This window comes from Telluria antibiotica, from assembly GCF_011682055.1.
Classification (GTDB): Bacteria; Pseudomonadota; Gammaproteobacteria; order Burkholderiales; family Burkholderiaceae_D; genus Telluria; species Telluria antibiotica.
Genome location: NZ_JAAQOM010000023.1, coordinates 1 through 93199 on the forward strand (window position 1 = coordinate 1; position 93199 = coordinate 93199).

Here is a 93199-nt window from a genome sequence, read left to right on the forward strand (position 1 = left end):
CTGTACAACCATCACATTCCGCAGCGTGCGCTCGACGCAAAAACGCCCATCCTGGCCCTCAAGGAATGGCAGAAGAAGCGTCCAGAATTATTCGTCAAACGCGTTTATGATCAAACGGGACTGGACACTTAACCAGTCCGTCGCGCGCCGCATTGCTGCCGGCTATTAACAGATCACGCAGCTGCTCCGGTGTTTGCGGTTTGGCTACACCTTGAGGAGATCTATAAAGTTCTTTGTTCGAGGGGACGTTAGGGCCGAACCACAAGACTAAATAGGTGCCACGATCTTCGGCTCGCCAGTCCCGGGTATAAAGGGCTGTTAACTGTTTGTCGGCCGCACGCCATAGGTCCTTGTGCCATTGCCCTTTTATCTCGATAGGCATGCGCAGAGTGCCTGCCGAGCAGGTGATATCGACTTCCTTGTCCGATGCCACGTGAGTTTCGGGTTCAAGCGTCACCTCATCCGATCCTTGGCGGAGTAGTCCGAGCAAATGGTCGCGGCATCGTTCCTCGTCGTACGGCACGCCCTTGTCGTCGAAGAAGCCGCGCCAAGATTCAGCGTCATCGCTACGTATCTTGGCCTGCACGACTTCTAGCTCGTTAATCATATAGGCTTGCAGATCGGATGCTGACGCCGGCTGGGCGTCTCGTGCAAACGCATTCAGCGCGGCGAGGGTTGGTGCCACATAGGCGGACTCGACACGTATCCGCTCCTGCTCGGCAGCCACGGCCTTGATTGTTTCGGTGTAACCATCAATCGATGCGCTGGCCAAGCGGGTCAAGGCGGCGCTGGACTCGGCCGAGGGATTGTTGCCGAGGCGGCTGATGAGAGACGTAATGTACTCCGTCGCATCCCAAGAGTTCGTATCCCCGGTAGTAACCCCCGATTGTCGGCCTACAAAAGGCCAACGGCCACGGAAGGTAGAGATCAACCACTCGAGCTGGGCAGTCGTAAGAGCCGGCCCGTGGTCGCGGTGCCCCCCGCTTGCGCGATCCCTCATATGCCAGAGCAGATCAGGCTCGATCTCTTGTCCATCCAGTCTTGCGGCGGTCGCGTCGAAGTCCGTGATTAATCCAACCGCATCCCAGTTATGACGCTGCGTGTCTGATACGAAGCGTTCCTTGGCGCATGCCACAGAGCGGAGGACGTCGTACCGCCCCGAGCGTAGAAGGCGATCCACCAGCTCAGTTTCCGGTTCAACGGGCAAATTATCGAAACCCATCAGCCAGTCTGCCGCAAGATCGGCGCTTATTTGCGCCACGGATGGATCCCGCATCAATGCATATAGGCCGTCAACAGGAGTGCGGCCTGCCCGTAACTGAGGCTCATGGTAGCGACGCATCGCCTGGGTCCAAAGCCCGCGTGCACGAACCCTCTCTTCCACCCACTCCTCCAGGCCATCGATACCGGCATGGTTGTCGATTTTGCTGCGGCGCAGTTCGAAAAGGCATGCAAGCAGTCGTTCATCCGTGACGTCGTCGACCTCAAGTCCGAGCCGTCGGCGCTCTGCGAGTGCCACCACCACGATGTACGCCGCGTTGTGCTGATTTCCTTCCATTAAGCCCTCTACGATATCGGCCGCCAAAGATATTGCGGGCTCATGCAGAAGAAAGGACTCAAATCCGATTCGCGCCGCCTCGTTCACTTCGGGACCTACCCACGTTTCGATACGAGCGTGCGCAGGTACGTCCTCCGAGCCAATGTCGCGGAAGTAATCGAGATAGGCCAGCGCGAGGTTCACGATACTTGCAAAGTCACCGCTTCGAATTTTTTCTATCTTGCCCATGAAATCGCGTTGACTCTGAGCGCGATGCCAGACTTCTCGTCGACGTCGCTTTTCCTGACGTCGGTCGTGCTTGATCTGCCAACGTGGAGGGCGGGGCGTGCCAAGACGGTCGAGCCAGCGCAATAAATCCGGTCGATGTCGGGCGAATGGTCGAGCTGCTTCACGGACCTCAGCTCCGATATCACCGTCATGCCGCACAAGCTGGACAACTTCACGCCAGCGCTCGTCGCTATGATCTCCAGGGTCAAGCGCCTTGAACAGTTCGACGACATCTTCAGGCGACGGCGTGAAGCTGGTCAAGGTCCGGCTCAGCCGATGCAGTTGAAGATGCACGGATTGTTGAGCAGAGCTTTCTAAAAGGACATACCGCTGCAGCGCGAGACGTACGGCAGAATCATGTTGAATGTGCGTAGTAAGCTGGGCGCGGGCACCTAGATCGTACCCTGCGAACCCTTCAAAGGATTCAAGCCATTTCCAGACCTCAAAGACATTTACATCACCGTCGGCAACGCGACGGCAAATCAGATGATATGCGAAATCTAATAGTTCGGCATCGGCATGATGGTCATGCAGATCACCCACCTTTTTAAGTGCGTTCGTATAACAATCCAGGAGACTGTCCAAGCGAGCAATCGGTAGGCTAACTTTAAGTCGATAAAGTGCCCCTACCGTCCGGCTGTTCTGAAGAGCGTAGGCGACTACTAGGCTAACGATAAGACTGTCATCAAAGGGGGCATAGCCAATCTCGTCTATCAGCTCAATGGCAAGCCGGACAGAAAGCTTATCGTTGAGCGAGCAAAGACTTCGCATCGTGGCTTGCCAATTGCTGCTACCGTCTACCTCGACAAGTGCTTCCCCGGATGCACTTCTGATCGCGAACTCCATGTCCGGGTCGAGTGCCAGGGTGCGTAGTTCATTTGCCAGCGACAGGGCAACCGTTGACCCTTTAGCGGACTCGATGACGAGGAGTCGGAGGCCGAACGGTGCGTCACGCGACAAGATGAGTTCACGGAGGTCATCGATCAGGCCGGGTTGAACAAGACTTTTGACGGAATATGGTCGCCAGTCGCGGAAGCGAGGATTGGAGGTTGCAAGATCTTTTAGTGCGTTGAGCAGTAAGCGAGCGTTTTGAATCCCTAGCGAGTCGGCGTCACCATATTCGATCACCCCCATCGGATCGGCTGCGATTACGGCAGGAGCGAGTGCGGGGTCAAGCGCCAGCCATGCATGAATGCCGCGTAAGCTCGCGGGCACAAGGCGCTGGCTATGAAACAACGAGAGCAGACGCGCGCGCTTCTTCCTTGTGTTGGCCAGCTTTGATAGCCAGTACGCGCCCAAGAACTCGCCAATGCTCCGGTGCCAGTAGGTGAACCTATCTGCCCGATCCGCTTTGAAGAGCCTGGTGTCAAGCATGGATCGCACGTTGGCGCCGCCGGGGAGTTGCTCAATTTCGGCGAGCTGTAGTTCAGCCGTCGTGCCATTTATAGCCGCAGTGCGAACGATAGTTTCGCTGCCGGTAACAATCAGGGCGGCGAAGGCTGCGCCAGCAGCATCCAGACCGGCCTCGCGCGCCGGCTGGTTGCATATCTTGGCGTCACGATGCTCAAGCCGCAAAACTTCAATTGCACTGTGGAATAGGTCGCCACGGGTTTCTGGAAGGTCGCCTTTGCCAGCTACACGCGCGACGAGTTCTAGTGTCTGAGGATTGCCGAGCAAGCCCTGGAGGCCACGGCCATTAAAATGAGCTACTACGTCTCTGGCCATCTCAATGCCAAAGCGGCCGCCAAGAAACGCAATGGCGTCTTCATCAGTGAAGGGCAGCAGATGTAGTTCAAGTGGTTGCTGGTCGTATTGTTCACGGATGGCTTCGAGGCCTGTCGCGCTACGCCAATCAGCCACGCGGCACGATAGTACGAATTGTGGATAGTCGAGTTCGCCGAGTCGCTGCAACACAAGGTCAACTGCCTCACCGTCCTTTTGCGCGCTCACCTCGTCGAGTGCGTCGATCACCAGCACACGGGCGGTGCCGAGCAGAGTCGCGGGATTGCGGCGGTTTATTAGTTGCCGGGCGGTGCAGAGTGCAAATTCGTCTGAATTAGCAAGCCATTGGAGCAAGGATGATTTGCCCATGCCGGCCTCGCCCAAGATGACAAGCGGCTCTGCGCGCCGGCGCAATTCACCCTCGGTCAGCGTGATACGGCGGTCAGTCTCGTACCAAAGTTTTCGCTCGATGAGTTCCTGATTCATGCTTTGAAAGAAACATACTGTTGGGCAAAGATTAGCGTATCACTTACCCGCTTCAGGCGTCGAGTGTCGAAGGCTCGTGCATAAGGGCTTCTTGTTGCCCATCTTTAATTTGCGACGCAACATTATGAGGTCGGTTTTTTTAGAGACAAATAATGGACCTCCATCCAACACAACATAGAGCTTCAACATGTCTCTGCATACTTACCTGAGCGCGACGCTCCCGGCCCTCGCCAACGAAACCCGCACCCATGTGCCCCCTTACGCCGCCTACTGGCTAAAACGCTCGCCGCACCCTTGCGTGCCTGAGCGTGCTTTGAAAATGACGCGATCCGCCCTGTCCGCGTTCAGGGGCGCTTGGCGTGGCCGGTCGGGTCCATCGTGCGCGTGCTGAAGGGCGGGGCCGCATGATGCGCGCTTCGCTGGACCAATTTCATCTTACGGCCACGTCAAATTGATGGCGCGATAATCTTGGAGTTCCACTGCGCGGCCGCCGAAGGCAGTGGGTGCCACGTGTATTGCCGTCGACGATCCGCTCTTCTCTTAGGTGTGCATCAGCGGATACAGCACAAGCCCCGCCACCGCAGCCGCGGCGATGATCACAGGCTCCTGCAGCTTCTTGAAGCGCCACAGCAGCGCGATCGTCGCCACGGCCAGCAGGGCAGTGGGAATATCGATGATGGAGCGCCGCGCCAGTACGACGACGGATCCCGTGATCGCGCCGATGGCCGCCGCCGTGATGCCGTCCACGAACGCCGCGAGGCCGGGATGCTTGCCGTAGCGCTTGAAGTAGGGCGCGGGGATGACGGTGAACAGGTAGCACGGGAGGAACGTCGCGAGCGCTGCCGTCGACGCGCCCGCGAAGCCCGCGATCAGGTAGCCGATGAAGCCGACCGTGATCACCACCGGGCCCGGCGTGATCATCGCGACGGCCACGGCGTCGACGAATTGCTTGTCGTTGAGCCAGTGGTGTTCCGTCACGACGCCGCCGTACAGGAACGGCACGATGGCGAGGCCCGACCCGAAGACGAACGCGCCCGCCTTGCCGAAGAAGACCGCGATCTGTGCCAGCAGCGGCACGTCCAGCGATCCGAGCAGGCCCGCCCCGACGAGCGCCTGGTCGGCCACCGCCACGCCCAGCACGCCCTTGCCGATCCACCGCGGCGGCGCGCGCAGCAGCCAGACGAGCACGCCGCTGGCGATGAACAGCCACGTGATTTCCGACTCGGTCGCGATGGTCGACAGCATCAACAGCAGGTACACGGCCCACAGCAGCTTGTCCTTGCCGAGCGTCTTCTGCGTCAGCTTCTTCGCGCTCATCGCGATCAGGCCGATGACGGCCGCGCCGACGCCGTAGAACACGGCCTGCATCCACGCCAGCCCGCCGAAGCGGACGTACGCCCAGCCCAGCGCGACGACCATCAGGAACGACGGCAGCACGAACGCGACGCCGGCGAGGGTGGCGCCGCGCAGCCGGTAGTGCACGAAGCCGAGGTAGATACTGAGCTGGGCCGCCAGCGGGCCGGGCGCGATCTGCGCGAGCGCCACGCCTTCCTTGAAATCCTCCTGCGTGATCCAGCCGCGCGTGTCGACGAGGTCGCGCTGCATGTAGCCGACCAGCGCCACGGGGCCGCCGAAGCCGAGCGCGCCGAGCCGCAGCATGTACAGCACGAGTTGCCACAGCGTGTAGGGTGGTCGTTGCGGGTCCGTCATTGGGGGCTCTCCTTGCCGTAGTGGGTATGCAGTGAATCGAGGACGGTGCCGATCTCGCGCAGGAAATCGTCGTCGTCCGGCAGCCGTGCGCGCGCGCCGGACAGGATGGCTTCGAAGCCCGCCGCTTCCGGCGCCGCGGCCCCGCCGACGTCGAGCACGTGGATCAGCCGCGCCAGCTGCGCGAGGCCCCGTTCGTCCTCGAGGCCGAAGCTGGCGAGCAGCACTTCGAACGTCACCTTGTCGCCCACGTGCGTGAAGGCGGCGCCGTCGAAATCGAAGCCGAGCGCATCGGGCGGACAGTCGGCCGGGCTGGCGAGCCACAGGAAGCGGGCATCCGCGTCGATGAAGCGCCGGATCAGCCACGCGCTCGCGACGCGGTCGACTCCTAGACGCCGCCGCGTGGCCCACGTGCGGCCCTGGTAGCGTTGCCGGTCCAGCGGCGCGATGGGGCGTTGCTCGGCATGCGGTTCGCCGGGCGACAGCACGGCGTTGGCCGCGTCCTCGAAGTCGGACCACGCGGACTGGATGTCGTCCGCTGCGTGACCCGGAAAGAAATCGATGCGGCGCACGGCCTCGAGGTCCTTGCGCAGGCGGCGGACGGTCTTCGCGACGTCGGCCGCGTCCTGCCCGGCCAGTGCCCGCTTGGCGGCCAGCAGTTGCGTCGCGAGGGCGGCATAGTCGGCCGAGCGGTCGAACAGGGCGCGGAACGCGGCCTCCGTGTCCGCCGAGCGCGGCGCCACGTTCACGACGCAGCCCGTGCCGCCTTCGTCGTTCGTGCGCGCGGCCAGGTAGTCCAGCGCCGTGGCGTGGGCCGGCGTGTCCGGCAGCAGGTACGCGCCGTCGCGCAACGACGCGCAGCCGAGTGCCTTGATGGCGCGCCACAGCCGCATGCGGGCCGTCGCGCCCGTCGTCGGCAGGCTGGCGATGAAAAGGAGCCAGGAGGTCGGCATGGCGAGTCGGTATCGGGAGTGAAGTAATGAAGTCTACACAAACATAGATTCATCTACAAGAACCGATGGCGTGTGCCGTCTCCCGCGTGTTGTCACGCCGCCGCGCGCTGTTTTTTTTGCAAGGGATCGATGTTATATTGTCTGGATGGCTAAGGATGAGACATCCTGTCCGCCGCGGCCCCGGCCGTATTTTGTTACCAACGATTCCTTCGCGCATGGACCGGCAAAACCGCGCCATGCAGGAACCAGCCCGACCGGTTGCCATGCTCTTCAATTCATTCACGTTCCTGTTTCTCTTCCTGCCCATCACGGCCGTCGGCTACTTCCTGCTCGCGCGCAGGGGCCACACCTGGGCCGCCGGCTGGCTCGCCCTCGCGTCGCTGACGTTCTATGGCTGGTGGAGCTATGTGTACATCCCGCTGCTGGTGGGCTCGATCCTGTTCAACTACTGGATGGGGCAACGCATCGGCCACGCGGCCGGTGCGGCGCGCAAGCGGTGGCTGACGGCGGCCGTCGCCATCGACCTGCTGCTGCTCGCCTACTTCAAGTACGCGGATTTCTTCATCTCGGGCGTGAACTGGCTGGCGGCCGCGGACATCCCCGCGCTCCACGTCGTGCTGCCGATCGGTATTTCCTTTTTCACGTTCACGCAGATCGCCTACCTCGTCGACACGTACCAGGGCAAGGTCAAGGAAGCGCGCTTCCTGCACTACGTGCTGTTCATCACGTATTTCCCGCACTTGATTGCGGGCCCCGTGCTGCACCACGCGGAAATGATGCCGCAGTTCGACCGGCCCGGCAGCTACCGCTTCTCGTACCGGAACCTCGCGGTGGGGCTTAGCGTCTTCGCGATCGGCCTCGCCAAGAAAGTGCTCATCGCCGACAACCTGGCGCCGCACGCGACGTTCCTGTTCGACCAGTCGGACATGTTTTCGTTCGCGAACGCGTGGGGCGGCGTGCTCGCGTATGCGTTCCAGCTGTACTTCGACTTCTCCGGCTATTCCGACATGGCCATCGGCATCTCGCTGCTGTTCGGCATCCGCCTGCCGCTGAACTTCGACTCGCCGTACAAGGCCGCGAACATCATCGATTTCTGGCGCCGCTGGCACATGACGTTGTCGCGCTTCCTGCGCGACTACCTGTACGTGCCGCTGGGCGGCAACCGCAAGGGCCCCGTGCGCCGCTACGTCAACCTGATGACGACGATGTTGCTGGGCGGCCTGTGGCATGGCGCCGGCATGAACTTCGTGATCTGGGGCGCGCTGCATGGCATCTATCTCGCCATCAACCACGGCTGGAATGCGCTGGCGGAGAAGCTGCGCCTGCCGCGTGGCCGCGTCTGGGCCGCGTTCAGCATGGCGCTGACGTTCGTCGCCGTGTGCGTGGCCTGGGTGTTCTTCCGCGCGACGCACTTCGACAAGGCGATGACGATCCTGCGCGGCATGGCGGGCCTGGACGGCGTGGGCCTCCCTGCGTCGATCGGCCTGCAACTGGGGCCGTTGAGGGGTGCGCTCGAGCAGTTGGGCGTGTCGTTCTACCTGGGCGGCGGCTCGCGCTTCCTGGAGACGTGGCAATGGGTCGCCGTCGGCGCCGCCATCGCGTTCTGCCTGCCCAACACGCAGCAGATCATGGGCCGCTACGAAACGGCACTGGGCGCACCGAGCTCGCCGCGCCGCACCGGCTGGCTGCTGTGGCTGCCTGCGCGGCGCTGGAGCATCTACATCGGGGCGATCCTGCTCGGCAGCCTGCTGTCGCTCAGCCGCCCCGCCGAATTCCTGTATTTCCAGTTCTGAAGCGGGGACAGCCGAATGGAACAGATCCAGCGCTACGATGACGAGGTCACCGTCCTGGCCGGCACCCCGGCCGCCGATGCCATGCGCCCCGAGGCCCCGTATCGCCGATTCACGGCCTGGTGTGCGGGCGTCGTCGCGGCCGGCGTATTGCTCGTCGTGGGCATCGTGGCCGTCGTCGACCCGTACCACTTGTATGGCCTGGTCGACAGCCCGCGCCTGAACCACGTGAAACCGCTGCCGGAGCAATACCGCGAGCAGATCAAGCTGGCGCAGGCGGAGGCCGTGCGGCCGGACGTGATCCTGCTGGGGAATTCGCGCGCCGAGGTCGGCCTCGACCCGGACAGCCCGCTGCTCGCCGCGCGCGGCCGCGGCGCCTATAACATGGGGATGTCGGGCACGAAACTGACCGTGTCGGAGCGCATGTATGCGAAGCTGCGGGCCGACGCGGCGCCGGCGTCGACGGCCGTGATCGGCGTAGAGTTCCTCGATTTCCTCGTCTCGCCCAACAGCAGGCTGGAGCCCGCGCCCGTGCAGGCGCCGTCGCCGTGGCAATGGCGCTTCGATACGCTGTTCTCGATCAAGTCGTTGACGGACGCGCTGCGCACGGTGCGCCTGCAGAAGGCCGCCGATCCGGAGACGATGACGCAGCGCGGCCAGACCCCGCTGCGCGACTACAACCGCTACGCGCGCACGGAAGGCTATTACGCGATCTTCCAGCAAAAGGCGCGCGACAACGCGAAGGCCGTCCTCAAAAAGCCGCACAACCTGTTCGTCGCGGGCACCGACAGTTCGGAAAGCATCGGCCGCCTGCGCGCGCTGCTCGACACGATGGCACGCGACCGTACCGACGTGCACCTCGTCATCTACCCGTACCACGCGCAACTGATGGCCATGTTCGAGGACGCGGGCCTGCTGGGGACGATGGACGAGTGGAAGCGCGTGCTCGTGCGCGAAGCGGACGCCGCGCGCGCCCGCCATCCGGATGCACGCATCAGCGTCTGGGACTTCAGCGGCTATGGCGACATGCGCTGCGAGCGCATCCCCGCGCCCGGCGACACGCGCAGCGTCACGCGCTGGTACTGGGAAGCCGGCCATTTCAAGTCCACGCTGGGTGACCTGATGCTGCAGCGCATCCTGGGCGGCGACGGGACGTTCGGCGTGCGCCTCACCGCCGACGGCCTCGACGCCAACCGCCAGCGCATCGCCGCCGAGCGCGCCCAGTGCGCCGGTACCTATCCCGACGTCTTTGCCGGTGCCAGCGACCTCGTCGCCGTGGCCCGCGCATCAACGCCCTGACCGACCGGGCCGGCCGGCGTGCCAGCCCTCCCTCGTTTCGCCTCCCCGTCTCTGTTATGCAGCGCACAGTCGGGGTCGACAAAAAGTTATATTTTTTTTATTGAGACACCGCATTCTGCCGGTGTCGTTCGGACGTCGCGCGGCAGCGCAACGCGTAAGGACCGCTTATCGGTCGAACTTTTGAACGGATGCACGGTCAAGAAGATCGGTCTACTCCGCGTTGGTCAAAATCTTACAAAAGGAATTCATCATGGATAATCAGAAGTCGAGCGAAGCAAAAGGGAGCAACCTGGGCAACCAGGGCAAGGACAGCGGCCTGCCGAATGCCAGCGGCGCCGGCAACCTGGGCAGCACCACCGGTTCGGACAGCCTGAACAAGAGCACCCAGCTGAACCAGGGCAAGGACCAGCACAGCTCGACCGGCAGCAGCACAGGCGGCGCCACCGCGTCCAGCACGGGCGCCGTGGGCGGCACCAGCAATGCCGGTAGCGCATCGTCGTCGTCGGGCATGGGGTCGATGGGCTCCTCCAGCCAGAACAAACAGAGCGCCGGCGCGGCCACCGGCTCGGGTGTCGGCGGCGATTCGCGCGACATGGGCGCCCAGGTGAATGCCCGCGCGCAGGACCTGCACCAATCCATCGACAAGGCCGCCGACGCCGCCCGTCCGATGGTCGACAAGGCTGCAGATGCGGCGCGTCCCGTCGTCGACCGCCTTGCCACGACGGCCCACGCCGGCGTCGACAAGCTGCAGGGCATGCTGAGCGGCGCCACGGTCAACCTGGGCCAGCGCCAGCAACAACTGACGGACGCCTACGGTCAATGGAAGGAAGCGAGTTTCGAGTACGTGCGCCAGAAACCGGGCACCGCGATCGCCATCGCCGCGGCCGCCGGCTTCGTGCTGGCCAAGCTGCTGGGTGGCCGCAGCCGCGATTACTGATCGCGTTTCCGCCGCCCCAAAAAGAAAACCGGCTCGCGCCGGTTTTCTTTTTTGAAGCAAGGTCGATCAACGTAGCGACAGATCCCACACGCCGCGCCCATACGTCGAGGCGCGCAGGAAGCTGCCGTCGGCCGGCATGTACAGGTCGCTCACCTCGACCGTCGGCAGGCCCGCGCCAAACTGGCTCCAACTGATGCCGCCGTTCGTCGTGCGGTACACGCCGAGCCACGTGGCCGCGTACACGGTGTTGCCGGAGAGGTCGTTCGGCGCCGCCAGCAGCTTCTGGATCGGCACGTTCGGCAAGCCGTTGCTCGCGGCGGCCCAAGTGGCGCCGCCATCCGTCGACTTCACGACATACACGCTCTGCCCGAACGGGTTTTCCGACGACACGTACAGCACCGAGTTGTTGGCCCACGCCACGCTGCTGTTGTAGCCGAGGTGCCCCGGCACGAGCGTATTGCGCTGCTTCCACGTGGCGCCGGCGTCAACAGTGATCAGGACCCGGCCACCGGGCGATACGGCGGCCACGTGGTTCAGGTCGATCGGGCTGACGGACACGCTGTGCGACGCGCCGCGGATGTACGTGGCGGCCGTGCTGCCGCTGAAGATGGGCGTCCACGAGGCGCCCGCGTCGTCGGTGCGGTAGATCAGGCTCTTCGTGTTCGTGAAGTAGGTCTTGCCGCCCGGGTCGGCCTGGGCGGACGGGGTGGCGATCGGCGTCACGAAGTACGCGTTGCAGGCATTGATCCCGTTGTACGTGCAGGTGGCGTCGTCGAACGTGGGATCGGTCCATTTCTTCTGGATGTTCGGATCCTTCTGCGCGTAATAGATGTAGCCGTACACGTAGCTGCCGAGCGCCGTCACATTGCGCGACTGGCTCCAGCCGACGCCGAAGCCGTCGCCGCCGAAGCTCTGGTTGAACACGCTCGTGTTGCCGACGCGGATGCGCGTGCCGTTGTCCTGCAGGCCGATCAGCACGCTCTTCGGATCGGAGCCCGACGTCGCCATCGAATAGATCAGGTAGTCGACGAGGCCCGTGTTCTTCTGGTCCGTCCATGTCTTGCCCTCGTCGTAGCTGAGGAACAGGCCGCCGTCCGTGCCGATCATCACGCGCTTCATGCCGCCCGCGGTCGAGACGGTGGCCGTGTGGTGGTCGGCGTGCGCGTACGGCAGGCCGAATTGCGCGAGCCAGTTCGTCATCAGGCGCCACGTCTGGCCGCCGTCCGTTGTCTTGCCCGTGTTCAGCTGTCCGCCCAGGTACACCGTGTTGCGCGTGGGGTCGGTCGGGTCGACGACGATCATGTGGTTGTAGAAGCCCTGGCCGCCCATCAGTTCCATGGTCGGGTTCTCTTCGTTAGGATTGACCGGGGCCTTGCTGTTCAGGCCCAGCGCCGTCCACGTGTAGCCGCCGTCGCCGGAACGGAACAGGTCCTTCTGGTCGCAGCCGCTGCTGCACGAGTTGGCGGCATACGCGTACACGACATTGTCGCCGGGCGCGCCGACCGCGAGCGTGATGCGGCCCGCGCCACCCGTCAGGTTGGGCGCCGACAGGGGAGTCCACGTGATGCCGTCGTTCGACCAGTACAGGGTGGCGGGGCTGTAGTAGCCGCTGGTGGCGGCCGTCGCCAGCCAGCCCGTGCTCGAGCGCGCGAGGCTCCACACGCGACCGCCGTTCAGCACCTGCGCGTAGGTGTTGCCGCCGTCGGCCGAGCGGAAGATGCCGGCGTCGGTCGCGACCAGCACGACGTCGGTGGCCCCGCGCGTATCGACCTTCACGTCCAGCACCATGCCGGAATTTCCGAGGAAGACGAACGGCGACCAGGTGTTGCCGCCGTCGGTGGTCTTCAGCATCGCGCCGCCGACGATCGGGATGCCGTCGAACGGGTCGCCGGTGCCGTAGTACAGCGTCTGCGGGCTGCGGCCGAGCGCCGCGGCGCCGCCGCTCGTCGTGATGACCTTGTCCGTGATCGGGGTCCACGTCGGGTAAGGCGATTCGAAATTGCTGGTCTTCCAGATGCCGCCCGACGACGACAGCAGGTAGACCGTGTTCGGGTCCGTCGGGTGCGGCAGGATGTTGCGCAGGCGGCCGCTGTCGGTGACGCTCAGCTGGATGTCGTTCTGCGTCTTGACGGCGCGGGTCGGGCCGATCGACTGCCATTGCGGCACGCCGGCCGGCGGGGTCGCGCCGGGCGCGAGCTGCGGATAGGTGGCGCGCTGCTTCGCCCATTCCTGCACCATGCGGTGCGAGAAATCGGCGGGGAGCGTGGCGCCGTAGCGGGCCTTCAGCCATTCGAGGCGGCCCATCACGGTGGGCCGGTCCTCTTCGCCGCCGCCCGCGGCCTGGAACGAACGGAACGTCTGGGTGCTGCGATAACCGCTATCGTCGGTTGCCGTCTGGGCCTGGGCCAGCGACATCGTGCCGGCCGCGGCGAACAAGCCGCCCAGCCAGGTTGCCTTGTGTAACCAAGTCATCATGTCTCCCACTTTGTGAGTTTGTCGTTGTCGCGCAGATAAGCTGGTGAGCCGTATCTACGTAGCAAAAGACTATGATTCGTGTGGATTCCTGTCACTACCTGTTACAAACTTGTATTCAAATGTAATCGGTGATGTGGTTTTTTGTGAACATGATTTGATCGAGGCAGAATCATGGCGATCAGAGTAGATCGATGCCGAAGCGTTTCAGCACGAGCGCGAACAAGAGTATGCTGGCCACGGTGAGCGCGACGCCGGCGCCGAGCGCGGGCCAGAAGCCGAAGCGGCCGAGCAGCCAGGGAAACGCGGCGAACATGGGCAGCGTCGGGAGCACGTACCACAGCGTGTACCACGCGTGGTTGGCGATTTTTTCTTGCGGCTGGCGCTCGACGTACAGCCAGATCAGCGTAAGCACGGTGACGAGCGGCAGCGAGGCGATCAGGCCGCCGAGACGGTCGGAGCGCGCGGCGGCTTCCGACACGAAAACGACGACGGCCGCGGTGACGAGGTATTTGGTGACGATCCAGGACATGGCGCAGGACGAGAGAGCGTGCCCCAGTGTAGCAAAGCACACCCTTGTTCGCTACGTACACCCCGGGAACACGGCCGTTACAAATCCTTACCATTGATACGCTCCGTCGCTATCCATGCTCGTCCGTTCAAGGTTAAATGAGGATCCACGAGGAGTGCACACCATGATCCAGCGCGCATCGCTAGCCCTGCTGACCGCAGCCCTAATGGCGACCGGCGTCGCGTCGGGTGTGCCGCCCGCGGCCGCGGCACCGCCGGCGCAGGCGGCCCCGCTCGATGCGCAGGCGCAGGCGCTGCACGTGCTGAACAGGCTCGCATTCGGGCCCCGTCCCGGCGACGTGGAGCGCGTGGCGAACATGGGCGTGCAGCGCTGGATCGACGAGCAGCTGCATCCCGAGACGATCCCGCTGCCGCCCGACCTGACGGCGCGCCTGGCGCTGCTTGCCACCGTCAATCGCAGCGCGGGCGACTCGCTGGCCGAATTCATCGAGCTGCGCCGCGAAGTGCGCATGGACGACGAGGGCGCGAAGCAGCGCCGCCGCCAGACCGAGATGCGCGTGGCGCGCCAGGCCGCCGAGGCCAGGCTGCTGCGCGCCGTCGAGAGTCCGCGCCAGCTGGAAGAAGTCATGGTCGACTTCTGGTACAACCATTTCAACGTCTTCGCAGGCAAGGGCATCGACCGCGCCCTGGTGACGAGCTACGAGCGCGACGCGATCCGCCCGTACGCGCTGGGCTCCTTCCGCGCGCTGCTGGGCGCGACGGCGAAGCACCCGGCGATGCTGTTCTACCTCGACAACGTCGTGTCGTCGGCGCCGCGCCCCGATGCCAAAGGGAAGGCGCGCGGCCTGAACGAGAACTATGCGCGCGAGCTGATGGAATTGCACACGCTGGGCGCGGACGGCGGCTACACGCAGCGCGACGTGACGGAACTGGCGCGCATGCTGACCGGCTGGACGTTCGACCAGAAGCGCCTCGCGCGCGCGGGCGAGACGTTCCGCTTCGACGCCGGCCGCCACGACCGTGACACCAAGACGTGGCTCGGACGCGAGATCGCGCCCACAGGCCAGCAGGAAGGCGAGTACGCGCTGGACGTGCTGGCCGTGCATCCGTCCACGGCCCATCACGTGAGCTTCGAGCTGGCCCAGTACTTCGTCAGCGACGAGCCGCCGGCGGCCCTCGTCGACCGCATGGCCGCCACGTGGATGGCGTCGCATGGCGACATCCGCGCCGTGCTCGCGACGCTGTTCGCGAGCCGCGAATTCATGTCGGCCGGCGCGGCCGGCGCCAAGTTCAAGACGCCGTACCAGTTCGTCGTGTCGGCCGTGCGGGCCAGCGGCGCGCCGGTGGCGAACGTGATGCCGCTCGTGAACACGATGAACCAGCTGGGCATGCCGCTGTACGGCTGCCAGACGCCGGACGGGTACAAGAACACGCAGGACGCGTGGCTCAACCCGGACGCGCTCACGCGGCGCATCGCGTTCGCCACCGCGCTCGCCGCCGGCAAGCTGCCGCTGGCGGCGCCGCCGGTCGATGCCCGTCCCGCGATGGCGGCGATGGCGCCGAACATGGCCGGCAGCGATGCGATGCCGCCGCCGGCACCGCCCGAGCCTGTGCCGGCCGCGCCGAAGCCGGTGGCGGCGCAGGCGCCCGTCGATCCGGCGCGCCTGCAGGCGACGCTGGCCGGCTCGATCTCGCCGCGCACGCGGGCCATCGTCCAGCGCAATCCGGACAACCTGCGCGCCGCGATGCTGCTCGGCAGTCCCGATTTCATGCAGCGCTGATTCTTTCGGAGAACGACATGCAACGCAGGCACTTCCTCAACGCGCTGGCGCTGGGCGCCGGCATCCTGCTTCCGGTCGGCCGCAGTGCATGGGCCTTGAGCGGGTCCGCGGCCGATCCCACCGGCCGGAAACTCATTGTCGTGATGCTGCGCGGCGCCGTCGACGGCCTGAACGTCGTCGCCCCCGTCGGCGACGCGAATTATGCGCGGCTGCGCCCCACGATCGGCCTGGGGGCGCCCGGCATGGACGGGGGCGCGCTGGACCTGGACGGCTATTTCGGCCTGCATCCCGCGCTGGCCGACCTGCAACCGCTGTGGCGCGCGCACAAGCTGGCGTTCGTCCACGCGAGCGGCTCGCCGGACGCGACCCGCTCCCACTTCGACGCGCAGGACTACATGGAATCGGCCACGCCAGGCCGCAAGAGCACGCCGGACGGCTGGATGAACCGCCTCGTCGCGGCGCTACCCGGCCCGCAGTCGCCCAGCCGGCTACTGGGCATCGGCCCCGTGCTGCCGCGCATCCTGTCCGGCCAGGCGGCGGCCGTGAACCTGCCGAACGTCGCTGGCGCCGCGCGCGCCGACCTGCTCGACCGGCCGGCCGTCAAGGCCGCGTTCGACGAGCTGTACGCGAGCCATCCGCGCTTCGGGCGCGCGTACGCGGACGGGCGCGCGGCGCACCGCGAAGTGATGGACGCCCTCGAGAGCCACGAGATGCAGGCGGCCGACCGCGGCGCGCCGCTGCCGAACGGCTTTCCCGACGATGCCGCGCGCCTCGCGGGCCTGATGCGCAACGACCCGAAGATCCAGCTGGCGTTCGTCGCGCTGGGCGGCTGGGACACGCACGCGAACCAGGGCGCCGCCTCCGGCCAGCTGGCCAACCGCCTTGCGCCGCTGGGCCAGGGCCTGGCCGTGCTGGCCGAGCGCCTCGGCCCCTTGTTCGACGACACGGTCGTCGTCGTGATGTCGGAATTCGGCCGCACGGCCCACGAGAATGGCAACGGCGGCACGGACCACGGTCACGGCAACGTGATGTGGGTCATGGGCGGAAAAGTCCGCGGGGGTAAGGTATATGGCGATTGGGAAGGCGTCGGCGACGCCCAACTGAACGAGGGCCGCGATTTACCCGTCACGACCGATTTTCGTTCGGTGTTAGCGCACATATCTGAAGAACATTTAATGTTAGGCGATAAACGTCTGGAACGGGTCTTTCCCGCAATGCCGCAAAAGCGCGCCGCCTTCCGCCTCATGGGCACCTGATGCTTCCCTCTAGAGGAGATACTCTAGATACCGTAGTTCTACCGTATTGCGGTGCACAAAAAATAAGGCTATAGTTGAACCGTCTCCTCCAGTTTTTCTCCGGAAATCTGGATTCAGCCCGCACCGCAAGGTTGCGGGCTTTTTTTTTGTTTGCCGCTAACAGTTGGAGTGGCACGGCCGGGCGGCCGCGCGGAGGAAGGTTCAGGCGCCGGTGGTTTCGGCGTCGTCGCCCTGGAAGGCGCCGGCGCGCCACGTGAGCACGAGGGTGTCGCGGTGGCCGTTCTCGCCGACCGGCTGGATCGGCGTCGATTCGTGGATCACGGCCGCGTCGTCCAGCAGCAGCAGGGTCCACGGTTCCGTCATCGTGAAGCGCTGGCCCTTGGGGCCGTTCGCTTCGAACACGCGCGTCTCGCCGCCCTTGATGTTGGCGCGTCCGATCAGGATCACGGCGACGAAATCGACGCCGTCGCGGTGCGCGCCTTCCGGCGTGGGGCGGCCGATGCCGTCGGCCGTATCGATGCGGAACTGGTGCGCTTCGACGTACCACGTCTGCGGGCCTTTCACTTGCGAGCACACGGTACCCAGTGCGCGCAGCAGTCGACTCCACGCCGGTTGCTCGATGGTGGCGTGTTCGATGGGGACGAACAGGCGGTGCATGCCGCCGTGCAGCGCGTTGTATTCGACCGGCTGCCAGTGCGCGCGGTGCGGGCTTTGCGTGAGGGCGTGGCCGCTGTCGACGAAGCAGGAATGCCGGCGCCGGCGATAGCGGCCGCCGTCCTTCAGGTAGTTGTCGAGTTCCAGGTGTTCCCAGCTGGGCGCCAGTGCCATCAATTCGTCGAGCGTGCAGCCGGCAAGCCGCGCCACGTCGGCCGGGCGCAGCAGCGCATAGCCGTCGCCGCGCAGGGCGTCGACGACGTGGGCGGGATCGGTATAGGGTGGTTGCGGAGTTGTCATCCTCTTAGCCTAGCACTTTTTTGGTGCGGTCGTGAATGACCGCCGGCTTACCAGTTCTTGACGAGCGTCAGGCGGAACGTGCGCGCTTCGATCGGATGGAAGTGCACGTCCTGCTGCGGTGCTGTCTCGCCGCGCAGCTGCGACGCGTAGTAGTAATCGATCGCCGATGCGTGCCGGTTCGCCAGATTGAACCCCTCGAGTTCCAGCCGCAGGTCGCGGTTCACGCGATAGCCCAGGCGGCCGTTCATCGTCGTGCTGGCGCGCGAGCGCACGCTGTCGTCGTCAAGCAGGGGGCGGGGGCCGAACCAGCGCAGGCGCAGCGCGCCGTCCCATGGCCCCAGCCGGCTTACCGTCAGCGCGAGCTGGCCCACGCCTTCGATCGCTTCCGGGATGCGGTCGTGTCCCGGCGCGGTCTCGCGCGTGCGTGCTTGCGCGTACGCGGCATCGAAGTCGACCGATAACCATTTATACGGTTTATAGCTATTCGAGAATTCGATGCCGACCCGGCGGCTGGGCGGACCCGCTTCCGTCGTGCCCGCGTCGCCCGCGTACGTCAGCTCGGAGTCGAAGTCCAGGCGGTACAGCGAGATCGCCGTCTGCATCTTCGGGACGGCCTCCGTGCGCATGCCCAACTCCATGCCGCGCGAGCGCACGAGGCCCGTGCCGAGTGGCGTGACGGTGCCGCGCGCGTCGTTGCTGTGGAAGCCCGTGCCGTAGTTCGCGTAGAACTCCGTCAGGCGCCACGGGCCGAACACGAGGTTGGCGGACGGGCTGGCCAGCGCATCGTGCGTCGTGCCCGCATCGGCGAGGGCGCTGCTGCGCACGCGGAACCGGTAGCCGTCCACGCGCGCGCCCACCGTCGTGCGGAACCAGCTGTTCCAGCGCGTCGCGTTCTCGACGAAGGCGCCCGTGCTCGTCTCGGTCACGTGGTCCGCGCGCGTGACGGCCAGCAGGCGGCGCGCGGCCGTGTGAGCCAGGCCGTTGAAGATATTGTCGTTCTGCGCTTCCACGCCGACCGTGACGTCCGACGCCGACATCTCTCCGCGGTGCACATGCCAGCTGTGGGTGACGTTGAAACCGCTCGTGACGCGCCGGTCCGGCTGGGCGAACTGGTCGCCATTGACCGGGTCGTCCATGAAGTAGGTGAAGTCGGACCACAGGTCGAGCTGGTTGCGGATGATGTAGCCGCTGACCTTCGTCGCCGCGTCCTGGCCCGTCTGGCGCCACACGCCGGACAGGCTGAAGCGCTTCGCCGCGCCGCCGTCCGTCGGGTCGACCGTGTCGAAGCGCCCGAGCAGGCCCGCGGCGACGGCGCGCGCGGGCACCTGGTCCGTCGCGTTCCAGCGGCCGCGGTAGGCCATCGCCGTCACGCTCCAGCCATTGTTCGCATAGCCGCGGCTGTAGCGCAGCACGCCGTTCAGCTTCTGGTAATCGTCCGGATGCGTGAACGGCCCGTCGTTGTGCATGGCTTCCAGCGCATACGTCAGCACGCCGTCGCCCGTCTCGTGCGATGCCGCGAGCGCCGTGCGCGCATAGCCGTCCTGCCCGATGCCGACGGTAGCGACGTTGCGCGCGAGGCGGTTCGCGTAGGTGATCGCGGCGCTGCCGGCCGATGCGAAATCGCCCTCGCGCGCCGAGTACGGCCCCTTCTTGTAGTCGAGTCGGACCGTCAGTTCCGGGATCAGGAAGTTCAGGTCCGTCCAGCCCTGGCCGTGCGCGTGGCTGCGCTGGTTGACGGGCATGTCGTCGAGCCAGGTCGCGAGGTCGGTGCCGTGGTCGAGGTTGAAACCGCGCAGGAAGAACTGGTTCGCCTTGCCTTCGCCGCTGTGCTGGCTCACGATCAGGCCGGGCGCCGCCTCCAGCAGTTCGCCGGGGCGGTACACGGCCATCGCCGCCAGCTCCTGCTGGCTGACGGTGCCGGCGCTGGCGGTGTCCGCGACGCCCAGCTGGCGCGCGCGCGCGCCTTCGACGAGCACGCGCTGGATGAAGGGATCGTCGGCGCGGGCGCCGGCGTGGACGAACGCCGCGGCGAGCAGCAGGGCGCCGGCACGCATCAGTGGACGGCGAGTTCCGTGCGGCTGCTCGTGAAGCCGAACGTGCGCAGGCTGCCGTTCGCCGTCAGGTTCACGGTGTTCTGCTGGTCGGGGAGGAAGTCGCTCAGCACGGCGTCGTGGATGGTCTCGACCTTCGTGACCGGTGTGCGTACGGCTTCCTGGTACACGACGACGCTGTCCGTGTCGACCGTCACGCCGACCCAGCCGAGCGGCAGGTGGCGGCCCTCGTTGTCGGCCAGCCAGAACTGCTTCTCGACGTAGCGACGCAGCACGGCCTGGTCGTCCGGGTCGGACAGGTCGAACTGGCGCTGGTACAACGCGGTCAGCAGCGACTCGACGTCGTGCGCCATGTACGTGTGCACGATTTCCGTGCTGCCCGTGCGCTCGTTGAAGCTGATGTCGGTGATGCCGGCGTGGAAGCGGTGGGCGGCGGCGTTCAGGCAGACCGTTGCGCACAGCAGCGCGAGGAGGTGACGGGCGGTCATGCGGGGGCGGTCGTGGTGGTGCTTCGTCATGGTGTCCTGCTTCCGTTCCAGGCCATTTACGCTGATGGTGGGCACAGGGTGCCCACCCTACGGCAAGCGGCATATCGTAGGGTGGGCACCCCGTGCCCACCAAACGCGTGCGTCACTCGGACTTCGGCGTCACCGCTTTTTCGGCGTCGTCCTTGGTCTTGAGCTTCTCGTTGAACTCCTTCATCAGGTTGTCCTTGTCGTGCTGGGTCTTGTACAACTCGAGGCGCGACGGCATCGCCTTGCGCGGCCAGCTGTTGTTGCTGACGTCCGTGTCGGCCGTCTCCCAGTACGGGTCCTGCGTGAGGGCGACCATCGGCTCGTCCGTCATGATCAGCTTCGTGATCTTCTTCGGCGCGTAGCGCCACACCTCGGCCGGGATGCGCTCGATGTACTTCTTGCCGCTCGCGAGCGTGATCTCCAGCACGAGCGGCGTCACGAGGCCGCCGAGATTGCTGAAATCGACGAGGTACAGGTGCTTGCCTTCCTTGAGCAGGTTCTTTTCCCAGTCCTCGAGTTCCTCGATCGCCTCATTGTACTTGTTGCGGTCGTGGTTCGTGACGGTGAACTCGTCATGCTCGTTGTAGAAGTCCTTCAGCTCCGGATGCGCGTCCACGCGGCGCGGCAGGGTGCCCTTGTTGCGCTGGTCCGTGATGGAGATCGGCTCCGCGTCGCGCTGCGCCTTCTTCCACGCCTTTTCGATCTCCGGATCCTTCGTGCCCACCGTGTATTCCGTGATGCCGTCCACGCTCACGTCCACGTGGTCCGTCGTGTAGAACCAGCCGCGCCAGAACCAGTCGAGGTCCGTGCCGGATGCGTCTTCCATCGTGCGGAAGAAATCGGCCGGCGTCGGGCGCTTGAACTTCCAGCGCTGCGCGTATTCGCGGAAGGCGAAGTCGAACAGTTCGCGGCCGAGGATCGTCTCGCGCAGCACGATCAGCGCGGCCGTCGGCTTCGCATACGCGTTGTAGCCGAGGGCGGCGATCGATTCCGAGTTCGTCATGATCGGCACCTGGTTGGCGCTCTTCATGTAGTCGACGATGACGCGCGGTTCGCCGCGCGACTGCGGGTAGTGCTCTTCCCAGGCCTGCTCGGCCAGGTATTGCAGGAAGCTGTTCAGGCCCTCGTCCATCCACGTCCACTGGCGCTCGTCGGAGTTGACGATCATCGGGAAGTAGTTGTGGCCCACTTCGTGGATCACGACGCTGATCAGGCCATACTTGGTGCGGCTGGAGTACGTCAGCTCGCCCGTCTTCTTGTCCTTCGTCGGGCGCGGGCCGTTAAAGCAGATCATCGGGTATTCCATGCCGCCCACCGGGCCGTTCACGGAAATCGCGACGGGGTACGGGTAGTCGAGCGAATACTTGTTGTACTCGGCGATCGTGTGGATCACGGCCGCCGTCGAGTATTTTTCCCACAGCGGGTTGCCTTCCTTCGGGTAGAACGACTGCGCCAGCACGTTGGTCGAGTCCTTCTTGAAGCCCTGCGCGTCCCAGATGAACTTGCGGCTCGACGCCCACGCGAAATCGCGCACGTTCTTCGCGCGGAAGTGCCACGTCTTCGTGCCGGCGGCGCGCGTCTTTTCCTTCGCTTCCGCTTCCGCCTGCGTGACGATGATCACAGGCTTGGTCGCCGTGCGCGCCTGCTCGAGGCGCTGGCGCTGGCCGGCCGTGAGGACGTCGCCCGGATTCTGCAGCTCGCCCGTGCCGGCCACGATGTGGTCCGCGGGGACGGTCAGCTGCACGTCGTAGTCGCCGAATTCCAGGGTGAATTCCCCGGTGCCGAGGAATTGCTTGTGCTGCCAGCCCATCACGTCGTAGTACGCGGCCATGCGCGGGAACCACTGGGCGATCTCGAACAGGTCGTTCTTGTCCTCGTCAAATTTCTCGTAGCCGGAGCGGCCGCCGAGCACCTTCTGCTCGTTGATGTTGTAGCTCCAGTCGATCGAGAACGCGAGCTTCGCGCCCGGCTTCAAGGGCTGCGGCAAGTCGATGCGCATCATCGTGCGGTTGATGACGGTGTGCAGCGGCCGTCCTCCCGCATCCTTCACGCCCGCGATCTTGAAACCGCCATCGAACGTGCTCTTTTCCAGCACGGCGCGCAGCGCGTCGAATTTATAGCCGTCTTCCGGCCCGCGCGCCTTGGCCCACGCGTCGCGCGAGGGCAGGGTGGCCGTCATGCGCGCGTCGGAGTCGCGCTTGTAGATGTTCTGGTCGAGCTGGACCCACAGGTATGACAGGGTGTCGGGCGAATTGTTGTGATACGTGATCGTCTCGGTGCCCGTGATGGCGCGGCGGCCTTCGTCCAGCGTGGCGCGGATCGCATAGTCGGCGCGCTGCTGCCAGTACGCATGGCCGGGCGCGCCGGAAGCGGTGCGGATGGAGGTCGGCGTCGGCAGCAATTCGTCGAGCTGGCGGAATTTGTCGTCGAAAGGTTCCGCCGCGATTGCCGACATGGTGAGGCATACAGCCGCCAGTCCGATCGGGAAACGTATCATATTTGCCCTGCATTCATGGTTGAAAGAAGGAAAATATTCTAGTCTTGCCATTCGGTCAGGATGCCGTTTCGTTTGTAAAAACGTTGATACAAATGCCGCGGCGTGGTGCTGACGATACGGTCGGACACGCGGACACGGCAACGGACACGCATCGGACATGCGTGCGGACACCGCCGGCTCCGCAGGATTACATGAATGTTGTAATTGAAACAATTGGAGAGATTTACATATAGGCAAGAGTTTTATACTTATGGAATTGAAATCGGAATGACAACGTCGTCATTCGCTTGGGGATCAGATGGATGCGTTTACACTCGTCGTGGCGACCGCACTCGCGGCGCTCACGATGGCGGCCGGCATGGGCCTGCTGTACCTCGCCAGCGCGCGCCAGGCGTGCCTCGTCGACTGGATGCTGGCCGCCGCCTGCTTCGCCTTGAGCAGCGTGGCGGCCGCGATCGGCTTGCAACTGCAGGCGCTCCCGCTCGGCTTCATTGCCTGCGTCAACGCGTTCCACGTCGCCGGTCAGTTCGGGATGCTGGCGGGCGTGAGGCGTCACCTGCGTCTCGCGCCGCACTGGGGATGGGGCGGGCTGCTCGCGCTCGGCGCATTGGCCGTCCATGCGCTGCCCGTGATGCAGAGCGCGCACCTGGTCCGGCTCGCGGTGTTCGTGCCGGTGATCTGCGCGCTCGACGTGGCGTCGGCCTGGCTGCTGTGGCGCCGCGGCGAAGGCGAGGTGCGGGCCTCGTACCTGCCCTTGATCGCGCTGCAACTGCTGTCCGCGCTGCAGCTGGTCGTACGGCTCGCGATCGTGGGCGCCGACGGCGCCTCGCCACACCTCATGCACGGGCAGTTGTCGCGCACGTGGGGCGCGCTGGCGATGCTCGTGTACCTGTCGCTGGCGACGATGTGCTGCGCGCTGATCGTCACCCACCAGCAGACGCTGGCGCTGCGCCGCGCCTCGCTGACGGACGTGCTGACCGGCTGGCTGAACCGCCGCGCCCTGCACGACATCGCCACGCGCGAATTCCGCCGCGGCCGCCGCACGGGCACCGCGCTGTTCTTCATCACGTTCGACATCGACCACTTCAAGGCCATCAACGACCGCTACGGCCACGGCGTGGGCGACGCCGCGATCTGCCACGTGACGGCATTGTCGGCGCGCGTGCTGCGCGGCTACGATGCGCTGTTCCGCATCGGCGGCGAGGAGTTCGCGGTGCTCGTCGTCGGCGAAAAGCTGAGCGGCGTGTGCGTGATCGCCGAACGCCTGCGCGAGGTGGTGGCGTGCGCGCCGCTGACCGTCGACGGGGTGCCCGTCCCGATGACGGTCAGCGTGGGCGTGGCCGCGCTGAACGCGCAGGACCACAAATGGGAAGACATCCTGCGCCGCGCGGACGAAGCGCTGTACCACGCCAAGCAGCACGGCCGCAACCGCGTCAGTGTGCATGGCCGCGACCTGGCGGAGCACGGCCACCCGGTGCGGCTGCAGGTGGTAGGCACCTGAGCCGCGTGGTCCGGGACGGTTACTTCATCCAGACGGCGTAGTTGTTGCCGGAGGTCTGCAGCGTCCAGCCGGCGCCCGGGCTCCAGCTGTTCGGGCCGATCTTCATCGCCAGCTGGTGCGTGTTTCCGGTGATGATGGCCGCGTAGAGGCCTTGCGTGGCCTGCTGGATGGCGACGGCCGACGTCGACGTCACGCCCGCGTTCCTGCGGGCCGCCATCAGCGCGGCGATCTGCGTCTTGAGGTTCCAGTTGTAGATGTGCGGGTAGAACACGGTCGGGATGCCCGGGTGCGACAGGATGTACGCATAGCCTTCCATCACGGAGCCGCACGGCACCGGCCACAGGTTCTGGCCCGTGCCGCAGCTTTCGGCGGGACCCGTGTCGTGGTTGTCGACGAACGTCACCGACATCGCCGGCCACCAGCCGATGGCGCCCTGCGGATTGCCGTCCGTCGCCTTCAGGCGCCAGTAGTTGCCGTTGGCGAGGGCGTCGTTGAGGATGCCCTTCGTCGTGAAGTCGAACGCGCCGCAGCTGTTGCTGGTGCCGTTAATCCAGTTCATGATGGCCTGGCGGTTCGCGTCGAGGTTGTTCAGGTCGAACGAGTCCGGCCACATCTCGCCCACGCAGAAATCGGGTGCGAACGCGTTCGCGTACTGGCCCACGTAGCTGGCGGAAAAGCCCTTCACGTAGTCGAAGCGCAGGCCCGAGAAGCCCACCGGTTTGAGCGTGTAGTTGAGCCAGTTGATGATGCCGTTCTGGACCTCGCCCACGTTCGTGTGCGCGAGATCGCGCCCGCCGGAAAAGCCCTGGCCCGTGTCGGCCGCGCCCAGGCCGCAGTTGCACTCGTCGTTGCTGACGATCGAGTAGGTGGTCCAGTTCGGGTTCGTGAAGTCGGACCAGCCCGTGGTGCCCACGCGGTGGTTGACGACGACGTCGACGATCGATTTCACGCCGCGGTTCTTGAACGCGGACACGACGTTTGTCAGTTCGGCCGAGCTGCCGTAGCTGGAATCGAGCTTGTTCAGCTGGCGCGGCAGATAGCCTTCCTTGGCGCCGGAATCCGACGGCGGCGGGAACCACACGTGCGTGAACCCCATGTTGCTCAGGTCGCCGACGTTGTTCAGCAGCGTGTTGTACCAGTCCGGGCCGGAATAACTGGCCGAGTTCCAGTGGAAGCCCTGCAGGACGATGGCCGTGCTGCCGCCGGCCTGCTGGGTGGGGGTGGCGGCCTGCGTCGCGGCCGCGATGGACGTCATCATGCCCGCCGCCAGCAGGGCGACGATGGTGCTCTTCTTCATGCTTCTCCTCCGATGTGTACGGGTAAGGTCCCGGCCGGTCAACGGAGGTCGTGCAAAAGTCCGTTCTCAGCCAGGTACTTTTACTACGTATCGGGCGATCATTCTGCGTGATTTTCTTGCCCGACGGGGGAGATTCTTAGCTATGCGTATTTTGGTGTCAATCTAAATCGCATAAAGTGTGTAGTTTTAATACTAGCCGCTTGCGTAGCCTCAACCGTGCTTGTCCTGGAGCCGGTCGGCCTGCGCGCGCGACACGACGTCGTGGATGAAGTCCTCGAGCGTCGTCGCGCCGCGTTCGGGCGAGTCCGGCCAGCGGTCCTGCTCGTCCAGCACGGTCCCCGTCATGCAGGCATACGTGCGCGCCGCCGCCGGCGAGAAGCCGAGCTGGCGGAACGTCTGTTCCCACGCGTGGCGCGGGATGACGTCGACCTCGACGGGCCGCCCCAGCGCGTGCGCGAACGCGGCGGCGACGTCGCCCGGCGTGTAGCGGCGCGGTCCTTCGATGTAGCAGGTGTCCGTGCGGTCGGGCCCTTCCAGCAGCCGGCGCGCGGCCGCCTCGCCCAGGTCGCCCGGCGCGACCATCGGGATGGCGGCGTCGGCCGGGAAGAAGCTGGTCAGCTTGCCGCGGTGGCGCACGGAGTCGAGCATCTCGGCCCAGTTGCTCATGTAGTAGGCGCCGCGGTTGACCGCGACCGGGACCGCCTGCGCGCGCAGCTTTTCTTCGAACCCGAACAGCACGGTAAGATCGCCGCACGGGTCGCCGGGCCGCGCGCCGAACGTCGAGACGGCAACGGCCTTGCGCAATCCCGAGCCCGTGACGGCGTCGACGATGGCCGCGGCATTCGCGCGCTCGACGGCGTCCGTGTCCGTGAACGGCGCGGCCGGCGGATTCAGCAGCAGCGCCGTCGTGCCCGTGCGCAGGATCGCGCGCAGCGCGCCCACGTCGCGCACGTCGGCCACGGCGACCTTCGCGCCGGCTGCCCGCAGGTCGGCCGCGTGGCCCGCGTTGCGCGTGACGACCGTGACGGGCTCGCCGCGGCGCAGCAGTGCGCGCGTCGTCGCCGAGCCGACGTGGCCCGTTCCTCCGATGATGATGTGCATGGCGATCTCCTTTCGTGTTCGTGCGGCGACGGCTCGCGAAAAGAGTGCGCCGCCGCGTCATGCCGGCATGACGAGGCGACGATGTTACGCGGGGCTCCCGACAGTTTTTGTCAGGAGTGACGCGTCGTGCGCTACCTGGGCGTGAAGGCCATGCACCACCCGTCGGGACTGACCGGGCCGGCGACGATGTTGCACGTGCCAGACGTCTGGCCGTCCGCGGGCGGGACGAACGCGGTGCAGTTGGCGCAGTGCCGGCCTTCGTTCGGGTGGTCCTGGTAGTGGAAGTCTTCCTTGCGCGCGCTGCCGGCGCGGGCCGGTGCGCTGCCGCCGAGCAGCGGTAGCGCCACTGCCACCGGCAGTGCGGCGGTCAATGTGCGCAGCACGCGGCGACGCGACAGTTCGTGGTCGTTCATGATGATGTCTCCTTGAAAGAATCCGTGGACTCAGAACATGAACCAGCCGACCAGGTACACGGTGTCGTTGTCGGACGCCTTGCGGCCGAAGCCGTCGTAATTGAGCCTGGCGCCGTTGAACTTGTTGTAATGCGTGAACTGGAGCATGAGCCGGATGTCGCGGCGCGGCAGGTAATTGAATTCCAAGATGTAGCCGGCGCTGTCGGGACTGCCGGCACCGCTGCCGGTGACCGCCTCGCCTGTGTTGTACAGGCCGCTGTCGGCCGAGCCATGGACGCTGAAGCGGCCCACGTTGATGCCGTAGCGCTTGTCATAGTAATAGGTGGCCTTGGCGCGGAACGCGTCGAGCCTGTCGGTGCGGTTGCTCGTCTGCGCATCCGGGTTCCAGCGTTGCCATTCGCGCGTGTAGTTGAGCTGGGCCGAGACCCGGTGCCGGTCGGTGATGTACTGGTATTGCGCGTCGACGCCGAGGTCGCGGAAGTGATCCGTCGGTCCCGTCAGCACCTGGTTGTCGGGAAAGACGTTCGCCACGAGGCCATACGTGCCGATCATCGCGGAGTGCTTGCCGCCGTCCCACTCGTGCTGCGCAGCCAGCCGCCAGTACGGGTTATAGCCACGCAGCGCGGCGGCGGAGTCCCGTTCGACGCCGAGCCGCAGCGGCGAGAACAGGTGGTTGCTGGTGCGGTAGGCCGTGACTTCCGCGTAGACCGTGTTGCGCCACATGACGTAGGCGCCCATGCCGGCGACTTGCTGCGCCAGGTTTTCGATCAGCGGGGCGGCGGCCGGCACGTTCGCCGTCGGCGACGAACTGAACGGAAAGCCCCAGGTGCTCGTCGTGTTGTACACGTCCTGGACCTGCGGATTGTTGTGCAGCGTAAAGCCGTAGAGGAGATCGTTCGACGCGAGGCTGAGGTGGTTGGCATAGCGCAGGTCGACGTTGTCGATGCTCGCGCGGTGCTCGACGCCGTCGAACGTCGCCTGGGAAAAGATGCCGACGTGGTCGCTGAGCTTGCCGTTGTAGAACAGGCTGACCTGCTGCAGCACGACGCCGCGGTCCAGCGGAAAGTTTTGGCGGAAACTGTCGTCGGATTTCCGTGTACTCGAGTAGGCCACCTGCAGCATGCCGGCCACGGGGACGGCCAGCCGTCGTCCGAAGGTATAGCCGTTCAGCTTGAACTGCCTGCCGGTGGGCGTCAGTTCCGGCCAGCTGACGTGGCAGGTGAAGCAGTCCAGCCCGGTCTGGCGCGCGAAGCTGGGGACGGCCTTGGCCGGCGGCGCGCAGCACGCCAGCGCGATGGCGACGGCCGCCAGCCGCCACGGAACCTTGAAGATGGATGTCATGACGATGTCCTCGCTAGGATAGCCTTGAACCTGGCCCGCGCGACATGCCGCGGGTAGCTTCGGTTAATCCCGCCGGGGGCGGACAACGTTCAATGCGTGTTCAGCGGACCCGATTCGCAGCATTACGCCGCCTCGATGTCCATGTCGGCAATCATCCGCCACGCCGCCGCTTGGACACCACGCTCGCCGCGGCCGCGGCAATTGCACCAAAAGCGACGCAGAGTGGCCATCCGAAAAAGACAATGGCCACGACACTCATCGGGGCGCCTCCGCCCTGGGGGAAAGCTTCCGATCGAATGGACCAGAAGAATATTGGAACGGACGCCCACGCTGCCGCAACGCCGCCCACCCTGCTGAATGACGACAGGATGAGCGCGGGTATCGCTGTAATGATCGAGAGGATAAGCGCGGCTTTCACCGTCATGGAGGACGATAACGTGATCCAGGCGCCGATGCCGGCGTAGCTGAACACGAGGGCATAGAGCGACCGTCGCAGACTGAAGAATGTAGTTTTCATGGGCTGGCCGCGTCGGTATATCAGTCGAATCCCCGTACCGGAAAACCGGCATCCCGCTGGATCCAGTTGCGCGGCGAGTACGCCGTCCGCGCATCCGTCACGTGCAACGTGAACGCATGGCGCGACACGGGCGAGCGGTTCGGCGCGCTGTAGTGCGGCAGCAGGCCGTGGAAGCAGACGAGGTCGCCTGCCTTCGCTTCGAGCGGGACGGCCGTGCTGTCGTCCGGCCACGGCGTACCGTCCAGCTTTTCCATCGTGATCGCGTCGCCGTCGCGGAGAAAACGTTCGCGCAGCGGGCCGCGGTGGCCGCCCGGTTCCACCCACAGGCAGCCGTTCTCGATCGTCGCGTCTTCCAGCGCGAACCAGAACGTCGTCACGCTGATCGGCGTCGAGTCGAAGAACGTCGCGTCCTGGTGCCAGCGCACTTCGCCGCCGATGCCCGGCTGCTTGAAGATGTACATCGACTGCCATACCTGCGGCTGCGCCAGCCCGAGGTCGCGCGCGACGGCGGCCAGCTTCGCGTCGCGCGTGAAGGCTTCGAAGACCGGATCAAGGTCGTGCATGGCGTGGCCGATCTTGTTGATCGACAGGGCCTTGGCCTGCTTCAGCTGGCCGTCCGGGCCGAAGGCTTCCTCTTCGAAGAAGCAGCGGATCGTGTTGTCCGAGCCGAGGAACCAGGCGTCGGAGGCAGCCGCCTGGTCGCGCGTCGTGAACACGGCGCGCGATTCCGTGGGGTCGAACGCGTCGACGATCTCGCCCGCGCGTGCGCGCAGGCGCGCGATCTCGTCCGGCGATTTGAAATTCGGGACGACGATGTAGCCGTCGCGCTGGTAGCGGTCGCGTTGTTCCGTGGTGAGCATGGTGTCCTTTCTCCGTGGTCGACATATCTTAAAACAGGATGGCGGCGGCGGGAACGACCGCCAAACCGCGAATGCGACTACGTAACCTGACGTATGGTCCTGCCGCCTCCCGCTGGCGATGATGGTGACACGATAACCACGCATGGGAGGACAGGGATGGCGTCACTAGGGAACAAGGCCGCGCTGCTGGCACTGATCGGGATCGCGGGAAGCTTCTCCGCACTGGAGGCGAGGGCCGGCGCGACCGTGAACATCGGGCCGGACCAGTCGGTGAACATCGGCTTCGGCATGCGCACCAGCTACACGAACGCCGAACACGGCGCGCCTGACGGCTCGCGGTCGAACGACTTCAACCTGGACAGCGCCCGCATCTACCTGGGCGCGTCGCTGAACCAGCAGATCAAGGGCATGTTCAGCACCGAATGGGACGGCGACAAGGTCCGCGTGCTGGATGCCGCCGGCCAGTTCGCGTTCTCGCCCGAGCTGAACGTCTGGGCCGGGCGCCTGCTGTCGCCGAGCGACCGCGCCAACATGGCGGGGCCGTACTACTCGCTGGGCGGCGGCTACTGGGCCGGCGTGGCCTCGCGCTACGGCTACAACGGCGGCATCTTCCGCGGCCGCGACGACGGCGCCGTCGTGTGGGGCAACCTGCTGGACGGGAAGCTGGGCTATTCCATCGGCGCGTTCGAGGGCCACACGTTCGGCATCGGCTCGCTCACGCAGAACGAGGCCAAGGCCGCCGGCGTGAAGGCATCCGACAAGCCGATGGTCGCGGGCCGCCTGCAGTACGACTTCTGGGACGCGGAGCCGGGCTACTACGGCACCGGCAACTACCTGGGTACCAAGGACATCCTCGCCGTCGGCCTCGCGGCGCGCACGCAGAAAGGCGGCGTGCTGACGCCCACGGCCGTCGGCGACTACCGCTCGTGGAACGTCGACTTCCTGCTCGAGAAGCGCCTGGCTGGCGCGGGCGCCGTGTCGCTGGAAGCCGCGTGGTACGACTACGACACGGACAACGTCGTCAAGGCCGAGCAGGGCAGGGCGTGGCTGGTGGCCGTGGGCTACGTCGTCAACCGCCTGCAGCCGTTCGTGCGCTACCAGAAGTTCGCGGCCGACACCGGCATCGACACGCGCCAGGGCGACGTCGGCGTCAACTACATCATCGACGGCTACAACGCCCAGCTGGCGGCCCTGTATTCGCGCACGACGGTCACGAACGTGCCGAACCAGTCGAAGTTCGCCGTCACCCTGCAACTGCAGTACTGATCAACCCATTCCATCGCGAGGCTCACCATGACCAACCGCCGCAACTTCATTTCGTCCCTCACCCGCGTGGCCGCCGGCGCCGCCCTGCTGGCGAGCGGGCTGTCCGCCCACGCCGCCGACACGATCAAGGTCGGCATCCTGCATTCGCTGTCCGGCACGATGGCGATTTCCGAGACGTCGCTGAAGGACGTCGCCCTGATGGCCATCGACGAGATCAACGCCAAGGGCGGTGTCCTCGGCAAGAAGATCGAGCCCGTCGTCGTCGACCCGGCATCGAACTGGCCCCTGTTCGCGGAAAAGGCGCGCCAGCTGATCGCGAAGGACCACGTCGTCGCCATCTTCGGCTGCTGGACGTCGGTGTCGCGCAAGTCCGTGCTGCCCGTCGTGAAGGAGCTCAACGGCCTGTTGTACTACCCGGTGCAGTACGAAGGCGAGGAACTCGAGAAGAACGTGTTCTACACGGGCGCGGCGCCGAACCAGCAGGCGATTCCCGCCGTCGAGTACCTGATGAGCAAGGACGGCGGCGGCGCCAAGCGCTTCGTCCTGCTGGGCACCGACTACGTGTACCCGCGCACGACGAACAAGATCCTGCGCGCCTACCTGCACAGCAAGGGCGTGAAGGACGACGACATCAAGGAGATGTACACGCCGTTCGGCCACGCCGACTACCAGACCATCGTCGCCGACATCAAGAAGTTCTCGGCCGGCGGCAAGACCGCGGTCATCTCCACGATCAACGGCGACTCGAACGTCCCGTTCTACAAGGAGCTGGGCAACGCGGGCCTGAAGGCGACGGACGTGCCGGTCGTGGCATTCTCCGTCGGCGAGGAAGAGCTGCGCGGCGTCGACACGAAGCCGCTCGTCGGCCACCTGGCGGCCTGGAATTACTTCGAATCCGTCAAGAACCCGACCAACGCGGACTTCGTCAAGAAGTGGAAAGCATACGCCGCGGCCAAGCACCTGCCGAACGCCGCGACGGCCGTCACCAACGATCCGATGGAAGCGACCTATGTCGGCATCCACATGTGGGCGCAGGCCGTCGAGAAGGCGAAATCGACCGATACCGACAAGGTGATCGCGGCGATGGGCGGCCAGACCTACAAGGCGCCGTCCGGCTACACGCTCGTGATGGACCCGACCAACCACCACCTGCACAAGCCGGTGATGATCGGCGAGATCAAGGGGGACGGCCAGTTCTCCGTCGTCTGGAAGAGCAAGGAAGCGATCCGCGCGCAGCCGTGGAGCCCGTACATCAAGGGTAACGAGGGCAAGCAGAACCTGTGATGTCGCACGCCGCCGCGCCCGCGCCCGCGGGACGGCGGCAACCCGGATTGGAACCACGATGAAGCCACTCTTCAAACACATGCTGGTCGCGCTCGCGCTCGCGCTTTCCTTGCCCGCGCTGGCATCCGCCGCCATCGATCCGGCCGCGCTGCGGCCGCTCGCGGGCGACGATCCCGATGCCCGCGTCGCCGCAGTCGCCGGCATCGCCGCGACGGGCGGCCTCGATGCACGCCGCGTGCTGCAGGCACTGCTGGACGACGAACTGGCCGCGGCGCCGTCCGGCCAGGTGCTGATCGTCCACGACGGCGCCGCCAGCGACGCCGCCACCGGCGCGGCGCTCCCGCTGCCCGATGGCGTCGACGGCATCGTCGTCAACAACCGCCTGCGCGGCGCCGCGCAGGCCGCGCTGTCGGGCCTCGCGCTGCTCGCGCCTGCGCGCGACGAGCGCCTGGCTGCCGTGCGCGCGCTGCAGGCGCAGGATGCCGACCCGGCCCAGGCGCCGCTGCTGCGCCAGGCGCTCGCGCACGAGACGGATGCGGACATCCGGGCGCAGCTGGCCCTGCTCGTCGCGCGCGCCGACCTGGGCTCGCCCGACCCGGCCCGCAGGCTCGCGGCCGTGACGGCGTTGGCCGACAGCGGCGACGCCGCGCTGCGCCCGCAGCTGCAGGCGATGCTGGCGCAGAACCCGGACGGCAGCTATGCCGAACCCGACGCCGCGCTGCGTGCCGCGGCCGGCACCGCCCTGCGCGCGATCGACCAGCGCGGCACCCGCAACGAGATCGTCGGCAACCTGTTCTACGGCGTCTCGCTGGGCAGCGTGCTGCTGCTGGCTGCGCTGGGCCTGGCCATCACGTTCGGCCTGATGGGCATCATCAACATGGCGCACGGAGAACTCTTGATGATCGGCGCGTACACGACGTACGTGTGCCAGTCGCTGTTCCGCCACTACCTGCCCGGCGCCGCCGACTGGTATCTCGTGGCCGCGCTGCCGGCCGCGTTCCTCGTCGCGTTCGCGGTCGGCGTGGTGCTGGAGCGCAGCGTGATCCGCTGGCTGTACGGGCGGCCGCTGGAAACGCTGCTCGCCACCTGGGGCATCAGCCTGATGCTCATGCAGGCCGTGCGCACCGTGTTCGGCGCGCAGAACGTCGAGGTCGCGAATCCCGCGTGGATGTCGGGCGGCGTGACCGTGCTGGGCTCCCTCGTGCTGCCGTACAACCGCATCGCCATCATCGTGTTCGCCGTGCTCGTCGTGGCCGCGGTGTGGCTCGTGCTGAACAAGACGCGCCTCGGGTTGTTCGTGCGCGCCGTCATGCAGAACCGGCGCATGGCCGATTGCGTGGGCGTGCCCACGGGCCGCATCGACATGATGACGTTCGGCCTCGGTTCCGGCATCGCGGGCCTGGGCGGCGTGGCGTTGTCGCAGCTCGGGAACGTCGGGCCGGATCTCGGCCAGTCGTACATCGTCGACTCGTTCATGGTCGTCGTGCTGGGCGGCGTGGGCCAGCTGGCGGGCACCGTGCTCGGTGCGCTGGGCCTCGGCGAGATCAACAAATTCCTGGAGCCCCTGGCCGGCGCCGTCATGGCCAAGATCTGCATCCTCGTCTTCATCATCGTCTTCATCCAGCGCCGGCCGCAGGGCCTGTTCGCGCTGAAGGGCAGGAGCATCGAATGAACCGCACCGCATCGTTATTCCCGCCCCGTGCCTGGGCCGCGCTGATGGCATGCACGCTCGCGGCAGGCCTGCTGCCCGTGCTGCACCTGGCGTTCCCGGACGGGCATCCGCTGCACGTCTCCGGCTACGTGCTGGGCCTCGTCGGCAAATTCATGTGCTATGCGCTGGCCGCGCTGGCGCTGGACCTCGTGTGGGGCTACACGGGCATCCTGTCGCTGGGCCACGGCACGTTCTTCGCGCTGGGCGCCTATGCCCACGGCATGTACCTGATGCGCGCGATCGGCCGCGACGGCAGCTACGGCAGCGTGCTGCCCGACTTCATGGTCTTCCTCGACTGGAAGGAGTACCCGTGGTACTGGGCGTTCACGGACCACTTCTGGTACTGCATGCTCCTCGTCGTGCTGGTGCCCGGCGTGCTGGCGTTCGTGTTCGGCTGGTTCGCGTTCCGCTCGCGCATCAAGGGCGTGTACTTTTCCATCATCACCCAGGCCATGACGTACGCCTGCATGCTGCTGTTCTTCCGCAACGACACGGGCTTCGGCGGCAACAACGGCTTCACGGATTTCAAGCGCATCCTCGGCCATCCGATCACGGCGCCCGGCACCCGCGTCGTGCTGTACCTGGTCACGCTGGCGCTGCTCGTGGGCGCGCTGCTGCTGTGCCGCTGGATCGTCCGCTCGAAACTGGGCCGTGTGCTGCAGGGCGTGCGCGATGCGGAGTCACGCCTGATGTTCATCGGCTACGACCCGCTCGCGTTCAAGCTGTTCGTGTGGACCCTGTCCGCCGTGCTGTGCGCCATCGCGGGCGCGCTGTACGTGCCGCAGGTCGGCATCATCAACCCGTCCGAGATGTCGCCGGCGAACTCGATCGAGATGGTCGTGTGGGTGGCGATCGGCGGCCGCGGCACGCTCGTCGGTCCCATCGTCGGCGCGTTCGCCGTGAACGGCCTGAAAAGCTGGTTCACGGCCGCGTTCCCCGACCTGTGGCTGTTCGCACTGGGCCTGCTGTTCATCCTCGTGACGCTGTTCATGCGCCGCGGGATCGTCGGCACGCTGCCCGCGCTGGCGCGCATCCTGCCGGGCCGCAGGGCGGCCGTGGCGGCGAAGGAGGAAACGGCATGAGCCTCGACATGAGCCTGAAGCGCGACGGCGTGGACACGCGCCACGGCGCCGTGCTGTACCTGGACGACATCACCGTGTCGTTCGACGGTTTCCGCGCGCTGAACAAGCTGACCCTCGACATCTCGGTCGGCGAACTGCGTTGCATCATCGGCCCGAACGGCGCCGGCAAGACGACGATGATGGACGTCATCACGGGCAAGACCCGGCCGACGTCCGGCAGTGCCTTCTTCGGCCAGACGTTCGACCTGGCGAAGATGACGGAAACGGAGATCGCGCACGCGGGCATCGGCCGCAAGTTCCAGCGCCCGACCGTGTTCGAGCAGCACACGGTGTTCGAGAACCTGGAGCTGGCGATGAAGATGGAGAAGCGCGTGCGTCCCACGCTGTTCGCGCGCCTGACGTCGGAACAGGAAGACCGCATCGCCGCCACGCTGCGCCAGATCCGGCTGCACGGCCAGGAAGACCGGCTGGCCGGCCTGCTGTCGCACGGCCAGAAGCAGTGGCTCGAGATCGGCATGCTCCTGATGCAGGAGCCGCAGCTGATCCTGCTGGACGAACCGGTCGCCGGCATGTCCGACGCGGAAACGGCGCGCACGGCGGAGCTGCTGAACGAACTGCGCGGCAAGCATTCGATCATGGTCGTCGAGCACGACATGGGGTTCGTGGCCGAGATCGCGCAGCAGGGCAAGGTCACGGTGCTGCACGAAGGGTCCGTTCTGGCCGAAGGCCGCATGGACGACGTGCAGGCCGACGACCGCGTCATCGAAGTCTATCTGGGGAGGTAAGCATGCTGCAGGTCGAACACCTGAACCAGTACTACGGCTCGTCGCACACGTTGCGCGGCGTGTCGCTGACGGTGGAAAAGGGCCAGTGCATGGCCCTGCTGGGCCGCAACGGCGTCGGCAAGACCACGTTGTTGAAATGCCTGATGGGCGTGCTGCCCGTCGCGCGCGGCACCGTCACGTGGAACGGCCGCGACATCACGCGCCTGAAACCGCACCGCCGCGCGGCGGGCGGCATCGCCTACGTGCCGCAGGGCCGCGACATCTTCGCGCGCCTGACCGTGGAGGAGAACCTCTTGATGGGCATGGCCACCTTGCCCGGACGCGAGGCGGCGCGCATCAGCGGCGAGGTCTACGAATTGTTCCCCGTGCTGAAGGAGATGCTGGGCCGGCGCGGCGGCGACCTGTCGGGCGGCCAGCAACAACAGCTGGCCATCGCCCGCGCGCTGCTGCAGCGGCCCGCGCTGATCATCCTCGACGAGCCGACGGAAGGCATCCAGCCGTCCATCATCAAGGACATCGAGCGCGTGATCCGGCTGCTGCGCGAACGCGGCGACATCGGCATCCTGCTATGCGAGCAGTACTTCGATTTCGCGCGGGCGCTGGCCGACAAGTTCGTCGTGCTGTCGCGCGGGGAGGTGGTGGCGTCGGGCGCAAGCGGGGAGATGGATGGTGAACATGTGAAGCGATACCTGTCCGTGTAGGGTGGGCGGCCCTCCGCCCACGCGTAACGCCAACATGCCGCAAACGTCCGCGTGGGCACGTGATTGATGCCCCCGGCATCAATCACCCCACCCTACGCCGCGCGGATCCGGTTCGTGGCCAACGTGGCGGCTGCCGTCCGCGTCTCCACGCCGAGCTTGTCGAACACGTGCTCCAGGTGCTTGTTGACCGTGCGCGGACTCATGCCGAGGATGTCGCCGATGTCGCGGTTCGTCTTGCCCTGGATGACCCAGTGCAGCACTTCCGATTCGCGCTGCGTCAGCCGGAACAGGGCCATCAGCGCCTGCACGCGTGCCGTGTCCGATTCCTCGCGCAGCACGATCATCCATTGTTCGGACGAGCGGGTGTCGGCGGCCGTGAAGACGAGCCGCGCCGAGCCGCGGATCACCGTCAGCGGCTGCGCGGGCCCCGCCGCCAGCCAGGCCGCCAGTTGCGGCGGCGTGCCGGCGCCATCGTGGTCCGCGCCGAACCAATGCTCCATCCACTGGCGCGCCAGCGGCGTCTGCCAGACGATGCGGCCATCGTGCGGCGTCACCGCCAGCACGGCATTGCCGAACGCATCCAGCGCGCTGCGCGCCTGGTGCATCAGCCGTGCCGTGTGCAGGTGCGACGCGATCCGGGCCAGCACCTCGCTCTGGCGCACGGGCTTCGTCACGTAGTCCGTGCCGCCCGCGTCGAACGCGGCCACCACGTGCTCGGTCTCCGTCAGGCCCGTCATGAAGATGATGGGCACGGCGCGCGTGGCGATATCGGCGCGCAGGCGCCGGCAGACGTCGAAGCCGTCCATGCCCGGCATGACGGCATCGAGCAGGATCACGTCGGGTACGACCTGGCGCACGCGTTCGAGCGCGGCCGCGCCGTTGTTCGCGACGAGCACCGTGTACCCGGATTCGTCCAGCGCATCGTGCAGCACGGCGAGGTTTTCCGGTACGTCGTCCACGATCAGGACCACCTGGCCTGCATGGCGGTCGAAGGGTTTGTCGTTCATGGTGTTCCTTGGTCGAGGAAGGCGGACATCGCTTCCAGGTCGAAGCGCGCGGCAAGGGCACGCAGGGTGTCGGCGAATGGAGCGTATTGCGGGTCGAGCGCGGCGATGGTGTCGAGCTGGCGCGTGATGCCCCGCACATAGCCGAGTGCCAGCTGCGCGCGCAGCGCATCCAGGTGCGCCGCGGGCGGAAAGCGCAGCGCGGGCCGGTCGGCCGCTGTTGCGGGGGCGGCTTGCATGAGCCAGTCGAGGCCGAGGCGCGCGCCGATCCGCTCCAGCAGCTCGCCCACGTTGACGGGCTTGACGATGAAGTCTTCCGGTGCGATGCCGGCCGGGTTCTCGAGCGCCTTGTCGTACGCATTGGCTGACACGATCAGGATCGGCACGGTGACGCCCCGTTCGCGGCGCAGGATGCGGCTCGCCTCCCAGCCGTCCATCACGGGCATCGCGAGGTCCATCAGGATCAGGTCCGGCAGCGCGTGCGCGCAGTGGACGAGGCATTCCGCGCCCGTCTCGGCCTGCGCCGTGTCGAAGCCGAGCGGTGCCAGGATGTTCACCAGCAGTTCGCGGTCGTTCCGTTCGTTGTCCACGACGAGGATGCGGCGCCGTGGGCCCGCATACCCGGCCGGCGCGAACGCGGGGACGGCTTGCGCGGGCGCCGGCGCGTGCACGCGCGGCAGCTGCAGGCGCACCTTGAACGTGCTGCCGAGGCCAGGCGTCGTGTCGACCGTCAGCTGCCCGCCCATCAATTGCACGAGCATGCGGCTGATGGGCAGGCCCAGGCCCGTGCCGCCCGCGCCGACGGCGGCGCCCGCGCTGCCGCGCGCGAACGGTTCGAAGATCTTTTCGACCTCGTCGGGCAGGATGCCGGGACCGCTGTCCTGGACGTCGAACGACGCCATCTCGCGCGCGTAGCGCACGCGCAGCACGACTTCGCCCCGCGCCGTGAACTTGACGGCGTTGCCGAGGATGTTCATCAGGATCTGGCCGAGCCGCTTGCGGTCGGCGCGCACGCAGTCGGGCAGGGGGCCGTCGACCTCGTAGCGGAACGTGAGGCCCTTGTCGCGCGCCTGCTGCTCGAACATGCGGACGATCTGGCCGAGGAAGTCGGGGAAGGCCAAGGTGCGGATGTCGAAGCTGAACTTGCCGCCCTCGATGCGGGCGATGTCGAGCGAGCCTTCGATCAGCGACAGCAAATGCTCGCCGCTGCCCCGGATCACGCGGATCGCCTGGCGGCGCGGCGCGGGAATCGTCGCGTCGTTGTCGAGCAGTTGGGCGTAGCCGAGGATGCTGTTCAACGGCGTGCGGATCTCGTGGCTGATGGCGGCGATGTAGCGGCTCTTGGCCTGGTTGGCGTGGTCGGCCTGGCGCTTGGCCTGCTGCAGCTGGGCGTCCGTGCGGCCGTGCAGCTCGATCTCGCGCTGCAGGAGGCTCGTCTGGCGGTTTGATTCCTCCTGCGCCACGCGCCGGCTTTCGCTCGTCAGCACGAGCCACCACGCGACGATGCCGCCGGCCAGCACCAGCGCGCCGAAGACTTTCACGAAGGTCAGGCGCAGAGCGTCGACCATGATGGGGCTGGCGGCGGCGCCCAGCGCGCCCCGCTCGTGCACGTACAGCAGGGCGAGCAGGCCGCCGAGCAGCGACGCCGTCGTCACCATCAACAGCAGGTAGTGGCCCAGGCGGCTCGTCATGTAGGGCCACATCGACACGGGCAGCAGCGCCTTCGCCGCCGATTCCCACTGCTGCGCGAAGCGCGCGTGCGGCTTGCAGGCGTCGCCGCAGCGGGCGTCGAGGCAGCAGCACAGGGAGCAGATCGGGCCCTGGTAGGCGGGGCAGTGCGCCATGTCGTCCGTCTCGTACTCCTTTTCGCAGATGCAGCACGTCTGCGTGCGTGCCGATGCCGGCCAGCCCGCGACGGGACGGGCAAGATAATATTTGCCGCGCGTGGCCCAGGCGATCAGCGGTGCCGCGACCAGCGCCGTCGCCAGCGCGATGAACGCGGAAAACGCCCGCGCGTGGGCGCCGAACGCGCCGGTGAAGGCGGCGATCGACAAGGTCGACGCGAGCAGCATGGCGCCCACGCCGACCGGATTGATGTCGTACAGGTAGGCGCGCCGGAACTCGATGCCCTTGGGGCTGAGGCCCAGCGGCTTGTTGATCACGAGGTCTGCCACGACGGCCGTGATCCACGCGATCGCGACGTTCGAATACAGGCCGAGCACCTGCTCCAGCGCCTGGAACACGTCCAGCTCCATCAGCAGCACGGCGATCAGTGCATTGAACACGGCCCAGACGACGCGCCCCGGATGGCTGTGCGTGAGGCGGGCGAAGAAGTTCGACCATGCCAGCGAGCCGGCGTACGCGTTCGTCATGTTGATCTTGACTTGCGAGATGACGACAAACAGCGCCGTCGCCAGCACGGCCAGGCTGCCGTTGCCGAGCACCTGGCGGAACCCCGCGAGATACATCTGGTTCGGATTGACGGCCTGCGCGAGCGTGGCGCCGCCCTCGATCGCGAGCAGCGCCAGCAGCGCGCCGCCCAGCATCTTCGCCATGCCGAGCAGGATCCAGCCCGGGCCGGCCGCCAGCACGCCCAGGTGCCAGCGCACGCGGTTCGCCGGCGTCCGTTCGGGCATGAAGCGCAGGAAGTCGACCTGTTCGCCGATCTGCGTGATCAGCGCGACGCCGACGGCCGTCGCGGCGCCGAACTGCAGGATGTCGAAACCGTGCGCACTCCCGTGGCCGGAAAAGTGCCCCAGCTGCGCGATCAGGTCCGGCTGCCTGGCGGCGATGGCGACGAACGGGAGCGCGAGCAGCACGAGCCAGACGGGCTGCGTGACCATCTGGATGCGGCTCACCAGCGTCACGCCGTGCGTCACGAGCGGGATCACGGCGAGCGCGCTGACGAGGTAGCCGACGTACAGCGGCAACCCGAAGTACAGCTCCAGCGCATAGGCCATGATGGCCGCTTCCAGCGCGAACAGGATGAACGTGAACGACGCGTAGACGAACGACGAGATCGTCGAGCCGATGTAGCCGAAGCCGGCGCCGCGCGTGAGCAAATCCATGTCGACGCCGTGGTGGGCGGCGTAGTAGCTGATCGGCAGGCCGGTGGCGAAGATGATCACGCCGATGGCGACGATGGCCCAGAACGCGTTCTCGAAGCCGTAGTTGACGGCGATGGTGCCGCCGATCGCTTCCAGCACGAGGAAGGAAATGGCGCCGAACGCCGTGTTCGCGACGCGGAACACGGACCATTTGCGGAACGCGCGCGGCGTGAAGCGCAGCGCGTAATCCTCGATGGTTTCGTCGGCGACCCACGTGTTGTAGTCGCGCCGGATCTTGACGATCCTGAGCGGCGGTTCGGTGTCGCGGGCGGGGGGCTGGGTGGCGGTGTTCATGCTCAAAACTTAAGCAAGATCCGGGCCCGCTACCGGGCCGGCGTCACGCCCGCACGGTCCAGGCCCCGTCGGCGTACACGCGCTCGTCGTCCAGATAGACAGCGTCCGTCACGACGAACACGTCGATGTGGTAACGGGCATCCTTGCGCTTGAACCCGGGCTTCGCGTACACGCCGTGCTTGGCACCAAGCGACAGGTGGATGCCGCACATGCGCTCGTACGTGCCGATGTCGTCCACGCGGCGCTCGCGCGTGAAGGCGCGGTTCATGCCGAAGCCCAGCTCGCGCACCCACACTTCGCCCTCGTCGCGGCGGATGATGTCCAGCACTTCCTGGAACGCGGGCGTGGCGTTCTCCGTGCCGACCACGCGGCCCTTGTCGACGATGAGCGTGATGGGCGCGTCCGGCCGGTTCACGAGGTACGACGTGTCGCCGAACACGTGCACCTGCGCGCGGCCGCTGACGGCTTCCAGGCCCTGCGCTTCCGTGAACACTTCGCCGATCGGGAACTGGCCGCCTACGTTGGTCATCGCGCGATAGTCGCCCACGTTCAGCTTCGCGGCTTCGAGCGGCGAGTCGAACACGAGGACGTCGCCGCCGCCATGGACCTCGGCGCGGCGCGCACCGTCGATGCGAGCCTTCAGCGCGTGGCCCACGCCGCGGAAATACGCGGGGTCGTAAGCCAGCGCCTCGATGTAGTGCTCGCCCTGCGCGCCCGGCATGCGCGACAGGTGCACGTGCTCGATCACCTTCAGGCCCAGCTTGAACAGTTCCACGCGCAGGCGGAAGCCGTCCAGGCGGAAGTTCGTCGACTGCACGAGCACGACGAGGTCCTGCGGCGCCAGCGTGCGGAACGTCGCCAGCACGTGGTCCGGCGCCACCGTGTCGAAGTCGATGAAGGTCGCATCCGGCAGGTTGGCGCGGTACGCGTCGACGAGGGCGCGGGCCAGCGCCGTGCGCGTGTCGAACACGACCAGCGCGCGCCGCTCGGGCGTGTGGTCGAGCGCGATCGCGAGCACGTCGCGCAGGTGCGCGGTGGCGGCGGCGATGGCGGCGGCGGGCAGGGCGTCGGTGGGCGTCATGGCATCGGGCGGAAGGGAGACAACCCGGCATTATACGTGTTCGGCACCCTTGCGGCAGCTCACGCTCGGCCCGGCTGGAATGGGGCACAGTCTGGCTGTCAGGAGTGCCATCATGTTGATTCATAAAGGAAATTTCCTCAAGCGTAAGTCGGCGTCAGCGCTGCTGGCGGCCGCGCTGGCGGGCTTCGCCGTGCCGCTGCCGCCGGCGCACGGTGCGGCGCTCGCGACGGCCGCCGTGCGCGCACCGGACGCCGTGGCCGCGGAATTCTACGGCTGGTTCCTCGCGACGCTCGATGCCGACCAGGACCCGCTCTCCGACCGCTACGAACGTCTGCATGCGTACGTCGCGCAGCCCCTCGTCGACCAGTTGCTGAAACGGGGCCAGGGCGCGGGCGACTACTTCCTGCAGTCGGCCCGCCTCCGCGGCGCCTGGCTGCGCGCGCCCGTGCGCACCGCCACGTTGCGCCGCCAGGCACGCGTGGCCGACGTCCTCGTCACGCTCGACGGCGGGGGCGACGCCCAGCACGACGTCGTGCTGACGATGGAACTGGACAACGGCACGTGGAAGATCCGCAGTGTGAGCCGCGCGGCAGTCGATGCGTCCAAAAGTTCCGCCGGCCGGCCCGGTATTTGATCCCGGAAGCACAGCCACGCGCTACTCGGTGAACAGGGCGCCGTCGCCTTGATCCCGGCGCTATGATTCCAAAACGATAACGGCCCCGACGTTGAGCGGGCCGTTGGACATTTTGACGAATCGACGGTGGAGCGCATGGCATACCGATGGGAAACGCCGACCAGCGTCTGGCTGGAAGACGAGCGCAGCGGGCAGTTCGAGCTGGCGTCCAGCGACGGCCTGGGCCGGATCGACTGGCAGGCCGCCGCGCGCGGCCGCCTGGCCGATTGCGCGCACCTGCTCGGCGCCTCGCTGCCGCAGTCCTGCGACCATGCGGCCATCTATCCGGAAGGCTTCGCGTTCTGCCCCACGTGCGGCCGTCCGCTCGCGCGCCTCGGCGCCGCACCGGAGCGCCTTCCGGACTGGTGGGGCCCGTATGCAGACGCGCTGCTGCCCCGGCACGTGCCGCACGGCCTGCCCGTGACGTCGCTGGCGCTGGGCGACAGCCTCGAGGAACGGCCGCCCGCGCCGGAGGTCGGCCGCTTCGACGTGGCCATGCCGCCACCGCCGAACGCCCACTGCGTGTTCGCGGCCGGCACCTACGGTTTTCCCGAACAGCGCCTGCTCGCGCTGGCGCCGGGGCGGGGCGTGCTGCAATACTGGGACCCGCTGTCCGAGGTCTGGCACGTGATGGTGCCGGAAGAGGGGACGGCCGATCTCGCGTTCGGTGCATCGGACTACGGCTGGCTGCCGATGGCGCACCTGCAGGTGCCCGCACGGCGCGGCGACGTCGCGCTCGTGCCCACGGCGCGCGGCCTGTACCGCCTCGGCGTGAATCCCGTCAGCGAGACGTGCCGCACGGAGGCCGTGCTCGCGGCACCCGTCGTCGCCGCGCCGGGACTGATGCGGCGCCAGTTGGGCGTCCTCGTGCGCAATCCGGGCGGCACGCTGGGCTTGTGCGGGCTCGGCGCCGACTTGTCCCCGGGCCCGCAATTCGATTGCGGCGCGCTGCCGCTGTCCGGCTGGACGCGCCCCATCGGCTACGACGGCCAGCTGTTCTGGCTGCACGGCGAGGGCCAGTTCGTGTGGCGTCCGGGCGAAGCCCCGCGTTGGCTTCCCTGGCCCGACACGTGGCTGCCCAGCCTCGACCTCGGCGGCCCCACGCTGAGCCGCGACGGCCGCATGTGGCTGATCGGGCATGACGGCCAGTCGTACTCGTTCCTCGAGCTGGGCGTGGAGCGGCCGCAGCGCGAAGCGATCGACGGTGCGCGCCTCGGCTTCGCCAATCTGCTGTTCCGGCGCGGCCATCCCGTCGTCGACGAGCCGTGGTCCGGCGAGCACGTCGAGGACCAGCACGAGGACGATGCCCTCGTGCTGCCGCTGCTGCGCAGCTTCAACAACAACCGCAGCCAGCCCAGCGGGCTCGTGCTGCGCTTCCACAAATACACGGGCCGCGCGGAAGACGCGCTGGCCAACCGCGTGATCGCCCGTACGACGGTGGAGTGGATCGGCCGGCGCAACGTGATCCTGGACGAAGTGGCGCGCCTCGCGCGGCCGCTCGACTGCGTCCCCTTCGTCTACGCCAACCGCCTGTGGCTGCACCACCCAGACTGGAACCGGATCCGCGGCTGGAACCTGGACGCGCCGACGTGAGGGCCGCCCGCTTTTTCATCCTGCTTCTCGCGCTGTGCGGCATCGCTCCCGCGTGGGCCGTACCGCAGGTGGTGCTCGTGCAGAACTCCGGCTGGATGGAGCCGTTTTATACCGACCCGCACTCGCCGTTCAAGCCGCTGGTGGCGGCGCTCGCGGGCGGCGTCGCGCAGCCGGGCGACGCGCTCGTGCTGGCGGCATTCAACCAGTCGCTGCCCGGTGCGCCGTCGCCGCGCGCGCTGCTGTCCGAGCAGGTGACCAATGCCACGCAAGCGCACGTGCAGGCCGCGCTGGCGGGGCTCGACACGGCGAGGAAACCCGGCGGTGCGGCGCTGGCCGACACGGACCTGGGCGAGGCCGTGGAGACGACCATCAGCCGCGTGCTGGACGGGAAAGGCGGCCTTGTCTGGCTCGTGACGAACAACCGCAACAGCCCGAACAACGACCAGGCGACGGCCCAGCGCAACCGCGAATTCTATGCGCTGATCCACAAGGGCGCCCGCATCACGAAGGCGCTCGCGTTCCCGCTGCGCATGCCGGTGCAGGGCCAGCACTACCGCGCGAACGGCCTGATGGTGTACGTGTTCGCCGTCGGCCAGGACGGCGCGCGCGCCCTCGACGCGCTGCTCGCGGCCGGACGCGTGCAGCGCGTGATCACGGAACCGCCCGCGCGCCTGAAACCGCTGGACCGCGACACCGTGCGCCTCGTGCCGCGCAAGGTCGAGGATGCGCCCGGCGTCGAGTTCTCGATGGATGCGGCGGGCCGGCTGCGCGCCGACGTCGCGCCCGACGCGCGCGCGCCCAGCGCCACGATCCGCTGGCAGCTGGAGAACACGATGTATCCGTACACGATCGCGGAGGCCGCGCTGTCCGCGCGCTCCGTGCTGGGTGGCGAGAACCGTCCGATCCAGCTGCGCACGGCCACCGTCACTGGGCTCGCGCCGGGCCGCGCGGAACCGCTCGTGTCGACCGTGCAACTCCCGGTCGCGCAACTGCCCGGCAAATGGTCGCTGGCGGCGCTGAAATCGGCGGGGTCCGCGTACGTGCTGCCGGGCCGCATCGAGCTGCACCTGCAAGGCCAGAAGCTGGAACTGTCGCAGGCGTTCCGCGCCCGGATGGCGGCGCTGTTCCCGGGCGATCCGCTGCCGGACATCTTCACGCCCCCGGCCGACGTGCAGGCGTCGACGGCCGTGCTGCCCGTCGAGGTGCACGTGCACTATGGTTCGGCGCCGCTCGTCGCACTGTTGGGCGGGGGCCTCGCGCTGCTGGCGGCGGGCGCCGGCGCCGCGTATGCGTACGGCCGGCCGCGCCGGGTGCAGCTCGTCGTGGAGGACGAACTGCGCACCGTGCACACGCGGGCCGGGGCCACGCAACCGATCTACGACAAGGCGGGCAACGAGGTCGCCCGCCTGAAGACAACCATGTTCGGCCATCAGTTGCTCGACCTGCGCGAAGGTGCGCAGGTGCGGCTCGGCCGATGAACCCACCAGGAACCGCGACCATGCAGAACGCCCAGACCAAACCGAACCCGCCGGCGCCCGACACCGTCGGGACGTCCACCGACCCTGGCTTCAAGCTGCCCGGCCAGGATGCGGCGACGCCGCACGACAGCCTGCCGAAGACGACGCCGGACACGGCGACGCAACCCGTCGAGATCGCACCGGGCGGCGCCACCAACACGACCGCGGCGCCGCTGCGCGACACGGCGGGGCGCGACATGGCGATCGGCGCCGTCGTCTTCGCCGTGCTGCTCGTGATTTACTTTTTCGTGCGGAACGCGTACGTGCACCACCTCGTCGTCAAGCGCGTGGCGCCGTCGTCCGCGGGCAGCGCCGGCTGGCTGCTGTTCGTCGGCATGGGCTTCCTGTCGGCCGTCGTCGTGCTGGCCATCGTCAACGCGAGCCGCTACCTGACGCCCGCGATCACCGGACCGCTGGTCGTCGTGGGCGTCGTCACGCTCGTCGCCGCGTTCTTCGTCGGCCGCCGCTGAATTTCAAAGAGACCACCATGGCAGATTTTCCCGATCCCGCATCGCTCGGCAATAAAGCGGAGCTCAAAGTCGATTTGCGTCCGACGCTGTTCATCGGCGCCGGCGGCACCGGCATGGAAGTCATGATGCGCATCCGCCGCCGCATCCTCGCGGCCGTGTGGAACCGCCGGCATCCGACCCGCGTCGACTCCATCGCCGACTTCCCCGTCGCGCGCTTCCTCCATTTCGACCTCGATGCGAACGCCGTCATCGACGAGGGCAAGTCGCAGCGCACGGACCCGTGGTTCGAGCTGGTCAAACTCTCCGACGAGGAACGCCTCGTCGAACCGCTCGACCTGCCGCAATACCACGAGTCGGACGACAGCCTCGCACGCTTCCCGCTGATCGAGAACTGGATGCCGCTGCGGCCGAAGAAACTGCGCTCGCTGGGCATCGACCCGTCGAAGGGCGCGGGCCAGATCCGTGCGCTGGCGCGCTTGTACCTGTTCGACAAATACCCGAAGCTGCGCGGCCGCATCAAGGGCGCGCTGAACTTCTTGAGCAGTAATGCCGGCATCGAGCGCAAGGAGAATTACCAGCGCCTCGGGCTGCAGGTCGACACGTCGAAATTCCGCATCGTCGTCATTGCGTCGAACGCGGGCGGCACGGGCGCGGGCAGCGCCATCGACCTCGGATGGATCGCCAAGGCCGTCGCGCGCCAGGAAGTGTCGGACAGCCAGGTCGACCTCGTGATGTTCCTGCCGTCCGGCTACGCGAAGGCGAACAAGGAACGCACGGAAGCGAACGCGTACGCCACGTTGATGGAACTGGAGACGAGCATGCGCGACATGAACGCGCGCGTGCAGTGGATGGAGCCGGACAGCATCGTCGGCCGCGGCACCCCGTTCGACGACGTGTATTTCGTCGACACGGCGAACCTCGCGAACAAGGCCACGCAGGACGTGAAGGACGTGTACCAGATGGTGGCGGACACGCTGTTCGAGGATTTCGCGTCGGCCGATTTCGCCAACCGCAAGCGCTCCGTCGCCGTCAACCAGCAGCAGCACAAGCTGGGGCCGTACAACCCGCGCGTGCCGGAGCAGCGCTTCGGCGACATGCGCCTGTCGTACTCGAAGGTCTATTCCGCGTTCGGCCAGGCCGTGCTCGACACGCAGCAAAGCCTGCGCGAAGACATCCGCGCGTACGAACTGGCGGCGCTGATGGTGAAGGCGTTCTTCGGCCTCGTCGCGGCCGACGGCACGGCCGCGCGGCGCGCGGCGGACCAGGAACGGGATGCGTTCATGCGCGAGCAGATGGGCATGGCCGAGCACCCGTTCGCGGAATTCCCCGATTTCAAGAAGGGCACCGTCGACGTCACGCCGTTCCCCGAATATGCGCTGACGGACATGCTCCTGCTCGACAAGGACCAGCGCTCGCTGCTGGAACGGGTCGAAAGCAAGGTGCAGCTGGAGATGGACCGCATCATGGCCTCGTACGATCTCAAGCTGTGGCGCGAGAAGGTCGTCGAGCTGTTGCCGCACCTGGAGCGCGACGCGATCCGCGAGGCCGGCGCCACGGCGGAGACGAGCGAGGACCGCATCAAGCGGCATACGGGCGAACTGCTCGCGCAACTGCGGCTGAACGTGCGCGGCCGGCTGTACATGCTGCTGGACGACCGCAAGCAGGGCGGCCTCGAATTCGTGCTGTCCTTGCTGGAGCAGGTGAAGGCGCGCCTCGCGCAGCGCGACCTGGCGAACGTGCAGCGCAACGGCAAGCGCTATCGCGACGTGCGCGACGCGCTGCGCACGCGCCAGGTCGAGGAATCGCTGAACAACCTCACGCAGGCCGCGGGCCGCCTGTTCGGCAAGGATGCGCAGGCGCGCGAGATCATGAACCACCTGAAGCGCGACATCGCGGACTACCTGCGCTTCCACCTGCTCGCCGTCGCGGCGGGGCAGGCCGTCGAGGTGATGCACAGCCTGTCCGCGTGGCTGGGCGAACCGCAGGCGCCGGACGAACATGGGCAAGTGCGCTGGAGCGGCGTCGCCGGCGAATTCCAGGAAGGACGGCGCAACGTGGGCGCGATGCTCGCGGCCGTCGACCAGCGCATCGGCCAGCTCCGCGCCGACGCGCGCCAGGAACACGCCACCTACATCAAACTCGCGAGCGACGTCTTGCCGGAACCCGTGCGGCTGACGGGCGACGTGAGCGCATGGAGCGAAGAGGTGCTGCTGGAATTCGGCGGTTCCGCGCGGCTGTTCCCGCAGCTGGGCGACGAGCGCATGCGGTCCGACCTGCTGCTGAAACTGTTCCGGCGCGCGCAACTGCAGCTGTCCGGCGAACAGGCCGTGGCCGAGCTGCCCGATCCGCTCGTGGAGCGCCTCGGTGCGTTGTCGCCGCAGGAACGGCATCGCATTTTTTCGGAATGGATCAAGAGCGCCATGCCGTGGATTAACGCGCGCTTCTCGGCCGAGTTCACGCCCAGCGCCGACCAGTTCAAGTGCTTCATCGGCGTCGGTGACCCGGCCGCGTGGCGCAAGCTGGAGCCGGAAATCCGCGCCGCGGTGCCCACCGGGTTCTTCCACGGCGACCTCGTGTCCGTCGTGAACACGGGCGTGCCGGGACGCGCCGTCTGCTACATCGAACTGTCCGGCTATCCGATGACGATCTTGCGCGGCCTGCCCACGTGGCGCGCCAGCTACCAGATCGAGAACCCGAAGATCCCCACGCACCTGCACTTCGATTCGACCAGGTTCCGCCATCCGATCTCGCCATCGATGGACGAACTCAATCGCCTCGCCGACGACTACGAATTCTTCCTCGCCGCCATCGCGCTCGGCGTCCTGCGCCGCAAGCAGGACGCGGGCGACCGCGAGGCCGCGTTCCAGCCGCGCGGGCAGTACCTGTTCGAGGTCGAGCCGGGGTCGGGCGAGTGGCTCCAGATCGGCAACGAATACGCGATCCGCTCGAACGGCCTGCCGCCTTACTACCGCGAGCAGGTGATCGCCGCGACGCGCCAGCGCCTGGCCGCGATGGGCCCGCACCAGCTGGCGCTGCTGGCCGCGCTGATGCGCCACTATCAGCTGCGCGTCTACGAGCCGAAGCTGGAAGTGGACGAGACGGGCGCGCAGCTGCCATCGCCGTCACTCCCCTACATCACGGCGCGCCGGCTGTACGACCAGTGGATGCGGCGGGCGGTGGCGATCGATCCGCAGCTGTCGCCGGCGCAGGTCGAGGCGGCGCTGGCGCAGATGGACACGTGGACGGAGACCGTGCCCGATTCCGCCTCCGATGCCTACGCGTGGGAAGTGGAGCGGCCGGCCGACAAGCGCGTGATCCGGCCGGAATTCCTGTCCGCCGACGCGCGCGCCGCGCAGGCGCTGGAACGCCGGGCCGCGGCGGCCGTGCTGCCGTCCGCGCAGTACGCGCCGGCGGAACCCACCGTCGTCGCGCCGACACCGGGCGCGCCCGAAGGCGTCGCCGCGCCGAGCCTCGGGCCGGCCGCGTACGTCGTCGGTGCGACGTCGATCCCGGCGCGCTACAAGCTGTTCGTGGGCGGCGCCCAGCGCGGGCCGTTCGCGCTCGAGGAAGTCGTGCAGCAGCTCACGCGCGGCGAGATCGATGCGGGCACGCGCATCTGGAACATGCAGTGGAATCCGCGCACGGACAAGTGGAAGACGGTCGGCGACATCCCGGAGGTGATGGCGGGGATCGAGACCGCGATCCCCGATCCGGACGACGACATTCCGGACCCGGAATAAGGACGCGCCGTGCAGGACGAAGCGATCTACCGCTGCATCAACGCCGCCTGCGCGCGCGGCATGCCGCGCCGCGTGAATTACTGCCCGTACTGCGGCACGGTGCAGGCTGACGGCGCGCCGCCGCCGTCACGGGAGGATGGGCGGCGCGCGGCCGTCGTCGCCGGCGCGGAGGCTGCCGCGGCGCTGTCCGGCTGGTCCGATGCGCCCGGCACCGGCGAGGACGACGCGCAGACGCCCGCGGTCGCTGCAGGCGCCCCCGCGACGGCGTCCGGCACGTCGGCGTCTGCCACGTCGGCGTCCGCCGCGGCGTCGGCGAAGTCCGCCGGCCCCGCCACGCCCACGCCATCCGCGACCACGTTCGGCCACAGCGGCCGCCCCGTCGACCCGGCAGGCAGCGAGCCCGCACGCGGCCGCGGCATCCCGTGGCCGCCGTCGCCCGCGCCGGCCGCCCGGCCGGCGGGCCGCCAGCCGATCCGGCTGCGCTGGTGGATCATCGCGCTGGCCGTGCTGTGGGGGGTGTGGTTGTTGGCAAAACCGTCGGCGCACAAGATCGACCAGCGCATCGACGCGGCCATCGGGCAGGCCCAGTCCTGCCAGGGCAAACAGGCGCAGGACGAGCTGATCGCGCTGCGCAAGAGCCGCGCCACGCCGGAGCAGCTGGAACGGCTGCAGCGCGCGCTCAACGACGCCTCTAGCGCATGCACGCGCAAGCGCCAGCGCGCAAGCGCGTGGAGCGAGGCGCGCGGCGCCGTCGAATCCGCGCTGGCCGCGGGCAACGCGGAGCGGGCGCGCGCTCGCCTGCAGGCGTTCACGAAGCGCTGGGGCGAGGACGACGACACGCGCGCGCTGAAGGCTAGAGTCGATGCCGCGCGCGGCGACCATCCGCTGGCCGCGCCGTCCCCAGGCGGCGACGCGCCGTCGGCGCGCAACCTCGTCCGGGAAGCGCGGGCGGATATGGCGCGCGGCGATTACGGCGCCGCGCGCGACAAGATGGACTTGTGCCTCACGATGGTCGACCCCGCGGACCGCGACTGCGCCGCATTGAAGCGCGACGCCGAGCGCGCGGCCGGCGGGCAATAAGGGCCGTCACGTCGCCAGCTGCGTGAAGCCGTCGTCGCTCCACCCTTCGCTGCCCACGCCGTGGCGTACGAAGAACAGCCCTTGCGGATCGTACTTCTCCTTGATGCGCGCGAGGCGCGGGTAGTTGGCGCCCCAGAACGCCGTCTGCCAATCGTCCAGGAAGTAATCGCTTTCCGATACATAGGAACCGGCGCCCGGCGCCACGGCCAGCAGCGCATCCATCGCACGGCCGATCGCCTGCGCGCGGGCGCGGCCGCGCGGCGCGTCGACGGCGCCGCCCGGCATGCCAGGGAAGTGCGGCCCGTCGCCGCCCGCGATGATCGCCAGCGCAAAGGCGTCGAGCACGGCGGGATTCGTCGCCGTATCGCGCGCGGCGTCGATCTCGGCGGCCGGCGCCCCCGCCAAGCCCTTGTTGAAGTGCAGGCCCACGCTCCAGTGCCGGCTGGCGCGGAACAGCGCGTCGGCGAAGCTGGCCTGGCGCGATGCGTCGAGCAGCGTCGCCGGCAGCCAGGCGGACTTGTAGCCGTGGATGAACCAGCCTTCCTGTTCCGTGTCGCCCTTCCAGATCACGTGGTGCGCGGGCGCGCCCGGACGCGGGTCGGCGACCATGAAGCCGGGCGCGTGCTCGCGGAAGAACGCGGCGTCCCACAGGTGCCGCGCGGGCAGGGCGAGCACCTTGAACGGCCTCTCGAACGTGTAGTCGGGGGCCGCGTCCAGCCAGGCCAGCAGCGGTGCCCACGTGCGCGCGGCGCCGGCCTCGTCGAGGTCCTGGAACACCATCGAGACGTCGACGGTGTTGTCGCCGTGGAGGGAAATCTGTTCTCCCCAGTGCGGATTGAACAGGTTCTTCGCATAGAAGTCGACGAGCTTGCCGAGCAGCGCGCGGAACGCGTTATCGCCGGCCGCCCGTATCTTGCAGAAGACGCCGCCGAACGTGGCCGGCAGGTCGCGCGTGCGCAGCGTGAGCCGCGTGACGATGCCGACGCTGCCGCCACCGCCGCCTTTCAGGGCCCAGAACAGGTCCGGGTTCGTGCACGCGTTGGCGATGCGGACCTGGCCGTCGGCCGTCACGACTTCCGCCTCCAGCAGGCCGGCGGCCGCGGTGCCGTAGCGCTTCGAAAAACTGCCGAAGCCGCCGCTCTGCACGAGTCCCGCCACGCCGACGGTCGTGCAGCCGCCGCCCTGCACGTAGCGGCCGGCGCGCGTCGTCACCGCGTCGTAGGCGTCGATCCACATGGCGCCCGCGCCCAGCGTGACGGCCGGCTGCGGCGCGGCGCCGCAGTTGTGCGCGACGAACGCGGGGTCCACGCGCACGTCGTTCATGTGCCGCGTCCAGACGAGCAGCGAATCGGGCGCATCCGACGTGCCCTGGTAGCTGTGGCCGCCGCCCTTGACGACGAGGCGCAGGTCGTGGGCGCGCGCGAAATCGACGGCGGCGACGACGTCCGCCGTCGTGCGCGCGGCGACGGCGTAGGCGCTGGGCTGCGACGACCAGGCGTCGAGCCAGCCGCTCGTGTGCGTGAAGTTCGGCTGGTCGCCCACGTCGAATCCGTTCTTCAGGCGGGCGAGCGCGGTGGCGCAGGCGGGGGTATCCGCGCCGGCGGCGCAGCCGGCGAACGGCGCGTCGAGCTTGACGAGGCGGCCGCCCACGTCGGTCTTCAGCTTGTCCCACGCGGCGGCCGACGGCCAGCCGGGGTCGCCCGGGCGCACGCGTGCGCGCCGTGCGGGCGCGGCCCACGCGAGGTTCGCCGGATGGGCAAGGGCGAATGGCAGCGCCGTCGCCGCCTTCAAAAGGAATCGTCGTTTCATCGCATCTCCGAAAGGTCGTCGCATCGTTCGTGCGGCCGTCGTCGATGCACTGTGCCGGACCGCGCCGCCCCGTGCCAGTGGAATGTGGCGAACCGGGAGGCGGGTGGGGCGAACCGGACTTAGGCCGCGCCGGGCTTGCCCAGCGCCGCCTTCGGGAGGCCGAACACGAGGTCGAACGCCCAGTTGAACGCGAAGCTGTACAGCATGAAGAACACGACGAGGCCGACGTCGAGCAGGAAGGCGTCGAGCAGCGACGTGCCGAGTGCCCACGCGAACATCGGCACGATGGCGAGCACGAGGCCGCCCTCGAAGCCGATGGCGTGGACGACGCGGCGCAGCACGCTGCGGCCGCGCCTGCCCTGGCGCGCTTCCCACGCTTCGAACAACGTGTTGTAGACGACGTTCCAGATGACGGCGGTGATCGACGCGAGGACGGAGGCGAGGCCGGCGGCGCCCGTGTCGTGGCCGCCGACGCCGGCGAGGCCCGCCGTCGTGCACGCGATGGCGATGGCTTCGTACAGTGCGACGTAGACGATCTTGCGTCGGATGCCTTGCATGTGCTGCTCTTTGCGAAATTCCTGATCAGGCAAGGATAACCCGGAAGCGGCGCCGACGTGCGCGCCGTCACCCGGCGCCCAGGTGTATATTCGGCAACAAAAGCGACGACAAGGAGGACGCGGCATGAATCGCACTTTCATCTCGGGGACGCTGCTCGCGGCCGTGCTGCTGGCCGGCTGCAACCGTCCCCACGACGGCGTGGGCCCGGCCCAGCAGGCCGGCAAAGCCATCGACGACGCGGGCGCCCGCGCGCAGGCGAAGGTCGACGAGGCCGGCGTCCGCGTGCAGCAAAAGCTCGACCACGTGAACGGGAAGATCGACGAGATCAACGCGAAGGTGGAGACCAAGGTCCAGGCCCAGGTCCAGAAGGCCGACGAGGCCGTGCGCGAGGCGCGCGAAGGGGCGAAGGCCGCGACCGAGCGGGTCGGCCAGAAGGTCGAGAAGGCGGGCGAAAAGATGCAGGAGGCAGCGAAGTAGGCGCGCGGCGTTACGACGCCATCCGCAACTCCAGCATCGGCGGCGTCACGACGGACAAGTCGATGAGTCCATCGCGCCACGCCTTCTCGATGTCCTGCTCGATCCCGTCCATGTTCGCATGATCGAGCCCGGCCAGGCCGCGCACTCCATAGGCGCGGTTGCGGCCGTGGCCCTTGGCCATGTACAGCGCCATGTCGACGATGTTGATCGCGCGTTCCCACGAGATCGACGCGGCGCCCGCGATCAGCGGGAATGGCGCGAAGCCGATCGACACGTTCACCGACAGCCGCGTGCCCTGGTAATCGATCGTCCGTTCCGGAATGCCGACGAGCAGCCGGCGCGCCACCTCGTCCAGGCTGCCCCGCGGCACGGCAGGCAGGAAGGCGAGGAATTCCTCGCCGCCCCAGCGTACGATCATGTCGGTCTCGCGCAGGATCTCGCGCAGCGCGTCGGCGATCTCGCGCAGAACGGCGTCGCCGGCGCCGTGGCCGTGCGTGTCGTTGATGTGCTTGAAGTGGTCGACGTCGAGCAGGAACATCGCGCTGACGATTTCGTCGCCGCTCGGGTTCGTGCCTCGGCGTTCGATCTCCTGGTGCGAGCGCATGAATTCCTGGAAGTGGCGGCGGTTGTACAGCGCGGTCAACGGGTCGCGCGCGCTCTGCTGCTTGAGTTCCAGGTTCTTTTCCTCGAGCTGGGCGTTGGCGTGCCGCACCTTGCGGTACAGGATGCCGACGATGACCGAGGCGAGCGCGAACACGAGCGCCAGCAGCCACCAGATGCGCTGCTGCAGCCGGCGGTTGTCGATTTCCGTCGACTTGACCTGGTTTTCCTGGCGCAGCATCTCGATCTGGCGCTGGCGCTTGTCGGCCTCGTATTTTTCCTGCAGCTCCATCATCGCCTTCTGGCGGCGCGTCTCGAACAATTCGTTCGACAGCGCTCGCTCGCGATGGTACGCGGCCAGCGCGCCGGCCAGGTCGCCCGCGCGTTCGAGGGCATCGCCGTATTCGACGAGTACACCCTGCTGGTCGGGCTTGTTGCCCGAGCGCTGATACCAATCCATGCCTTCTTCGATGTGCTTCTTGCCCTCGGCCAGGCGGCCCATGCCCAGGTAGGCCTGGCCGACGTTGACGCGGGCCGTCGCGGCGAGCGAGTCGTCGTGCAGCTTCTGCGCCTGGTCCAGCGCTTGCTGCGCATACGTCAGCGCGCGGCGCCAGTCCTGCTGGCGCAGATAAATGTCGGCCAGGTTGACGAGCGTGTTCGACACCATCGCGTCGGCGCCGATGCCGCGTTCCAGCGCGAGCGCCGCCAGCAGCGCTTTCGTACCGCGCGCGACGTCGCCATTGCTGACGGCCAGGATCGCTTCGGTGGTCTTGAAGATGGCCCGGCGGCCCGGCGAGTCGATCTGCTCCGCGAGCTTTTCCGCTTCGGCGACGGCCTCGAACCCCTTGTCGAATTCGCGCATCTGGCCGTACAGATAGGCCAGCGACTTGAGCGCGATGGCGATCTGCAGCGGATCGTCGTGCTGGCGCGCGAGCGTCACGGCGCCCTGCAGCTTGTTCAGCGCGACGGGGAAGTTGCCTTCTTCGGCATACGATTCGCCCGACGAGATCAGCACGAGGATGCGCAGGCCGGTGTCAGGGCTGTTTGCGGCAAGGCGCTCCGCTTCCCACACCAGCTGGTGCGATTGCGCCGATTCGTTCAGGCCGAACACGGCATAGGCTTTCGACAGCAGCGCGCGCGCCACGAGGCTGTCGTCGTGCGCCTGGCGGCCCAGTTCGAACGCCTGTTCGCACAGCTGGACGGCTTCCTCGTGCTTGCCGAGGCGGTGGCTCAGGTCACAGGACAGCGTGAGGGCGCGGGCGTGTTCGGCGGGCGAGCGGCCTGCCTCCGCTTCCAGGGCGGCCACGAGCGGCACGGCGCGCTGGGGCGTGACGCGGATGACTTCCCCGATCTCGGTGTAGCGGTCCGGCGTGGGCGGGTTGACGTCCGCTGCCGTGGCACCGCCGGTAGCCAGCAATAGCAAAGCCAGCAGCGCACGGCTGCGTCGGTGCTGCGATGCACGATAAAAGCCTGCCGACATAGTTTCCCGAGAAGTGTAGTCCCTCGATTTGGGACATCTCTTTACAGGATTATAGGCTCTTGCAATTGAGAAAGATCAATATTTAGAACGGTTATGCGTAAAAAAGACAATTTCGTATCTAAAAAGCTGCGCCGTGATAAAAATGATGTTCAGATAACAAACATGTCATTATTTACATGATGCCGATACGGCAATCACGACAGGTCAGACGCTCAGCTGCTGCAGCAGATACAGCCGCTGATACAGGCCGCCTTCGATGCGCATCAGGTCGTCGTGGCTGCCCGCTTCGCTGATGCGGCCGTGGTTCAGCACGACGATGCGGTCGGCGTCGCGGATCGTCGACAGGCGGTGCGCGATGGCGATGATCGTCACCTGGCCGCGCAACTCGTCGAGCGCCTGCTGGACGATCTGCTCCGTCTGGCTGTCGATGCGCGACGTCGCTTCGTCCAGCAGCAGGATGCGGGGCCGGCCCGCGAGCGCACGCGCGATGGCGATCAGCTGCTTCTGCCCGGACGACAGGCGCGAGCCGCCTTCGCCCAGCGGCGTGTCGTAGCCTTGCTCGAGCCGCGCGATGAAGCCGTGCGCGTGCGCGGCGCGCGCGGCCGCCTCGATCGCTTCCTGCGGCAGGCCGCGTCCCATGTCGATGTTCTCGCGTGCCGATGCCGCGAGCAGGAACGGGTCTTGCGGGACGAGCCCGACCTCGGCGCGGAAGCGCTCGTTGCCAATGCCGGCCAGCGGCTCGCCGAACAGGGTGATCGTGCCGTGTTCGAACGGGTAGTAGCGCAGTAGCAGCGACAGCAGCGTGGACTTGCCGCTGCCGGTGTGGCCCACGATGCCGAAGAAGGCGCCTTGCGGGATGTCCAGCGACAGGTCGTGCAGCACCGTCTGGCCGGGGACGTAGGCGAACGACAGGCCGCGCACGCGCACGGCCGGCACGTCCGCGGCAACGGGCTTTCGTTCGGAGACGGCGCGGCCGGCTGCATGTTCTGCCGCACCCGCCTCGTCGAGCAGCGCGGCCACGCGCGCCGTCGCGACGACGGCCTGCTGCAGGCCGGAGAACTGCATCGTGATCTGGATGAGCGGTTCGACGACGCGCGCGATATAGCTGATGAACGCATACAGCACGCCCACTTCGACGGCATTCATGCTGCGCTGGCCGAAGCTGTAGATGACGACCGCGAGCAGCACGACGTTGAGGAAGTCGAGCGCGGGCCGCAGCAGGAAGGCATTGGCGCGCAGTTCGGCGACGCGCGCCGTGTAGTGCTGGTCGTTCGTGTGCGCGAAGCGCCGGCCGAAGCGGTGCTGCGCATTGTTCGCCTGCAGCACGCTCATGCCGCCGATCGATTCCGCCATCTGGCCGTTGATGTCGCTGCGCAGCGCCCGCGCGCGCGTGACGGCGGGCGCGGACAGCCGCTGGTACAGCCACACGATGCCCAGCACCGCGGGCACGAGCGCCAGCACGATCACCATCAGGTGCCAGTCCAGCCAGGCCATCGCGATCGACGTGCCCACCAGGACGATGCTGGAATCGAGGATCACGAACAGCACCTGGATGTACAGCGTCTTGACGGCTTCCGTGTCGTTCGTGACGCGGCTCACGAGCTGGCCCGTGATGGCGCGGTCGAAGAACGCCATCGGCAGCCGCAGCACGTGGCCGTAGACCCATTCGCGCAGCCGCTGCACGGCGCGCATCGCGAGGCCGGACAGGCGCACGAGTTGCAGGAAGCGCAGCCACGAGGCGGCCCAGCCGAAGACGACGACGCCGGCCAGCAGCCACGCCATGCGCGGCCAGTCGAGGCGGTGCGGCAGCAGGTGGTCGTCGATCAGCTTCTTGCCCAGCAGGGGGCCCAGCACTTCGAGTCCGGCCGCGACGACCAGCCACACGGTAGCCCACGCGAGGTGGCGGCGGTCGGGATGCGCGGCGCGGCGCAGCAGGCCGGCCGCCTGGCGCGCCTGCGCCGCGGTGACGCTCTTTTTGATCTCTTCAGACGGCATCGAGGCTGGCCTCCAGTTGCTGGTAGCGCCACTGGCTGGCGTACCAGCCGTCCAGGGCGAGCAGTTCGTCGTGCGTGCCGCGCTCCACGATGCGGCCGTCGCGCAGCACGACGATCAGGTCCGCGTTGACGACGGCCGACAGGCGGTGGCTCGCGATGATGGCCGACAGTTCCGGGCGTTCGCGGCGCACGTCGTTCAAGTGGTCGAGGATGTTCGTTTCCGTGCCCGTGTCGACCGCGGACAGCGCATCGTCGAGCAGCAGCAGGGCGCTCGTGCCGAGGAGTGCGCGCGCGATCGCCACGCGCTGGCGCTGGCCGCCCGACAAGGTGATGCCTTTTTCGCCGACGGGCGTGTCGTAGCCGTCCGGGAAGCGCAGGATGTCGTCGTGGATGGCGGCCATCTTGGCCGCCTGCTCGATGTCCGCGCGCGACGCGCCGGGGCACGCGAGCGCGATGTTTTCCGCGATCGACGCCGAGAACAGGAACGACTCCTGCGGCACCCAGCTGACGTGCGCGCGCAAGGTGGCGAGCGTGTACTCGTCCAGCGCGTGGCCGCCCCACGTGACGGTGCCGTGCTGCGGCGTGGCCTGGCGCAGCAGCACGCGCAGCAAGGTGGACTTGCCCGCGCCCGTCGCGCCCACGAGGCCAAGCGTCTTGCCCGGTTCCAGGCGCAGCGACACGTCGTCCAGTGCCGGACGCGCGTCGTCTCCGTAGCTGAAACGGACGTGGTCCAGCACGAGCGGGCCGCGCGCCAGCACGTCGACCGTGCCGTGGTCGTCGACGGTCAAGGGGGCGTCGAGCAGCGGCTGCAGGCGCGCCAGCGCGGCGCGTCCCCGTTCGATCAGCGACAGCACCCAGCCCGCCGCGAACATGGGCCAGATCAGCTGGCCCAGGTACATCGTGAAGCTCGTGAGGCTGCCGATCGTGATCTGGCCCTGCCACACGAGATAGCCGCCGAGACCCAGCGTGAGGCCCGTGGCCGCGGTGAGCGTGAGGCCGACGGCCGGTTCGTACGCGGCTTCCCATTTCTGTGCCGCGAGGCTGGCGTCGGCGGCGCGCGCCGCGAGCTGTGCGAACTGGTCGGCGCTGCGCTGTTCGAGGCCGAGGGCGCGCAAGGTACGCACGCCGGACAGCGTTTCCTGCACGTGGTCGTTGAGCGCCGAGAAGCGCTTCAGCGAATCGGTGGACGCCTTGTGGATGTGGCCGGAGATGCGCCAGAACGCCAGCGCCATCAGCGGAAACGGCAGCAGGGCGATCGTCGTGAGGCGCCAGTCGACGCCGAGGAACATGATGCCCAGCACCATGACGAGCGTGAGCGTGCCGTCGAAGCCGGCCAGCATCGCCTCGCCGGCGGCCTGCTCGATGGCGTCGATGTCGTTGGTGCCGAGCGCCATCAGGTCGCCCGTGCGCTGGCGCTGGAAGAACGCGGGACCTTGCGCGGCCAGGCGGTCGTACAGCTTCGTGCGCAGTTCCACGCCGAGCCGGTACGACGCGGAATACAGGCGCAGGCGCCACGCGACGCGCAGCCCGTAGATGGCGAGGCCGAGCCCGAGCAGCTGGCATATCTGGATGACGAGGTCGTGCCCGGCCAGGCGGTGCGCGGCGAGGCCGTCGATCATCGCACCGACCTTGCGCGGCACGAGCACGGTGCACAACGCCACGCCGAACAGCATCACCGCCGACGACGCATAGGAACGCCAGTGACGGCGCACGAAGCCGCCGATCAGCCTTGCCAGACCCATTGAAGCATCCTGTTGATTGGTGGGGCGTGCCAAAAGAAAAAGCGGGCACGCGGCCCGCTAATGTACTATTTTTTGATCGTCGGCGTGGGCGGCCCTCGCCCACGCGGACGTATGCATTGTGCCGGCGTCACGCGTGGGCACGTTTCATTCGAGGCCCCCGGCCTCGAATGCCCACCCTGCTGATTTGCCCGTAGGGTGGGCGCCCCTGCGCCCACGCGGACGTTGGCGTCTTACTTCTTGCGCGACGAGCGCGTCGACTTGCCACCTTGCGTCACGACGCGCAGCGGCGGCGTGGTGTCGGCCGGCGTGACGATCGGCAGGTCGACCTGCGGGCCCGCTTCCAGCGGCACGGTGGAGGCGATCGGATGCTCGGCGGCGGCCGGTTTCGGCGCCACCTCGTTCAAGGCCTTGGCCAGCGGCTTGGCCTTGGCGGGCGGCACGTCGTCGGCGATGGCCGTCTCCACCGGATCGGGCGCGGGCGCCGCCGGTGCCGCGGCCACGGCCTCCGTCACGGTCGTCGTCGGAGCCTCTGCCGGCGCGGCGTCGATGTGTGCGTGCGCGTGCACCAGCGGGTCGGCGCCGTGGGCGACTGCATCCAGCGCCGCCTCGGCCATCGCACCACCCGTGTCGATGGCGGCCTGGGCGATCTCGCTGTTGACGGTCGCGGCATCGGCCGTCGCGATGGCCGCCTGCTCCATCAATTGCGGCACGGACGTCGGGACGTTCATCGTCGCGGCGGGGACCAACTGCAGCGGCGACGGCTGCGTGCTCCACATGCGCTCGTGGGTGCCAGTGGCGATGCCCAGCAGCTCGCGGCCGTAGGAAAAGAATTGTTGCCACTGCCCCTGGGCCGTCGAGCCGATAGCGAATAAATCGCGCGGGTTATTCACCTCGAGCAATTGCTTGAACGTGCCCGCGGCTTGTTCGACCGATGCGCGCGAGGTCTTCATGTTGAGTGCAATCAGCTGTTCAGCGCTGTCGAGCGCGCGCTGGCTCAAGGCCCGGAACACGTCGAGCTGGGCTTCCCATTGGGACTTGCGGACGGCGGACAACTGTTCGGAAAGTGAAGTCATCTGGGTTCCTTGTCTTTCAGGTTATAACCATTAGGTTTATGATGCACTGCAATAAATATCAGTGTAAATGGCTTTATGCGGGTTGAAAAGCGAATTCTATGTTGTTTTTATAAGGAAATCTTGCGGTGCAGCATTAGAGTTTGATATACATCATTGACAAGATGATCATCGTGGTAATCTGATGTGGTGCCAACTCATCAGGAGTCTTCCAGCATGGACCTCGTCTTCCGCAACGCCACCCTGCCGGACGGCCGCCGCGCCGACATCGGCATCGACGGTGGCCGTATCGCCGCCGTCGAGCCCGCGTTAGCGCAGCAAGGTGCGCGCGAGATCGACGTCGGCGGCGACCTCGTGACCCCGCCGTTCGTCGACGCCCATTTCCACATGGACGCCACGCTCAGCTACGGCCTGCCGCGCGTGAACGAATCCGGTACGCTGCTGGAGGGCATCGCGCTGTGGGGCGAGCTCAAGCCGCAACTGGCGCAGGAGGCGCTCGTCGAGCGCGCGTTGCGCTACTGCGACTGGGCCGTCGCGCGGGGGCTGCTCGCGATCCGCACGCACGTCGACGTGTGCGACGACCGGCTGCTCGCAGTGGAAGCGCTGCTCGACGTGAAGCGCCGCGTCGCGCCGTACGTCGACATGCAACTCGTCGCGTTTCCGCAGGACGGCCTGCTGCGCAGCCCGACGGCCCTCGCGAACCTGAAGCGCGCGATTCGCATGGGCGTCGATGTCGTCGGCGGCATCCCGCATTTCGAGCGCACGATGGCCGATGGCGCCGAATCCGTGCGGCTGCTGTGCGAATTCGCGGCGGAACATGGCCTGATGGTCGATATGCATTGCGACGAAAGCGACGACCCGCTGTCGCGTCACATCGAGACCCTGGCCGCGGAAACCTTGCGCCTGGGCTTGCAGGGCCGCGTGGCCGGGTCGCACCTGACGTCCATGCATTCGATGGACAATTACTATGTGAGCAAGCTGCTGCCGCTGATGGTGGAATCCGGCGTCGCCGCGATCGCGAATCCGCTGATCAACATCACCTTGCAGGGCCGCCACGACACGTATCCGAAGCGGCGCGGCATGACCCGCGTACCGGAACTGCTGGCGGCCGGCGTGCCGGTGGCGTTCGGCCACGATTGCGTGATGGACCCGTGGTACGGCCTCGGCTCCGGCGACATGCTGGAAGTGGCGCACATGGGACTGCACGTCGCGCAGATGACGGGGCAGGCCGCGATGCGCCAGTGCTTCCAGGCCGTCACCGAGACGCCGGCGCGCATCCTCGGCCTCGCCGGCTACGGCATCGCGCCGGGGTGCCGCGCCGACCTCGTCTGGCTCGATGCCGGGGACCCCGTCGAGGCGATCCGCCTGCTCGCGGCGCGCCGGCTCGTGCTGCGCGCGGGACGGGTCGTCAGCGAGGCGCCGCCCGCGCACGCGACCTTGCACTTGCCTGGCCGGCCGGCGACCGTCGATTTCCGTTTGGAACGTCAGAAGCAGGCGGGGTAGTAACGCACGGCACGAAATCTTTCCTAACTTAATTCAACGGAAATTTTCTACGCCCGGTTGCGGGTTTGGCAGCCGTGCAGCCAAATCATTAGGTAAAATCTTGCGCTTTCGATACATCCGAGCAGGGCACGCAGTGAAAGATATCCAGATCCGTCCAGCAACTGAAAGCGATTTCAATGCGATGTGGACCATCTTCCAGGCGCACGCGGCCGAGGGCGAAACGTATGCCCAGGATGCCGGGACGAGCCGCGAAGAGACGTACGACTACTGGTTCGCGCCCGAGGCCTCGACCTATGTCGCCGTGCGCGGCGAGGACCGCATCCTCGGGATGTACAAGCTGCAGCCGAACCACGTGGGGCGCGGTGCGCACGTGGCGAACGCATCGTACATGGTGAGCCCGAACGCGCAGGGTGTCGGCGTGGGCCACCTGCTCGGGGAGCACAGCATCGGCGAGGCACGGCGCCAGGGCTATCTCGCCATGCAGTTCAACTTCGTCGTCAGCACGAACAACCCGGCGATCCACCTGTGGAAGCGGCTCGGCTTTTCCATCGTCGGCACCTTGCCCAAGGCTTACCGGCACCGCCGGCTGGGCTATGTCGACGCGTACGTGATGTACAAGCTGCTCGACGACCCGGCGCGCTGGCCGCTGCCGGAAGACGACTGACGCGTGGACGTCGCCGCGACAGCGCGCCTGCGCCTGCGTACCGCCCACCTCGGCGATGCCGACTTCTACCTCGCGCTCGTCAACGACCCCGGCTTCCTCGAGCACATCGGCGACCGCGGCATCCGCACGCGCGACGATGCCGTGCAGGCGCTGCTCGACGGGCCCATGGCCATGCAGCGTGTGCGCGGCCATTCGCTGTATGTCGTCGAGTTGAAGGAGGGCGGGGCGCCGATCGGCATGTGCGGCCTGATCAAGCGCGACACGCTGGACGGCATCGACATCGGCTATGCCTACCTCGCCGCGCATCGCGGCCGCGGCTATGCCTACGAGGCCGGCATGGCCGTGCTGGGCCTCGCGCCGACGCTCGGGCTCACGCGCGTGCTGGCGATCACGTCGCCGAACAACGTGGCGTCGAACGGACTGCTGCGCAAGATGGGGATGCGGTTCGAACGCTTCATGCACCTCGTGCCAGGCGATGCGGGGAGCAACCTGTACAGCATTGATATTAGACAGCTTTCAAAAGATATCAGATAGCTTACACATCGTTGCCTAACGGATACAAATACTCACGAATTGTAACGACGACATTGGCTTTCTAGTTTCGCGTGGTCATCATTCAGGCTGGCTTATGTGAATGATAGCGATCGTCATGAAACTCGTGAATGTAAAGATTTCCGTACGTTTGGGCTTGCTGGGCGGCTTTTTCTTGCTCGCTATGCTAGCGGTCAGCATCAATGCCTGGCGCGCCATCGGCACCGCCAACCAGCGGGCGTCGGACGCGCTGGCCAAGGTCGAGGCACTGGCCCAGGCGGCGGACATGGCACGCAGCGCCCAGGTGGAATTCAAGATCCAGGTGCAGGAATGGAAGAACATCCTGATCCGCGGCAGCGACCCGGCCGACTTCAAGAAATACCAGGACGGTTTCGAAAAGAGCGCCGCCGCGACCTTGGGCGAACTCGACAAGCTGAAGACGGTCCTGGCTGCGCAAGGCGCCGCGACGGACAAGGTGGCCGCTGCCCAGGCGTCGCTGCGTGAACTGAACGACCGCTACCACGCCGCGCTGAAGACGTACGACGGCACCAATCCGGAGAGCTACAAGCTGCTCGACCAGCAGGTCAAGGGTAAGGACCGCGCGCCGACGACGCAGATCGACGGCATCGTCAACGGCATCCAGGAATACGCGAAGACGACCATCGCGGCGATGCGCAAGGACAAGGAAGCCGCCGAGCAGGCCGAGCGCCGCCTCGCCATCGTCACCTTCGTCACCGTGCTGCTCGCGGCGGCCGCCGTCACGACGTGGCTGGCGCGCAGCATCACGCGTCCGCTCCACGACGCCGTGAGCATCGCCCGCACCGTCGCCGCGGGCGACCTCACGCAGCCCATCGTCGTCGACCGCAAGGACGAAGTCGGGATGCTGCTCGACGCGCTGCGGCACATGCAGGACAGCCTGGCCGGCATCGTCGCGCGCGTGCGCAGCGGCACCGACACGATTTCCGTGGCCACGAGCGAGATCGCCCAGGGCAACCAGGACCTGGCCGCGCGCACCGAGGAGCAGGCCAGCTCCGTCGAAGAGACGGTGGCGTCGATGGACCAGCTGACGACCTCCGTGCGCGCCAGCCGCGACAGCGCGGACCACGCGAAGCGCATGGCCGACGAGGCCTCCGGCGTCGCCACGCGTGGCGGCACCGTCGTGGCGCAGGTGGTCAGCACGATGGGCGAGATCGACGCCGCGTCGCACAAGATCGTCGACATCATCGGCGTCATCGACGGCATCGCGTTCCAGACCAATATCCTTGCCCTGAACGCGGCCGTCGAAGCGGCGCGCGCCGGCGAGCAGGGACGTGGCTTCGCCGTCGTGGCCTCCGAAGTGCGCACGCTGGCGCAGCGTTCCGCCAGCGCAGCGAAAGAGATCAAGGCGCTGATCGGCGATTCCGTCGACAAGGTAAAGACGGGGACGCGCCTCGTGGGCGAGGCCGGCGGTACGATGCAGGACGTGGTGAACAGCGTGCAGCGCGTGGCCGGCATTATCGCCGAGATCACGGACGCGGCCACGCACCAGAGCGATGGCATCACGCAGGTCAACGAGGCGATGGGGCAGATGGACGCGGTCGTGCAGCAGAATTCCGCGCTGGTGGAAGAAGCGGCGGCCGCCGCGGACGCGCTGCAGCAGCAGGCGCTGGCGCTGGCCGAGGCAGTGGGCGTGTTCCGCCTGGCCGGCGATGCGCAAGGCCGCGACACCGCGCCCGTCGCGCCCATCATTGCGCCTGCCCCCGTGCGCGCGGCCGTGACGCGCGCGCCCGCGCGCAAGGCAGTGGCCGCACCGAAGCGCGAGCCGGCGCTCGCGGACGCCGACGGCTGGGAGACGTTTTAATTTACTGGCGCGCCGATCCCCATGGGAAGAACCAGGTAAGCGGCTTGTCGACGCGCGCGGCCCACGACGCCTCGTTGTGGCGCCCGCCCTCGGCCTTGTAGAACAGCAGGTCGTCGCCATCGCGCCAGCCTTTTGCGAGCATGGCGTCGCGCATCTTCGTCGTGTCGTCCAGGCCGTCGTCGCGGGTGCCGGCGTCGAGGTAGAACTTCACGGGCACGCGGTCCGGCACCTTCGCCGGCAGCGTGCCGTTGTTCCACCAGAACGAGCTGGAGACGCCGCCCGCTTTCGAGAAGATGTCCGGATGGCGCTGCGCGATCAGCACCGACGCGATGCCGCCCAGCGACGAGCCCATGATCGCCGTCGTGTCCTTGCCGGGCAGCGTGCGGTACGTGCGGTCGACGTACGGCTTTACCGTCTCCACGATGAACGCGTCGTAGGCATTCAGCTTGCCGCCGCCGTATTTCGGGTCGCAGCAGGGCGTGTATTCGGCGATGCGCTCCGGCGTGTTGTCGATGCCGACGACGATCACCTCGTCCATCACACCCGTCGCCACGAGGCGGTTGATCGTCTCGTCGATACCCCATTCGACGCCGAACGACGCCGTCTTCGCGTCGAACAGGTTCTGGCCGTCGTGCATGTACAGCACGGGATAGCGCTTCGCGGCGTTCTCGCCGTAGCTGGGCGGCAGGTAGATGCGCAGCGCGCGCTTGTTGTTCAATTGCGGCGACGCGACGTCCTTCACGATCGTCACCTTGCCGAACGGCGGCCCGAAGAACGGGTAGATGTCGAGCGTCGAGCCGGCGGGCAGCTTGTACACGCCGCCGATCGACACCTTGTCCGCGCCGAGCGTGGGCTTCATCTGGATGTCGCCCAGCGCGTCCGGCCACGTGAACGTCCACACGTTCAGCGGGCCGGGGTCGCGCGTGGCGGGCACGCCTTGCGACCAGCCGGCGGCGCCCTTGTCGGCGCGTACCTGGATGCCGTCCTTGCCGGACGCAGCGTAGTGCACGCGCACGGTGGTGGCGCCGGCCGGCGCCTGCGCGAGCAGCAGGGCCGCCGCGGCGATTGCGATGTATTTCATGGTTCCGTTCCGTCGATGGCCAGCACGCGCACGCCGTAGATGTCGAAGCGGTTCGACTGGCCGTCGGTGCCGCCGGCCGCGCTGAAGCTGCGGTTGCTGTCCAAATAACTCATGTTGTAGAAGTCGCTCAGCTCGATCCGGTACGGCATGTTCGCCTTCAGGCGCGCCGCGAGCGGCGTCGAATAGACAGTTGGCGTGTTCGCCTTGTCGATGCGCGCGTGCGGCAGTTGCACGACGCCCTGGGCGACGATGCGGCCCGACGTATCCTTGAGCGCCAGCCATTTTACGCCACCGCTGATTCCGAGGTTCACCTGGTTGGCACCGTTGTGGTAGCGGACCTGCACGGCATAGCGCCCGCCCGCCGGCACACGCACGTCGCGCACGGTGAAGCGGTCGGCCGGCTGGCCCCAGTTCGCGAAATGCGGTTCCGCGAAGCGCGCGTTGGCCGGCGCGATGGCCACGTTGGCGTCGACCCGTGCATCCGTCGCGGCGATCGCGACGCCCCCGTCGACGCAGCGCGGCACGCTGTGGTGGCTGCGGTTGCCCGATGCCGCATATTGTGCTTCGACGGCATAGCACGCGGCCGCGCTGCCGGCGGCGTCCGTCCACGCACCGCTGGGCACATTCGCTGCGACCAGCTTGCCGTCGCGGTAGACGTTATAAGTGATGCCGGCCTGCGCATCCGCAGGTGTAATCGTCAGCGTCGTGCGCCCGCGCGCGCGCGCGAGGCCGTCGATGCGCGGTTCGCGCGGGCCGAACACGGACGGCGCTTCCTCGTACGGATCGGCGTTCACGCGGTGGATCGAGGTGTCGCCGGCGACGAGGTCGCCCAGCCGGACTTCGATGGCGCTGTGCGCACCGAGCGCGCGCCACGGAATATTGCTGCCCGCCGGTTTGCCGTCGACGAGGATCTGCTTGACGGCGTAATACCCGCTCGTGCCGGCCGGCGGCACGGGCGGCAGCACGAGCTTGACGTCGAGCGCATGGCCTTGCAGGCGCAGGTTGTACAGCGCGATGCCGTCGCCGCCCGCGAACACGCCGCCGCGCAGCTTCGCCGTGACGAAGGGTTGAACGTCGATGCCGTCCCGGGTCGTGGACACGCCGAACACGTCGCGGATCACCATGCCGAGGTAGGCGCCGACGGACCACAGCTGGCGCTTCGAATTGATGACGGGGCCGATCAGGTTCGGGTGCGCTTCGTCCAGCAGCAGCGGCTGGCCGGACAGCCATTCCAGGTTTTCCATGTTCGACAGGTTCAGCGCGGCCCCGCGCATCAGCGCGTCGTACGCCGCGTCGGCGACGGCGACGTTGCGGCCCACGATGGCGGCGCGCAGGCCGTATGCGGTGACGAACGGCCACATCGCGCGGTTGTGATAGACGGGCATGTCCTGCTGCTGCGGCCAGATGACGGGCGCGCCCATTGGCCCGTGCGGATAGCTGGCCAGGATCCGCTTCGCACGCGCGCCGTCCGCCACGCCCGTGACGATGGCAAGTGCTTGTCCGAGCCAGTCGAACTTGTGCAGCGGCGCGCCGTCGAAGTGGGCGGCCGTGAGGCTGCTGTACATGCCCGCGTCGTCCAGCCACAGGCGCGCGTTGATGGCGCGCTTCAGGTCGCGCGCCCAGCCGTCGTAGCGTGCGGCCCTGGCCTTGTCGCCGTGTTCGCGCGCGAGCGTGGCGGCCACCGTCAGCGCCTTGTAATGGCCGACGTTCGTCGACAGCGTCTTCGAACTGGCCATCGACGCGATGTCGTCGGTGATCCACTTCGCGTAGGTCTGGTCGCGCCAGTCGAGGAACGATTCCTCGCCCGTGTACAAGCCCGTCGCGCCGTCGAACGCGGCGATGCGGTCGTTCTCGATCGTGTTCGACAACGCCTTGAACGCCTGCGCGGCGAAGGCCGCGCGCTCGTCCGCGGGCAGCGTCTCGAGGATGTCCTCGGCCGCGAACGCCCACGTGACGCGGTCCGTGCTGACGGGCCAGCTGCCGCCGCTGCCGGTGTCCTGCACGACCTGCAGCCCGTCCGGCGTGCCCGCGACATGCGGTGCCTTCGCCACGCCCGCGCGCCAGCCGGACAATTTGAATAGCAGCGAGTTACGCACGCGCTGCGGGTCGAGCATGGCCAGGCCCAGGTCGGCCGCGTACGACAGGTCGCGCGTCCACACGTAATGCCATTTTTCGCCCGTCTCGAAGCAATCGCACGGGATCGCGGCGCCGCCGTTGTAGTTCCCGTCGCGGATCTCTTGCACCGAGTCCAGCTTCATCTCGTGGCCAGCCAGCGCGAACAGCGCGTCGAACGCGAGGTTGCCGCTGCGGACCTGCGGCAGCGACGCGTCCTCGTCGTAGGTCGTCGATTGCGGGCCGGGATCGCGCAGCTGCTGGGTCGTCGATTGTGCGTAGCTGCGCAGCGGCGCCTGCGGATCGCGTACGGAAAAGCGCGCCGTCTCCTCCTTGCCGTCCCAGGTGGGAAAGGTCAGCGCGGCCGTCGCGCCCGCGCCCGCGTGCGGGTCGCGCGCAGGCGCCGCCGCGGGCGTATCGAGCTTCGCGACCGTCAGCACGGGGTGCTTCGGATCGGACACGTCGACGCGGAAGCGGAACGTGGCCGTCTGCTTCGTGAACAGATAGTCTTCCGGCCCCGCCTCCGTCGCCAGCGGATACGCCGCGCCGGGTTTGACGGTGACGCTGGCGGCCGGATTCGCGACCCATTCCGCGGCCCAGTCGCGGCTGCCGACCTTGAATGCGTGGTTGCCGGGACTGACGAGGATGTCGACCTGGTAGACCCCGTTGCCCTGGTAGGCGAGCACGTTGTCCGTGCCCCAGCCGTTGAAGGCGCCGCGCACATAGATGTCGTAGTTCAGCGGTGGGGCGGCCACGGCGACCGAGGAGACGAAAACGGCGGCGAAAAGGGTTGGCTTGATCATGAGATTCGCTTGTCGGCGTAGTGCAACTACAGGAAAACACGCGGTTTATTACATTAATGCAATGAATTTACTACATCATTGTCCGGAGAATACTACACGCCCTTGAGGCCAGCAACGCGCCAGGGTGCCATCCACCCTAGTTTTGCTACACCGGTCGCCAGGGCTTCGGCAATACCAAATGTGGGCAAATCCCAACGCTCTGTAAAGCTACTACGGAATTTTGCCCACAAACGGTGCACTTTTGCCCTTATTTGATGCATGGAAATCAATTTGTAGCCCGACTACATCGCCGATACGTATATTTTGTAGCTCGAATACAACGCGGATTGTCGTTTTTAGGGCAAAACAGCGTAAAACCCCTACATTCTCGTAATTGAGAGGAAGTCGCGTTGACACTGAATCTAGTTTTAATACAGAATCCTTGGCAGAACGTATAAGAACGTTTGCTTCTGGCTCCCGTGTGCGGGCTTCACGCTGTCGTCCTCGGGAAAATAATGAGATCTGATGATTTGAGGGGACAAATGAAGATTTTTAATGGCAAGCACGCGCGCAACCGCGCACTCGTGTTCAAGCTGAGCCCGGTGGCTGCCGGCTGCACCGTGTTCCTGTCGGCGCTGGGCGCCAACGTGTACGCGCAGGACGCTGCCGTGTCGCAAGCCGTGCAGGCGACGGACGCCAACGGCAACCCGATCAGCCAGGTGACCGTGACCGGTATCCGCCGCGGCATCGAGGCGGCGATCTCCATCAAGAAGAATTCCAATTCCATCGTCGAGGCGATCTCGGCGGAAGACATCGGCAAGCTGCCGGATGCGACCGTCGCCGAATCGATCTCGCGCCTGCCGGGCGTGACGGCGCAGCGCGACAAGTCGTCGGGCCGCGCGTCCGCGATCTCCGTGCGCGGCCTGTCGCCGGACTTCAACGGCACGCTGCTGAACGGCCGCGAGCAGGCGTCGGCCGGCGACAGCCGCGGCGTCAAGTTCGACCTGTACCCGGCCGAGATGCTGGGCACCATCACCATCTACAAATCGCCGGACGCCAGCCTGATGGGCCAGGGCATCGCTTCGACGATCGACCAGCGCACCGTGCTGCCGCTGGACTTCGGCAAGCGCACCGTCGCCGTCGGCTACAAGGCCATGCGCTTCGGTGAGCACAACAACGGCCTGGGCACGGGCACCGGCTACCGCAGCACGCTGACCTACATCGACCAGTTCGCGAACCGCACGATCGGCGTGGCCCTGGGTCTCGTCAAGTTCAACGACACGGGCGCCGAGCAGCCGCAGTCGGACGGCTGGGGCGGCTGGACGCCGAAACTGGCGGACGTCGGCTCGCCGCTGTACAACGGCCAGAACGTCGTCGTGCCAGGCGGCTTCAAGACCGACATCCAGCGCGACCCGCAGACGAACAAGGGCGCAATGGCCATCCTGCAATTCCGTCCGAACAAGGATTTCGTCACCACCGTCGACCTGTTCCACTCGAAGAACACCGACAGCACCCGCAAGACCGGCATCGAAGGCGCGATCTGCGGCAGTACGGGGTCGTACGATCACGTTGGCGTGCTGTCCAATGCCAACATCGTCAACGGCGTCGCGGTGTCGGGCACTTGCTCGGAATTCAAGGCCGACGTGCGCAACCACAACGAAGCCGTGGTCGACACGCTGAACGCCTGGGGCATCAACAGCCGCCTGCGCCGCAACGACTGGACGTTCACGGGCGACGTGTCCGGCTCGAAGGTCAAGCACGACGCGAACCGCTACGAAACGACGGCTGGCCTGCCGGGCAACGCCGGTGCGGACACCGTGTCGTGGACCGGTTTCGACGGCAAGAGCAACCTGAGCCCGACGTACACGACCGGCCTCAACTATTCCGACCGCAGCAAGATCGTCCTGACCGACGTGGACGGCTGGGGTGGCGGCCTGAGCGGCAATCCGCAGGCCGGCTACGTCGCCATCGGCGTCACGACCGACGAGATCAAGTCGGGCCGCCTGTCGGCCAAGCACGACGTCGAACTGGGTCCGGTCACCGCGATCGAATTCGGCATCAACCGTACGAACCGCACGAAGGGCCGCGACCAGAACGAAGGCAACCTGATCATCCCGGGCGGTCCGTACGCGTCGGCACCGGTGCCGGGCACGGATACCGTCGTGACGCCGCTGGGCATGCCGGTCGCGCAGTTCAACCCGCTGGGAACGCTCGGTTCGATCTACCAGCTGCTGCCGAAGGTCGACCAGCCGATCCAGACGGACAAGAACTGGGACGTGTCGGAAAAGGTCTCGACCGGCTACCTGATGGGTAACCTGGAAGGCGAGTTGTTCGGCCTGTCCTACCGCGGCAACGTGGGCGCGCAGTACGTCCACACGAACCAGACCTCGGTGGGTTACGTGGTCGACACGGCCAACTGTGCCGGTGTCGCCGGCCAGGCTTGCCCGGCTTACACGATCCAGGGTCATCACTCGTACAACGACTTCCTGCCGAGCCTGAACCTGGGCTTCGAGCTGCCGTACAACCAGATGGTGCGTATCGGCCTGGGCAAGACGCTGTCGCGCACGAAGATGAGCGACCTGCGTCCGGGTGGCGGCGTCACGCTGAACAACTCGTACCCGGGCGGCGCCCGTCTGACGGGCAGCTCGGGTAACCCGAACCTCGAGCCATTCCGCGCCAAGGCATTCGACCTGTCGTATGAAAAATACTTCGAAGTCAACGGTGCCAAGGGCTATGTAGCGGTGGCCGGCTTCTACAAGAAGCTCGACACCTACGTCCTGAGCACGTCGAAGATCGTCGACTTTGCCCAGCTCGGCCTGCTGAGCGCCAAGACCGCGCTGCCGGCCGGCGGCCAGTACGCCGGTTCCTCGGTCGGTGTGCTGACCACCCCGACCAACGGCACGGGTGGCAACATCAAGGGTATCGAGCTGACTGCGTCGCTGCCGTTCGCGATGCTGACCAAGTACCTGAGCGGCTTCGGCGTCGAGGTCAACCACTCGAGCACCCTGAGCTCCGTGAACCTGCTCACGACGGGCCTGTCCGTGATCGACACCGGCGGCGTCACCACGATCCCGCTGCCGGGCCTGTCGCGCCAGGTGACCAACCTGCGCCTGTACTACGAAAACGCCGGTTTCCGCGCCTCGATCGCCGCCAAGCACCGCAGCGACTTCCTGGGCGAGATCAGCGACTTCCAGGACAACCCGCAGCTCACGTACATCAAGGGCAACACGACGGTGGACGGTCAGGTCACGTATGAGTTCGGCGACAAGACGATGCTGAAGGGCCTGTCGATCACGGGTGCCATCAACAACTGGACCAACTCGGCGTTCGACCGCTTTGCGGCCAACCCGGACAACGTCGTCGAGCACATCCGCTTCGGCCGTACCTACAGCCTGGGCGCGAGCTACAAGTTCTGAGTGCATCTGGTGGGCACAGCGTGCCCACCCTACTGTATTCTTGTCGACGTCGACAGTTAAGCGGAACACCCCTGCCGGCCCTGGTCAGCAGGGGTGTTTTTTCATGATCGCATTCCGTACGAGATCCGCATGCAAGCTCCTCACCTGAACACCATCGTCATCGTCGGCGGCGGCACCTCCGGCTGGATGACCGCCACCGCCCTTGCCACCGCGTTGCGCGGCCGCTACCGCATCCGGCTCGTCGAGTCCGACGAGATCGGCATCGTCGGTGTCGGCGAAGCGACCATTCCCATGATCCAGCGCTTCAACACCGTAGCCGGCATCGACGAAGCCGAGTTCATGAAGGCCACGAACGGCACCTTCAAGCTGGGCATCGAGTTCGTCAACTGGGGCCGGCCGGGCGAGCGCTACATGCACGGCTTCGGCCGCGTCGGCCAGGACCTGTGGACCGTCGGCTTCGAGCAGTACTGGCACAAGATGCGTGCGCAGGGCCGCGCGCGCGACCTGGGCGAGTATTCGATCACGCGCGCCGCCGCGCACGCGAACAAATTCATGCCGCCGCGCACGGACCTCGGCAACTCGCCGCTCGCGGACATCGCGTATGCCTACCACTTCGACGCGAGCCTGTACGCGCGCCACCTGCGCAAGCTGTCCGAAAGCCGCGGCGTCGAGCGCACCGAAGGCAAGATCGTGCACGTGAGCCAGCGCGCGCACGACGGTTTCGTGGACGCCGTCGTGCTCGAGAGCGGTGAGCGCGTCGAGGGCGACCTGTTCATCGACTGCTCCGGCTTCCGCGGCTTGCTGATCGAACAGACGCTGGGCGCGGGGTTCGAGGACTGGAGCCACTGGCTGCCGTGCGACCGCGCGCTGGCCGTGCCCTGCGAGTCGGCGCCCGTGCTGACGCCGTACACGCGTGCCACCGCGCACGGGGCCGGCTGGCAATGGCGCATCCCCCTGCAGAACCGCACGGGCAATGGCCACGTGTACTGCAGCCGCCACATCAGCGACGACGAGGCGACCGCCGTGCTGCTGTCGAACCTGGACGGCAAGCCGCTGGCCGATCCGCGTCCGATCCGCTTCACGACGGGCATGCGCAAGAAGAGCTGGGTCAAGAACGTCGTCGCCGTCGGCCTGGCCAGCGGCTTCCTGGAACCGCTCGAGTCGACCAGCATCCACATGGTGCAGGCGGCCGTGCAGCAATTGCTGGACTTCTTCCCGGACCAGGGCTTCGCCCAGGTCGACATCGATGCGTTCAATCGCATGACACGCTTCCACTACGAGCGCATCCGCGACTTCATCATCCTGCATTACCACGCGAACCAGCGCGACGACAGCGCGTTCTGGCAGGCGTGTGCGCACATGGCGATTCCAGACACGCTGCGCGAGAAGCTCGACCTGTTCCGCAGCCACGGCCGCATCCAGCGCTACAACAACGAACTGTTCACGGAAGTCGGCTGGCTGCAGGTCCTCGTCGGCCAGAACGTCCACCCGCAGGCTTACCACCCGCTCGTCGACGTGCAGTCGGAAGAGGGCATCCACGACTACATGGAGAGCGTGGCCGACGTCGTACGCCAGTGCGTCGACTTCATGCCGGACCACGCCGCCTTCATTGCCGGGCATTGCAAGGCGCCGGCGATGTAACTCCTTGCCGCCGGTTGCGCCAACCGGCGGCGTCATTTCCTCAGCGCTCCACTTCCTGCCGACATCTCGCGGCGTGTATCGCCGCGTTCCTCGTATTCGGCCTTCTGCAAGGTTTTGTACTCGAACTACATACGCGAAATGTATGTATTTATCGAAACTGTTTGCCGGAAAGTCAGCTTGACCGTATTTTGTGGGCGAACGCCACAACCGTGTCATTAAAATTCGTGTTTCGTTGACACGTAATCTAGTTTTAATACAAAATCGGTTCCGAACGTTCGAGCCCGGGGTCGGCGCACGCTTCGGCACAAGGCTGACGTTCCTCTGATAAGCACATTGATTCCGTCGAGGGGACATATGAAGATTTCGAAGGGCGATCAGCCCGCATTCCAACTCAGCCCGGTCGCCGTCGGTTGCGCCGTTTTCCTGGCGCTCGCGGGCGCGCAGGCGTCCGCGCAGACGCAGGCTGGAGACTCCGCCCAGGCCGCGCCGGTCGCGACCGTCACCGTGACGGGCATCCGTCGCAGTATCGAAGATGCCATCGCCGTCAAGCGCGATGCGACCAGCATCGTCGAGACCATCTCCGCCGAGGACATCGGCAAGCTGCCGGACATCAGCATCGCCGAATCGCTGGCACGTTTGCCGGGCCTGTCGGCGCAGCGCGTCAACGGCCAGGCGCAGCAGATCAGCATCCGCGGCACGTCGGGCGACCTGTCGACCGCACTGTTGAACGGCCGCGAGCAGGTCAGCACGAGCGCGAACCGCACGGTCGAGTACGACCAGTATCCGTCGGAACTGATCAACGCCGTCACCGTGTATAAAACATCGGACGCGGCGCTCGTCGGCCAGGGCCTGTCGGGCACCGTCGACCTGAAGACGATCAAGCCGTTGTCGCTGCGCGAGCGCGTCATCACGCTGAACGTGCGCGGCGAAAAGAACAGCCAGGGCAAGATCAGCGCCGGCGCCAAGGACACGGGCAGCCGCATCAGCGCGTCCTACGTCGACCAGTTCCTGAGCCGCACGCTGGGTGTCGCCGTGGGCTATGCGCGCGCCGACAAGCCGAACGAGTCGCGCCAGTTCGAAACGTGGGACTGGGTCGACAACACGTCGGCCGTGCCGGGCAAGACCGTCAAGGTCCCGAAAGGCATCAAGTCGCTGGCACAGACGGGCAACCAGGTGCGCGACGGTCTGATGGGCGTCGTGGAATGGCACCCGATCCGCGAATTCACGTCGACCATCGACGCGTATCACTCGCGCTTCAAGCTGAACGAAGACCGCCGCGGCATGGAAGTCCAGCTGACGGACGATAACAACGTCTCGTTCACGCCGGCGACCGTCAACGGCAACGGCATCATGACGGCCGGTACCGCCAACAACGTCAACCCGGTGGTGCGCAACAACCATTATCGCCAGAACGACACGCTGACGGCCTACGGCTGGAACAACAAGTACATCACGGGTGACTGGACCTTCGTCGCGGACCTGAGCCACTCGCAGGCCGACCACAAGGAAGAACTCGACGAGATCAACACGGGCCTCGCGTCGCGCCAGACGATGACGTTCGACTACGCGAACGGCACCGTGCCGAACATCGGCCTGACGGGCGTCTACAACGATCCGTCGCTGCTGACGATCGGCGGCCAGTACGGCGACGGCTACGTCAACGCGCCGCACCTGAAGGACAAGCTGAACTCGTTCCGCGTCAGCGCCGAATACCGCTTCGACAGCAAGCTGTTCAACGGCGTCGAAGTGGGCTTCAATTCCTCGAAGCGCGACAAGGAAAAGCGCCACCTCGAGACCGGCTTCACGAAGCTGGGCACGGGCGCCATCGCCGCCGGCGCGGTCAACGGTTCGCAGTCGCTGTACGCGCTGCCGGACACGCTGAGCTGGGACATCCCGACCGTGCTGTCGCAGAACTTTGCGCCGTACACGCCGGCCGTGCTGGTGCCGTGGGGCGCGACGAAGAACTGGAGCATCACGGAGAAGGTGCAGACCGGCTACGCCAAGCTGAATATCGACACGGAACTGATGTCGATGCCGCTGCGCGGCAACGTCGGCATCCAGGCCGTGCACACGGACCAGAGCTCGACCGCCCAGACGCTGCGCGCCTGGCCGTTCGCCGACCTGGTGCCGCTCACGGACGGCAAGAAGTACAACGACTACCTGCCGAGCCTGAACCTGATCTGGAGCCTGCCGGAACAGCAGATCGTGCGCTTCGGCGCCAACAAGACGCTGGCCCGCCCGCGCCTGGACGAGCTGAACGCGTCGCGTGAAGTGGGCCTGACGCACCAGAGCACCGGCACGCCTTACGGCAACGGCGGCAACGCCCAGCTCGATCCGTGGCGCGCGAACGCCGTCGACCTGTCTTGGGAAAAATACTTCGGCAACAAGGGCTACGTGCAGGTGGCGGGCTTCTACAAGGACCTGAAGTCCTACATCTACACCGTCACCGAACCGCGCGACTTCTCCGAGTACCAGCTGCAGGGCGCGACGAGCAACATCGGCACCATGACGCAGCCGAAGAACGGCAAGGGCGGCAAGCTGGAAGGCCTGGAACTGGCCGCCTCCGTGCCGCTGGACCTGTTCACGCCGGTGCTGTCCGGCTTCGGTGTGACGGCCAACGCGGCGTTCACGACGAGCGAGATCTCGATCAAGAACCAGAGCTTCGGCAACATGAGCATCCCGCTGCCGGGCCTGTCGAAGCGCGTGTTCAACGTGACGGCGTACTACGAGGACAACGGCTTCTCGGCCCGCATCGCCCAGCGCTACCGCAGCGACTACGTGGCCGAGATCGGCGGCATCGGCGGCGCGACGGAGCTGACGTTCACGAAACCGGACCGCGTCGTCGACTTGCAGCTCGGCTACGACTTCAAGGAGATCAAGGGCCTGTCCGTGCTGTTCCAGGTGAACAACCTGACCGACACGGCATTCCAGACCTACTCGGGTTCGACGGACCGTCCGCGCGGCTACACGAAGTACGGCCGCCAGATGCTGTTCGGCTTTAACTACAAGCTGTAAGCGCGTCCCGGTTCACCGAACGCGACCGTAGGGTGGGCTCCTCGAGCCCACGCGAACGTGTGCATAACGCATGCGTCCGCGTGGGCACAGGGTGCCCACCCTACGTGCTTTTTGGGCACACTGCGCCAAATAAACCTGAACCTTGGCGTGCAAAAGAGTAAACTGGAGGTTTGCTTACGATTTTTAAAGATACTTTCCATGCATGACACACAGCCCCAGACGTTCGCCGACCTCGACATTCCCGCTCCCATCCTGAAGGCATTGAAGGAGGTCGGCTACGAGACGCCGTCGCCGATCCAGGCCGCCACCATCCCGTTGCTGATGGAAGGCCGCGACGTGCTGGGGCAGGCGCAGACGGGTACCGGCAAGACGGCCGCGTTTGCCCTGCCGGTGCTGTCGCGCATCGACGTCAAGAACCCGGCCGTGCAGGCCCTCGTGCTCGCGCCCACGCGCGAACTCGCGATCCAGGTCGCGGAAGCCTTCCAGAGCTACGCCGCGCACCTGAAGAATTTCCACGTGCTGCCGATCTACGGCGGCCAGAGCTACGGCCCGCAGCTGTCGGCGCTGCGCCGCGGGGTGCAGGTCGTCGTCGGCACGCCGGGCCGCGTCATCGACCACCTCGACAAGGGTTCGCTCGACATCTCGCAGCTGAAGACCCTCGTGCTGGACGAGGCCGACGAAATGCTGCGGATGGGCTTCATCGACGACGTCGAGCGCATTCTGCAGGAGACGCCGGAAGGACGCCAGACGGCGCTGTTCTCGGCCACGATGCCGGCGCAGATCAAGCGCATCGCCCAGACCTACCTGAACCAGCCGCGCGAGGTGACGGTCGCCGCCAAGACGACGACGGCCACCAACATCACGCAGCGCTACTGGCTCGTTGCGGGCCTGCAGAAGCTGGACGCCCTCACGCGCATCCTGGAAGCGGAGCCGTTCGACGGCATGATCGTCTTCGCGCGCACGAAGCTCGGCACCGAGGAACTGGCGTCCAAGCTGCAGGCGCGCGGGTTCGCCGCGGCCGCCATCAACGGCGACATGGCCCAGCAACAGCGCGAGCGCACGATCGAGCAGCTCAAGAACGGCAAGATCGACATCCTCGTCGCCACCGACGTCGCTGCGCGCGGCCTGGACGTGGAGCGCATCAGCCACGTGATCAACTACGACGTGCCGTCCGACCCGGAAAGCTACACGCACCGCATCGGCCGCACGGGCCGCGCGGGCCGCAGCGGCGACGCGATCCTGTTCATCACCCCGCGCGAACGGAGCCTGTTGAAAGCGATCGAACGCGCCACGCGCCAGCCGGTGGCGCAGCTCACGCTGCCGACCATCAAGGCCGTCAACGAAGTGCGCATCACGCGCTTCAAGGAACAGATCGGCCAGACGCTGGCGGCGGGCGGCCTCGACGTGTTCCGCTCCCTCATCGAGGACTTCGAGCGCGAGCAGAACGTGCCTGCGATCGACATCGCCGCGGCGCTGGCCAAGCTGTACCGCGGCGACGAACCGCTGCTGCTGGAAAAGCCGGACCGCGAGCCGAAGCCGGAATTCCGCGAACGCGAGCGCGACGAGCGCCCCACGCGCGCGGGCCGTGAAAGCTTCGGCGACGAGCGCCCCGCACGTCCGACCCGCGACAGCTTCAAGAAGGAACGCGTGGAGCGCGCGCCGGAGCCGGGCATGGCCACGTACCGCATCGAGGTGGGGCACCACCACGGCGTCAAGCCGGGCAATATCGTCGGTGCGATCGCGAACGAGGGCGGCATCGCCGCGCGCGACATCGGCCGTATCGAGATCTACGACGATTTCAGCACGCTCGACATGCCGTCCGACTTGCCTCCCGACCTGCTCGACCACCTGAAAAAAGTGTGGGTGGCGGGCCAGCAACTGGGCATCACGCGCGACGGGCAGGAGCCGCCGGAGAAGAAGCCGGCCAAGCGCAAGTTCGCCGACAAGAAGCCACGCAAAGCCTGACTGGTTTGCCGTAGGGTGGGCACCCTGTGCCCACCATGCATCGCCGAAACGCATGCATTTGGTGGGCACGGGGTGCCCACCCTACTGTTGTTTGACTACATTTTCGCTCGACTCATGGGGATTTCTTCATTGACACCCCAAAAACCCCATGTTACTTTGCTACATATAGCAGCCTGGCACGCGTCCGGGCGCGTCAGGGGACACAGATGGAAATGCAAACTCACACGCTCAAGCCGCGGCTGACCTTCTGGCAGCTGTGGAACATGAGCTTCGGCTTCTTCGGCATCCAGTTCGGCTTCGCGCTGCAGAACGTGAACACGAGCCGGATCTTCGCCACGCTGGGCACGTCGATGGACGACCTTGCGCTCGTGTGGCTCGCGGCGCCCGTCACGGGCCTGCTCGTGCAGCCGGTGATCGGTTACCTCAGCGATAACACGTGGCACCCGACCTGGGGCCGCCGCCGTCCGTTCTTCTTCCTCGGCGCCGTGCTGGCCGCCACCGCGCTGTTCCTGATGCCGAATTCCGCCGCCATCTGGATGGCCGTGGCCGTGCTGTGGCTGATGGATGCGTCGATCAACGTGTCGATGGAGCCGTTCCGCGCGTTCGTCGGCGACAAGCTCGATACGTCGCAGCAGACGGCCGGCTTCGCGATGCAAACCTTCCTCATCGGCTGCGGTGCCGTGATCGCGTCGCTGCTGCCGATCGTCTTCACCGATTACCTGGGCGTGTCCAACGTGCCCGTGAACGGCGCCGTGCCTGATTCCGTGCGCTACTCGTTCTACATCGGCGCCGCTGCGTTCCTGCTGGCCGTGACGTGGACCGTGTTCACGTCGACCGAACTGCCGCCGCCGGACCTCGACCGCTTCGCGGCCCAGCGCAAGCATTCGCGCAATGTTGGCGTCGCGCTGCGCGAGATCGTGGGCGGTTTCGCGCACATGCCGAAGACGATGGTGCAGCTGGCTTTCGTCCAGTTCTTCTCGTGGATCGCGCTGTTCGCGCTGTGGATCTACACGGGCCCCGCGATCGCCGACAACGTCTACAACACGACCGATCCGCTGTCGGCCGGCTACCAGGAAGCGGGCAACTGGGTCGGCGTGATGTTCGCCGTCTACAACGGGGTTTCCGCGCTGGCCGCGTTCGTGCTGCCCGTGCTGGCGCGCCGCACGAGCCGCAAGGCCTGCCACGCCGTGTGCCTCGCGATCGGCGGCCTGTCGCTGGCCAGCACGTTCTTCATCCACGACAAACACCTGCTGCTGATTCCGATGGTGGGCGTGGGCCTGGCGTGGGCGAGCATCCTCACGATGCCGTATTCGATTCTGGCCGCGGCGCTCCCGTCCAACCGCATGGGCTATTACATGGGCCTCTTCAACTTCTTCGTCGTGATTCCGCAGGTCGTCAGCGGTCTCGTGCTCGGCTGGTTCACGAAGCATATGTTCGGCAACCACGCGGTGTTGACGCTGGTGCTGGGCGGCGTGTCGATGGTCATCGCTGCCGCGCTTGCGCTGTTCGTCACCGACCGCAACGGCGCGGCCGCCCGGTAAGCGCAAATAAGCGGCGCCACGCTCGGGGCGAGTGTCGTATCCTTACGGGTTTGACAACAACATCCCCGACAGGAGCACGACATGACGATTCAGACCATTGCGACGACCCCGTTCGCCGGGCAGCGGCCCGGCACGTCCGGGTTGCGCAAGAAGGTGACGGAGTTCCAGCAGCCCGGCTACCTGGAAAACTTCGTCGAGGCCATCTTCCTGACTTTAGGCGACTTTCAGGGCCGCACCCTGGTGCTCGGCGGCGACGGCCGCTACTTCAACCGCCAGGCAATCCAGACGATCCTGCGCATGGCCGCGGCGCACGGCGTGGGCCGCGTGCTCGTCGGCCGCGGCGGCATCCTGTCGACGCCCGCCGTCAGCTGCGTGATCCGCAAACGCGCCGCGCTCGGCGGCATCGTCCTCTCCGCCAGCCACAACCCGGGCGGCCCGGACGGCGACTTCGGCATCAAGTACAACATCGACAACGGCGGTCCGGCGCCGGAAAAGATCACCGAGGCGATCTACGAACACACGACGACCCTGACCTCGTACCGCATCAGCGATGCCGGCCCCGTCGACCTGGACCAACCCGGCAGCATTCGCATCGAAGACATGGAAGTGGAGGTGATCGATTCCGTCGCCGACTACGCCGAGCTGATGGCCGGCCTGTTCGACTTCGACGCCATCCGCGCCCTGTTCGCGCGCGGTTTCACGATGCGTTTCGACGGCATGTACGCCGTGTCCGGCCCGTACGCAAAGGCGATCATCGAAGGCATGCTGGGCGCGCCCGCCGGCACCGTCATCAATGCCGAACCGCTGGAAGACTTCGGCGGCCACCATCCCGACCCGAACCCCGTCAACGCGGCCGAACTGATCGCGTTGATGGACGGCCCGGACGCGCCGGACTTCGGCGCCGCGTCGGACGGCGACGGCGACCGCAACATGATCGTCGGCCGCAAGCTCGCCGTCGCGCCGTCGGACAGCCTCGCCATCATCGCGGCGAATGCGACCGTCGCGCCGGGCTACCGCGACGGCATCAAGGGCATCGCGCGCTCCATGCCGACGTCGCAGGCCGCCGACCGCGTCGCGGCCGCGCTGGGCGTGTCGTGCTTCGAGACGCCGACCGGCTGGAAATACTTCGGCAACCTGCTCGACGCGGGCCTCGCCACGCTCTGCGGCGAAGAGAGCTACGGCACGGGCTCCGCGCACATCCGCGAAAAGGATGGCGTGTGGGCCGTGCTGTTCTGGCTGAACCTGATCGCCGCGACCGGAAAGTCCGTCAACGAAATCGTGCAGGCGCACTGGGCCCGCTTCGGCCGCAACTATTATTCGCGCCACGACTACGAAGCCGTCGACGCCGCGGCCGCGAATGCCATGATGGACGCGCTGCGCGCCAAGCTCCCATCGCTCGCGGGCCAGACGTTCGGCGACTACCGTGTGCAGCTCGCCGACGATTTCACGTACACCGACCCCGTCGACCATTCCGTCTCCGCGCGCCAGGGCGTGCGCATCGTGATGACGGACGGTTCGCGCATCGTGCTGCGCCTGTCCGGCACCGGCACCGAGGGCGCGACCGTGCGCCTGTACCTCGAACGCTACGAAGCCGACCCGGCGCGCCACGACCTCGACACGCAGGACGCGCTGGCGCCACTGATCGCCATCGCCGAACAGGTGTCGGCACTCAAGCAACGCACGGGCCGCGCCGAGCCGACCGTCGTGACCTGATCATCCACCCACCACAGGACCCCGCATGAAACTTCCCGTTCTCGCCGCTTCCCTGATGCTCGCATTCGGCGCCGCCTCGGCCGCGCCGGACCTCTCGCCCGTCAAGGGCAAGCCGTTCACCTGGGATAACGCGACCGTCTACTTCCTGCTGACGGACCGCTTCAACAACGGCGATCCGTCGAACGACCACGCCTACGGCCGCAAGAACATTGCTGCCGTCGCGCGCGGCTTCCTGGGCGGGGACCTGGCCGGTGTCACGGCCAAGATCAAGGACGGGTATTTCACGGACCTGGGCATCGACGCGATCTGGATCTCGCCGCCGGTCGAGCAGATCCACGGATCGACGGACGAAGGGACGGGCGTCAGCTACGGCTTCCACGGCTACTGGGCGCGCGACTTCACGGCCGTCGACGCCAACCTCGGGACCGAGAAGGACGTGCGCGACCTCGTCGCGGCGGCGCACGCGCGCGGCATCCGCGTGCTGCTCGACGTCGTGATGAACCATACGGGCCCCGTCACGGCGGAAGACCCCGTATGGCCCGCGGACTGGGTGCGTACGGCGCCGACGTGCACCTTCATGGACGTCAAGGGCACGGTGGACTGCGCGCTCGTGAAGAACCTGCCGGACTTCCGCACCGACAGCAACGCGAACGTCGCGCTGCCGCCGTTCCTCGTCGCGAAGTGGAAGAAGGAAGGCCGCTACGAGCGCGAAGTGAAGGAGCTGGACGACTTCTTCAAGCGCACGGGCTATCCGCGCGCGCCGCGCTACTACCTGATGAAATGGCACGCCGACTGGGTGCGCAAGTACGGCTTCGACGGCTTCCGCGCCGACACCGTCAAGCACACGGAACCCGGTGTGTGGAAAGACCTGAAGACGGTGGCGAGCCACGCGTACGAGGACTGGAAGCGCACGCCGGCCGGCAAGGAAGCCGTCGAGAAGATGGGCAACCTGCCGTTCTTCATGGTGGCTGAAGCGTTCGGCTATTCGATCGCGAACGGCCGCCAGTTCGCGTACGACGACGGCACGAAGGTCGACTATTACAACAACGGCTTCGACAGCATGATCAACTTCACCTTGCCCCGCGACGCGGGGCAAGGCTACGAAAAACTGTTCTCCGATTATTCGACGCAGCTGAACGGCCCGCTGAAGGGTGTGACGGTGCTGAACTACCTCGATTCGCACGACGACGGCCATCCGTTCGATCCGCTGCGCGCTCATCCCTTCGAGGAAGCGGACAAGCTGCTGCTGGCCCCGGGCCAGGCCCAGGTCTATTACGGCGACGAGGCGGCGCGCGTGCTGAAGATCGACGGCGCCGAGGGCGATGCCAACCTGCGCTCGTTCATGAACTGGGACCAGCTGCGGAACAATGCGCGCGTGGGCCTGCACGGCGTGGCCGAGGTGCGCGACTACTGGGCGCGCCTGATCCGCTTCCGCCACGCGCACCCGGCCGTGGGCGCGGGCGTGCACCAGATGATCGCGTCGAGCCCGTACACGTTCAAGCGCACGTACGAAAAGAACGGCGTGAAGGACCGCGTCGTCGTGGCGCTGGGCCTGCCGCAGGACCGTACGGTCGCCATTTCCGTGGCCGGCGTGTTCGGTGACGGGCAGACGGTGCGCGATGGTTACACGGGCAGGACGGCCATCGTCGCGGATGGCAAGGTGAAGTTCGATACGCGTGCGCCGGTCGCGTTGATTTCGCAGGATTGAGCGAACGCCGGCGCACCGCAAACGTCCGCGTGGGCGGAGGCCGCCCACCCTACGGCATCGTCACGATGATCCTAACCATGGATGCGCCGCGAGCCACCGCCCCAATTCATTATCGTTCGCGCACTGCAGCTTGCTGAAGATATTGGCGCGATGCGTCTCCACCGAGCGCGGCCCGCATGGCGGCACGAGCAGCCGTGCGATCTCCTTGTTCGGCTGCCCGAGCCCCACGAGCCGCGCCACTTCCCGTTCGCGCGGCGTCAGCTCCGCCCATAGCCGCAGCGCCTGCGCGCGCGATCGCGCCTCCGCGATGGCGGCGGGCAGCTTGTCGAGCAGGTGCTGCGTATCCGGCTTTTCCACCCAGTCCCAGGCGCCTTGCCGCACCGCTTCCAGCGCTGTCGGGATGTCGCCGTGGCCGGACAGGAACAAGGTGACGAGCGGGCTGTGTGCCGTGCGCAGGCGGTCGAACACGGCCAGGCCGCTCATGCCGCCGAGGCGCAGGTCGAGGATCAGGCAGCCCGGCTGGCGCATGTCGACGGCGTCGAGGAACGCCTCGCCGGACTCGAACGCCTGCACGGCGAGCCCCTGCGAAAACAGCAGCAACAGGAGGGAGCGGCGCAGGGCTTCGTCGTCGTCGACGACGTACAGGGTCAGCGGGATGTCTTTCATGGCACGGTGGGAAGCGTGAAGGAAAAGGCGGCGCCGCCGGAGGCACGGTTCTCGACGGTCATGAAACCGCCGTGCGCCTCGACGATGGTGCGGCAGATGTTCAGCCCGAGCCCCAGGCCGTCGGGGCGCGTCGTGAAGAACGGCGCGAAGATCTGGTCGAGCTGTTCCGGCGGGATGCCGGGCCCGGTGTCGCTGACGGTGACGCGCACGCCAAGCTCGACCCGGGCGGCCGCGAGCTCGATGCAGGCCCGGCGCGGCGGCAGGTCTTCCATGGCATGCATCGCATTGTGGATCAGGTTGACGAGCACCTGCTCGAGCAGCACGCGGTCGCCGCGCACGCTGGCGTCGCCATCGTCCAGCGACAACTGCAAGGTGATGCCGTCGCGCTGCAGCTCCGGCGTGAGCAGGGTCGCCGCATGCGTGATGACGCTCGCGATGGCCAGCCGTTCGTACTGGCCCCGCTGCGGATTGATGAACGCGCGCACGCGCTTGACGATCTCGCTTGCGCGCTTGGATTGTTCGACGATTTCGTCGAGCGCGCCGGCCAGCAGGTCGCGCGGGGCCGACTGGGCGGCGAGGGCGCGCGCCGCGACGGCGAAATTCGACAGCGCCATCAGCGGCTGATTCAATTCGTGCGCGAGCGTCGAGGCCATCTCGCCCACGCTCGCGAGGCGCGCGCTGCGCTGCAGGCGGACTTCCTGGTCGCGCTGGCGGGCTTCGGCCTCCTTCTGTGCCGTGATGTCGACGACGGAACTCATCCAGCCGCGGTGCACGCCCTGCGCGTCGACGAGCGGCGCCGTGTAGACCATCGTGATGACGTCGTGGCCGTCCTTGTGGCGGATGCGCGATTCGAAGCCGTGCGGCGCCGCGCGGCCCTGCAGGGCGTCGGCGCTTTCCCGCTCGTGCTTTTCGTGGTCGTCCGGATGCCAGTAGGGGTAGGGAGGACGGCGGCCCAGCAGCTCGTCCGCGCTGTAGCCCACCATCGCGCACAGCGCCGGATTGACGTAGATGATCTTGCCCGACGGGTCGCGCGCGCGCATGCCCACGAGCAGCGAGTCTTCCATCGCCTTGCGGAACGCGTGCGCCTCTTCCAGGTCGCGCGTGCGCGCCTCGACGCGGCGTTCCAGTTCGATGCGCGCCGTCTTCTGTTCGATGAAGCGCTTTTCGCGCAGGCGCCAGTACAGCACGCCGAGCAGCAGCAGCGCGACGGCCAGCGCAGCCAGCATCAGCGCCAGCTGGCGCGCCTGCACGACTTCCTTCATGTCCGTGGTGACGGTCAGGGTCCAGCCCAGTTCCGGCAGCGGCGTGTCGAGCGCGAGCAAGTCCATGCGGCGGTTGGCGACGCTCGTGCGCAGCACGACACCAGGCGTGCCGGCGCGCGCTTCCACGTGCCAGGGCAGGACGGGGAACCGCGTCCGGTCGCCGTACTGGCGGTGTTCGGCAATCCATTCCAGGTCGGCCGCGGGCACGGGCCGAATCGCGTGGAACAGCCATTCCGGCACGGCGGACAGGAACACGATGCCGTGGCTGTCGCGCAGCACGACGGGATCGGCGCCGCGCTGCCACGCGGCCTGCAGCGGCTCCAGGCTGATTTTCACGACGACGACGCCGAGGATCGCGCCGTCCGCGCGCACGGGTTCAGCGATGAACAGGCCGGACTGGCCCGTCGTCAGGCCGAGGCCGTAGAACAGGCCGCGCCGGCCCTGCACGGCGTCCTCGAAATAGGGGCGCTGGCGGTACGACTCGCCGACGAAGCTGGACGGCAGGTTCCAGTTGCTGGCCGCGAGCGTCAGGCCCGCGCGGTCGACGAGGAACAGCGCGGCGGCGCCCGTCGTCGACTGCAGGTCGGCGAAGTAGTCGTTCACGCGCGCGCGCAGGGCCGCGTCGCGCGGCGCGCGCAGCAGCGCCTGCACGTCCGGGTGGCGTCCGGCCGCGTGCGGGAGGAAGTCGTGGCGCTCGACGAGGCCGCGCAAGCCCAGCACGTGCGCGGCGGCGGCCTGGCGCAGGCCTTCCGTCTTCGTCTGCAGCTCGTGGCGCTCGGCCCAGTCGCCCGATGCCGCGATGACGGCCAGCGCGCCGGCGGCGACGAGGAACCGGCGAACGAGGCGGGGAGAGGGCAGCGGGAGCATGGAGCAAACGATAGCAGTTGCGCGGGGCGATGGGAACCGCGTCCGTAATTTTACGGAGGAGGGCGCGCCGATGTTGCGGATGTGCGCCGGTCCGCCGGCTGGGATAGTGGGCATACGAATAAAAGGAGACATCCATGAACACCATCACATCCAAGGCCGGCGCCCAGGCGGGCCTCGACGCCGGCGAGCGCATTTCCGGCCAGCGCCTGAAGGCCATCTTCATCGGCTCGGCCGGCAACCTCGTCGAGTGGTTCGATTTCTATTGCTACTCCGCGTTCGCGCTGTACTTCGCCAGCGCGTTCTTCCCCAAGCAGGACGCGACGGCGCAGATGATGTCCACGGCAGGCATCTTCGCGCTGGGCTTCTTCGTGCGCCCGATCGGCGGCGTCCTGTTCGGCCACATCGGCGACCGCCTCGGCCGCAAGACGGCGCTGATGACGTCCGTGCTGCTGATGTGCTTCGGCTCCCTGTTGATCGCCTGCGCGCCGACGTACGCGGCGGCCGGCATCCTGTCGCCGTGCATCCTGCTGCTGGCGCGCCTGCTGCAAGGCCTGAGCCTGGGCGGCGAATACGGCGCCAGCGCGACGTATCTGTCGGAGATGGCGGACTCGAAGCATCGCGGCTTCTACAGCAGCTTCCAGTACGTCACGCTGATCGGCGGCCAGCTGCTGGCGCTCGTGCTGCTGCTCGTGCTGCAGAAATTCCTGCTCGACGCCGACCAATTGCGTGCGTGGGGCTGGCGCATCCCGTTCTTCGTCGGGGCCTGCCTCGCGCTGCTGGCCATGCGCATGCGCCACGACCTGCCGGAGACCGCGCAGTTCGAGGCAGCCCGCAAAAAGGCGAAGACGATGGGCGGCCTGAAGCAGCTGGCCCAGCATCCGCGCGAAGTGCTGCTCGTGGTCGGCCTGACGATGGGCGGCACCCTGGCGTTCTACGTCTACACGACGTATATGCAGAAATTCCTGCGCCTGTCCGTCGGCCTCTCCGACTCGCAGACGACGGCCGTGTCGGCGGCATCGCTGCTGTTCGCCATGTGCCTGCAGCCGCTGTACGGCGCGCTGTCGGACCGCATCGGCCGCAAGCCTCTGCTCATCGGCTTCGCGCTGCTCGGCACCCTGTTCACCGTGCCGCTGCTGTCCGGCATCCGCCATGCGAGCGGTCCGTGGGAAGCGTTCGCGCTGATCGCCTGCGCGTGGATGATCGTCTCCGGCTACACGTCGATCAATGCTCTCGTCAAGGCCGAGCTGTTCCCGGCATCGATCCGCGCCACGGGCGTCGGCGTGCCGTATGCGTTCGCCGTTTCCGTGTTCGGCGGCACGGCCGAGTACCTGGCGCTGTGGTTCAAGTCGATCGACCTGGAGAGCGGCTTTTACTGGTACGCGACGGCCGTCATCGCCTGCACGCTGGCCGTCTGCTGGTTCATGCGCGACACGGGTGCGCTGTCGAAGATCGATGCGGAGGCACGCGGGCAGTAGCGCGGCCTGGCCTTGTCGAAATGGAAAGGGCGGTCCTGCGGGGCCGTTCTTTTCGTTGGCACCGTCCGAATCGGTCCACAATCGCTTTTTGGTGCATTTCAATCAATGGTATCCTACGCGCCAAAGATGAACACCGACCCGAGACGCGCGACCATGACGTTTGAACCCGACACCGAACAGAAGCCGACCCGCGCCGCCTATTCCGACGGCCCGCGCCTGCTGGCCGACATCGGCGCCACCCATGCGCGCTTCGCCCTGGAGATCGCGCCCGGTGTGCTGCGCAACGTGGCCGTGCTGCTGTGCGACGACTACCCGGGCATCGCCCCGTTGCTGAACGCCTACCTGGCCCAGACCCAGGCGCAGGGCAGCGGCGCGCGCATCACGCACGCGGCGTTCGCGCTCGCGAACCCGATCAGCGGCGACTTCATCCGCATGACCAACCGCGACTGGCAGTTCTCGACGGAAGAGGTGCGGCGCACGCTCGGCCTGACGACACTGCTCATCGTGAACGACTTCACCGCGCTGGCGATGGCGCTGCCGGGCTTCAAGCCGGAAGACCTGCTGCAGATCGGCGGCGGCAAGCCCGCGTCGAACGCGGTGGCCGGCGTGCTGGGGCCGGGCACGGGCCTGGGCGTGTCGGGCGTGATCCCGACCGTGGACGGCTTCGTCACCCTCGGCAGCGAGGGCGGCCACGTCAACTTCGCCCCGGCCGACGAGCGCGAGTTCGCGATCCTGCAATACGCCTGGCGCGAATGGCAGCACGTGTCGAACGAGCGCCTGATCTCCGGCCCCGGCATGGAAATCATCTATCGCGCGCTGGCGCTGCGCAACGGCGTCGAAGCGCCTCCACGCGACGCCGCCGCCATCATGACGGCCGCGCTGGAACAGAAGGACGCGCTGTGCCTGGAAGTGCTCGAATGCTTCGCCGGCATGCTGGGCGGCGCGGCGGCCAACCTGGCTGTCACCTTGGGCGCGTTCGGCGGCATCTTCATCGGCGGCGGCATCGTGCCCCGGATGGCCGAGTGGTTCAAGACGTCGCCGTTCCGCACGCGCTTCGAAGCGAAGGGCCGCTTCTCCAGCTACCTGGCGCAGATCCCGACCTACGTGATCATGATGCCGACGCCGGCACTGTACGGCGTATCGAGCATCCTGTCCGAGCACCTGCGCAACCGCAGCGGCGCGAACACGCTGATGGAGAGAGTCCAGCACTTGCAGGCGGAACTGTCGCCGGCCGAGCAGCGCGTGGCGCAGCTCGTGATCGAGCATCCGCGCAAGGTGCTGTCCGAGCCGATCGCGGAGATCGCGAAGCTGGCCGACGTCAGCCAGCCGACCGTGATCCGCTTCTGCCGCTCGCTGGGCTTTTCCGGCCTGGCCGACTTCAAGCTGAAGTTTGCGGGCAGCCTGACGGGCACGATCCCGGTGCGTCACAGCCAGGTGCGCATGACGGACAGCACGCACGACCTGTCGGCGAAAGTCATCGACAACACGGTGTCCGCGATCCTGCGCTTCCGCGACCAGCTGGACGTGAACTCGATCGACCGCGCCATCGACATCCTGCGCAAGGCCAAGCGCGTCGAGTTCTACGCGATGGGCAATTCGCGCGTCGTGGCGCTGGACGGCCAGCATAAATTCTTCCGCTTCCGCATCCCGACGTCGTCGTACGGCGACTCGCACCTGTTCGCGCTGGCGGCCGAGCTGCTGGGGCCGGGCGACGTCGTCATCGCCATCTCGACGACGGGCCAGCTGCCGGAACTGCTCGACGCCGTCGACGTGGCGCGCAATGCGGGCGCCGACGTCATCGCCATCACGAGCAGCAAGTCGGCACTGGCGCGCAAGGCCAGCGTGTGCCTCTCTGTCGACCACAGCGAGGACAGCACGACGTTCCTGTCGATGATCTCGCGCATCCTGCAACTGCTCCTCATCGACATCATGGCGGTCGGCATCTCGCTCGGCCCGGCCGGCGAAGCGGTGGCCGACGGCGACAGCGAACGCCGGCGCCTCCTGATCTCCCACCTCGACATCTGACCGGACCATCGTGGCGCGCGCGACCTCCGCCACGATCGGCCTCGCCGCGCTGGCGATGGCGGCGTTCGCCGCGAATTCGCTGCTGTGCCGCGCCGCGTTGCGCGATGCGCACATCGACCCCGCGACGTTCGGCGCCGTGCGCGTGACGTCCGGCGCGCTCGTGCTGGCGCTCGCCATGCGCGTGCGTGCGCGCCCGGCGGCCGTCGCGGACTGGCGTGCCGCCGCCATGCTGTTCGCCTACGTGGCCGCCTTCTCGTTCGCCTACCTTACGCTGCCTGCGGGCACGGGCGCATTGATCCTGTTCGGCGCCGTCCAGCTGACGATGTTCGCCGTGGGCCTCGCGCGTGGCGAACGGTTCGCACCGCGCGGCTGGGCGGGCGTCGCGCTGGCGGTGGCCGGCTTCGTCGTCCTCGTGCTGCCCGGCGTCGCAGCACCGCCGGCGGCCGGCGCCGCGCTGATGGCCGTCGCGGGCATCGCGTGGGGCGCGTACTCGCTGCGCGGGCGCGGCGTGCCCGATCCGCTCGCGGCCACCGCGTCCAATTTTGTGCGGGCGATGCCGCTGGCGTTGGCCCTGGGTCTCGCGTTCGGCGGGCGCGCGCATGCTGACGTTGCCGGCATCCTGCTGGCCATCGCCTCGGGCGCGCTGACGTCGGGACTCGGCTACGTGATCTGGTATGCGGCGCTGCGCGGGCTGTCGGCGCTGCAGGCGGCCAGCGTGCAGCTGTCCGTGCCCGTGATCGCCGCGTGTGCCGGCGCCTTGTGGCTCGATGAGGCGTTCACGGCGCGGCTGCTGGTGGCGGTCGTCGCGATCCTGGGCGGGATCGCGCTCGTGCTGACGGATCGGGCGCGCAAGCGGGGGTAGGGCGTGACATTTGGTGATTTTTTTTGCTTCGGCAAGATGTTATGCTGAGCCGCATTTTCATCACCGAAGCGACAGGCCATGACGACCCGTACTTTGGGCAGCACCGCGATCTCCGCCGCCGCACTCACCCTGCTGCTGGGTGTCGGCGGTACGCCGGCGCTGGCCGATCCGGGCGCCCTCCGCGTGCCCGAGCAAGTCACCTGCATCCATCTGCCGGCCGTCCTGTCGGGCATCGAAACGAAGGGGCTGTTCAAAGTCGAGTCGGAAACGCGGCTCGAGCGCGGTCCGTATATCTCCGAAGGCGAAGACGCGGAAGGCACGTACTACCGCGCGCCGCCGGGCGGCGTCTATCAGGGGCCGCCAAAAAACAAGCCGGCCAATGGCGCGTGGCAGCTCGATCGCGACGGCGGCATTTTCGTCCCCCGCGATCCGTCGGCACCCCCGCAGCTGTACTCGTACGCCAGCGAGAACGGGACTTCCGCCGCAACCCTCGTCCCTCCGGCGACGGCCGATTGCACGAACACGACATATGTTCGCGATCCCAACACCAAGGCCGTCCGGGTCGCGGCATATCAGGGCGAGGGCGCGACAGCGACCGACGCAAAGCGAGTGGGCGTGGCCGGTGGCAGCGTCATTGGTTACGCTCTCAACGAGTTGGTCGAGGGGCGCAACATGGGCAGGATCGTGAGGCTGCCCCAGTCGAAAAATGCCGAGTTCAATGCCAGGCTCGGCGAGTTCGCGCGGAACGCGGTGCCGATCAAGGCCGAGGATGCGCAGGACTGAATGGCTCGCCATCCGAATCCGCGCTTGGTCGAAGGGCTTCGCTCGCGTTTTCCGGCAGAGGCGGTGCAAACCGATCACTGCTTCGCGAACGAGGTTGGGACCGACCGCAGACGATGTGAGTTTTACTTGGGTCGAAGCGTGCGCCGACAGGACGACGGAAGCCATCCGCCGGCGGGACAGTGAGGTAGTGCAATCGCACACGAACTTCATCGCCGCGGCGTATCGGGCAGAGCCGGAGGCATTGCGGACGATCGTCGACGTGGCGTATGCAGAGAACCTCATGTGGGATGCTGGCCCGGAAGACAGGGCTGGGCGTGGAAGTTCATTGCAGCGGACATTCGACGCCCTTATCACGACATGTGGATGACTCTGCTTTGAACAAGATTTATGTCGAGCCCAATGGCCGAGATTGGGGACGGACCGAGTGTAAATTTAACGATTCCGCGCGCAATATTACGTAATTTTTTGAACCAGCTAAACTTACCAAAATGACGCCTTGGCAAAATTTCATGCATGAAGTGCAGGCTCACCTGAAGGCTCTAAAAGCTGATGGTTGCGCAGATCCGTACTTTCGCGGGCACGCGTCCGAAGACTGGCTACTTCTTCCGAGTCTCTCACGAGAATCGGAAAATCCTCGATTCAATCCAAATAAGGAAAAGAGGTTGTTTTCGGAGTTTCGGATGAGGGGTGCACATCGGCTTTGTTGCATAAATCAGCTGGGCACGTAATGCCCCCAATCCCGGACGGAATTACGGCATGGCGACCGTCGTGGGCGTGCCCAACCGTGTGAAGCGATTGAGGATAGCGGCACGTACCTGCAACT

General features: G+C 66.9%; 64 protein-coding genes and 1 pseudogene. 37 read left to right on the forward strand and 28 right to left on the reverse strand.

What is annotated here, in order from left to right:
• Positions 1–132: pseudogene (locus HAV22_RS27925) on the forward strand (IS481 family transposase); the annotation flags it as partial.
• Here HAV22_RS27925 and eruA read toward each other — a convergent pair.
• The 3 genes from eruA to HAV22_RS27940 all read right to left on the reverse strand — a co-directional run bounded on the left by eruA (position 95) and on the right by HAV22_RS27940 (position 6693).
• Positions 95–4033: an NACHT domain-containing antiphage protein EruA gene (gene eruA, locus HAV22_RS27930; RefSeq protein WP_166864142.1), complete on the reverse strand. Its 3939-nt coding sequence runs from the start codon at positions 4031–4033 to the stop codon at positions 95–97. The pseudogene HAV22_RS27925 and the gene eruA sit on opposite strands and share 38 nt — an antisense overlap.
• Before the next feature lie 540 nt (positions 4034–4573).
• Positions 4574–5743: a chromate transporter gene (locus HAV22_RS27935; RefSeq protein WP_166864144.1), complete on the reverse strand. Its 1170-nt coding sequence runs from the start codon at positions 5741–5743 to the stop codon at positions 4574–4576.
• Positions 5740–6693, reverse strand: a complete 954-nt coding sequence (locus HAV22_RS27940; RefSeq protein ID WP_166864147.1) for a chromate resistance protein ChrB domain-containing protein — start codon at positions 6691–6693, stop codon at positions 5740–5742. The genes HAV22_RS27935 and HAV22_RS27940 overlap by 4 nt, the downstream gene beginning before the upstream one ends.
• Before the next feature lie 263 nt (positions 6694–6956).
• Between HAV22_RS27940 and HAV22_RS27945 the strand changes: the two genes are divergently transcribed.
• The 3 genes from HAV22_RS27945 to HAV22_RS27955 all read left to right on the forward strand — a co-directional run bounded on the left by HAV22_RS27945 (position 6957) and on the right by HAV22_RS27955 (position 10719).
• Positions 6957–8486, forward strand: a complete 1530-nt coding sequence (locus tag HAV22_RS27945; protein ID WP_166864149.1) for an MBOAT family O-acyltransferase — start codon at positions 6957–6959, stop codon at positions 8484–8486.
• 15 nt (positions 8487–8501) lie between these two features.
• Positions 8502–9782: a hypothetical protein gene (locus HAV22_RS27950; RefSeq protein ID WP_166864152.1), complete on the forward strand. Its 1281-nt coding sequence runs from the start codon at positions 8502–8504 to the stop codon at positions 9780–9782.
• A 250-nt stretch (positions 9783–10032) separates the two neighbouring features.
• On the forward strand, positions 10033–10719 hold the full coding sequence (locus HAV22_RS27955) for a hypothetical protein (protein ID WP_166864155.1): 687 nt from the start codon (positions 10033–10035) through the stop codon (positions 10717–10719).
• Between the two features lie 66 nt (positions 10720–10785).
• Here HAV22_RS27955 and HAV22_RS27960 read toward each other — a convergent pair whose 3' ends face one another.
• Entirely contained in the window at positions 10786–13191 is a 2406-nt protein-coding gene (locus tag HAV22_RS27960; protein WP_166864158.1) for a WD40/YVTN/BNR-like repeat-containing protein, read from the reverse strand.
• A gap of 181 nt (positions 13192–13372) precedes the next feature.
• Positions 13373–13723, reverse strand: coding sequence for a DUF3147 family protein (locus HAV22_RS27965; protein ID WP_166864161.1), 351 nt, complete (start codon positions 13721–13723; stop codon positions 13373–13375).
• 163 nt (positions 13724–13886) lie between these two features.
• On the opposite strand from HAV22_RS27965, the gene HAV22_RS27970 reads away from it, so the two are divergent.
• Positions 13887–15503 carry a DUF1800 domain-containing protein gene (locus HAV22_RS27970; RefSeq protein WP_166864164.1) on the forward strand — a complete coding sequence of 539 codons (1617 nt, stop codon included), beginning with the start codon at positions 13887–13889 and terminating at the stop codon, positions 15501–15503.
• A 17-nt stretch (positions 15504–15520) separates the two neighbouring features.
• Positions 15521–16759, forward strand: a complete 1239-nt coding sequence (locus HAV22_RS27975) for a DUF1501 domain-containing protein (RefSeq protein WP_166864167.1) — start codon at positions 15521–15523, stop codon at positions 16757–16759.
• 201 nt (positions 16760–16960) lie between these two features.
• Here HAV22_RS27975 and HAV22_RS27980 read toward each other — a convergent pair whose 3' ends face one another.
• The 4 genes from HAV22_RS27980 to HAV22_RS27995 all read right to left on the reverse strand — a co-directional run bounded on the left by HAV22_RS27980 (position 16961) and on the right by HAV22_RS27995 (position 22734).
• Positions 16961–17713: a 2OG-Fe dioxygenase family protein gene (locus HAV22_RS27980; RefSeq protein WP_166864170.1), complete on the reverse strand. Its 753-nt coding sequence runs from the start codon at positions 17711–17713 to the stop codon at positions 16961–16963.
• Positions 17714–17760: 47 nt separating this feature from the next.
• On the reverse strand, positions 17761–19767 hold the full coding sequence (locus tag HAV22_RS27985; protein ID WP_166864172.1) for a TonB-dependent receptor: 2007 nt from the start codon (positions 19765–19767) through the stop codon (positions 17761–17763).
• A complete protein-coding gene (locus HAV22_RS27990; RefSeq protein WP_229421474.1) occupies positions 19767–20282 on the reverse strand; it encodes a DUF6702 family protein in 516 nt (171 codons plus the stop codon). Before HAV22_RS27990 ends, HAV22_RS27985 begins: the two co-directional genes overlap by 1 nt.
• Before the next feature lie 112 nt (positions 20283–20394).
• Entirely contained in the window at positions 20395–22734 is a 2340-nt protein-coding gene (locus HAV22_RS27995; protein ID WP_229421475.1) for a M1 family metallopeptidase, read from the reverse strand.
• 340 nt (positions 22735–23074) lie between these two features.
• On the opposite strand from HAV22_RS27995, the gene HAV22_RS28000 reads away from it, so the two are divergent.
• Positions 23075–24277 carry a GGDEF domain-containing protein gene (locus tag HAV22_RS28000; protein WP_166864178.1) on the forward strand — a complete coding sequence of 401 codons (1203 nt, stop codon included), beginning with the start codon at positions 23075–23077 and terminating at the stop codon, positions 24275–24277.
• Between the two features lie 19 nt (positions 24278–24296).
• Here HAV22_RS28000 and HAV22_RS28005 read toward each other — a convergent pair whose 3' ends face one another.
• The 6 genes from HAV22_RS28005 to HAV22_RS28030 all read right to left on the reverse strand — a co-directional run bounded on the left by HAV22_RS28005 (position 24297) and on the right by HAV22_RS28030 (position 29806).
• Positions 24297–25574 (reverse strand): glucan 1,4-alpha-maltotetraohydrolase domain-containing protein, encoded by a 1278-nt coding sequence (locus tag HAV22_RS28005; protein ID WP_166864181.1) that lies wholly within the window; start codon positions 25572–25574, stop codon positions 24297–24299.
• A gap of 210 nt (positions 25575–25784) precedes the next feature.
• Complete coding sequence (locus tag HAV22_RS28010) at positions 25785–26675, reverse strand: NmrA family NAD(P)-binding protein (RefSeq protein ID WP_166864184.1); 891 nt, start codon at positions 26673–26675, stop codon at positions 25785–25787.
• Positions 26676–26806: 131 nt separating this feature from the next.
• Positions 26807–27088 carry a high-potential iron-sulfur protein gene (locus HAV22_RS28015; RefSeq protein WP_166864187.1) on the reverse strand — a complete coding sequence of 94 codons (282 nt, stop codon included), beginning with the start codon at positions 27086–27088 and terminating at the stop codon, positions 26807–26809.
• Between the two features lie 30 nt (positions 27089–27118).
• Positions 27119–28429 (reverse strand): cytochrome C, encoded by a 1311-nt coding sequence (locus HAV22_RS28020; protein ID WP_229421476.1) that lies wholly within the window; start codon positions 28427–28429, stop codon positions 27119–27121.
• 151 nt (positions 28430–28580) lie between these two features.
• A complete protein-coding gene (locus HAV22_RS28025; RefSeq protein WP_166864189.1) occupies positions 28581–28946 on the reverse strand; it encodes a hypothetical protein in 366 nt (121 codons plus the stop codon).
• A gap of 20 nt (positions 28947–28966) precedes the next feature.
• Positions 28967–29806 (reverse strand): phytanoyl-CoA dioxygenase family protein, encoded by an 840-nt coding sequence (locus HAV22_RS28030; RefSeq protein WP_166864192.1) that lies wholly within the window; start codon positions 29804–29806, stop codon positions 28967–28969.
• A 156-nt stretch (positions 29807–29962) separates the two neighbouring features.
• Here HAV22_RS28030 and HAV22_RS28035 point away from each other — a divergent pair, with 156 nt between their 5' ends.
• From HAV22_RS28035 to urtE, 6 genes are read left to right on the forward strand one after another with little or no spacing between them, the layout of a single operon-like run.
• Entirely contained in the window at positions 29963–31072 is a 1110-nt protein-coding gene (locus tag HAV22_RS28035; protein WP_166864195.1) for a porin, read from the forward strand.
• A gap of 27 nt (positions 31073–31099) precedes the next feature.
• On the forward strand, positions 31100–32356 hold the full coding sequence (urtA, locus tag HAV22_RS28040) for an urea ABC transporter substrate-binding protein (protein WP_166864198.1): 1257 nt from the start codon (positions 31100–31102) through the stop codon (positions 32354–32356).
• Between the two features lie 58 nt (positions 32357–32414).
• Positions 32415–34028, forward strand: coding sequence for an urea ABC transporter permease subunit UrtB (gene urtB / locus HAV22_RS28045; RefSeq protein ID WP_166864201.1), 1614 nt, complete (start codon positions 32415–32417; stop codon positions 34026–34028).
• Positions 34025–35149 carry an urea ABC transporter permease subunit UrtC gene (gene urtC / locus HAV22_RS28050; RefSeq protein WP_166864203.1) on the forward strand — a complete coding sequence of 375 codons (1125 nt, stop codon included), beginning with the start codon at positions 34025–34027 and terminating at the stop codon, positions 35147–35149. Before urtB ends, urtC begins: the two co-directional genes overlap by 4 nt.
• Positions 35146–35934 (forward strand): urea ABC transporter ATP-binding protein UrtD, encoded by a 789-nt coding sequence (urtD, locus tag HAV22_RS28055; protein WP_166864206.1) that lies wholly within the window; start codon positions 35146–35148, stop codon positions 35932–35934. Before urtC ends, urtD begins: the two co-directional genes overlap by 4 nt.
• Positions 35935–35936: 2 nt before the next feature.
• Positions 35937–36635 (forward strand): urea ABC transporter ATP-binding subunit UrtE, encoded by a 699-nt coding sequence (urtE, locus tag HAV22_RS28060; protein WP_166864209.1) that lies wholly within the window; start codon positions 35937–35939, stop codon positions 36633–36635.
• 92 nt (positions 36636–36727) lie between these two features.
• Here the strand turns inward: urtE and HAV22_RS28065 are convergent, their stop codons facing one another.
• From HAV22_RS28065 to HAV22_RS28075, 3 genes are read right to left on the reverse strand one after another with little or no spacing between them, the layout of a single operon-like run.
• Positions 36728–37642: a response regulator transcription factor gene (locus HAV22_RS28065; protein WP_166864212.1), complete on the reverse strand. Its 915-nt coding sequence runs from the start codon at positions 37640–37642 to the stop codon at positions 36728–36730.
• Positions 37639–41040, reverse strand: coding sequence for a hybrid sensor histidine kinase/response regulator (locus tag HAV22_RS28070; RefSeq protein ID WP_166864214.1), 3402 nt, complete (start codon positions 41038–41040; stop codon positions 37639–37641). Before HAV22_RS28070 ends, HAV22_RS28065 begins: the two co-directional genes overlap by 4 nt.
• Positions 41041–41083: 43 nt before the next feature.
• Entirely contained in the window at positions 41084–42121 is a 1038-nt protein-coding gene (locus tag HAV22_RS28075; RefSeq protein ID WP_166864217.1) for a M29 family metallopeptidase, read from the reverse strand.
• 112 nt (positions 42122–42233) lie between these two features.
• Here HAV22_RS28075 and HAV22_RS28080 point away from each other — a divergent pair, with 112 nt between their 5' ends.
• From HAV22_RS28080 to HAV22_RS28105, 6 genes are all read left to right on the forward strand, one after another.
• On the forward strand, positions 42234–42755 hold the full coding sequence (locus HAV22_RS28080; RefSeq protein ID WP_166864220.1) for a hypothetical protein: 522 nt from the start codon (positions 42234–42236) through the stop codon (positions 42753–42755).
• A gap of 135 nt (positions 42756–42890) precedes the next feature.
• Entirely contained in the window at positions 42891–44387 is a 1497-nt protein-coding gene (locus HAV22_RS28085) for a hypothetical protein (RefSeq protein ID WP_166864223.1), read from the forward strand.
• A complete protein-coding gene (locus HAV22_RS28090; protein WP_166864226.1) occupies positions 44384–45865 on the forward strand; it encodes a hypothetical protein in 1482 nt (493 codons plus the stop codon). Before HAV22_RS28085 ends, HAV22_RS28090 begins: the two co-directional genes overlap by 4 nt.
• 20 nt (positions 45866–45885) lie before the next feature.
• Positions 45886–46374, forward strand: coding sequence for a hypothetical protein (locus HAV22_RS28095; protein ID WP_166864229.1), 489 nt, complete (start codon positions 45886–45888; stop codon positions 46372–46374).
• Positions 46375–46391: 17 nt separating this feature from the next.
• A complete protein-coding gene (locus tag HAV22_RS28100; protein ID WP_166864232.1) occupies positions 46392–50114 on the forward strand; it encodes a tubulin-like doman-containing protein in 3723 nt (1240 codons plus the stop codon).
• A 9-nt stretch (positions 50115–50123) separates the two neighbouring features.
• Positions 50124–51194 (forward strand): hypothetical protein, encoded by a 1071-nt coding sequence (locus tag HAV22_RS28105; RefSeq protein WP_166864235.1) that lies wholly within the window; start codon positions 50124–50126, stop codon positions 51192–51194.
• Positions 51195–51200: 6 nt separating this feature from the next.
• Here the strand turns inward: HAV22_RS28105 and HAV22_RS28110 are convergent, their stop codons facing one another.
• Both HAV22_RS28110 and HAV22_RS28115 read right to left on the reverse strand, forming a co-directional pair.
• Positions 51201–53003, reverse strand: a complete 1803-nt coding sequence (locus HAV22_RS28110) for an FAD-binding oxidoreductase (protein WP_166864237.1) — start codon at positions 53001–53003, stop codon at positions 51201–51203.
• A gap of 119 nt (positions 53004–53122) precedes the next feature.
• The gene (locus HAV22_RS28115) at positions 53123–53560 is read right to left on the reverse strand and encodes a PACE efflux transporter (protein ID WP_166864240.1); all 438 of its coding nucleotides are present in this window, start codon (positions 53558–53560) and stop codon (positions 53123–53125) included.
• A 124-nt stretch (positions 53561–53684) separates the two neighbouring features.
• Here HAV22_RS28115 and HAV22_RS28120 point away from each other — a divergent pair, with 124 nt between their 5' ends.
• Positions 53685–54038, forward strand: coding sequence for a hypothetical protein (locus HAV22_RS28120; protein ID WP_166864243.1), 354 nt, complete (start codon positions 53685–53687; stop codon positions 54036–54038).
• A 10-nt stretch (positions 54039–54048) separates the two neighbouring features.
• Here HAV22_RS28120 and HAV22_RS28125 read toward each other — a convergent pair whose 3' ends face one another.
• The 4 genes from HAV22_RS28125 to HAV22_RS28140 form a co-directional block, all read right to left on the reverse strand.
• On the reverse strand, positions 54049–56055 hold the full coding sequence (locus HAV22_RS28125; protein ID WP_229421477.1) for a diguanylate cyclase: 2007 nt from the start codon (positions 56053–56055) through the stop codon (positions 54049–54051).
• A gap of 267 nt (positions 56056–56322) precedes the next feature.
• On the reverse strand, positions 56323–58113 hold the full coding sequence (locus HAV22_RS28130) for an ABC transporter ATP-binding protein (protein WP_166864249.1): 1791 nt from the start codon (positions 58111–58113) through the stop codon (positions 56323–56325).
• Complete coding sequence (locus HAV22_RS28135) at positions 58103–59854, reverse strand: ABC transporter ATP-binding protein (protein ID WP_166864251.1); 1752 nt, start codon at positions 59852–59854, stop codon at positions 58103–58105. Before HAV22_RS28135 ends, HAV22_RS28130 begins: the two co-directional genes overlap by 11 nt.
• A 230-nt stretch (positions 59855–60084) precedes the next feature.
• Entirely contained in the window at positions 60085–60927 is an 843-nt protein-coding gene (locus HAV22_RS28140; RefSeq protein ID WP_166864254.1) for a phasin family protein, read from the reverse strand.
• A 213-nt stretch (positions 60928–61140) separates the two neighbouring features.
• Between HAV22_RS28140 and HAV22_RS28145 the strand changes: the two genes are divergently transcribed.
• From HAV22_RS28145 to HAV22_RS31410, 4 genes are all read left to right on the forward strand, one after another.
• Entirely contained in the window at positions 61141–62427 is a 1287-nt protein-coding gene (locus tag HAV22_RS28145; protein ID WP_166864257.1) for an amidohydrolase family protein, read from the forward strand.
• A 133-nt stretch (positions 62428–62560) separates the two neighbouring features.
• The gene (locus HAV22_RS28150; RefSeq protein ID WP_166864260.1) at positions 62561–63091 is read left to right on the forward strand and encodes a GNAT family N-acetyltransferase; all 531 of its coding nucleotides are present in this window, start codon (positions 62561–62563) and stop codon (positions 63089–63091) included.
• A 3-nt stretch (positions 63092–63094) separates the two neighbouring features.
• On the forward strand, positions 63095–63625 hold the full coding sequence (locus HAV22_RS28155) for a GNAT family N-acetyltransferase (RefSeq protein ID WP_166864262.1): 531 nt from the start codon (positions 63095–63097) through the stop codon (positions 63623–63625).
• Between the two features lie 181 nt (positions 63626–63806).
• Positions 63807–65462, forward strand: a complete 1656-nt coding sequence (locus HAV22_RS31410; RefSeq protein ID WP_308789248.1) for a methyl-accepting chemotaxis protein — start codon at positions 63807–63809, stop codon at positions 65460–65462.
• 1 nt (position 65463) lies between these two features.
• Here the strand turns inward: HAV22_RS31410 and HAV22_RS28165 are convergent, their stop codons facing one another.
• Both HAV22_RS28165 and HAV22_RS28170 read right to left on the reverse strand, forming a co-directional pair.
• Positions 65464–66543 carry an alpha/beta hydrolase gene (locus HAV22_RS28165; protein ID WP_166864268.1) on the reverse strand — a complete coding sequence of 360 codons (1080 nt, stop codon included), beginning with the start codon at positions 66541–66543 and terminating at the stop codon, positions 65464–65466.
• Positions 66540–69458 (reverse strand): MGH1-like glycoside hydrolase domain-containing protein, encoded by a 2919-nt coding sequence (locus HAV22_RS28170; protein WP_166864271.1) that lies wholly within the window; start codon positions 69456–69458, stop codon positions 66540–66542. Before HAV22_RS28170 ends, HAV22_RS28165 begins: the two co-directional genes overlap by 4 nt.
• Before the next feature lie 521 nt (positions 69459–69979).
• On the opposite strand from HAV22_RS28170, the gene HAV22_RS28175 reads away from it, so the two are divergent.
• The 7 genes from HAV22_RS28175 (at position 69980) to HAV22_RS28205 (ending at position 84436) form a co-directional block, all read left to right on the forward strand.
• Positions 69980–72853: a TonB-dependent receptor gene (locus tag HAV22_RS28175; RefSeq protein WP_166864274.1), complete on the forward strand. Its 2874-nt coding sequence runs from the start codon at positions 69980–69982 to the stop codon at positions 72851–72853.
• A 129-nt stretch (positions 72854–72982) separates the two neighbouring features.
• Entirely contained in the window at positions 72983–74494 is a 1512-nt protein-coding gene (locus HAV22_RS28180; RefSeq protein WP_166864277.1) for a tryptophan halogenase family protein, read from the forward strand.
• A 354-nt stretch (positions 74495–74848) separates the two neighbouring features.
• Entirely contained in the window at positions 74849–77509 is a 2661-nt protein-coding gene (locus HAV22_RS28185; protein ID WP_166864280.1) for a TonB-dependent receptor, read from the forward strand.
• A gap of 198 nt (positions 77510–77707) precedes the next feature.
• The gene (locus tag HAV22_RS28190) at positions 77708–79474 is read left to right on the forward strand and encodes a DEAD/DEAH box helicase (protein WP_166864282.1); all 1767 of its coding nucleotides are present in this window, start codon (positions 77708–77710) and stop codon (positions 79472–79474) included.
• Between the two features lie 206 nt (positions 79475–79680).
• Entirely contained in the window at positions 79681–81015 is a 1335-nt protein-coding gene (locus tag HAV22_RS28195; RefSeq protein ID WP_166864285.1) for an MFS transporter, read from the forward strand.
• A gap of 81 nt (positions 81016–81096) precedes the next feature.
• Positions 81097–82728: an alpha-D-glucose phosphate-specific phosphoglucomutase gene (locus HAV22_RS28200; protein WP_166864287.1), complete on the forward strand. Its 1632-nt coding sequence runs from the start codon at positions 81097–81099 to the stop codon at positions 82726–82728.
• 25 nt (positions 82729–82753) lie between these two features.
• Complete coding sequence (locus HAV22_RS28205) at positions 82754–84436, forward strand: alpha-amylase family glycosyl hydrolase (protein WP_166864290.1); 1683 nt, start codon at positions 82754–82756, stop codon at positions 84434–84436.
• Positions 84437–84496: 60 nt separating this feature from the next.
• Here HAV22_RS28205 and HAV22_RS28210 read toward each other — a convergent pair whose 3' ends face one another.
• Both HAV22_RS28210 and HAV22_RS28215 read right to left on the reverse strand, forming a co-directional pair.
• Positions 84497–85102, reverse strand: a complete 606-nt coding sequence (locus HAV22_RS28210; protein WP_166864293.1) for a response regulator transcription factor — start codon at positions 85100–85102, stop codon at positions 84497–84499.
• Positions 85099–87231, reverse strand: coding sequence for a sensor histidine kinase (locus HAV22_RS28215; protein WP_166864296.1), 2133 nt, complete (start codon positions 87229–87231; stop codon positions 85099–85101). The genes HAV22_RS28210 and HAV22_RS28215 overlap by 4 nt, the downstream gene beginning before the upstream one ends.
• Positions 87232–87365: 134 nt before the next feature.
• Between HAV22_RS28215 and HAV22_RS28220 the strand changes: the two genes are divergently transcribed.
• The 6 genes from HAV22_RS28220 to HAV22_RS31885 all read left to right on the forward strand — a co-directional run bounded on the left by HAV22_RS28220 (position 87366) and on the right by HAV22_RS31885 (position 93104).
• Positions 87366–88706 carry an MFS transporter gene (locus tag HAV22_RS28220; protein WP_166864298.1) on the forward strand — a complete coding sequence of 447 codons (1341 nt, stop codon included), beginning with the start codon at positions 87366–87368 and terminating at the stop codon, positions 88704–88706.
• Between the two features lie 153 nt (positions 88707–88859).
• Positions 88860–90731, forward strand: a complete 1872-nt coding sequence (locus tag HAV22_RS28225; protein ID WP_166864302.1) for a glucokinase — start codon at positions 88860–88862, stop codon at positions 90729–90731.
• 55 nt (positions 90732–90786) lie between these two features.
• On the forward strand, positions 90787–91593 hold the full coding sequence (locus HAV22_RS28230) for a DMT family transporter (RefSeq protein ID WP_166864317.1): 807 nt from the start codon (positions 90787–90789) through the stop codon (positions 91591–91593).
• 78 nt (positions 91594–91671) lie between these two features.
• Positions 91672–92376 (forward strand): hypothetical protein, encoded by a 705-nt coding sequence (locus HAV22_RS28235; protein ID WP_166864305.1) that lies wholly within the window; start codon positions 91672–91674, stop codon positions 92374–92376.
• On the forward strand, positions 92363–92743 hold the full coding sequence (locus tag HAV22_RS31920; protein WP_443098493.1) for a DUF7674 family protein: 381 nt from the start codon (positions 92363–92365) through the stop codon (positions 92741–92743). The genes HAV22_RS28235 and HAV22_RS31920 overlap by 14 nt, the downstream gene beginning before the upstream one ends.
• A 142-nt stretch (positions 92744–92885) precedes the next feature.
• Positions 92886–93104, forward strand: coding sequence for an FRG domain-containing protein (locus HAV22_RS31885; RefSeq protein WP_166864307.1), 219 nt, complete (start codon positions 92886–92888; stop codon positions 93102–93104).
• Positions 93105–93199: the final 95 nt, after the last annotated feature.

Bases quoted from the DNA above. Each gene is read 5' to 3' on its own strand.
- eruA (WP_166864142.1), bottom strand. From the start codon at position 4,033: ATGAATCAGGAACTCATCGAGCGAAAACTTTGGTACGAGACTGACCGC.
- HAV22_RS27935 (WP_166864144.1), bottom strand. From the start codon at position 5,743: ATGACGGACCCGCAACGACCACCCTACACGCTGTGGCAACTCGTGCTG.
- HAV22_RS27940 (WP_166864147.1), bottom strand. From the start codon at position 6,693: ATGCCGACCTCCTGGCTCCTTTTCATCGCCAGCCTGCCGACGACGGGC.
- HAV22_RS27945 (WP_166864149.1), top strand. From the start codon at position 6,957: ATGCTCTTCAATTCATTCACGTTCCTGTTTCTCTTCCTGCCCATCACG.
- HAV22_RS27950 (WP_166864152.1), top strand. From the start codon at position 8,502: ATGGAACAGATCCAGCGCTACGATGACGAGGTCACCGTCCTGGCCGGC.
- HAV22_RS27955 (WP_166864155.1), top strand. From the start codon at position 10,033: ATGGATAATCAGAAGTCGAGCGAAGCAAAAGGGAGCAACCTGGGCAAC.
- HAV22_RS27960 (WP_166864158.1), bottom strand. From the start codon at position 13,191: ATGACTTGGTTACACAAGGCAACCTGGCTGGGCGGCTTGTTCGCCGCG.
- HAV22_RS27965 (WP_166864161.1), bottom strand. From the start codon at position 13,723: ATGTCCTGGATCGTCACCAAATACCTCGTCACCGCGGCCGTCGTCGTT.
- HAV22_RS27970 (WP_166864164.1), top strand. From the start codon at position 13,887: ATGATCCAGCGCGCATCGCTAGCCCTGCTGACCGCAGCCCTAATGGCG.
- HAV22_RS27975 (WP_166864167.1), top strand. From the start codon at position 15,521: ATGCAACGCAGGCACTTCCTCAACGCGCTGGCGCTGGGCGCCGGCATC.
- HAV22_RS27980 (WP_166864170.1), bottom strand. From the start codon at position 17,713: ATGACAACTCCGCAACCACCCTATACCGATCCCGCCCACGTCGTCGAC.
- HAV22_RS27985 (WP_166864172.1), bottom strand. From the start codon at position 19,767: ATGCGTGCCGGCGCCCTGCTGCTCGCCGCGGCGTTCGTCCACGCCGGC.
- HAV22_RS27990 (WP_229421474.1), bottom strand. From the start codon at position 20,282: ATGACGAAGCACCACCACGACCGCCCCCGCATGACCGCCCGTCACCTC.
- HAV22_RS27995 (WP_229421475.1), bottom strand. From the start codon at position 22,734: ATGTCGGCAATCGCGGCGGAACCTTTCGACGACAAATTCCGCCAGCTC.
- HAV22_RS28000 (WP_166864178.1), top strand. From the start codon at position 23,075: ATGGATGCGTTTACACTCGTCGTGGCGACCGCACTCGCGGCGCTCACG.
- HAV22_RS28005 (WP_166864181.1), bottom strand. From the start codon at position 25,574: ATGAAGAAGAGCACCATCGTCGCCCTGCTGGCGGCGGGCATGATGACG.
- HAV22_RS28010 (WP_166864184.1), bottom strand. From the start codon at position 26,675: ATGCACATCATCATCGGAGGAACGGGCCACGTCGGCTCGGCGACGACG.
- HAV22_RS28015 (WP_166864187.1), bottom strand. From the start codon at position 27,088: ATGAACGACCACGAACTGTCGCGTCGCCGCGTGCTGCGCACATTGACC.
- HAV22_RS28020 (WP_229421476.1), bottom strand. From the start codon at position 28,429: ATGACATCCATCTTCAAGGTTCCGTGGCGGCTGGCGGCCGTCGCCATC.
- HAV22_RS28025 (WP_166864189.1), bottom strand. From the start codon at position 28,946: ATGAAAACTACATTCTTCAGTCTGCGACGGTCGCTCTATGCCCTCGTG.
- HAV22_RS28030 (WP_166864192.1), bottom strand. From the start codon at position 29,806: ATGCTCACCACGGAACAACGCGACCGCTACCAGCGCGACGGCTACATC.
- HAV22_RS28035 (WP_166864195.1), top strand. From the start codon at position 29,963: ATGGCGTCACTAGGGAACAAGGCCGCGCTGCTGGCACTGATCGGGATC.
- urtA (WP_166864198.1), top strand. From the start codon at position 31,100: ATGACCAACCGCCGCAACTTCATTTCGTCCCTCACCCGCGTGGCCGCC.
- urtB (WP_166864201.1), top strand. From the start codon at position 32,415: ATGAAGCCACTCTTCAAACACATGCTGGTCGCGCTCGCGCTCGCGCTT.
- urtC (WP_166864203.1), top strand. From the start codon at position 34,025: ATGAACCGCACCGCATCGTTATTCCCGCCCCGTGCCTGGGCCGCGCTG.
- urtD (WP_166864206.1), top strand. From the start codon at position 35,146: ATGAGCCTCGACATGAGCCTGAAGCGCGACGGCGTGGACACGCGCCAC.
- urtE (WP_166864209.1), top strand. From the start codon at position 35,937: ATGCTGCAGGTCGAACACCTGAACCAGTACTACGGCTCGTCGCACACG.
- HAV22_RS28065 (WP_166864212.1), bottom strand. From the start codon at position 37,642: ATGAACGACAAACCCTTCGACCGCCATGCAGGCCAGGTGGTCCTGATC.
- HAV22_RS28070 (WP_166864214.1), bottom strand. From the start codon at position 41,040: ATGAACACCGCCACCCAGCCCCCCGCCCGCGACACCGAACCGCCGCTC.
- HAV22_RS28075 (WP_166864217.1), bottom strand. From the start codon at position 42,121: ATGACGCCCACCGACGCCCTGCCCGCCGCCGCCATCGCCGCCGCCACC.
- HAV22_RS28080 (WP_166864220.1), top strand. From the start codon at position 42,234: ATGTTGATTCATAAAGGAAATTTCCTCAAGCGTAAGTCGGCGTCAGCG.
- HAV22_RS28085 (WP_166864223.1), top strand. From the start codon at position 42,891: ATGGCATACCGATGGGAAACGCCGACCAGCGTCTGGCTGGAAGACGAG.
- HAV22_RS28095 (WP_166864229.1), top strand. From the start codon at position 45,886: ATGCAGAACGCCCAGACCAAACCGAACCCGCCGGCGCCCGACACCGTC.
- HAV22_RS28100 (WP_166864232.1), top strand. From the start codon at position 46,392: ATGGCAGATTTTCCCGATCCCGCATCGCTCGGCAATAAAGCGGAGCTC.
- HAV22_RS28110 (WP_166864237.1), bottom strand. From the start codon at position 53,003: ATGAAACGACGATTCCTTTTGAAGGCGGCGACGGCGCTGCCATTCGCC.
- HAV22_RS28115 (WP_166864240.1), bottom strand. From the start codon at position 53,560: ATGCAAGGCATCCGACGCAAGATCGTCTACGTCGCACTGTACGAAGCC.
- HAV22_RS28120 (WP_166864243.1), top strand. From the start codon at position 53,685: ATGAATCGCACTTTCATCTCGGGGACGCTGCTCGCGGCCGTGCTGCTG.
- HAV22_RS28130 (WP_166864249.1), bottom strand. From the start codon at position 58,113: ATGCCGTCTGAAGAGATCAAAAAGAGCGTCACCGCGGCGCAGGCGCGC.
- HAV22_RS28135 (WP_166864251.1), bottom strand. From the start codon at position 59,854: ATGGGTCTGGCAAGGCTGATCGGCGGCTTCGTGCGCCGTCACTGGCGT.
- HAV22_RS28140 (WP_166864254.1), bottom strand. From the start codon at position 60,927: ATGACTTCACTTTCCGAACAGTTGTCCGCCGTCCGCAAGTCCCAATGG.
- HAV22_RS28145 (WP_166864257.1), top strand. From the start codon at position 61,141: ATGGACCTCGTCTTCCGCAACGCCACCCTGCCGGACGGCCGCCGCGCC.
- HAV22_RS31410 (WP_308789248.1), top strand. From the start codon at position 63,807: ATGCTAGCGGTCAGCATCAATGCCTGGCGCGCCATCGGCACCGCCAAC.
- HAV22_RS28165 (WP_166864268.1), bottom strand. From the start codon at position 66,543: ATGAAATACATCGCAATCGCCGCGGCGGCCCTGCTGCTCGCGCAGGCG.
- HAV22_RS28170 (WP_166864271.1), bottom strand. From the start codon at position 69,458: ATGATCAAGCCAACCCTTTTCGCCGCCGTTTTCGTCTCCTCGGTCGCC.
- HAV22_RS28175 (WP_166864274.1), top strand. From the start codon at position 69,980: ATGAAGATTTTTAATGGCAAGCACGCGCGCAACCGCGCACTCGTGTTC.
- HAV22_RS28180 (WP_166864277.1), top strand. From the start codon at position 72,983: ATGCAAGCTCCTCACCTGAACACCATCGTCATCGTCGGCGGCGGCACC.
- HAV22_RS28185 (WP_166864280.1), top strand. From the start codon at position 74,849: ATGAAGATTTCGAAGGGCGATCAGCCCGCATTCCAACTCAGCCCGGTC.
- HAV22_RS28190 (WP_166864282.1), top strand. From the start codon at position 77,708: ATGCATGACACACAGCCCCAGACGTTCGCCGACCTCGACATTCCCGCT.
- HAV22_RS28195 (WP_166864285.1), top strand. From the start codon at position 79,681: ATGGAAATGCAAACTCACACGCTCAAGCCGCGGCTGACCTTCTGGCAG.
- HAV22_RS28200 (WP_166864287.1), top strand. From the start codon at position 81,097: ATGACGATTCAGACCATTGCGACGACCCCGTTCGCCGGGCAGCGGCCC.
- HAV22_RS28205 (WP_166864290.1), top strand. From the start codon at position 82,754: ATGAAACTTCCCGTTCTCGCCGCTTCCCTGATGCTCGCATTCGGCGCC.
- HAV22_RS28210 (WP_166864293.1), bottom strand. From the start codon at position 85,102: ATGAAAGACATCCCGCTGACCCTGTACGTCGTCGACGACGACGAAGCC.
- HAV22_RS28215 (WP_166864296.1), bottom strand. From the start codon at position 87,231: ATGCTCCCGCTGCCCTCTCCCCGCCTCGTTCGCCGGTTCCTCGTCGCC.
- HAV22_RS28220 (WP_166864298.1), top strand. From the start codon at position 87,366: ATGAACACCATCACATCCAAGGCCGGCGCCCAGGCGGGCCTCGACGCC.
- HAV22_RS28225 (WP_166864302.1), top strand. From the start codon at position 88,860: ATGACGTTTGAACCCGACACCGAACAGAAGCCGACCCGCGCCGCCTAT.
- HAV22_RS28230 (WP_166864317.1), top strand. From the start codon at position 90,787: ATGGCGGCGTTCGCCGCGAATTCGCTGCTGTGCCGCGCCGCGTTGCGC.
- HAV22_RS28235 (WP_166864305.1), top strand. From the start codon at position 91,672: ATGACGACCCGTACTTTGGGCAGCACCGCGATCTCCGCCGCCGCACTC.
- HAV22_RS31920 (WP_443098493.1), top strand. From the start codon at position 92,363: ATGCGCAGGACTGAATGGCTCGCCATCCGAATCCGCGCTTGGTCGAAG.
- HAV22_RS31885 (WP_166864307.1), top strand. From the start codon at position 92,886: ATGCATGAAGTGCAGGCTCACCTGAAGGCTCTAAAAGCTGATGGTTGC.